The sequence below is a fragment of the Pseudomonas sp. H1_G08 genome, from assembly GCF_054681355.1.
In genome coordinates, this window is record NZ_CP162822.1 from 4,803,769 (window position 1) to 4,915,937 (window position 112,169).

General features: G+C 60.7%; 109 protein-coding genes (2 of these 109 only partly in view). 46 read left to right on the forward strand and 63 right to left on the reverse strand.

The genetic code is table 11. The annotated features are described in order from the left end of the window. Window positions 1-1,429, forward strand: the 3' portion of a protein-coding gene (locus AB4N85_RS21860; RefSeq protein WP_252868524.1) for a sensor histidine kinase. The gene continues 107 nt to the left of window position 1, outside the view; 1,429 of the gene's 1,536 nt are visible here — the last part of the coding sequence; the start codon falls outside the window, past its left edge; its stop codon occupies window positions 1,427-1,429. Between the two features lie 170 nt (window positions 1,430-1,599). Here AB4N85_RS21860 and AB4N85_RS21865 read toward each other — a convergent pair whose 3' ends face one another. The 4 genes from AB4N85_RS21865 to glyQ all read right to left on the reverse strand — a co-directional run bounded on the left by AB4N85_RS21865 (window position 1,600) and on the right by glyQ (window position 6,012). Then, window positions 1,600-2,379, reverse strand: coding sequence for a lysophospholipid acyltransferase family protein (locus AB4N85_RS21865; RefSeq protein ID WP_252868525.1), 780 nt, complete (start codon window positions 2,377-2,379; stop codon window positions 1,600-1,602). Window positions 2,380-2,463: 84 nt separating this feature from the next. Next, window positions 2,464-3,003, reverse strand: coding sequence for a D-glycero-beta-D-manno-heptose 1,7-bisphosphate 7-phosphatase (gene gmhB / locus AB4N85_RS21870; RefSeq protein ID WP_164488352.1), 540 nt, complete (start codon window positions 3,001-3,003; stop codon window positions 2,464-2,466). Between the two features lie 4 nt (window positions 3,004-3,007). Further along, window positions 3,008-5,062 carry a glycine--tRNA ligase subunit beta gene (gene glyS, locus AB4N85_RS21875; protein ID WP_095182327.1) on the reverse strand — a complete coding sequence of 685 codons (2,055 nt, stop codon included), beginning with the start codon at window positions 5,060-5,062 and terminating at the stop codon, window positions 3,008-3,010. Next, window positions 5,059-6,012, reverse strand: a complete 954-nt coding sequence (gene glyQ, locus AB4N85_RS21880; RefSeq protein WP_003187265.1) for a glycine--tRNA ligase subunit alpha — start codon at window positions 6,010-6,012, stop codon at window positions 5,059-5,061. Before glyQ ends, glyS begins: the two co-directional genes overlap by 4 nt. Window positions 6,013-6,093: 81 nt before the next feature. Between glyQ and AB4N85_RS21885 the strand changes: the two genes are divergently transcribed. Together AB4N85_RS21885 and AB4N85_RS21890 are read left to right on the forward strand one after the other, a co-directional pair. Next, window positions 6,094-6,651: a DNA-3-methyladenine glycosylase I gene (locus AB4N85_RS21885; protein WP_056791133.1), complete on the forward strand. Its 558-nt coding sequence runs from the start codon at window positions 6,094-6,096 to the stop codon at window positions 6,649-6,651. 41 nt (window positions 6,652-6,692) lie between these two features. Further along, window positions 6,693-7,580, forward strand: coding sequence for a lysophospholipid acyltransferase (locus AB4N85_RS21890; RefSeq protein WP_056791136.1), 888 nt, complete (start codon window positions 6,693-6,695; stop codon window positions 7,578-7,580). A 57-nt stretch (window positions 7,581-7,637) separates the two neighbouring features. Here AB4N85_RS21890 and AB4N85_RS21895 read toward each other — a convergent pair whose 3' ends face one another. The 5 genes from AB4N85_RS21895 to def form a co-directional block, all read right to left on the reverse strand. Beyond that, window positions 7,638-7,952, reverse strand: a complete 315-nt coding sequence (locus tag AB4N85_RS21895; RefSeq protein WP_252868526.1) for a tetratricopeptide repeat protein — start codon at window positions 7,950-7,952, stop codon at window positions 7,638-7,640. 149 nt (window positions 7,953-8,101) lie between these two features. Next, window positions 8,102-9,478: a Trk system potassium transporter TrkA gene (gene trkA, locus AB4N85_RS21900; RefSeq protein ID WP_041476512.1), complete on the reverse strand. Its 1,377-nt coding sequence runs from the start codon at window positions 9,476-9,478 to the stop codon at window positions 8,102-8,104. A gap of 21 nt (window positions 9,479-9,499) precedes the next feature. After that, window positions 9,500-10,810 (reverse strand): 16S rRNA (cytosine(967)-C(5))-methyltransferase RsmB, encoded by a 1,311-nt coding sequence (gene rsmB, locus AB4N85_RS21905; RefSeq protein ID WP_236167867.1) that lies wholly within the window; start codon window positions 10,808-10,810, stop codon window positions 9,500-9,502. Then, window positions 10,807-11,766 carry a methionyl-tRNA formyltransferase gene (gene fmt, locus AB4N85_RS21910; protein WP_252879164.1) on the reverse strand — a complete coding sequence of 320 codons (960 nt, stop codon included), beginning with the start codon at window positions 11,764-11,766 and terminating at the stop codon, window positions 10,807-10,809. Before fmt ends, rsmB begins: the two co-directional genes overlap by 4 nt. A 56-nt stretch (window positions 11,767-11,822) precedes the next feature. Beyond that, window positions 11,823-12,329, reverse strand: coding sequence for a peptide deformylase (gene def, locus AB4N85_RS21915; RefSeq protein ID WP_016772378.1), 507 nt, complete (start codon window positions 12,327-12,329; stop codon window positions 11,823-11,825). A 159-nt stretch (window positions 12,330-12,488) separates the two neighbouring features. On the opposite strand from def, the gene AB4N85_RS21920 reads away from it, so the two are divergent. The 4 genes from AB4N85_RS21920 (at window position 12,489) to AB4N85_RS21935 (ending at window position 16,239) form a co-directional block, all read left to right on the forward strand. Further along, the gene (locus AB4N85_RS21920) at window positions 12,489-13,514 is read left to right on the forward strand and encodes a LysM peptidoglycan-binding domain-containing protein (protein ID WP_460065835.1); all 1,026 of its coding nucleotides are present in this window, start codon (window positions 12,489-12,491) and stop codon (window positions 13,512-13,514) included. Window positions 13,515-13,598: 84 nt separating this feature from the next. Further along, complete coding sequence (gene dprA / locus AB4N85_RS21925) at window positions 13,599-14,696, forward strand: DNA-processing protein DprA (protein ID WP_056791151.1); 1,098 nt, start codon at window positions 13,599-13,601, stop codon at window positions 14,694-14,696. Between the two features lie 54 nt (window positions 14,697-14,750). After that, window positions 14,751-15,308, forward strand: coding sequence for an L-threonylcarbamoyladenylate synthase type 1 TsaC (locus tag AB4N85_RS21930; protein ID WP_039757175.1), 558 nt, complete (start codon window positions 14,751-14,753; stop codon window positions 15,306-15,308). A gap of 262 nt (window positions 15,309-15,570) precedes the next feature. Next, window positions 15,571-16,239: a hypothetical protein gene (locus AB4N85_RS21935; protein WP_056791154.1), complete on the forward strand. Its 669-nt coding sequence runs from the start codon at window positions 15,571-15,573 to the stop codon at window positions 16,237-16,239. A gap of 179 nt (window positions 16,240-16,418) precedes the next feature. On the opposite strand, the gene AB4N85_RS21940 is transcribed toward AB4N85_RS21935, so the two are convergent. Then, complete coding sequence (locus AB4N85_RS21940) at window positions 16,419-17,396, reverse strand: quinone oxidoreductase family protein (RefSeq protein WP_236167872.1); 978 nt, start codon at window positions 17,394-17,396, stop codon at window positions 16,419-16,421. A gap of 150 nt (window positions 17,397-17,546) precedes the next feature. On the opposite strand from AB4N85_RS21940, the gene hemF reads away from it, so the two are divergent. Continuing rightward, window positions 17,547-18,461: an oxygen-dependent coproporphyrinogen oxidase gene (gene hemF / locus AB4N85_RS21945; RefSeq protein WP_150743210.1), complete on the forward strand. Its 915-nt coding sequence runs from the start codon at window positions 17,547-17,549 to the stop codon at window positions 18,459-18,461. Window positions 18,462-18,470: 9 nt separating this feature from the next. After that, a complete protein-coding gene (aroE, locus tag AB4N85_RS21950; RefSeq protein WP_252868530.1) occupies window positions 18,471-19,292 on the forward strand; it encodes a shikimate dehydrogenase in 822 nt (273 codons plus the stop codon). A gap of 77 nt (window positions 19,293-19,369) precedes the next feature. Here the strand turns inward: aroE and AB4N85_RS21955 are convergent, their stop codons facing one another. The 3 genes from AB4N85_RS21955 to betC all read right to left on the reverse strand — a co-directional run bounded on the left by AB4N85_RS21955 (window position 19,370) and on the right by betC (window position 23,646). Next, entirely contained in the window at window positions 19,370-20,938 is a 1,569-nt protein-coding gene (locus tag AB4N85_RS21955; protein WP_252868531.1) for a SulP family inorganic anion transporter, read from the reverse strand. 256 nt (window positions 20,939-21,194) lie between these two features. Continuing rightward, entirely contained in the window at window positions 21,195-22,115 is a 921-nt protein-coding gene (gene choX, locus AB4N85_RS21960; protein WP_041476503.1) for a choline ABC transporter substrate-binding protein, read from the reverse strand. A gap of 10 nt (window positions 22,116-22,125) precedes the next feature. Continuing rightward, window positions 22,126-23,646 (reverse strand): choline-sulfatase, encoded by a 1,521-nt coding sequence (gene betC, locus AB4N85_RS21965; protein WP_252868532.1) that lies wholly within the window; start codon window positions 23,644-23,646, stop codon window positions 22,126-22,128. A gap of 114 nt (window positions 23,647-23,760) precedes the next feature. On the opposite strand from betC, the gene AB4N85_RS21970 reads away from it, so the two are divergent. Then, entirely contained in the window at window positions 23,761-24,711 is a 951-nt protein-coding gene (locus tag AB4N85_RS21970; protein ID WP_252868533.1) for a choline sulfate utilization transcriptional regulator, read from the forward strand. A gap of 23 nt (window positions 24,712-24,734) precedes the next feature. Here AB4N85_RS21970 and AB4N85_RS21975 read toward each other — a convergent pair whose 3' ends face one another. Further along, entirely contained in the window at window positions 24,735-25,400 is a 666-nt protein-coding gene (locus AB4N85_RS21975; protein WP_041476500.1) for an NAD(P)-dependent oxidoreductase, read from the reverse strand. Window positions 25,401-25,481: 81 nt separating this feature from the next. Between AB4N85_RS21975 and AB4N85_RS21980 the strand changes: the two genes are divergently transcribed. The 10 genes from AB4N85_RS21980 (at window position 25,482) to AB4N85_RS22025 (ending at window position 36,841) form a co-directional block, all read left to right on the forward strand. Next, the gene (locus AB4N85_RS21980; RefSeq protein ID WP_076564780.1) at window positions 25,482-25,808 is read left to right on the forward strand and encodes a DOPA 4,5-dioxygenase family protein; all 327 of its coding nucleotides are present in this window, start codon (window positions 25,482-25,484) and stop codon (window positions 25,806-25,808) included. A 404-nt stretch (window positions 25,809-26,212) separates the two neighbouring features. Then, entirely contained in the window at window positions 26,213-27,520 is a 1,308-nt protein-coding gene (locus AB4N85_RS21985; RefSeq protein ID WP_056791180.1) for a CitMHS family transporter, read from the forward strand. An 85-nt stretch (window positions 27,521-27,605) separates the two neighbouring features. Continuing rightward, window positions 27,606-28,373 (forward strand): TerC family protein, encoded by a 768-nt coding sequence (locus tag AB4N85_RS21990; protein WP_122698793.1) that lies wholly within the window; start codon window positions 27,606-27,608, stop codon window positions 28,371-28,373. Window positions 28,374-28,805: 432 nt separating this feature from the next. Next, window positions 28,806-30,464, forward strand: coding sequence for a Na/Pi cotransporter family protein (locus AB4N85_RS21995; protein WP_252868534.1), 1,659 nt, complete (start codon window positions 28,806-28,808; stop codon window positions 30,462-30,464). Between the two features lie 176 nt (window positions 30,465-30,640). Beyond that, window positions 30,641-32,035 carry a M16 family metallopeptidase gene (locus AB4N85_RS22000; RefSeq protein ID WP_076564800.1) on the forward strand — a complete coding sequence of 465 codons (1,395 nt, stop codon included), beginning with the start codon at window positions 30,641-30,643 and terminating at the stop codon, window positions 32,033-32,035. Between the two features lie 211 nt (window positions 32,036-32,246). Then, window positions 32,247-33,275: a DUF5924 family protein gene (locus AB4N85_RS22005; RefSeq protein WP_041476494.1), complete on the forward strand. Its 1,029-nt coding sequence runs from the start codon at window positions 32,247-32,249 to the stop codon at window positions 33,273-33,275. A 54-nt stretch (window positions 33,276-33,329) separates the two neighbouring features. Then, the gene (locus AB4N85_RS22010; RefSeq protein ID WP_252868535.1) at window positions 33,330-34,478 is read left to right on the forward strand and encodes an ABC transporter permease; all 1,149 of its coding nucleotides are present in this window, start codon (window positions 33,330-33,332) and stop codon (window positions 34,476-34,478) included. Beyond that, window positions 34,475-35,278, forward strand: a complete 804-nt coding sequence (locus AB4N85_RS22015; RefSeq protein WP_071173945.1) for an ABC transporter ATP-binding protein — start codon at window positions 34,475-34,477, stop codon at window positions 35,276-35,278. The genes AB4N85_RS22010 and AB4N85_RS22015 overlap by 4 nt, the downstream gene beginning before the upstream one ends. A gap of 1 nt (window position 35,279) precedes the next feature. After that, on the forward strand, window positions 35,280-36,218 hold the full coding sequence (locus tag AB4N85_RS22020; RefSeq protein WP_016772359.1) for an MlaD family protein: 939 nt from the start codon (window positions 35,280-35,282) through the stop codon (window positions 36,216-36,218). Continuing rightward, on the forward strand, window positions 36,215-36,841 hold the full coding sequence (locus AB4N85_RS22025; RefSeq protein ID WP_252868536.1) for an ABC-type transport auxiliary lipoprotein family protein: 627 nt from the start codon (window positions 36,215-36,217) through the stop codon (window positions 36,839-36,841). Before AB4N85_RS22020 ends, AB4N85_RS22025 begins: the two co-directional genes overlap by 4 nt. A 115-nt stretch (window positions 36,842-36,956) precedes the next feature. Here AB4N85_RS22025 and AB4N85_RS22030 read toward each other — a convergent pair whose 3' ends face one another. From AB4N85_RS22030 to AB4N85_RS22050, 5 genes are all read right to left on the reverse strand, one after another. Continuing rightward, window positions 36,957-38,186, reverse strand: a complete 1,230-nt coding sequence (locus AB4N85_RS22030) for a nucleoside recognition domain-containing protein (protein WP_071173947.1) — start codon at window positions 38,184-38,186, stop codon at window positions 36,957-36,959. Window positions 38,187-38,402: 216 nt separating this feature from the next. After that, window positions 38,403-39,734, reverse strand: coding sequence for a glutamate/aspartate:proton symporter GltP (gene gltP / locus AB4N85_RS22035; RefSeq protein ID WP_039757150.1), 1,332 nt, complete (start codon window positions 39,732-39,734; stop codon window positions 38,403-38,405). A gap of 716 nt (window positions 39,735-40,450) precedes the next feature. Beyond that, window positions 40,451-40,915, reverse strand: coding sequence for an inhibitor of vertebrate lysozyme family protein (locus AB4N85_RS22040; protein WP_252868537.1), 465 nt, complete (start codon window positions 40,913-40,915; stop codon window positions 40,451-40,453). Window positions 40,916-40,917: 2 nt separating this feature from the next. Further along, window positions 40,918-41,082, reverse strand: a complete 165-nt coding sequence (locus tag AB4N85_RS22045; protein WP_003177151.1) for a DUF1328 domain-containing protein — start codon at window positions 41,080-41,082, stop codon at window positions 40,918-40,920. A gap of 74 nt (window positions 41,083-41,156) precedes the next feature. After that, window positions 41,157-41,441 (reverse strand): hypothetical protein, encoded by a 285-nt coding sequence (locus tag AB4N85_RS22050; RefSeq protein ID WP_122880233.1) that lies wholly within the window; start codon window positions 41,439-41,441, stop codon window positions 41,157-41,159. A 428-nt stretch (window positions 41,442-41,869) separates the two neighbouring features. Between AB4N85_RS22050 and algB the strand changes: the two genes are divergently transcribed. Together algB and AB4N85_RS22060 are read left to right on the forward strand one after the other, a co-directional pair. Then, window positions 41,870-43,216: a sigma-54-dependent response regulator transcription factor AlgB gene (gene algB, locus AB4N85_RS22055; RefSeq protein WP_024014980.1), complete on the forward strand. Its 1,347-nt coding sequence runs from the start codon at window positions 41,870-41,872 to the stop codon at window positions 43,214-43,216. A 10-nt stretch (window positions 43,217-43,226) separates the two neighbouring features. Next, complete coding sequence (locus AB4N85_RS22060; RefSeq protein ID WP_252868538.1) at window positions 43,227-45,017, forward strand: ATP-binding protein; 1,791 nt, start codon at window positions 43,227-43,229, stop codon at window positions 45,015-45,017. On the opposite strand, the gene AB4N85_RS22065 is transcribed toward AB4N85_RS22060, so the two are convergent. The 7 genes from AB4N85_RS22065 to AB4N85_RS22095 form a co-directional block, all read right to left on the reverse strand. Beyond that, window positions 45,014-46,627 carry an EAL domain-containing protein gene (locus AB4N85_RS22065; protein ID WP_252868539.1) on the reverse strand — a complete coding sequence of 538 codons (1,614 nt, stop codon included), beginning with the start codon at window positions 46,625-46,627 and terminating at the stop codon, window positions 45,014-45,016. The genes AB4N85_RS22060 and AB4N85_RS22065 overlap by 4 nt on opposite strands. 75 nt (window positions 46,628-46,702) lie before the next feature. Beyond that, on the reverse strand, window positions 46,703-47,485 hold the full coding sequence (locus tag AB4N85_RS22070) for an N-acetylmuramoyl-L-alanine amidase (RefSeq protein ID WP_252868540.1): 783 nt from the start codon (window positions 47,483-47,485) through the stop codon (window positions 46,703-46,705). A gap of 101 nt (window positions 47,486-47,586) precedes the next feature. Continuing rightward, window positions 47,587-49,602 (reverse strand): GGDEF domain-containing protein, encoded by a 2,016-nt coding sequence (locus AB4N85_RS22075; protein WP_252868541.1) that lies wholly within the window; start codon window positions 49,600-49,602, stop codon window positions 47,587-47,589. After that, window positions 49,599-50,477: an endonuclease/exonuclease/phosphatase family protein gene (locus tag AB4N85_RS22080; RefSeq protein WP_024014985.1), complete on the reverse strand. Its 879-nt coding sequence runs from the start codon at window positions 50,475-50,477 to the stop codon at window positions 49,599-49,601. Before AB4N85_RS22080 ends, AB4N85_RS22075 begins: the two co-directional genes overlap by 4 nt. A 14-nt stretch (window positions 50,478-50,491) precedes the next feature. After that, on the reverse strand, window positions 50,492-51,133 hold the full coding sequence (locus AB4N85_RS22085; RefSeq protein ID WP_016772349.1) for a thiol:disulfide interchange protein DsbA/DsbL: 642 nt from the start codon (window positions 51,131-51,133) through the stop codon (window positions 50,492-50,494). Window positions 51,134-51,332: 199 nt separating this feature from the next. After that, window positions 51,333-51,944 (reverse strand): c-type cytochrome, encoded by a 612-nt coding sequence (locus tag AB4N85_RS22090; protein WP_041476483.1) that lies wholly within the window; start codon window positions 51,942-51,944, stop codon window positions 51,333-51,335. A 30-nt stretch (window positions 51,945-51,974) separates the two neighbouring features. After that, window positions 51,975-52,280 carry a c-type cytochrome gene (locus AB4N85_RS22095; RefSeq protein ID WP_016772347.1) on the reverse strand — a complete coding sequence of 102 codons (306 nt, stop codon included), beginning with the start codon at window positions 52,278-52,280 and terminating at the stop codon, window positions 51,975-51,977. Between the two features lie 191 nt (window positions 52,281-52,471). Here AB4N85_RS22095 and yihA point away from each other — a divergent pair, with 191 nt between their 5' ends. Beyond that, the gene (gene yihA / locus AB4N85_RS22100; RefSeq protein ID WP_056791221.1) at window positions 52,472-53,116 is read left to right on the forward strand and encodes a ribosome biogenesis GTP-binding protein YihA/YsxC; all 645 of its coding nucleotides are present in this window, start codon (window positions 52,472-52,474) and stop codon (window positions 53,114-53,116) included. A 401-nt stretch (window positions 53,117-53,517) separates the two neighbouring features. On the opposite strand, the gene polA is transcribed toward yihA, so the two are convergent. Beyond that, on the reverse strand, window positions 53,518-56,322 hold the full coding sequence (gene polA, locus AB4N85_RS22105; RefSeq protein ID WP_056791224.1) for a DNA polymerase I: 2,805 nt from the start codon (window positions 56,320-56,322) through the stop codon (window positions 53,518-53,520). Between the two features lie 74 nt (window positions 56,323-56,396). Between polA and AB4N85_RS22110 the strand changes: the two genes are divergently transcribed. Continuing rightward, the gene (locus AB4N85_RS22110; RefSeq protein WP_041476480.1) at window positions 56,397-56,687 is read left to right on the forward strand and encodes a DUF2782 domain-containing protein; all 291 of its coding nucleotides are present in this window, start codon (window positions 56,397-56,399) and stop codon (window positions 56,685-56,687) included. 55 nt (window positions 56,688-56,742) lie between these two features. Continuing rightward, window positions 56,743-57,696 carry a homoserine kinase gene (locus tag AB4N85_RS22115; RefSeq protein ID WP_252868542.1) on the forward strand — a complete coding sequence of 318 codons (954 nt, stop codon included), beginning with the start codon at window positions 56,743-56,745 and terminating at the stop codon, window positions 57,694-57,696. A 91-nt stretch (window positions 57,697-57,787) separates the two neighbouring features. Here the strand turns inward: AB4N85_RS22115 and AB4N85_RS22120 are convergent, their stop codons facing one another. Next, window positions 57,788-58,708 (reverse strand): zinc ABC transporter substrate-binding protein, encoded by a 921-nt coding sequence (locus AB4N85_RS22120; RefSeq protein WP_252868543.1) that lies wholly within the window; start codon window positions 58,706-58,708, stop codon window positions 57,788-57,790. 66 nt (window positions 58,709-58,774) lie between these two features. On the opposite strand from AB4N85_RS22120, the gene AB4N85_RS22125 reads away from it, so the two are divergent. From AB4N85_RS22125 to AB4N85_RS22140, 4 genes are read left to right on the forward strand one after another with little or no spacing between them, the layout of a single operon-like run. Next, the gene (locus AB4N85_RS22125; protein ID WP_150743227.1) at window positions 58,775-59,257 is read left to right on the forward strand and encodes a Fur family transcriptional regulator; all 483 of its coding nucleotides are present in this window, start codon (window positions 58,775-58,777) and stop codon (window positions 59,255-59,257) included. Continuing rightward, window positions 59,257-60,042, forward strand: coding sequence for a zinc ABC transporter ATP-binding protein ZnuC (znuC, locus tag AB4N85_RS22130; protein WP_024014991.1), 786 nt, complete (start codon window positions 59,257-59,259; stop codon window positions 60,040-60,042). Before AB4N85_RS22125 ends, znuC begins: the two co-directional genes overlap by 1 nt. Further along, a complete protein-coding gene (gene znuB, locus AB4N85_RS22135) occupies window positions 60,035-60,823 on the forward strand; it encodes a zinc ABC transporter permease subunit ZnuB (RefSeq protein WP_016772340.1) in 789 nt (262 codons plus the stop codon). Before znuC ends, znuB begins: the two co-directional genes overlap by 8 nt. A 37-nt stretch (window positions 60,824-60,860) precedes the next feature. After that, complete coding sequence (locus tag AB4N85_RS22140; protein ID WP_016772339.1) at window positions 60,861-61,574, forward strand: PA5502 family lipoprotein; 714 nt, start codon at window positions 60,861-60,863, stop codon at window positions 61,572-61,574. Window positions 61,575-61,668: 94 nt separating this feature from the next. Here the strand turns inward: AB4N85_RS22140 and katE are convergent, their stop codons facing one another. After that, complete coding sequence (katE, locus tag AB4N85_RS22145) at window positions 61,669-63,810, reverse strand: catalase HPII (RefSeq protein ID WP_460065860.1); 2,142 nt, start codon at window positions 63,808-63,810, stop codon at window positions 61,669-61,671. Window positions 63,811-64,073: 263 nt separating this feature from the next. Between katE and AB4N85_RS22150 the strand changes: the two genes are divergently transcribed. The 3 genes from AB4N85_RS22150 to AB4N85_RS22160 all read left to right on the forward strand — a co-directional run bounded on the left by AB4N85_RS22150 (window position 64,074) and on the right by AB4N85_RS22160 (window position 66,599). After that, on the forward strand, window positions 64,074-65,081 hold the full coding sequence (locus AB4N85_RS22150) for a methionine ABC transporter ATP-binding protein (protein ID WP_252868544.1): 1,008 nt from the start codon (window positions 64,074-64,076) through the stop codon (window positions 65,079-65,081). Then, on the forward strand, window positions 65,081-65,755 hold the full coding sequence (locus tag AB4N85_RS22155) for a methionine ABC transporter permease (RefSeq protein WP_016772337.1): 675 nt from the start codon (window positions 65,081-65,083) through the stop codon (window positions 65,753-65,755). Before AB4N85_RS22150 ends, AB4N85_RS22155 begins: the two co-directional genes overlap by 1 nt. 64 nt (window positions 65,756-65,819) lie before the next feature. Beyond that, window positions 65,820-66,599 carry a MetQ/NlpA family ABC transporter substrate-binding protein gene (locus tag AB4N85_RS22160; RefSeq protein ID WP_460065865.1) on the forward strand — a complete coding sequence of 260 codons (780 nt, stop codon included), beginning with the start codon at window positions 65,820-65,822 and terminating at the stop codon, window positions 66,597-66,599. Window positions 66,600-66,877: 278 nt separating this feature from the next. On the opposite strand, the gene AB4N85_RS22165 is transcribed toward AB4N85_RS22160, so the two are convergent. Genes AB4N85_RS22165 through AB4N85_RS22185 form a run of 5 tightly spaced genes read right to left on the reverse strand, consistent with a single transcriptional unit; the run spans window position 66,878 to window position 70,786 of the window. After that, on the reverse strand, window positions 66,878-67,513 hold the full coding sequence (locus AB4N85_RS22165; RefSeq protein ID WP_252868545.1) for an SCO family protein: 636 nt from the start codon (window positions 67,511-67,513) through the stop codon (window positions 66,878-66,880). Next, window positions 67,510-68,409 carry a heme o synthase gene (cyoE, locus tag AB4N85_RS22170; protein ID WP_252868546.1) on the reverse strand — a complete coding sequence of 300 codons (900 nt, stop codon included), beginning with the start codon at window positions 68,407-68,409 and terminating at the stop codon, window positions 67,510-67,512. Before cyoE ends, AB4N85_RS22165 begins: the two co-directional genes overlap by 4 nt. After that, window positions 68,397-69,476, reverse strand: a complete 1,080-nt coding sequence (locus AB4N85_RS22175) for a COX15/CtaA family protein (RefSeq protein ID WP_039757117.1) — start codon at window positions 69,474-69,476, stop codon at window positions 68,397-68,399. Before AB4N85_RS22175 ends, cyoE begins: the two co-directional genes overlap by 13 nt. Window positions 69,477-69,486: 10 nt before the next feature. Continuing rightward, window positions 69,487-70,080, reverse strand: coding sequence for a hypothetical protein (locus tag AB4N85_RS22180; RefSeq protein WP_150637313.1), 594 nt, complete (start codon window positions 70,078-70,080; stop codon window positions 69,487-69,489). Then, window positions 70,046-70,786, reverse strand: a complete 741-nt coding sequence (locus AB4N85_RS22185; protein WP_252868547.1) for an SURF1 family protein — start codon at window positions 70,784-70,786, stop codon at window positions 70,046-70,048. The genes AB4N85_RS22180 and AB4N85_RS22185 overlap by 35 nt, the downstream gene beginning before the upstream one ends. A 70-nt stretch (window positions 70,787-70,856) precedes the next feature. On the opposite strand from AB4N85_RS22185, the gene AB4N85_RS22190 reads away from it, so the two are divergent. Next, complete coding sequence (locus AB4N85_RS22190) at window positions 70,857-71,060, forward strand: twin transmembrane helix small protein (RefSeq protein WP_056791257.1); 204 nt, start codon at window positions 70,857-70,859, stop codon at window positions 71,058-71,060. A gap of 9 nt (window positions 71,061-71,069) precedes the next feature. Here the strand turns inward: AB4N85_RS22190 and AB4N85_RS22195 are convergent, their stop codons facing one another. From AB4N85_RS22195 to coxB, 4 genes are all read right to left on the reverse strand, one after another. Continuing rightward, on the reverse strand, window positions 71,070-71,957 hold the full coding sequence (locus tag AB4N85_RS22195; protein WP_252868548.1) for a cytochrome c oxidase subunit 3: 888 nt from the start codon (window positions 71,955-71,957) through the stop codon (window positions 71,070-71,072). A gap of 25 nt (window positions 71,958-71,982) precedes the next feature. Next, on the reverse strand, window positions 71,983-72,534 hold the full coding sequence (locus AB4N85_RS22200) for a cytochrome c oxidase assembly protein (RefSeq protein WP_016772328.1): 552 nt from the start codon (window positions 72,532-72,534) through the stop codon (window positions 71,983-71,985). Window positions 72,535-72,667: 133 nt separating this feature from the next. Further along, a complete protein-coding gene (gene ctaD, locus AB4N85_RS22205; protein ID WP_016772327.1) occupies window positions 72,668-74,254 on the reverse strand; it encodes a cytochrome c oxidase subunit I in 1,587 nt (528 codons plus the stop codon). Window positions 74,255-74,336: 82 nt separating this feature from the next. Further along, the gene (gene coxB / locus AB4N85_RS22210) at window positions 74,337-75,464 is read right to left on the reverse strand and encodes a cytochrome c oxidase subunit II (RefSeq protein ID WP_016772326.1); all 1,128 of its coding nucleotides are present in this window, start codon (window positions 75,462-75,464) and stop codon (window positions 74,337-74,339) included. Window positions 75,465-75,834: 370 nt separating this feature from the next. On the opposite strand from coxB, the gene AB4N85_RS22215 reads away from it, so the two are divergent. Then, entirely contained in the window at window positions 75,835-76,485 is a 651-nt protein-coding gene (locus tag AB4N85_RS22215; RefSeq protein ID WP_041476468.1) for a hypothetical protein, read from the forward strand. 136 nt (window positions 76,486-76,621) lie between these two features. Here the strand turns inward: AB4N85_RS22215 and AB4N85_RS22220 are convergent, their stop codons facing one another. From AB4N85_RS22220 to AB4N85_RS22230, 3 genes are all read right to left on the reverse strand, one after another. Then, a complete protein-coding gene (locus AB4N85_RS22220) occupies window positions 76,622-78,148 on the reverse strand; it encodes a SulP family inorganic anion transporter (protein ID WP_375122941.1) in 1,527 nt (508 codons plus the stop codon). 90 nt (window positions 78,149-78,238) lie between these two features. Then, on the reverse strand, window positions 78,239-78,967 hold the full coding sequence (locus tag AB4N85_RS22225; protein ID WP_016772323.1) for a carbonic anhydrase: 729 nt from the start codon (window positions 78,965-78,967) through the stop codon (window positions 78,239-78,241). 237 nt (window positions 78,968-79,204) lie between these two features. Beyond that, window positions 79,205-80,263, reverse strand: coding sequence for a PA0069 family radical SAM protein (locus AB4N85_RS22230; protein ID WP_136493272.1), 1,059 nt, complete (start codon window positions 80,261-80,263; stop codon window positions 79,205-79,207). A gap of 271 nt (window positions 80,264-80,534) precedes the next feature. Here AB4N85_RS22230 and AB4N85_RS22235 point away from each other — a divergent pair, with 271 nt between their 5' ends. Continuing rightward, the gene (locus tag AB4N85_RS22235) at window positions 80,535-80,810 is read left to right on the forward strand and encodes a hypothetical protein (RefSeq protein WP_252868552.1); all 276 of its coding nucleotides are present in this window, start codon (window positions 80,535-80,537) and stop codon (window positions 80,808-80,810) included. A gap of 59 nt (window positions 80,811-80,869) precedes the next feature. Here the strand turns inward: AB4N85_RS22235 and AB4N85_RS22240 are convergent, their stop codons facing one another. Genes AB4N85_RS22240 through AB4N85_RS22250 form a run of 3 tightly spaced genes read right to left on the reverse strand, consistent with a single transcriptional unit; the run spans window position 80,870 to window position 84,717 of the window. Next, window positions 80,870-82,171 (reverse strand): c-type cytochrome, encoded by a 1,302-nt coding sequence (locus tag AB4N85_RS22240; RefSeq protein WP_460065877.1) that lies wholly within the window; start codon window positions 82,169-82,171, stop codon window positions 80,870-80,872. Between the two features lie 12 nt (window positions 82,172-82,183). After that, window positions 82,184-83,968 carry a GMC family oxidoreductase gene (locus tag AB4N85_RS22245; RefSeq protein ID WP_041476464.1) on the reverse strand — a complete coding sequence of 595 codons (1,785 nt, stop codon included), beginning with the start codon at window positions 83,966-83,968 and terminating at the stop codon, window positions 82,184-82,186. Window positions 83,969-83,970: 2 nt separating this feature from the next. Then, window positions 83,971-84,717, reverse strand: coding sequence for a gluconate 2-dehydrogenase subunit 3 family protein (locus AB4N85_RS22250; RefSeq protein ID WP_460065880.1), 747 nt, complete (start codon window positions 84,715-84,717; stop codon window positions 83,971-83,973). 280 nt (window positions 84,718-84,997) lie between these two features. On the opposite strand from AB4N85_RS22250, the gene AB4N85_RS22255 reads away from it, so the two are divergent. Beyond that, window positions 84,998-85,645 (forward strand): phosphatase domain-containing protein, encoded by a 648-nt coding sequence (locus AB4N85_RS22255; protein WP_056791274.1) that lies wholly within the window; start codon window positions 84,998-85,000, stop codon window positions 85,643-85,645. Window positions 85,646-85,650: 5 nt separating this feature from the next. Here the strand turns inward: AB4N85_RS22255 and AB4N85_RS22260 are convergent, their stop codons facing one another. The 3 genes from AB4N85_RS22260 to prlC all read right to left on the reverse strand — a co-directional run bounded on the left by AB4N85_RS22260 (window position 85,651) and on the right by prlC (window position 90,130). Next, the gene (locus AB4N85_RS22260) at window positions 85,651-87,678 is read right to left on the reverse strand and encodes a M3 family metallopeptidase (protein WP_460065884.1); all 2,028 of its coding nucleotides are present in this window, start codon (window positions 87,676-87,678) and stop codon (window positions 85,651-85,653) included. A gap of 113 nt (window positions 87,679-87,791) precedes the next feature. Further along, window positions 87,792-88,082 (reverse strand): YheV family putative zinc ribbon protein, encoded by a 291-nt coding sequence (locus tag AB4N85_RS22265; protein WP_056791282.1) that lies wholly within the window; start codon window positions 88,080-88,082, stop codon window positions 87,792-87,794. Then, on the reverse strand, window positions 88,079-90,130 hold the full coding sequence (prlC, locus tag AB4N85_RS22270; RefSeq protein ID WP_095182345.1) for an oligopeptidase A: 2,052 nt from the start codon (window positions 90,128-90,130) through the stop codon (window positions 88,079-88,081). Before prlC ends, AB4N85_RS22265 begins: the two co-directional genes overlap by 4 nt. Window positions 90,131-90,219: 89 nt before the next feature. Here prlC and AB4N85_RS22275 point away from each other — a divergent pair, with 89 nt between their 5' ends. Both AB4N85_RS22275 and AB4N85_RS22280 read left to right on the forward strand, forming a co-directional pair. After that, entirely contained in the window at window positions 90,220-90,765 is a 546-nt protein-coding gene (locus AB4N85_RS22275; protein ID WP_460065887.1) for a gamma carbonic anhydrase family protein, read from the forward strand. A 28-nt stretch (window positions 90,766-90,793) separates the two neighbouring features. Beyond that, window positions 90,794-91,444 carry an HAD family hydrolase gene (locus AB4N85_RS22280; RefSeq protein WP_252868557.1) on the forward strand — a complete coding sequence of 217 codons (651 nt, stop codon included), beginning with the start codon at window positions 90,794-90,796 and terminating at the stop codon, window positions 91,442-91,444. A gap of 99 nt (window positions 91,445-91,543) precedes the next feature. Here the strand turns inward: AB4N85_RS22280 and AB4N85_RS22285 are convergent, their stop codons facing one another. Beyond that, window positions 91,544-92,635, reverse strand: a complete 1,092-nt coding sequence (locus AB4N85_RS22285) for an aminopeptidase (protein ID WP_252868558.1) — start codon at window positions 92,633-92,635, stop codon at window positions 91,544-91,546. Window positions 92,636-92,693: 58 nt separating this feature from the next. Between AB4N85_RS22285 and AB4N85_RS22290 the strand changes: the two genes are divergently transcribed. Together AB4N85_RS22290 and AB4N85_RS22295 are read left to right on the forward strand one after the other, a co-directional pair. After that, window positions 92,694-93,116 carry a PA0061/PA0062 family lipoprotein gene (locus AB4N85_RS22290; protein WP_056791288.1) on the forward strand — a complete coding sequence of 141 codons (423 nt, stop codon included), beginning with the start codon at window positions 92,694-92,696 and terminating at the stop codon, window positions 93,114-93,116. 39 nt (window positions 93,117-93,155) lie between these two features. Next, window positions 93,156-93,575 (forward strand): PA0061/PA0062 family lipoprotein, encoded by a 420-nt coding sequence (locus tag AB4N85_RS22295; protein ID WP_095182275.1) that lies wholly within the window; start codon window positions 93,156-93,158, stop codon window positions 93,573-93,575. Window positions 93,576-93,582: 7 nt separating this feature from the next. Here AB4N85_RS22295 and AB4N85_RS22300 read toward each other — a convergent pair whose 3' ends face one another. Further along, the gene (locus AB4N85_RS22300) at window positions 93,583-93,822 is read right to left on the reverse strand and encodes a DUF1161 domain-containing protein (RefSeq protein ID WP_095182274.1); all 240 of its coding nucleotides are present in this window, start codon (window positions 93,820-93,822) and stop codon (window positions 93,583-93,585) included. A gap of 240 nt (window positions 93,823-94,062) precedes the next feature. Then, complete coding sequence (locus AB4N85_RS22305; RefSeq protein ID WP_252868559.1) at window positions 94,063-94,494, reverse strand: OsmC family protein; 432 nt, start codon at window positions 94,492-94,494, stop codon at window positions 94,063-94,065. 240 nt (window positions 94,495-94,734) lie between these two features. On the opposite strand from AB4N85_RS22305, the gene AB4N85_RS22310 reads away from it, so the two are divergent. After that, window positions 94,735-95,736, forward strand: coding sequence for an LLM class flavin-dependent oxidoreductase (locus AB4N85_RS22310; RefSeq protein ID WP_150637340.1), 1,002 nt, complete (start codon window positions 94,735-94,737; stop codon window positions 95,734-95,736). A gap of 164 nt (window positions 95,737-95,900) precedes the next feature. Here the strand turns inward: AB4N85_RS22310 and AB4N85_RS22315 are convergent, their stop codons facing one another. Then, window positions 95,901-96,125, reverse strand: coding sequence for a DUF1161 domain-containing protein (locus AB4N85_RS22315; RefSeq protein ID WP_071173980.1), 225 nt, complete (start codon window positions 96,123-96,125; stop codon window positions 95,901-95,903). A gap of 129 nt (window positions 96,126-96,254) precedes the next feature. Next, window positions 96,255-96,470: a dodecin gene (locus AB4N85_RS22320; protein WP_016772305.1), complete on the reverse strand. Its 216-nt coding sequence runs from the start codon at window positions 96,468-96,470 to the stop codon at window positions 96,255-96,257. Window positions 96,471-96,636: 166 nt separating this feature from the next. Between AB4N85_RS22320 and AB4N85_RS22325 the strand changes: the two genes are divergently transcribed. After that, the gene (locus tag AB4N85_RS22325) at window positions 96,637-96,963 is read left to right on the forward strand and encodes an ElaB/YgaM/YqjD family protein (RefSeq protein WP_039757078.1); all 327 of its coding nucleotides are present in this window, start codon (window positions 96,637-96,639) and stop codon (window positions 96,961-96,963) included. On the opposite strand, the gene AB4N85_RS22330 is transcribed toward AB4N85_RS22325, so the two are convergent. Beyond that, window positions 96,936-97,853, reverse strand: coding sequence for a LysR family transcriptional regulator (locus AB4N85_RS22330; RefSeq protein ID WP_095182271.1), 918 nt, complete (start codon window positions 97,851-97,853; stop codon window positions 96,936-96,938). The two genes, AB4N85_RS22325 and AB4N85_RS22330, sit on opposite strands and share 28 nt — an antisense overlap. Window positions 97,854-97,966: 113 nt before the next feature. On the opposite strand from AB4N85_RS22330, the gene trpB reads away from it, so the two are divergent. Both trpB and trpA read left to right on the forward strand, forming a co-directional pair. Beyond that, entirely contained in the window at window positions 97,967-99,199 is a 1,233-nt protein-coding gene (trpB, locus tag AB4N85_RS22335) for a tryptophan synthase subunit beta (RefSeq protein ID WP_016772302.1), read from the forward strand. Further along, window positions 99,199-100,008 (forward strand): tryptophan synthase subunit alpha, encoded by an 810-nt coding sequence (trpA, locus tag AB4N85_RS22340; protein ID WP_252868560.1) that lies wholly within the window; start codon window positions 99,199-99,201, stop codon window positions 100,006-100,008. Before trpB ends, trpA begins: the two co-directional genes overlap by 1 nt. A 58-nt stretch (window positions 100,009-100,066) precedes the next feature. On the opposite strand, the gene AB4N85_RS22345 is transcribed toward trpA, so the two are convergent. The 10 genes from AB4N85_RS22345 to AB4N85_RS22390 form a co-directional block, all read right to left on the reverse strand. After that, window positions 100,067-102,028 (reverse strand): DUF7844 domain-containing protein, encoded by a 1,962-nt coding sequence (locus tag AB4N85_RS22345; protein WP_252868561.1) that lies wholly within the window; start codon window positions 102,026-102,028, stop codon window positions 100,067-100,069. Further along, window positions 102,025-102,345: a DUF2388 domain-containing protein gene (locus tag AB4N85_RS22350; RefSeq protein WP_041476450.1), complete on the reverse strand. Its 321-nt coding sequence runs from the start codon at window positions 102,343-102,345 to the stop codon at window positions 102,025-102,027. Before AB4N85_RS22350 ends, AB4N85_RS22345 begins: the two co-directional genes overlap by 4 nt. Window positions 102,346-102,372: 27 nt before the next feature. Further along, window positions 102,373-102,690 (reverse strand): DUF2388 domain-containing protein, encoded by a 318-nt coding sequence (locus AB4N85_RS22355; protein WP_095182269.1) that lies wholly within the window; start codon window positions 102,688-102,690, stop codon window positions 102,373-102,375. A gap of 108 nt (window positions 102,691-102,798) precedes the next feature. After that, the gene (locus AB4N85_RS22360) at window positions 102,799-103,116 is read right to left on the reverse strand and encodes a DUF2388 domain-containing protein (RefSeq protein WP_095182268.1); all 318 of its coding nucleotides are present in this window, start codon (window positions 103,114-103,116) and stop codon (window positions 102,799-102,801) included. A gap of 333 nt (window positions 103,117-103,449) precedes the next feature. Continuing rightward, a complete protein-coding gene (locus AB4N85_RS22365) occupies window positions 103,450-103,665 on the reverse strand; it encodes a DUF1127 domain-containing protein (protein WP_007911656.1) in 216 nt (71 codons plus the stop codon). Between the two features lie 321 nt (window positions 103,666-103,986). Next, window positions 103,987-105,480 (reverse strand): acetyl-CoA hydrolase/transferase family protein, encoded by a 1,494-nt coding sequence (locus AB4N85_RS22370; protein ID WP_071173986.1) that lies wholly within the window; start codon window positions 105,478-105,480, stop codon window positions 103,987-103,989. A gap of 214 nt (window positions 105,481-105,694) precedes the next feature. After that, window positions 105,695-107,128, reverse strand: a complete 1,434-nt coding sequence (locus AB4N85_RS22375) for an NAD(P)(+) transhydrogenase (Re/Si-specific) subunit beta (RefSeq protein WP_041476447.1) — start codon at window positions 107,126-107,128, stop codon at window positions 105,695-105,697. Beyond that, window positions 107,128-107,448, reverse strand: a complete 321-nt coding sequence (locus tag AB4N85_RS22380; protein ID WP_003220416.1) for an NAD(P) transhydrogenase subunit alpha part 2 — start codon at window positions 107,446-107,448, stop codon at window positions 107,128-107,130. The genes AB4N85_RS22375 and AB4N85_RS22380 overlap by 1 nt, the downstream gene beginning before the upstream one ends. 15 nt (window positions 107,449-107,463) lie before the next feature. Continuing rightward, complete coding sequence (locus AB4N85_RS22385) at window positions 107,464-108,585, reverse strand: Re/Si-specific NAD(P)(+) transhydrogenase subunit alpha (protein ID WP_460065898.1); 1,122 nt, start codon at window positions 108,583-108,585, stop codon at window positions 107,464-107,466. Window positions 108,586-109,018: 433 nt separating this feature from the next. Continuing rightward, a complete protein-coding gene (locus tag AB4N85_RS22390; RefSeq protein ID WP_095182267.1) occupies window positions 109,019-109,918 on the reverse strand; it encodes a LysR family transcriptional regulator in 900 nt (299 codons plus the stop codon). 157 nt (window positions 109,919-110,075) lie between these two features. On the opposite strand from AB4N85_RS22390, the gene AB4N85_RS22395 reads away from it, so the two are divergent. Both AB4N85_RS22395 and AB4N85_RS22400 read left to right on the forward strand, forming a co-directional pair. Beyond that, entirely contained in the window at window positions 110,076-111,257 is a 1,182-nt protein-coding gene (locus AB4N85_RS22395) for an acyl-CoA dehydrogenase (RefSeq protein ID WP_024015035.1), read from the forward strand. A 14-nt stretch (window positions 111,258-111,271) separates the two neighbouring features. Then, window positions 111,272-112,169, forward strand: the 5' portion of a protein-coding gene (locus tag AB4N85_RS22400) for a CaiB/BaiF CoA transferase family protein (protein ID WP_252868562.1). It continues 323 nt past the right edge of the window; 898 of the gene's 1,221 nt are visible here — the first part of the coding sequence; the start codon lies at window positions 111,272-111,274; its stop codon lies beyond the right edge, outside the window.

The window sequence follows — 112,169 nt, forward strand, 5'->3', positions numbered from 1 at the left end:
GCTGACTGCCTTGTTGTCTTATCGCGCCCAGATCAATCTGCACAATCCGTCGCCAGCGCCCGGCGCTCTGTTGTCCGTGGCGATGGTCGCGGGTGTGCTGGGATTGTTGCTGTGGCGGCCGCGTTGGGCGCTGTGGGTAACCTTGGTCGGTATGGCCTGTGCGCTGATCGCCAGCGCCCTGCTGGCCGAAGTCCGCTACTGGTGGTCGCCAACGCCAGCAGCCCTGGGGATGTTGTTCGGTTACCTGATCTGGAACTGGCGACGCTTGAGTGTTGTGTTGACGTATTTCGGCTGGGAGCTGGCACGTCTGGACAGCGAACCGAAAGTCTTCCCTGAACGTCGGCGGACCCGCTTCACCGGTGCCGACCGTTTGCAGGGCCAGATCATGGCGCTCGAACAAGCCATGAGCCGCACCCGCGACACCCGGCGGTTCATTGCCGATGGCCTGGAATACCTGCCGGTGGCGACGCTGATCAGTGATCCGCTGGGCAAGATCCTGCTGGGCAATCGCAAGGCGCGCGAGTTGTTCGAGGATCCGCTGGTGGGCGATGACGTGCTCGATCAACTGGCACGGCTCGGCTATCCGGAATTATCCACAGCGCCGCGACCGCCGCTGGCCACCCTGCCGCTGCTGGAATTTCGCGATCACAAGGAGCGCAGTCTGCGCCTGGAAAGAGCGGCGCTGCTGCCGGTCGACGGCGATACGCCGATCGGTTGGCTGCTCAGCCTGACGGACTTGAGTGCCGAGCGTGCGGCCGAGGAGCAGCGCGGCGTCCTGCTGCGTTTTCTTTCCCACGACCTGCGCGCCCCCCATTCGGCGATCCTCGCCCTGCTGGATGTGCATCGTCATCAGGCGGGTGCTGATGCGCCGCTGTTCGAGCAGATTGAGCGTCAGGTGCGCCGAGCGCTGGATCTGACTGATGGTTTTGTCTTGTTGGCGCGCGCTGAATCCGAAACCTACCAGTTCCGCCCGACATTGTTCGCCATGCTGGTACTGGACGTGCTCGATCAGGCGTTGCCGATCGCCCAGCAGAAACGCATCGAGCTGCTCAACGAGGTCGATGAGCAATGCCAGGAGCGGCTGATTCTGGCCGATCAGGGACTGCTGACGCGCGCCCTGTTCAACCTGCTGGAAAACGCGATCAAGTACAGCCCCGCAGACAGCACTGTGCAACTGAAGGTCAGCTGTGATGGACAGTGGCTGCGCTGCGAATTGACCGATCAGGGCAAGGGCATTGCCGCCGATGAATTGCCTGACCTGTTCAGCCAGTATCGGCGTTTCTCTTCGGCCCAGGGCATCGACGGCGTGGGCTTGGGTCTATCGATGGTCAAAGCCGTGATTGATCATCATGGAGGTACGATTGAGTGTCGTAGCGTGGTCGATGCGGGAACCACTTTCCTTATCGAGTTGCCGCTGGTTGCTGATTGAAAAAGGGGCACAAAAAAACCGGCTATAACGGCCGGTTTTTTTACATCCGAATAAAACTTATGCACGGATTTCATTCAAATTAAAGATTTGAAAATATATATAGAAATCAACAAGTTAAATTTGAATTGCTCTGCTTTGGAGGGAAAGCGTACACAGGTTATCCACAAGATTCAGACAGCCATTTGGTCACTCGCGGCCGGTGCCTGTGGCGCCGGTGGCAGCGAACCCATTTCACGCTGGGTCTTCTCGTTCCACGCCTGCACACGGTCATTCAGATCAGCGATGGCGCGCGGCCCGCTGCCTTCGGCATACATCGGTTCGCCAATGACCACGGTGATCACTCCGGCCTGTTTGCCCCAGCCGATTTTTGGCCAGAATTTGCCGGCATTGTGTGCAATCGGCAGCACCGGAAGCGCCGCATTCACTGCCAATGCGCTGCCACTGCGGGAGAATTTTCCGACAGTGCCGTAGGGGACTCGTGTGCCTTCGGGGAAGATCAGCACCCAGACGTTGTCCTTGAGCAGCTCGTCGCCTTTAGCCGCGACTTGTTTGAGCGCGGCCTTCGGGTTGTCGCGGTCAATGGCGATCGGGCGCAGCATTGCCATGGCCCAGCCGAAGAACGGCACGTAGAGCAATTCGCGCTTGAGCACTTGGCTCAATGGCGAGAAATAAGCGGAGAGAAAGAAGGTCTCCCAAGTGCTCTGATGGTTCGATTGAATCACGCAGGGCCGGTCAGGCACGTTTCCCGCACCTTTGATTTCGTAGCGGATGCCAAGGAAAACCTTGGTCAGCCACAGGGCGCAACGGCACCAGTACACGTTGATGAAACGATAGCGCGCCTTGAAGGACAGAAACGGCGCGATGAAAAAGCTCAGACTGCACCACAGCAACGCTGTTGTGCCCAGCAGCAGGTAAAAAACAAAGATTCTGAAGGCCCGCAGTATCGACATGGCGACGGTTACCGTTACGGGGCAATGCCCCGACTGTTCAAGCGCACTCCCGAGCAATCCCTGGCCAGGAAATTCAGAAGTACTCTAGTTGTGGATAAGTTCTGCGGCAATCGCCGCCAGATCGTCAAAAATCAGGGTGCCAACCGGCAGGGTTTTACCCTGAGTCTTTTCGCCTTTCCCGGTCTTCACCAAAACTGGCTGTGAATCGACGGCTTTGGCGGCCTCCAGGTCACCAAGGCTGTCGCCGACGAACCAGACGTTGGTCAACGGCACCGTGTAATGCTCGGCAATGGTTTTGAGCATTCCCGGTTTCGGTTTGCGGCAATCGCAACCTTCATCCGGGCCATGCGGGCAATACACGATCAAACCGACTTCACCGCCCTGCTCCGCGACCAGCTCGCGCAGGCGCGCGTGCATGGCCTCGAGGGTGGCGAGGTCGTAATAGCCGCGAGCAATGCCCGACTGGTTGGTGGCCACCGCCACCGTCCAGCCGGCCTTGCTCAACTGCGCGATCGCTTCGATCGAGCCGGGCAGCGGGATCCACTCCTCCACTGACTTGATGTAGGCATCGGAGTCGTAATTGATCACGCCGTCACGATCGAGAATCAGCAGTTTCAACAGCAATCCCTCAACCCAGCAGCGAAATGTCGGCAACACCGAGGAACAGGCCACGCAGACGCGCCAGCAGCGCGTAGCGGTTAGCTCGCACATTGGCGTCGTCGGCATTGACCATCACCGCGTCGAAGAACGCGTCGACCGGCTCGCGCAGTGCCGCCAGGCGTGCCAGCGATTCGTTGTACTGACGCGCCGCGGCCATTGGCTGCACCGCCTGATCCGCTTGCTGGATCGCCGAATAAAGCGAGAACTCGTTGGCATTGTCGAAATACTTCGCCTCGACCACGGTCGGTACCGAGCCTTCGACTTTGCTCAACAGGTTCGACACCCGCTTGTTCACCGCCGCCAGCGCTGCCGCTTCCGGCAGTTTGCGGAAAGCCTGCACCGCCTGCACACGCTGGTCGAAGTCCAGCGCCGAACCCGGCTTCAGTGCACGTACCGACAGGTAGGTGGCGACGTCGACGCCTTCGTCTTCATAACGCGCACGCAGACGGTCGAAGATGAATTCCAGCACGGCTTCGTTGAGACCGGCCGCCTTGACCTTGCCGCCGAATGCAGTCACGGCGAACGCCACGGCGTCGTTCAGGTCGAGATCGAGTTTCTTTTCGATCAGGATACGCAGCACGCCCAGTGCCGCACGGCGCAGGGCATAAGGGTCTTTGCTGCCGGTTGGCAGCATGCCGATACCGAAGATGCCGACCAGAGTGTCGAGCTTGTCGGCGATGGCGACGGCTGCACCGGTCAGGGTCGCCGGCAATTCGGCACCGGCACCGCGTGGCATGTATTGCTCGTTCAGCGCCAGCGCGACGTCCTGCGGCTCGCCGTCATTGAGGGCGTAGTAGTAACCGGCGACACCTTGCATCTCCGGGAACTCGCCAACCATTTCGGTGGCCAGGTCGCACTTCGACAGCAGGCCCGCACGGGCAGCCCACGAGGCGTTGCCGCCGATGCGCGCGGCGATGTACGCGGCCAGTTTGGAAACGCGCTCGGCCTTGTCGTAGACGCTGCCGAGTTTTTCCTGGAACACCACGTTTTGCAGGCGCAGGTTGAAGTCTTCGAGTTTCTGCTTCTTGTCCTGCTTGAAGAAGAACTCGGCGTCGGTCAGGCGTGGGCGAACCACTTTCTCGTTACCGGCGATGATCTGCTGCGGGTCTTTGCTTTCGATGTTGGCCACGGTAATGAAACGTGGCAGCAACTTGCCGTCGGCATCCAGCAGGCAGAAATACTTCTGGTTGTCCTGCATGGTGGTGATCAGCGCTTCCTGCGGCACGTCGAGGAAGCGTTCTTCGAACGAGCACACCAGCGGCACCGGCCATTCAACCAGCGCAGTCACTTCGTCGAGCAGTGCCGGCGGCACGATCGCCGTGCCTTCCTGACGGGTGGCCAGCTCTTCGGTGCGCTTGCTGATGATCTCGCGACGCTCGTTGGCATCGGCCAATACGTAAGCGGCACGCAAGTCGGCGAGGTAGCTCGATGGCGAACCGATGCGCACGCTCTCCGGATGATGGAAACGGTGACCACGGGATTCACGGCCAGCCTTCTGCGCGAGGATCGTGCAATCGATGACCTGGTCACCGAGCAGCATCACCAGCCACTGGGTCGGACGCACGAATTCTTCCTTGCGCGCACCCCAACGCATGCGTTTCGGGATCGGCAGGTCGTTCAGCGAATCTTCGACGATGGTCGGCAGCAGGCTCGCGGTCGGCTTGCCGGCGATGTTCTGGCTATAACGCAGTTTCGGACCGCTCTGGTCGATTTCGCTCAGCTCGACGCCGCACTTCTTGGCAAAGCCCAGGGCGGCCTGAGTCGGATTGCCGTCAGCGTCGAAGGCGGCCTGACGTGGCGGGCCATCGAGGTTGATGCTGCGATCCGGCTGCTGAGTGGCCAGCGCAGTGATCAGCACGGCCAGACGACGTGGCGCGGCATAAACGGTTTTGCTTTCGTAGCTCAGGCCAGCGGCTTGCAGGCCCTTGTCGATACCGGCGAGGAACGCATCAGCCAAAGTGTTCAGGGCTTTGGGTGGCAGTTCTTCGGTGCCCAGTTCAACCAGAAAATCTTGCGCACTCATTGTGCAGCCTCCAGCTTGGCCAGTACTTCGTCACGCAGGTCCGGGGTCGCCATCGGGAAGCCCAGCTTGGCGCGGGCCAGCAGGTAGGCTTGCGCAACGGAACGCGCCAGGGTGCGTACGCGCAGAATGTATTGCTGACGCGCAGTCACCGAGATCGCCCGGCGCGCATCCAGCAGGTTGAAGGTGTGCGACGCCTTCAGCACCATTTCGTAGCTCGGCAACGGCAGCGGCTGGTCGAGTTCGATCAGGCGCTTGGCTTCGCTTTCATAGAAGTCGAACAGCTCGAACAGTTTGTCGACGTTGGCGTGTTCGAAGTTGTAGGTGGATTGCTCCACTTCGTTCTGGTGGAACACATCGCCGTAGGTGACTTTGCCGAACGGGCCGTCAGCCCAGACCAGGTCGTAGACCGAATCGACGCCTTGCAGGTACATCGCCAGGCGCTCGAGACCGTAGGTGATCTCGCCGGTCACCGGGTAGCACTCGATGCCGCCCGCTTGCTGGAAGTAGGTGAACTGGGTGACTTCCATGCCATTGAGCCAGACTTCCCAGCCCAGACCCCAGGCGCCGAGGGTCGGCGATTCCCAGTTGTCTTCGACGAAGCGGATGTCGTGCACCAGCGGGTCGAGGCCGACATGCTTGAGCGAGCCCAGGTACAGTTCCTGGAAGTTGTCCGGGTTCGGCTTCAGGACTACCTGGAACTGGTAGTAGTGCTGCAGACGGTTCGGGTTTTCGCCGTAACGGCCGTCAGTCGGACGGCGGCTTGGCTGCACGTACGCGGCGTTCCAGGTTTCCGGGCCGATGGCGCGCAGGAAGGTCGCGGTGTGGAAAGTGCCGGCGCCTACTTCCATATCGTAGGGCTGAAGTACCACACAACCTTGCTCGGCCCAGTATTGCTGGAGCGCGAGGATCAAGTCTTGGAAGGTACGCACGGCTGGCGTAGGCTGGCTCACGAAATTCACCTGTTTCTTGGGCTGCGATTTAAAGAGCGGGAGTATACCCGATTCGTTGCTGCGCACGCCCCCTGGAGCCTTATGCCACGCTGCTTTTGGTGTACCGAAGATCCGCTGTACATGGCTTATCACGATCAGGAGTGGGGCACGCCGCTGCGCGATGCGCAGGGTTTGTTCGAGTTGCTTTTGCTCGAAGGGTTCCAGGCCGGGTTGTCGTGGATCACTGTGCTGCGCAAACGCGAGCGTTACCGTCAGGTGCTGTTCGGCTTCGATGTGCAGCGCGTGGCGCAGATGAGTGACGCCGAAATCGACGAACTGATGCTCGACCCGGGCATCATCCGCAATCGCCTGAAACTCAACGCCGCCCGGCGCAATGCCCAGGCGTGGCTGGCGCTGGAGGATCCGGTGGCATTGCTCTGGTCGTTCGTGGGCGACCAACCGATCATCAATCATTTCAAGGATCGCAGCGAGGTCCCGGCGATCACCCCCGAAGCGCTGGCGATGAGCAAAGCGCTGAAAAAAGCCGGCTTCACCTTCGTCGGTCCGACCATTTGCTACGCGCTGATGCAGGCCTCGGGCATGGTCATGGACCACACCCAGGATTGCGACCGCTACGCGCAGCTCGCCAACGCCGGTTAGAATGCCCGCCTCGCGCACAGCACAAAGATCAGGAGTGACCTGTGGAAAAGTTTAAAGGCGCCTTGCTGGTAGGCGCTCTGCGGCTGTTTGCCCTGCTGCCATGGCGGGCCGTGCAGGCCGTGGGTTCGGTGATCGGCTGGATCATGTGGAAAACCCCCAATCGTTCCCGCGACGTGGTGCGGATCAACCTGTCCAAGTGTTTTCCGCAGATGGATGCGGCCGAACGTGAGCGTCTGGTCGGACAGAGTTTGAAGGACATCGGCAAGTCGCTGACCGAAAGCGCCTGCGCGTGGATCTGGCCGGCGCAGCGCTCGATCGATCTGGTTCGCGAAGTCGAAGGCCTCGATGTGTTGAAAGACGCGCTCGCTTCGGGCAAAGGCGTGGTCGGCATCACCAGCCACCTCGGCAACTGGGAAGTGCTCAACCACTTCTATTGCAGCCAGTGCAAACCGATCATTTTCTATCGTCCGCCGAAGCTCAAGGCAGTGGATGAATTGCTGCGCAAACAGCGCGTGCAGCTGGGCAACAAGGTCGCGGCGTCGACCAAGGAAGGCATTCTCAGCGTCATCAAGGAAGTGCGCAAGGGTGGTGCCGTGGGCATTCCCGCCGACCCGGAACCGGCCGAATCCGCCGGGATTTTCGTGCCGTTCTTCGCAACTCAGGCGCTGACCAGCAAATTCGTGCCGAACATGTTGGCCGGCGGCAAAGCGGTCGGTGTGTTCCTGCACGCCCTGCGCCTGCCTGACGGCTCGGGCTACAAAGTCATTCTCGAAGCCGCGCCCGAAGCGATGTACAGCACCGATACCGCAGAGTCCTGCGCGGCGATGAGCAAGGTAGTGGAACGTTATGTTGCGGCGTATCCGAGCCAGTACATGTGGAGCATGAAACGCTTCAAGAAGCGTCCGCCGGGCGAGGCGCGCTGGTACTGAGCAACTTCGATGGGGTGACGGTTGATGCAGACGGGCTCGCCTTGCTCAATCGGTAGCTCAAGGCGCCTGCCGCTCAAGCTTTTTCAGGAATACCGTCATCTCCTTCTCGGCCTGTTTGTCACCCTGGGCGCGGGCCGCTTCCAGGCCTTGTTCCCAGGCCTGACGCGCAGCGGCGTGATCGCCTAGCGCCAGCTGCGCCTTGCCCAGCAGCTTCCACGCTGCCGAGTATTTCGGATCGAAAGCGACACAACGCTGAAAATGCTCGGCAGCCTTGGCGTTTTCACCCAAGTCCAGATAACCCTTGCCCAGACCGAAGCGCAACAGCGCGTTATCCACACCCTTGGCGAGCATTTTTTCCAGGGATTCGAGCATTGGCGGATTCCTTTCTATTGTTCGTCAGAGAACCTGCGAGTCTGTCAAACCGCTTTCGCGAGCAGGCTCGCTCCCACATTTGGAATGCATTCCACTGTGGGAGCGAGCCTGCTCGCGAAGGGGCCATCACGGGCAACGTTGTCTTCAGGTCAGAAAAAGCTCAACCCCACATGAAACAGCTTTTCCACATCGCGAATATGCTTTTTATCCACAAGGAACAGAATCACATGGTCACCCGCTTCGATCACCGTGTCGTCGTGGGCGATGATCACGTTCTCGTTGCGGATCACTGCGCCGATGGTGGTGCCCGGCGGCAGGCCGATCTTCTCGATCGGCTTGCCGATGACCTTGCTGGACTTCGCATCACCGTGGGCAATCGCCTCGATCGCTTCCGCCGCGCCGCGCCGTAGTGAGTGCACGCTGACGATATCGCCTCGGCGCACGTGGGCGAGCAAGGTGCCGATGGTCGCCAGTTGCGGGCTGATGGCGATATCAATGTCGCCGCCCTGGATCAGGTCGACGTAGGCCGGATTGTTGATGATCGTCATGACCTTCTTCGCCCCCAGCCGTTTGGCCAGCAGCGACGACATGATGTTGGCTTCATCGTCGTTGGTCAGGGCGAGGAAGATATCGGCGTCGGCGATGTTCTCTTCCAGCAGCAGATCGCGATCCGACGCACTGCCCTGCAAGACCACGGTGCTGTCGAGGGTATCGGAGAGGTAGCGGCAGCGCGCCGGGCTCATCTCGATGATCTTCACCTGATAACGGCTTTCGATCGCCTCGGCCAGGCGCTCGCCGATCTGCCCGCCCCCGGCGATAACGATGCGTTTGTAGGTTTCGTCGAGGCGACGCATTTCGCTCATCACTGCGCGAATGTCCTCACGGGCAGCGATGAAGAACACCTCGTCATCGGCCTCGATCACAGTGTCGCCCTGCGGCAAAATCGGCCGGTCACGGCGGAAGATCGCCGCTACGCGGGTTTCGACGTTCGGCATGTGCTCACGCAACTGGCGCAGTTGCTGGCCCACCAGCGGCCCGCCGTAATAGGCGCGCACCGCCACCAGTTGCGCCGCGCCTTCGGCGAAGTCGATCACCTGCAAGGCGCCGGGATGCTGGATCAGGCGCTTGATGTAGTTGGTCACGACCTGCTCGGGACTGATCAGCACGTCGACCGGAATCGCTTCGTTCTGGAACAGCTGTTCCTCGCGATTGAGGTACGACGCTTCGCGCACGCGAGCGATCTTGGTCGGCGTGTGGAACAGCGTGTGCGCGACCTGGCAGGCAACCATGTTGGTTTCGTCGCTGTTGGTCACCGCTACCAGCATGTCGGCGTCGTCGGCACCGGCCTGACGCAGCACCGACGGCAGCGAGCCCCGGCCCTGCACGGTGCGGATGTCGAGGCGGTCGCCGAGGTCGCGCAGGCGCTCGCCATCGGTGTCGACCACAGTGATGTCGTTGGCCTCGCTGGCCAGATGTTCGGCCAGCGAACCGCCGACCTGTCCCGCACCGAGGATGATGATTTTCATCCAGTCACTCCATGAATCCGTTTAGCCGCGCGCGGCGGCGATCTTGATCAGCTTGGCGTAGTAAAACCCGTCATGCCCGCCCTGCTGGGCCAGCAACTGGCGACCATGGGGCTGCTTGATGCCGGCCGCTGTGGCCAGATCCAGTTCACGGGCACCGGGGGTGCGCTCGAGGAACGCGGCGATGACTTCGGTGTTCTCGGTCGGCAGCGTCGAGCAGGTGGCGTAGAGCAGGATGCCGCCGACTTCGAGGGTTTTCCACATGGCGTCGAGCAGTTCGCCTTGCAGTTGCGCGAGCGCGACGATGTCGTCGGGCTGGCGGGTCAGCTTGATGTCCGGATGGCGGCGTATCACGCCGGTGGCCGAGCATGGCGCGTCGAGCAGGATGCGCTGGAACGGTTTGCCGTCCCACCATTTGTCGATATCGCGACCGTCGGCGGCGATCAGTTCAGCGTCGAGGCCGAGGCGCTCAAGGTTTTCCTTCACCCGCACCAGACGCTTGGCTTCCAGATCCACCGCGACCACGCCAGCGAGCGCCGGTTCGGCTTCAAGGATGTGGCAGGTCTTGCCGCCAGGGGCGCAGCAGGCGTCGAGCACCCGCTGACCCGGCGCCAGATCAAGCAGGTCGGCGGCCAGTTGCGCGGCTTCGTCCTGCACGCTGATCCAGCCTTCGGCGAAACCCGGCAGGCTGCGCACGTCGGCAGCAGCTTCGAGGACGATGCCGTCGCGGCTGTAAACGCACGGTGTCGCGGCGATCCCGGTTTCGCCCAGCAACGCAAGATAAGCATCGCGGCTGTGATGACGGCGGTTGACCCGCAGGATCATCGGCGGATGCGCGTTGTTCGCTGCGCAGATCGCTTCCCACTGCTCGGGCCAAAATGCCTTCAGGGATTTTTGCAGCCAGCGCGGGTGAGCTGTGCGCACCACCGGGTCGCGTTCCAGTTCGGCGAAGATCGTCTCGCTTTCGCGCTGGGCATTGCGCAGCACGGCGTTGAGCAGGCCTTTGGCCCAGGGCTTTTTCAGCTTGTCTGCGCAGCCGACGGTTTCGCCGATCGCGGCATGGGCCGGTACCCGGGTGTAGAGCAGTTGATACAGACCGACTAGCAGCAACGCCTCGACATCAGCGTCGGCGGCTTTGAACGGTTTCTGCAGAAGTTTTTCCGCCAATGCCGACAGGCGTGGCTGCCAGCGTGCGGTGCCGAAGGCCAGATCCTGAGTGAAACCGCGATCACGATCCTCGACCTTGTCCAGTTGCGTCGGCAGGGAGCTGTTCAGCGAAGCCTTGCCGCTGAGTACGGCGGCGAGCGCCTTGGCGGCGGCCAGACGCGGGTTCATTGCGCTTCCACCGCAGCGCCGAGCACGCTGCCGACGGCGAATTTCTCGCGGCGGCTGTTGAACAGGTCGCTGAAGTTCAGCGCCTTGCCGCCGGGCAATTGCAGGCGGGTCAGGCACAGCGCTTGTGCACCGCAGGCGACAATCAGGCCGTCCTTGCTGGCGCTGAGGATTTCACCCGGAGCGCCAGTGCCTTCGGCCACGGTCGCGGCCAGCACTTTCAACGCTTCGCCATTGAGCGTGCTGTGGGTGATCGGCCATGGATTGAAGGCGCGGACCAGACGTTCCAGCTCCACCGCCGGGCGGCTCCAGTCGATGCGTGCTTCGTCTTTGTTCAGTTTGTGCGCGTAAGTGGCGAGCTCATCGTTCTGCACCTCACCTTGCAGGGTGCCGGCAGCCAGACCGGCAATCGCCTGCACCACGGCGGGCGGACCCATCTCGGCGAGGCGATCATGCAGGGTGCCGCCAGTGTCTTGCGCGCTGATCGGCGTGACGACCTTGAGCAGCATCGGCCCGGTATCCAGCCCGGCCTCCATGCGCATCACCGTTACACCGCTTTCGGCATCGCCGTGTTCGACCGCGCGCTGGATCGGCGCCGCACCGCGCCAGCGCGGCAGCAACGACGCATGGCTGTTGATGCAACCCAGACGCGGAATATCCAGCACCGCTTGCGGCAGGATCAAACCGTAGGCGACCACCACCATCAAGTCCGGCTTCAGCGCGGCCAGCTCCGCCTGGGCCTCGGCATTGCGCAAGGTCGGCGGCTGCAACACCTGGATATTATTTTCCAGGGCGAGTTGTTTGACCGGGCTTGGCATCAGTTTTTGCCCACGGCCGGCCGGGCGATCCGGCTGGGTGTAGACCGCGACGATCTCGTACGGGCTGCTCAGCAGGGCCTTGAGGTGTTCGGCGGCGAATTCCGGGGTGCCGGCAAAAACAATGCGCAGTGGCTCAGTCATGAAAGGCGTCTCATAAAAGAAAAAGGCTTGCCGCAGCAAGCCTTTGAAGAGGGGCATCAAGCGTTCTGGCGGTGCAGCTTTTCCAGCTTCTTCTTGATCCGGTCGCGTTTGAGCGTGGACAGGTAATCGACGAACAATTTGCCGTTGAGGTGGTCGCATTCGTGCTGGATGCACACCGCGAGCAGACCTTCGGCGATCAGCTCATAGGGCTTGCCGTCGCGGTCCAGCGCCTTGATTTTGACCTTCTGCGGGCGGTCGACGTTTTCGTAGAAGCCCGGTACCGAGAGGCAACCTTCCTGATACTGGTCCATCTCGTCGGTCAGCGGTTCGAACTCGGGGTTGATGAACACCCGTGGCTCGGTACGGTCTTCGGACAGGTCCATCACGACGATACGTTTGTGCACGTTGACCTGGGTCGCGGCGAGGCCGATGCCCGGCGCTTCATACATTGTTTCAAACATGTCGTCGACCAACTGACGCACTTCGTCGTCCACTACAGCCACTGGTTTGGCGATAGTGCGCAGACGCGGGTCCGGAAATTCGAGGATGTTTAAAATGGCCATAGGCTTCGATTGCTGCACACGTTGAGTAAAGTCGGGTCGATGGCCTGGCGGGTCCGAAGATGCAGGCTACCGTTGTGAAGCGTAGCTTCTGAAAAACAGAAGCGAGCCACGGGGGCTCTGACGATTCACGCGAATGCACATGATAAAGGGATTCACTGCATGAGGAAAACACTACTCGCCCTGCTGCTTCTGGCTTCGGCCGGCGCCGCGCAAGGGCAAGTGCAACTCAGGGATGGTTTTCCACAGCAATACACGGTGGTTTCCGGGGACACGCTCTGGGACATTTCCGGCAAATACCTGCGCGAGCCGTGGCAGTGGCCACAACTGTGGCGGGCCAACCCGCAGATCGAAAACCCCAACCTGATCTATCCCGGCGACACGCTGACACTCAGCTACGTCAACGGCCAACCGCAGTTGACCGTCCAGCGTGGCGAGTCGCTCGGCACCATCAAGCTCTCGCCACGGATTCGCACCAGCCCGGTGGCCGAGGCGATTCCGAGCATTCCGCTGAAATCGATCAACAGTTTTCTGCTGAGCAATCGCATCGTCGACAAGGCCGAAGACTTCGACAAGGCGCCGTACATCGTCGCCGGCGATGCCGAACGGGTGCTCAGCGGTACCGGTGACCGCATCTTCGCCCGTGGCCATTTCGATCCGGAGCAACCGGTGTACGGCATCTTCCGCCAGGGCAAGGTCTACACTGACCCGCAGACCAAGGAATTCCTCGGCATCAACGCCGACGATATCGGCGGCGGCGAGGTTGTTGCCACCGAAGGCGACGTCGCCACTCTCGCCCTGCAACGCACCACCCAGGAAGTGCGCCTCGGTGACCGCTTGTTCGGCGGTGAAGAACGTTCGATCAATTCAACGTTCATGCCCAGCGCGCCGAAGCGTTCCATCGACGGCCTGATCATCGACGTGCCACGCGGCGTCACGCAGATCGGTGTGATGGACGTGGTTACCCTGAACAAAGGCAAACGTGACGGTCTGGCCGAAGGCAATGTCCTGGCGGTGATGAAAACCGGCGAAACGGTGCGCGACCGGATTACCGGCCAACCGCTGAAAATTCCCGATGAACGAGCCGGCCTGCTGATGGTGTTCCGCACCTACGACAAACTCAGTTACGGCCTGGTCCTCAATGCTTCACGCTCGCTGGCGGTGCTCGACAAGGTGCGAAATCCGTAAGCTTGCTTAACAAGTTACCAACAGAGTTATCCACAGCTTGTTCCGAATGGTTCGGAGCATCGAACGATCAAGGATGATCCATTCATGTTGTCTGTCAGTACAGCCATTTCCCCGGCGGAACTGGAGGCGCGTCTGCGCCTGCACCGCATGCCGGATATCGGCCCCAAGCGTTTTGCCAAACTGCTCGAAGCCTTCGGCTCGGCGTCCAAAGCCCTCAGCGCGCCGGCCAGTGCCTGGCGCTCGCTGGGATTGCCGGCGGCGTGCGCCGAGGCACGGCGTTGTCCGACGGTGCGCGACGGCGCCAGCCACGCAATGCGCTGGCTAGAGCGCCCCGGTCAACATTTGCTGATGTGGGACCAGGCGGACTATCCAGCGTTGCTGGCGCAGATTCCTGACCCGCCGCCACTGTTATTCGTCGCCGGCGATCCGTCGATTCTGGAAAAACCGCAACTGGCGATGGTCGGCAGCCGCCGCGCTTCGCGCCCGGGCATGGACACGGCGGCGGCGTTTTCTCGCAGTCTGGCCGGGGCCGGTTTTGTCATCACCAGTGGTCTGGCGCTGGGCATCGATGCGGCTGCCCATCAGGCCGCACTGGACGTTGGCGGCTTGACCGTGGGGGTGCTTGGCACGGGCCTGGAAAATTTTTATCCACAACGCAATAAACGCTTGGCTGAGGCGATGATTGCGTCGGGCAGCGCGGTGCTCTCCGAATTTCCGCTGGACGCCGGGCCAACCGCGAGCAACTTCCCCCGGCGTAACCGCATCATCAGCGGTTTGTCCCTCGGCGTGCTGGTGGTCGAGGCCAGTGTTGCCAGCGGTTCGTTGATTACCGCGCGGCTGGCGGCAGAGCAAGGGCGCGAGGTTTATGCCATTCCAGGCTCTATCCATCACCCCGGCGCGCGCGGTTGTCATCAGTTGATTCGCGACGGGGCGGTGTTGGTGGAGACTATTGAACATATCCTCGAAGCGCTGCGCGGCTGGCAGCAACCGTTGTTATCCACAGCGCCGCCGCAGGCCGATCACCCGTTGCTGGCGCTGCTTCACGCCGCGCCGCACACCAGCGAGGCGTTGGCCGCGAGCTGTGGCTGGGCGTTGCCGAAAGTGCTGGCAACGTTGACCGAGCTGGAAATCGAAGGCCGTGCGGTATGCGAAAACGGTCGCTGGCTGGCGCGGTCGAGCTAGGTTTTACGATGAAGATCGGTAAACTGCGCGAAACCTGTTTGTGGAGAGTTTTTCATGGTCAACAGTTGGCGTGTGCAACAAGCCGCGCGTGAAGTTCGCGCCGGCGCGGTGATTGCCTATCCAACCGAAGCCGTCTGGGGGCTGGGTTGCGACCCGTGGAACGAAGACGCAGTGGACCGCTTGCTGGCGATCAAGAATCGCTCGGTGAGCAAAGGGCTGATCCTGGTCGCCGACAATATCCGCCAGTTCGATTTCCTCTTCGAGGACTTCCCGCAGGACTGGATCGACCGCATGGCCAGCACCTGGCCGGGGCCGAACACCTGGCTGGTGCCGCACCAGAACCTGTTGCCGGAATGGGTCACAGGCGTGCATGACACCGTGGCGCTGCGAGTCAGCGATCACCCGCAGGTGCGCGACTTGTGCTCGCTGGTCGGGCCGCTGATCTCGACATCAGCCAATCCACAGGGGCGACCGCCCGCGCGCACGCGTTTGCGCATCGAGCAGTATTTCCGTGGGCAGGTCGATCTGGTGCTCGGCGGCAGCCTTGGCGGGCGCAAGAATCCCAGCGTGATCCGCGACCTGGCCACCGGTAACGTCGTTCGTCCTGACTGACGCCATTCTTTTTATTTTTTTGCGGACTCCTCGGCGCTATCGACGAGGAGTTTTGCGCATGCCCGCAGTTTGTTCCTGCACTCGTTTAAAACTTATCCGTTGCCATTGTTCTTGCATGCGTCAGACGGTTCTTCGACTCTGCAATATCTGTAAGTTTTCCCACGCGATTATCAGAACGCGTGCAGTGGCGAGATTTTCAAAAGCATCCATTCTTTCAATGTGCTTGATACAACTTCGAAATGTTAATGGCTGCGGAGAAGTAATGGATATTACGGATTTACACCTCAAGGATTATCTGCAGGGCTTTCAAGAGGCACTCAAGAATCAACAGGCCGATTATCGTGTGGCCATTCTTGAGGCGGGGTCGGACGCCGGAGAATTCGAGCGTTTCATTGGTCGGCAGTTTCGCCTGCGATTGCAGCATTACATGCTCACCTCCAGAGCCCGGGCGCTGGAAACCCGCTTGGCGATCACCTCGCGCAGTACGCACTTCCTGCTCTACCAGCGAGATCAACTCATTGCAGTGCTGCGGGCAACCCCGGCGCCGTTCGAATGGGCCTCACTGGCGCAGCATCATGTGTCTCCCACTGTGGCATTGGCGCGGCATGTCGAATTCAGTCGCTTGATTACCCATTCCCAGCAGCACCGGCCGGTGTCGATCAATGGCTTGCTCGCCACCGCCGCCGAATGGGCGATCGATCGCGGATATCAGGGGGTGACGGCCTTGTGCAGATCGCCACAGCGGCAACTGTTTCAGCGCTTCGGCCTGACACCGATCGCTTCGCACGCCATGCATATCGAGCAGCGTGCCCGGGGCGATTATTGGCTGTTGTCCGCCGAATGGCGGCAAATTCTGATGGCCCTGGATCAGCCAGTGAACATGAACGTGCATCAGCCGGAGTATCGTGATGTTCATAACCGTCAGTATTGATCCGCCAATAATCGAAGAGTGGGCAGAGAAATGGCTTGTATACGAGTCGAAGAAGTTGCGCAGGAAGTTTTCCGGTCGTAGGCCAGCGGCGAAGAAACTTCACCGGAAGATGTACTTGATATAGCTGAAAGATACTCGGCGAACTCATGGAAGAGTTCACCGAGTATCAACTTGAAGCGTTATGGCAACAGAATCGTGGAACCGGTAGTGCGCCGTGCCGACAGTTCGGTTTGTGCTTTTGCCGCATCGGCCAATGCATGGCGCTGGCTGATGTCGACCTTCAGCTTGCCGCTGATGATCATCTCGAACAGCTCGTCGGCCATGCGCTGCAGGTTCTCGGCGTTGTTGGCGTAGGTCGCCAGCGTAGGCCGGGTGACGTACAACGAGCCCTTCGCGGCAAGAATGCCCAGGTTGACGCCGTCGACTGCGCCCGAAGCATTGCCGAAACTCACCACCAGGCCACGTGGTGCCACGCTGTCCAGGGACGTGAGCCAGGTGTCCTTGCCGACGCCGTCATACACCACCGGGACTTTCTTGCCGTCAGTCAGCGCCAGCACGCGCTCGGCAACGTTTTCATGGCTGTAGTCGATGGTGGCCCAGGCGCCGTTGGCCTTGGCCAGTTCGGCTTTCTCCTTCGAGCTGACGGTGCCGATCAGCTTCACGCCCAGCGCTTTGGCCCATTGGCAGGCCAGAGAGCCGACTCCACCGGCTGCGGCGTGGAACAGAATGGTTTCGCCGCCCTGCAGTTGGTAGGTCTGGCGCAGCAGATATTGCACCGTCAGACCCTTGAGCATGACCCCGGCGGCAGTTTCGAAACTGATTTCATCGGGCAGGTGCACCAGATTGTCCTGCGGCAGCACATGCAACTGGCTGTAGGCGCCGAGCGGGCCGCTGCCGTATGCCACGCGATCGCCGACCTTGAACCGGGTGACGTCGCTGCCCACCGCTTCGACCGTGCCGGCGCCTTCAGAACCCAGGCCGGACGGCAACGCGGGTGGTGCATAGAGGCCGCTGCGGTAATAGGTGTCGATGAAATTCAGGCCGATCGCCTGATTGGCCACGCGCACCTGATTCGGCCCGGGCGCAGCGGGTTCGTAGTCAACATGTTCGAGCACTTCGGGACCGCCGTGGGCGCGGAACTGGATACGCTTTGCCATCTGCCTGCTCTCCTTGGGTCGTTGCTAAGCCCTCTATCCAACTCCCCTGCTTGATCTTCGTCAACTGCGGCGCGCCGGTCTGCGATGGTATGCTACGCGCCCATTTGCGCCGCCCGCCTGCCGGGGCGCCGCCCGATTCAAGGTGAAGCCATGACGACCCGCACCGACGCCGTAAAGGCCTATCTGCTCGATCTGCAAGACCGCATCTGCGCTGCACTGGAAACCGAAGACGGCGGCAAATGCTTCGTCGAAGACGCCTGGACCCGGCCGGCGGGCGGTGGCGGGCGTACCCGTGTGCTGGAAAACGGCACGCTGATCGAAAAGGGCGGCGTCAATTTCTCCCACGTGTTTGGCAGCGGCCTGCCGCCATCGGCCAGCGCCCATCGGCCGGAATTGGCCGGGCGTGGTTTCGAGGCGCTCGGTGTGTCGCTGGTGATCCACCCGCACAACCCGCATGTGCCGACCTCCCACGCCAACGTGCGTTTTTTCATTGCTGAAAAAGAAGGCGAAGAACCGGTCTGGTGGTTCGGCGGCGGTTTCGATCTGACGCCCTACTACGGCAACGAAGAAGACTGCATCCACTGGCACCGCGTCGCCGAGCAAGCCTGTGCGCCGTTCGGTGCGGACGTCTATCCGCGTTACAAGGCCTGGTGCGACACCTATTTCCATATCAAGCATCGTCATGAGCCACGGGGCATTGGCGGTCTGTTCTTCGACGATCTGAACGAGTGGGATTTCGACACCAGTTTCGCCTTCATGCGCGCCATCGGCGATGCCTATATCGAGGCCTACCTGCCGATCGTGCAGCGGCGCAAGAATGACGCCTTCACTGCCCAGCAGCGCGAATTCCAGGAATTCCGCCGAGGCCGCTACGTCGAATTCAACCTGGTTTACGACCGTGGCACGCTGTTCGGTCTGCAATCGGGTGGCCGCACTGAATCGATTCTGATGTCGCTGCCACCGCAAGTGCGCTGGGGCTATGACTGGAAGGCCGAGCCGGGCAGCGCAGAAGCGCGCCTGACCGATTACTTCCTGCAGGATCGCGACTGGCTGGCCGAGGCCTGAGGACGGGTGATGGATCGTTACGTCGTTTTCGGTAATCCGATCGGCCACAGCAAGTCGCCGATGATTCACCAGTTGTTCGCCGAACAGACCGGCCAGCGCCTCGACTACAGCACGCTGCTGGCGCCGCTGGATGATTTTGTCGGCTGCGCCAAGGCGTTCTTTCGCGAAGGGCGCGGCGCCAATGTGACGGTGCCGTTCAAGGAAGACGCCTACCGTCTGGCCAACAGCCTGACCGCCCGCGCGCAGCGCGCCGGTGCGGTGAACACCTTGAGCAAACTGGACGATGGCTCACTGCTCGGCGACAACACCGATGGCGCAGGCCTGGTCCGCGATCTGACGGTGAATGCCGGGTTCAGCCTGACCGGTAAGCGCATCCTTTTGCTCGGCGCTGGCGGCGCGGTGCGCGGTGCGCTGGAGCCATTGCTGGCGGAGAAGCCGGCCTCGGTGATCATCGCCAATCGCACCGTGGACAAGGCTGAACTGCTGGCCGAGTTGTTCTGCGACCTCGGGCCGGTGTCGGCCAGTGGTTTCGACTGGCTGCGCGAACCGGTGGACGTGATCATCAACGCCACCTCCGCCAGCCTGACCGGTGACGTGCCGCCGATTGCGCCAAGCCTGATCGAGCCAGGCCAGACGCTGTGCTACGACATGATGTACGGCAAGGAACCGACCGCGTTCTGCCGCTGGGCCACTGAGCACGGCGCGGCGCTGGCGATGGATGGTCTGGGCATGCTCGCCGAACAGGCAGCCGAGGCGTTCTGGCTGTGGCGTGGCGTACGCCCGGATACCGCGCCGGTACTCGCCGAACTGCGCCGCCAACTGGCCCTTTAAGCTTTGCTCCCACATTGAAATACGATCAATGTGGGAGCGAGCCTGCTCGCGAATCGCATCACCACCGCGATATCAGATCAATCCTCAAACCTGATTGGGCACTTCTCCGCCCCCTCCAGCTTCCTCAACTCCTCCACCACCGGCGACCGCGCCCGGCGCAGGGTCAGGCTGCGACCCTGGCCCAGCAGGCGTCGCGCTTCCTGATGCAGCATCTCCACCCCCGAATAATCGATGAAGTTGATCTGCTGCGCCTCGATCACCACCCGTGCGCCATGCAGGCGTTGCAGGCGCACTTGCAGGTAATGGCTGGCGCCGAAGAAGATCGAACCACCCACGCGCAACACATCGTCGTCACCGTCGCGCCAATGCTGTACCCGTGGTTGTGAGGTGCGCTTGAGGTAGAAAAACAGCGACGCCAGCACCCCGGCGTAAATCGCCGTCTGCAATTCCAGCAGCAAGGTCGCGAGACAGGTCAGGGCCATCACCACGAACTCGGCGCGGCTGACCCGCAGCAAGGCGCGAATGCCCCGGTGGTCGACCAGACCCCAGGCAATCAACAGGATGCTGCCGGCCATGGCCGGGATCGGGATGTGCGCGATCAGCCCTGCGCCGAACACCGCGAACAGCGCCACCCAGAGCGCCGAAAACACCCCGGCCAGCGGCGAGCAGGCACCCGCCTCGTAACTCAATCCCGAGCGGGTAAACGATCCGGCTGAGAGCGACCCGGAAAAGAACGCACCGACGATGTTCGACAAACCCTGCGCGCGGACTTCCTGATTGGCATCAAGCAACTGCTGCGACCGCGCCGAAATCGAGCGGGCAATCGACAGGCTGGTGACCAGCCCGAGCATGCCCACTGCCACCGCGCTTGGCAGCAGGCGCAGGATAGCCTCCAGATCCAGCGGCAGCGTACTGAACGGCGGCAGGCGTCCGACGAAAGCGCTGACCAGATGCACATGGCCGAACATCGCTGGCCAGATCCACACCAGCAGACTGGCCAGCACCAGCGTGAGCAACAGCGTCGGCCAGCGCGGCAGAAGTTTTTTCAGGGCCACGCCGACGATTACCGTGCCGACGCCGAGCATCAGCGAAGGCTTATCCACAGCCCCCAGATGCCGCAACAGGTCCATCAGGCTGGCGAGCGCTGTGGTGTTGGCCGGCAATTCCAGCCCGAGCAGATTGGGCAATTGCCCGATGGCGATCACCACGGCGGCACCGAGGGTGAAGCCGAGCACCACCGAATGCGAAACGAAATTCACCAGTGCGCCAAAGCGCAGCAAGCCGAGCAACCACTGGAAAATCCCCGCAAGGAACGTCAGCAGCAGGATCAGGGTGATGTAGTCCTCGGAAGCCGGCACCGCGAGCGGGCTGACGCTGGCGTACAGGACAATCGAAATCGCCGCCGTCGGGCCGCAGATCAGATGCCATGACGACCCCCACAGGCAGGCGATCAACACCGGGATGATCGCCGCATACAGGCCGTATTCCGGTGGCAGTCCGGCAATCAGCGCGTAGGCAATCGACTGGGGCAAGGCGAGAATCGCACCGCTGAGGCCGACGATCAGGTCCCGCCCGACGCTGGCGCGGGTTTGCCGTGGCAACCAGCTCAGGAAAGGAAAAAGTGAATGGCGGCTGGGGAAGGCCATGGGTCCTCGCGGTTGGGGTTTTGTTCAAGGTTATCAGGGTGTCAGGTGTAAAGGCCCCTCACCCTAGCCCTCTCCCTGAGGGAGAGGGGACTGACCGAGCTGTTTGTTGAAGATTCACCGACCTGCGATTTCGGCGTTGAACGCAAGTTTTGATTCAACAGCGATCGGCTCCCTTTCCCCCTCGCCCCCTTGGGGGAGAGGGCTGGGGTGAGGGGGAAAAAATCTCCAGCCGAACGCTATTCCAGCAACACTGAGATCAAAGCTTGGCCTTCACCGCCACCAACGCATCCTTGCCATCCACGGTCTTCACCCCGTCCAGCCACTTGTCCAGCACCGCCGGATTGGCCTTGATCCACGCCTTCGCCGCTTCGGCATTGCTGATCTTCTTGTTCACCACCTCGGCCATGATGCTGTTCTCCATGTCCTGGGTAAACGCAAGATTGGTCAGCAACTTGCCCACATTCGGGCAGGCCTCGGCGTAGCCCTTACGGGTCAGGGTGAATACGCTGCCGGTATCGCCGAAGTATTTTTCGCCGCCCTTCAGGTAACGCATTTTCAGCTGCACGTTCATCGGGTGTGGGGTCCAGCCGAGGAAGGTGACGAATTTCTGTTTCTTCACCGCCCGCGACACTTCGGCGAGCATCGCCTGTTCGCTGGACTCGATCAGCTTCCACTGGCCCATGTTGAAGTCGTTCTTCTTGATGATCTCCTGCAGCGAAATGTTCGCCGGCGCGCCTGAGCCGATGCCGTAGATCTTCTTGTCGAACTTGTCGGCGAATTTGTTCAGGTCGGCAAAATCATGCACGCCTGCCTCCCAGACATAGTCGGGGACGGCGAGAGTGAATTCGGTGCCTTCCAGGTTCTTGGCCAATTGCGTCACATCGCCGGTGGCGACGAACTTGTCATAGAAGCCCTGCTGCGCCGGCATCCAGTTGCCGAGGAACACGTCAACCTGGCCATCCTTCAAGCCGCCGAAGGTGATCGGCACCGCAAGGGTGTCGACTTTGGCCTTATAGCCCATGCCGTCCAGCAGAAACCCGGTGATGGCATTGGTTGCGGCGATGTCGCTCCAGCCCGGATCGGCCATCTTCACGGTCTCGCAGCTTTGCTCGGCGAACGCCGAGGCGCTGCTCAATGCGATCAGGCCGACAGTGACAGCTGTGGATAACTTGCGCATGGACTTCCCCTTAACATTTTTGGTTTGGGCAGGGTTGTGGATAACGGGCCTTGCGCTCCAGATCATCAAGGTCGATGTGGTTGCGCATGTACTGCTGACTGGCATCGACCAGCGGCTGGTGATCCCAGCTCTTCAACTTGCCGATGGTTAACGCATCGGCGACGAAACGGCGTCGGCGCTGGCTGGCCAGCACGTCCCGATGGATCGCCGGAATGTCCCACTTGGCCCGCGCTTCGGCGAGAAAGTCTTCGAACAGCTGACGATGTTGCGGCGATTGGCTCAGCTCTTCTTCTTCGCGCGGATCGTTATCCACATCGAAGAGTAGGCACGGGTCGCTTTCGCTGTAGATAAATTTGTAGGCGCCCCGGCGAATCATCATCAGCGGGCTCACAGTGCCTTCGGCCATGTATTCGCCGAACACCTCGTCATGCCCGCCCTGCCCTTGCAGGTGCGGCAGCAACGAACGACCGTCCAGTGGCAAGCCTGGTTCAAGCGTGCCACCGGCCAGATCCACGAACGTCGGCAGCAGGTCGGCGGTGGATACGGCGGCGCTGACCCGGCCCGCCTCGAATTGTCCCGGTGCGCTGATCAGCAGCGGCACCCGCGCGGCCATCTCGAACCAGTGCATTTTGTACCAGAGGCCCTTCTCGCCGAGCATGTCGCCATGGTCACCGGAGAAGACGATGACGGTGTCGTCGATCAACCCGGTTTCCTCGAGGGTTTGCAGCAGTTTGCCGACATTGGCGTCGATATAGCTGCAAGCACCGAAGTAGGCGCGACGGGCATCGCGGATTTTATCCACAGGCAGCGGCTTGTCCCACAGGTCGTAAACCTTGAGCAGACGTTGCGAGTGCGGATCGAGTTCGTCCTGGTTCAAGGCTGTAGGCAACGGGATATCGGCATCGTCATACAGATCCCAGAAAGCCTTGGGAATCGTGTACGGGTCGTGCGGGTGGGTCATCGACACGGTCAGGCAGAACGGTTGCTCGCCATCCTCGCGAATGTGATCGAAAAGATATTGCTGCGCCTTGAACACCACCTCTTCGTCGAAATCCAGCTGATTGGTGCGCACGCACGGCCCGGCCTGTAATACCGAAGACATGTTGTGATACCAGCTCGGCCGCACGTCCGGCTCGTCCCAGTTCACCGCCCAACCGTAATCGGCCGGGTAGATATCGCTGGTCAGGCGTTCTTCATAACCGTGCAGCTGGTCCGGCCCGCAGAAATGCATCTTGCCCGACAGCGCGGTGCGGTAGCCGAGACGCCGCAGGTAATGCGCGTAAGTCGGAATGTCGGCGGGGAAATCAGCGGCGTTGTCGTAGGCGCCGATCTTGCTCGGCAACTGGCCGCTGACCAGGGTGAAACGCGACGGCGCGCACAGCGGGCTGTTGCAATAAGCAGCATCGAACACCACGCCTTGGGCGGCGAGGCGGGACAGATTCGGCAGTTTGATTGGCGATGGGCCGTAGAACGGCAACATTGGCGCGGCCATTTGATCGGCCATGATGAAAAGAATGTTCTTGCGCTTCATGTGATCGCGTCATTCCATGTTGAATATTTATGCGAGAGTGCTGCGATCGAGCATGGATTCCATGCTTCTTCCGGTAAAGCCCGCGCCGGACAATGACTAGGATAAGTACAGCTTATGTATGACGCCCTCGGTGACCTCTCCCTCGATCTGCTGCGCGCTTTTGAAGCGGCGGCCCGCCATCGCAGTTTTACCGCTGCTGCGGTTGAGCTTGGCACCACGCAACCGGCTATCAGCCAGCAGATAAAACGTCTGGAGGAGCAGCTCGGCACACGCCTGTTCGATCGGATCTACCGGGGCATCGAATTGACTGAGGTGGGCGCCCTGCTTTTCGAGCAAGTTAGCCTCGGTTTGCAGAATATCGATGCAGGATTGAGCGCAATCAGCACTCAGCAGCAACATGAAGTGCTGCAAGTGGCCACGGATTTCGCTTTCGCCGCTTATTGGCTGATGCCGCGCCTGCATCGCTTCCATGAGGCCAATCCGCATATCGATGTCAGCTTGGTCACCAGCGAGCGCAACCACAACATGCTGCGCACCGACATCGACGTGGCGATCCTGTTTGGCGATGGTCGATTCAAGCAGGGTGAGAGCCACTGGCTGTTCAGCGAAGAAGTGTTCCCGGTGTGCAGCCCGCTGCTGCTCAAGGAGCGTTCATTGCCGTTGCCCGCGCAGGCCCTGCTGGAATTGCCGCTGCTGCATCTGCGTGGTGAAAACAGCAGCAACTGGTTCGACTGGAGCGGGCTGTTCCGTCAACTTGGCCTGACCACGCCGCCGGCGCCGGGGCAGCTGCGCTTCGACAATTACACGTTATTGATCCAGGCGGCGATCGGCGGGCAAGGCGTGGCAATCGGTTGGCGCCACCTTGTGGATAACTTGCTGGTGCAGGGTTTGCTGTGCCGACCGCTGGCGGAAACCACGCTGTCGCGGCTGGGGTATTACGTGGTGTTACCGCAACGCAAACGTCGAGGTTTGTTGATTCAAGAATTTGTTGATTGGTTGATGGCGGAACAGGCCAGCAGTGCCGAATCGCTTAACGGTCTGGCCCTGCCCTCGATTGCGGTGTGAAGAGCAAAAGATCGTCCGATCTTTTACGAATCAGAAGCCGCCACAAAATTCACATGCTGCCCCACATGCAGGTTCAACCGCAGTTCATCGGCAATCCCCACCGCGACACGGTTCAAGCGTTCCAGCGGTTCGGCCAATCCCGGTTCGAGATTGCCGCCGACCTGACTGAAGTGCTCGATGGTCAATCCGGCCACTCCATGGGGCGCATTGACCAAGGTCCAGCGCAGTGAGCTGCTTTGTACCGCCTCGAGGATTTCTTCGGCAGCGTGACGTTGCAGGCGCTCGTCATTGTCAGGCTCGTCGAGCACACCGAAGTTGCCGACCAGAAACAGGCGCGGCACGCTGGCCAGTTGCAAACCTTCGACCAAGGCGTCGACTGCCAGCACCTGCTCCACTGGGCCGAGCGTCACCGAGCGCTCAACGTGGTCGCTGCTGAACGGCAGCCCCGGCGCGTCCAGCAGGCAGATCACCGCCGAACTGCCGGCGACGCTCTGATTGACCCGCTCGGCATCGAATAGATCGCCGGTCTTGGTGCGCAACCCCGGACGCGGCGCGAGTGCGGTGAGATCGTCGAGAATGGCGATGACTTCGTGTTGGCGACGCAGCAATTCAGCCATCAATGCACCGCCCAGGCTGGCCATGGCACCATAAAGCACCACTTTGACCACTGGGGTCTCGGCATTTTTCATGGCTGTTTTCCTTATTGTTGTCCTATATGACCTGTGACGGTGTAAACAGCCAAGGGTTCGAACCGATTGAGAGGCGACACGATGCAAGGGATCAAGGGTTATCACGCCCATGTCTATTTCGACGCACAAAGCATCGACCAGGCGCGGGCCTTGTGCGAGCAGGCCGCGCAGTTGTTTGCGCTGAAAATGGGCCGCGTGCACGAACGCCCGGTGGGGCCGCACCCCGACTGGAGCTGCCAACTGGCTTTCGGTCCCGAGCTGATCGGCGAGGTGCTGCCGTGGCTGGCGCTTAACCGCAAGGGGTTGGTGGTGTTCCTGCATCCGGACACTGGCGATGACCTGCTCGACCACACCGAACACGCGATCTGGATGGGCGCGGTGCGGCCGCTGGATCTGTCGATTTTTTAACCAAGTGCTTGGACTGAACTGATAACGAATATGTCCAGGCTGCCAGCCAGCGTTGTTCTATCCGTTCCCTCGTATCGCTTCTCGTCCCGTATTCATTGGCTGTCGCTGCATCCGACCGCCGGTTGACCATTCATTCATCGCTTTCTGTCGCGAAAGGTAGCTGAAAGCTTCCCCGATTAGGATCGCCCCACTCCCGGCAACAGACCGGTTGGCCCAAGCCCTGTGTTTTTTCCACAGGCCCGGCCCAATTAACAACAACAATGGTGATTCTGATGTCTTCTGCAACCCGCCGTTTCTCCCGCTTCCTGCTGGTCACTCCGCCCGTACGCCTCGCGCCTCCCGTTCTGCGCTGATCCCGCCCGATCCGCTCATTCAACTAGCCGCGCTACGCCTGGAGTATTCCCATGCTGACTTTCCTTGGCTTCGCCATGGTCATCACGTTCATGTTCCTGATCATGACCAAGCGCCTGTCCGCGCTGATCGCCCTGATCATCATCCCGATCCTGTTCGCCCTGTTCGGTGGTTTCGCGCCGAAGATCGGCCCGATGATGCTTGAAGGCATCACCAAACTGGCGCCGACCGGCGTGATGTTGATGTTCGCCATTCTGTATTTCGCCCTGATGATCGACTCCGGTCTGTTCGACCCGGCCGTGCGCAAGATCCTCAAACTGGTCAAGGGCGACCCGTTGAAAGTTTCGGTCGGTACCGCCGTTCTGGCGCTCGTCGTTTCCCTCGATGGTGACGGCGCGACCACTTACATGATCTGCGTGGCCGCGATGCTGCCGCTGTACAGCCGCATCGGCATGAGCCCGCGAATCATGGCCGGTCTGATCATCCTCGCCGGTGGCGTGATGAACATGACCCCGTGGGGCGGCCCGACCGCCCGCGCGGCGAGTGCCCTGCATGTCGATCCGTCGGACATTTTCGTACCGATGATCCCGGCCATGGCCGCCGGTGTCTTGGCGATCCTGGTGATTGCCTACTTCTACGGCAAGCGTGAACGTGCCCGCCTCGGCGAGCTGCACCTGGTCGGCGACGAGATCGATCACAGTGAAATCAGCGTCTCGCAATTCCCCGACGCACGCCGTCCGAAGCTGATCTGGTTCAACGCCGCACTGACTTTCGGCCTGATGTGCACGCTGATCGGCGGTCTGTTGCCGCTGCCGGTGCTGTTCATGGTGGCGTTCAGTATTGCCATGATCGTCAACTACCCATGCCTGCAAATGCAGAAGGATCGCGTCGCCGCGCATTCCGGCAGCGTGCTGGCAGTGGTCGGGCTGATCTTTGCGGCCGGTATCTTCACCGGTATCCTGTCGGGCACCGGCATGGTCGATGCGATGTCGAAGAGCCTGTTGGCGGTGATTCCGGAATTCCTCGGCCCGTACCTGGCGGTGATTACGGCGCTGGTGAGCATGCCCTTCACCTTCTTCATGTCCAACGATGCGTTCTATTACGGTGTATTGCCGGTGCTGACCGAAGCGGCCAGCCACTATGGGATCACTGCGGTGGAAATGGCCCGTGCCTCGATCGTCGGCCAGCCCGTCCACTTGCTGAGCCCGTTGGTGCCGTCGACCTATCTGTTGGTGGCGCTGGCCGGCATCGATTTCGGTGATCACCAGCGTTTCACCCTGAAATGGGCGATCCTGGTGTGTATCTGCATTCTGATTGCTGCACTGCTGTTGGGGACTTTCCCGCTGTTCAGCACTCTATAAGCCCAAGACTCACCGTTACGGGTCCCGGCTTCGCGGTTTGAAGCCCGGACCTTTTTCGGTTTAACACTCGCTCAAAGGAATACACATGGATTGGCTGACCAACCCCGAAATCTGGGTTGCCTTTTTTACCCTGACCGCCCTGGAAATCGTCCTCGGTATCGATAACATCATCATGATTTCGATCCTGGTCAGCCGCATGCCGAAACACATGCAGCAGCGCACACGGATCTTCGGTCTTGGCCTGGCCATGGTCACGCGGATCCTGTTGCTGCTGTCGATTACCTGGGTCATGCGCCTCACCGCCGACCTGTTCGAAGTGTTCGGCCAGGGCATTTCCGGCCGCGACCTGATCCTGTTCTTCGGTGGCCTGTTCCTGCTGTGGAAAAGCTCGCAGGAGATGTACCACGCGCTGGAAGGCGAAGACGAAAGCGACGACGCGCCATCGGGCAAGGGCGGCAACTTCCTCTACACCATCATCCAGATCGCGATCATCGATATCGTCTTCTCGCTGGACTCGGTGATCACCGCCGTCGGCATGGTTTCCCACGTTCCGGTCATGGTCGCGGCGATCGTCGTGGCAGTGCTGGTGATGATGCTGGCCTCGGGCAAGATCAGCGAATTCATCGACAAGCACCCGTCGCTGAAAATGCTCGCCCTGTCCTTCCTGCTGGTGGTCGGTACCGTGCTGATCGCCGAATCGTTCGACGTGCACGTGCCAAAAGGCTACGTCTACTTCGCCATGGCGTTCTCGCTGGCGGTTGAGGCTATCAACATCAAACTGCGCGGCGCGATGGCCAAGAAGAGACAGCAGCAGGATCCGGTGAAACTGCGCAAGGATGTCCCGGGCCAGTAATCTGCTAGTCCGGCAATACGCAGTACCCCCTGTGGGAGCGAGCCTGCTCGCGAAGACGGAGTGTCAGTCGACTGAAATGTTGGCTGATCCACCCCTTTCGCGAGCAGGCTCGCTCCCACATTTGTTTGTGCAACATTCAGTCACTGCGGACCTTGTGGGAGCTGGCTTGCCAGCGATAGCGGAGTGTCAGGCGACATCAATGTTGGTTGTGCTGACGCCATCGCTGGCAAGCCAGCTCCCACAGGAGACGGCGTTGATTTAAAGGGAGTGTATGAAGCGCTTTTCATGACACTTTTGTTTCAATCCACGCTTTAGCTGTGCAATGCTGGCGCCGAGGCCGTTAGCCAACTACAGCTTAAGTATCAAGAACGTAGAAACCGCGCGGTGCCTTCCACTTGCCCCTCTGGGGCGCTGCTACTACAGGGGGTCTGCATGCTCACCCTGCTCAATCTGTTGTCCGCCGTCGCCCTGTTGATCTGGGGCACGCACATCGTCCGAACCGGCATCCTGCGGGTTTATGGCACCAATCTGCGACATGTCATCGGCCAGAACATGTCGAAGAGATGGCTGGCGTTCATCGCCGGTATTCTCGTCACCGCCATGGTGCAGAGCAGCAACGCCACGGCGATGCTGGTCACTTCGTTTGTCGGTCAGGGTTTGATGGCGCTGACCCCGGCGCTGGCGACCATGCTGGGCGCCGATGTCGGTACCGCGTTGATGGCGCGGGTGCTGACCCTCGATCTGTCGTGGCTATCGCCGCTGCTGATTTTCCTCGGGGTGATTTTCTTTCTGTCGCGCAAACAGACGCGGCTCGGGCAAATGGGCCGGGTGTCGATCGGGCTGGGGCTGATCATTCTCGCCCTGCAATTGATCGTCGAGGCCGCTGCGCCGATCACCCATGCGCAGGGGGTGAAGGTGATTTTCGCCTCGCTGACCGGCGACATCCTCCTCGATGCCCTGGTCGGCGCACTGTTTGCGATGATTTCCTACTCCAGCCTCGCCGCCGTGCTGCTCACCGCCACGCTGGCCGGGGCTGCGGTGATCAGCTTGCCGGTGGCGATCGGTCTGGTGATCGGCGCCAACATCGGCAGCGGCATTCTTGCCTTCATGAGCACCAGCATGCAGAACGCCGCCGGCCGCCAGGTTGCGCTGGGCAGTCTGTTGTACAAACTGATCGGCCTGCTGCTGATCATCCCGGTGCTCGACCCGCTGGTGCACTGGATCGACAGCCTCGATTTCAGCCCGCAGGAAATGGTCATCGGCTTTCACCTGCTCTACAACACCGCGCGCTGCCTGATCCTGCTGCCCAGTGTCGGGCCGATGGCGCGGCTTTGTGCGTGGCTGCTGCCCGAGCGGCCGGAGGTCAACGGCGCCGCCAAACCACGCCATCTCGACCCGACCGCGCTGGTCACGCCGAGCCTGGCGCTGGCCAATGCCGCGCGGGAAACCCTGCGCATGGGTGATCTGCTCGACAACATGCTCGACGCCTCCCTCGATGTGTTGCGCGGCAAGCAGACCGCCGTCACCCAGGAGATGCGCCGACTGACCGACGACATCGAAGCGCTGTACAGCGCGATCAAGCTGTATCTGGCGCAGATGCCCCGCGAGGATCTCGGCGAGCACGACAGTCGGCGCTGGGCCGAGATCATCGAACTGGCGATCAACCTGAAACTCGCCGCAGACCTGATCGAGCGCATGCTGCGCAAGATCCAGCAGCAGAAGACTTCGCAGCGTCGTTCGTTTTCCGAAGAAGGCCTGGAAGATCTTGCCGGGCTGCAACAGCAACTGATCGCCAACCTGCGCCTGGGCCTGTCGGTGTTTCTCAGCGGCGACCGCGAAAGCGCGCGGCAGTTGTTACGGGAGAAACGCCGCTTTCGTGCGCAGGAACGGCGTCTGGCCCATGCGCATGTCAGCCGTTTGCAACGCAAGATCGTTCAGAGCCTGGAGACCAGCTCGCTGCATCTGGAGTTGATCGCCGACATGAAACGGCTCAATTCGCTGTTCTGCAGCAGCGCCTATGTGGTGCTGGAAACGGCGGACACCGGCGCGCTGGCCGTGGATGACATGGCCGACATTACGCATTCGCCTTGAACGTCTGAGGCTGGGGTCAGTCAGTTACAGTGGTTCAGCCTTGAGACCGTCATCGCTGGCAAGCCAGCTCCCACAGGGTTTTGTAAGTGCCGCAGATCCTTGTGGGAGCTGGCTTGCCAGCGATGGGGACCTGACTGACGACACGGATCTCCAAATCAGCCGTATGGAAGCCTGTTATGCGTTGCCTGTTGTTTGCCTGTCTGTTGCTCGGTTCCCTGCCCGCTTTTGCCCTGGATCGGTTTCAGGTCGAAGGCTATGCGCTGCCCAATGGTTTACAGCTGATGCTCAAACCCGGCACCGAGCGTGGGCATGTGGCGATCCGGCTGGTGGTCGGCGTCGGCCTCGATGACTTCGACTGCGACGAAAAAGAGCTGCCGCATTTGCTCGAACACTTGCTGTTCAGCGGTATCGACGCCACTGGCGAAGGCGGCCTGGAAGAACGCATGCAGGCGCTGGGCGGGGACTGGAATGCGTTCACCAGCAATGCCGACACCACGTTCGTCATCGAAGCCCCGGCGAAAAACCAGCGCAAGGTGCTCGACCTGCTGCTCGCGCTGCTGACCCAGACACGCATCGACGACAACGCAATCAACGCGGCGAAACGGGTGGTCGAGCGTGAGGACGGCGGGCACTACACCAGGCTGCAACGTTTCCTCGACCGTCAGGACCTCGGTCATACCGCGAGCAATCAACTGGCTGTCGAGCTGGGACTGAAATGCCCGCAGCGCGCCGAAGTCGGCCATCTGACCCAAGAGCAACTGGAGAAGGTGCGCAAGGCCTGGTATGCGCCGAACAACATGACCCTGATCGTCGTCGGCGAACTCGACAAACTGCTGCCGGCCTATCTGGAGCGTACCTGGGGTGAGCTGGAGCCGGTCGAGCCGAGCGAGCACCGCGCGCTGCCGGACATCCGCACCAGCGCCGCCCATGAACGCACCCTCACCCGTGGCTTTATCGGCGACAGCGCCAAGCTGCACTGGCTGGTGCCGGAACCGGTGCTCGACGATCAGTACGATCAGACGTTCGACATTCTGAAGGATTACCTCGACTGGGCGCTGTACCGGCAGATTCGTCTCAACCATGGCTTGTCGTACGGGCCGTGGGCCGAGCGCGAAGTGTTCGGCGGTGTCGGCTTCATGAGCCTCAACGCTGACCTGGATCGCGATGACGTCGACGAAGCCATTCAAGTGCTCGATGACCTCAAGGCCGACCTGCTGAAAAACGGCCTCGACCCGAGCACCTTCGCCCGCATCAAACAAGCCGCCATCGCTCACCAGGCCTGGGCCGTGCAGGGCAACAGCGCACTGGCTGACTATTACTGGAGCGCGTTGGCCGACTATCAGGATGGCCGCTTTGCCAATCCCGCGCGCGAGCTGCAAGGGGTGACGCTGGAAGCGGCGAACAAGGCCATGCGCGAGCTGTTGCTGCAGCCGGGGTATATCCGGATCGAGAAGCCGTTGATCAGTGATGATCAGGTGTTGTGGCTGGCTGCAGGCGGGGTCGGTCTGGTGCTGCTGATGTTGATCGGCTGGCGTGTGTATCGCCGCCACAAAATTGCTGGAAGCCATTAATCCTGTGGTGAGTGAGCACTTGTGGCGAGGGGATTTATCCCCGATGGGCTGCGCAGCAGCCCCAATAAGGGCAGCTCGGTATATCCAGACAAAATTCGCTCGCAGGATCTACGACGGCTGCGCCGCCGATCGGGGATAAATCCCCTCGCCACAGGGGTCATGCGGCGTTAACCTTTCCGGGATTTTCCCCATATCGTCGTGAACCGCCAAAATGCCAAAACTGACCCTCCTTATCCAGCGCCTTCTCGAGCTGATGAAGCGCTACCCCGGGTTGATCGCGGCGGGTGGTTTCATTTCCGGGGTCGGCAGTTTCATCCTCGTCGATCGCCAACAGGGCCTGGCCAGCTGGATCACGGTGATCATGCTGCTCAGCTGGATCTGGCTGATGCTGGAAAACACCCTGACCGGCCTGTTCACACGGATCTTCAAGCGCGAGATTCCCCAGCCGCTGCTGCGCTACGCGACGCAGATGATCCATCAGGAAAGCCTGTTTTTCGTTCTGCCGTTCTTTTTCATCACCACCACGTGGAACAGCGGCCAGTTTGTCTTCACGGGGCTGCTCAGCGTTGCCGCACTGATCTCCATCGTCGATCCGCTGTACTACAAATGGCTGGCGCCACGGCGCTGGGCGTTTCTCGCGCTGCACACCCTGACCCTGTTCGCCGCCCTGCTCACTGCGTTGCCGGTGATCATGCACCTGACCACCGCGCAGAGTTTCAAATGGGCGCTGGGGATTGCCGTGCTGCTGTCGTTCCCGAGCCTGGCGTCGATCTTCCCGATCCGCACGGTGCGTAATGCCCTGGCGATTCTGTTCATTACTTTCGGCATCGGCGGCGTCGGTTGGGCGCTGCGTTCGTGGGTGCCGCCGGCAACGCTGTGGATGACCGACGTAGCGATCAGCACGCAGTTGCAGGATCGCACCCCCGGCGCCAGCCTCGACACCGTCAGTGCCGAGCAGATCCGCAGCGGCGGACTCTACGCCTACACTGCGATCAACGCGCCGCGCGGTCTCGACGAGCGGATTTATCACGTGTGGACCTTCAACGGCAAAGAGGTCGACCGCATCGCCCTCGACATCCATGGCGGGCGCAAGGAAGGCTACCGGGCGTGGACGCACAAACAGAATTTCCCCGGCAACCCGGCGGGCAAGTGGCAGGTGCGGGTGCTGACCGAGGATGGCCAGTTGATCGGCGTGCTGCGTTTCGCAATTACCGACAGCACACCGGCCAAAGAAAAGTAATCCGGTTCGTGCTATTACGTAGGATCTCGTAACGGCCGTACAAGCACGGAGCTTATGACCAGCAGCCCAACCCCCGGCAGTGCCCACCTGGACACCGCGCTCAGCCCTGCCCGTCTGCGGGTCAGCGGCGACTGGACGCTCGCCCACTACACCGCGCTCAAGCATCTGAGCGAAAAGCTCCGCGGCCAGTACGACGCCAACACTTCCATCGATCTGAACGGCCTCGGAGCCCTGGACACCGCCGGCGCCTCGTTGCTGGTCGAGCTGCTCGGTTCCGAGCGCTTGGGCAAAACCGCCGAACACCCCGATTGCACCCTTTCAACTGCCGACCGCGCCTTGCTGCAAACCGTGTACTGCTCGCTGAGTGATTTCTGCGTGCCGATCAAGGAGCCGGAAGTCAGCGTCAGCGTGCAACTGCTGACGCGCATCGGCCGCGCGGTGGACAAGGTCTGGACCGACACGCTGCAACTGCTCGGCTTCGTCGGCCTGATTCTCGAAGTCATCGCCCGTGGTCTGTTGCGGCCCAAGCGCTGGCGGATCACGCCGATGATCGCGCACATCGAGCAGACCGGCCTCGACGCTGCGCCGATCGTGGCCTTGCTGACGTTTCTGGTCGGTGCGGTGGTGGCGTTTCTTGGCGCCACGGTACTGGCCAGTTTCGGCGCGACGATTTTCACCGTGGACCTGGTCGGCTTCTCGTTCCTGCGCGAATTCGGCGTGTTGCTCACGGCGATCCTGATGGCCGGGCGCACCGCCAGTGCATTCACCGCGCAGATCGGCTCGATGAAGGCCAACGAAGAAATCGACGCGATCCGCACCCTTGGCCTCGACCCGATCGAATTGCTGGTGGTGCCGCGTGTGCTAGCGCTGCTGGTGGCGCTGCCGATGCTGACGTTTCTGGCGATGCTCTCGGGGATCGTCGGCGGCGGTGTGGTCTGTGCGGTGTCGCTGGACATTTCGCCGGCATTGTTCCTTTCGCTACTGCAATCGGACATCGGCATTCAGCATTTTCTGGTCGGGCTGGTGAAGGCGCCGATCTTCGCCTTCCTGATCGCGGCAATTGGTTGCCTGGAAGGTTTCAAGGTCAGCGGCAGCGCCGAATCGGTCGGCGCGCACACCACCTCCAGCGTGGTCCAGTCGATTTTCGTGGTGATCGTGCTTGATGCGGTGGCCGCGCTGTTTTTCATGGAGATGGGCTGGTGAGTCGTCTACCCCGCGCGCCCTCGGAGGCGGTGATCGAAGTCCGTGGCCTGTGCAATCGCTTCGGCCCGCAGAGCGTGCACGAGAACCTTGATCTGGACGTGTACAAGGGCGAGATCCTCGCCGTGGTTGGCGGCTCCGGTACCGGCAAATCGGTGCTGCTGCGCAGCATCGTCGGGCTGAATCGGCCCAGCGAGGGCATGGTCAAGGTCTTCGGCCAGAACCTGCCGAATCTGCCCGAGCATGAGCGCTCGCTGATCGAAAGGCGCTTCGGTGTGCTGTTCCAGAAAGGCGCGCTGTTCTCGTCGCTGACCGTGACCGAGAACGTCGCCCTGCCCCTGATCGAACACGCCGGCCTCAGCCGTCACGACGCCGAGCATCTGGCGGCGGTGAAACTGGCGCTGGCCGGGCTGCCGTTGTCGGCGGCGGATAAATACCCGGCGTCGCTGTCTGGCGGCATGATCAAGCGCGCGGCGCTGGCGCGGGCTTTGGCGCTGGATCCGGACATTCTGTTTCTCGATGAGCCCACCGCCGGACTCGATCCGATTGGCGCGGCGCAGTTCGATCAATTGATCCTGACCCTGCGCGATGCGTTGGGGCTGAGCGTGTTTCTGGTGACCCACGACCTCGACACGCTGTACACCATCACCGATCGCGTGGCGGTGCTGGCGCAGAAGAAAGTGCTGGTTGCCGGCCCTATCGACGTTGTCTCGGAAACCGCCGACGCGTGGATTCACGAATACTTCCACGGCCCGCGCGGCCGCTCGGCGCTGGACGCCGCCAAACTGCTCAACGAGGTCTGATATGGAAACCCGAGCCCATCATGTGTTGATCGGCCTGTTCACGGTGATCGTCGTGGCCGGCGCCCTGCTCTTCGGCCTGTTTCTGGCAAAGTCCAGCGTCGACACCGAGTTCAAGGATTACGAAGTGGTGTTCAACGAGGCGGTCAGCGGTCTGTCCAAGGGCAGCTCGGTGCAGTACAGCGGCATCAAGGTCGGTGACGTGGTCAGCCTGCGCCTTGATCCGCAGGACCCGCGCCGGGTGCTGGCGCGGATTCGTCTGGCGGGCGACACGCCGGTCAAGGAAGACACCCAGGCCAAGCTGGCACTGACCGGCATTACTGGCACGTCGATCATCCAGCTCAGCGGCGGCACACCCGAGAGCCCGAAATTGCGCGGGCATGACGGCAAGTTGCCAACGCTGGTCGCCTCGCCCTCGCCTATTTCGCGTCTGCTCAACGACAGCAGCGACTTGATGACCGGCATCAGCGCCCTGCTGCAAAACGCCAACCACATGTTCTCCGCGGAAAACGTCGAGCGCGTGAGCAAGACCCTCGCCCATCTGGAACAGACCACCGGCACCATCAATGACCAGCGCGGCGACATCAAGCAAGCCATGCAGCAACTGGCAACGGTCGGCAAACAGGCCGGCAGCATGCTCGAGCAGACCTCACTGCTGATGCGCAACGCCAACGGCCTGCTCAACGATCAGGGCAAACAGGCCCTTGGCAGCGCCGAGCAGGCGATGAAGTCGCTGGAGCAAAGCAGCGTGACCATCAACGGCTTGCTCAGCAAAAACCAGAACTCGCTGGATAACGGCATGCAGGGCCTCAACGGCCTGGCCCCGGCGATTCGCGAACTGCGCGAGACGCTGACCTCGCTGCGCGCGATTTCCCAGCGCCTTGAGGCCAATCCCAGCGGCTACCTGCTGGGCAGCGACAAGAACAAGGAATTCACCCCATGAAACTGACTCGAATCGCCCTGCTCGGCGCTGGCCTGACCCTGATCGGCGCGTGCTCGATCTTGCCCCAGTCGGAACCTTCGGATGTCTACCGCCTGCCCGCCGCGCAAGCGCCCGCCTCGGCCAGCCCGGCGGCGGCGCAGTCGTGGTCGCTGCGCTTGAATAAATTGCAGGCCAGCGAAGCACTGAACCGGCCGAGCATTGCCGTTATCCCGCAGGGCGATGTGATCAGCAGCTACAAAGGCTCGCGCTGGAGTGATCCGGCGCCGGTGCTGCTGCGCAATCGCCTGCTCGATGGATTCCAGCGTGACGGCAGAGTGACGTTGCTGAGCACCGACGACAGCAACTTCCAGGCGGATCTGGAACTGGGCGGTAGTTTGCAGGCGTTTCAGACGGAATATCAGGGCACCCAGGCCGGCGTTGTGGTGCGGGTTGATGCGTTGCTGGTGCGTGGTTACGACCAGCGCATCCTCGCCAGCCGCCGTTTTGAAGAGCGCCAGTCGTTGAATGATGTGCAGGTGCCAGCGGTGGTCGCCGGGTTTGGCCAGGCCAGTGATCGCCTGACGGCCAAGGTTGTGGCTTGGGCCGTGGAGCAAGGCCAGAAACTCGCCCCGCAACCGCGCTGACACACCACAACTCCTGTGGGAGCGAGCCTGCTCGCGAAAGCGGTGTATCAGTCACTTAAGCGTTGACTGACACTCCGTCTTCGCGAGCAGGCTCGCTCCCACATGGGAATTTTGCTCAACCAAAGAACCAGTAGCAGACCCCGATAGCGCCCACCACACCAGCAAACTCCGCCAGCAACGCACACCCCACCGCATGCCGTGCGCGCTGAATCCCCACCGCGCCGAAGTACACCGCCAGCACATAGAACGTGGTTTCGGTACTGCCCTGCACCGTCGCCGCGACCAGCGCCGGGAAGCTGTCGACGCCGGAGGTCTGCATGGTCTCGATGAGCATCGCCCGCGCGGCGCTGCCGGAAAACGGTTTGACCATCGCCGTCGGCAGCGCATCGACGAAGCGCGTGTCCCAGCCGGCCCACTCGACCAGATGACGAATACCGTCCAGGCCGAAATCCAGCGCACCAGAGGCGCGCAACACGCCAACCGCACAGAGCATCGCCACCAGATACGGCAAAAGATTCTTCGCCACATCGAAGCCCTCTTTCGCGCCTTCGACGAACGCTTCGTACACCTTGACCTTGCGCAGCGCGCCGATCAGCAAAAAAAGCATGATCAAGCCGAACAACGTGAGATTGCCGAGGATCGACGACAATCCCGCCAGCGCCGTAGCAGATAGTGTGCCGAGCAGGGCCATGAAGCCGCCGAGAATCAGCGCGCCGGGCAGCAGATAGGCGAGCACCACCGGGTCCCAGATGCGCAGGCGTTGCATGAAGGCAACGGAGAGGAAGCCGACGATGGTCGAGCAACTGGTCGCCAGCAGAATCGGCAGGAACACCAGCGTCGGATCCGGCGCGCCTTGCTGGGCGCGGTACATGAAGATGGTCACGGGCAGCAGGGTCAGCGACGAGGCATTGAGCACCAGAAACAGGATCTGCGCGTTGCTGGCGATGGTGGCGCTGGGGTTCAGCTCCTGCAGCGCTTTCATGGCCTTGAGGCCGATCGGCGTGGCGGCGTTGTCCAGGCCCAGACCGTTGGCGGCGAAGTTCAGCGTGATCAGGCCAAGGGCAGGGTGGCCGGCCGGGACTTCCGGCATCAGCCGCAGAAACAGCGGGCCGAGGACCTTGGCCAGCCACTCGACGATCCCGGCCTTTTCGGCGATGCGCAGAAAGCCCAGCCACAGGGTGAGGGTGCCGAACAGCAGCACCATGACTTCGACCGACAGCTTGGCCATGGCGAAAATGCTTTCCACCATCGCCGCAAAGATCCCGGCGTTGCCGCCGATCAGCCACTGCGCCAGCGCCGACACGGCTGCCACGATGAAGAAGCCAAGCCACAGGCCATTAAGCATCAGTCAAATCCCCCGAAGAATGCGGCGAATGATAGCGGGGTCACCAGAAACGACAAACCCCGGATTTCTCCAGGGTTCGTATGGATCTGCCGCCCCCCGATTTACTGGGTGGCCTCAATCTACTGTAGGAGCTGCCGAAGGCTGCGATCTTTTGATTTTGTTTTTTAAAAGCAAGATCAAAAGATCGCAGCCTGCGCCAGCTCCTACAGGGGGGTGTCAGTTCTTGGAAATCTCGCCAGCCGGCAGTTTTTCCTTGCTGCGCCAGTGCGGCAGGGAATTCCAGTAACGCTCGCCCTTGGCGTCGTCGTACATGCCTTCCCAGCGCGCGATAACCAGCACTGCCAAGGCATTACCGATCACGTTCAGTGCGGTACGCGCCATGTCCATGATGCGGTCGACACCAGCGATGAACGCCAGGCCTTCAAGCGGGATGCCGACGCTGCCCAGAGTCGCCAGCAGCACCACGAAGGACACGCCCGGTACGCCGGCGATGCCTTTGGAGGTGACCATCAGCGTCAACACCAGCAGCAGTTGCTGGCTGATCGACAGGTCAATGCCGTACAGCTGGGCAATGAAGATCGCCGCGATCGACTGGTACAGGGTCGAGCCGTCGAGGTTGAACGAGTAACCGGTCGGTACCACAAAGCTGCAGATGGCTTTCGGCGCGCCGTAGGCTTCCATCTTCTCGATGACACGTGGCAGCACGGTTTCCGAGGAAGCGGTGGAGTAGGCCAGCACCAGCTCATCCTTGAAGATGCGCATCAGCTTGAGCACCGAGAAGCCGAACAGCTTGGCGATCAGGCCCAGCACGACGAAGGCGAAGAAGGCGATGGCGACGTAAACCAGAATCACCAGTTTTGCCAGCGGCAACAGCGAAGCGAAGCCGAAGTTGGCGACGGTCACCGCGATCAGTGCGAATACGCCAATCGGAGCGTAGTTCATGATCATGTGGGTGACTTTGAACATGCTTTCCGAAACGCCCTGGAACATCTTTACCAGCGGCTCGCGCAGGTCCGACTGCAGGCTCGACAGGCCGAGACCGAACAGTACGGAGAAGAAGATGATCGGCAGCATTTCGCCGCGAGCCATGGCCGCGAAGATGTTCGACGGGATCAGGTTGAGGATGGTCTCGATGAACGCATGTTCATGCTGCACTTCGGCGGCGGTCGCCTGGTACTTGGAGATGTCCACCGTGCCCAGGGTGCTCATGTCGATGCCGGTGCCCGGATGGAACACGTTGGCCAGCACCAGGCCGACAACGATGGCGATGGTGGTGACGATTTCGAAATAGATGATCGTCTTCAGGCCGATACGCCCGAGCTTCTTGGCGTCGCCCACGCCGGCGATACCGACGATCAGCGAGGAGATGACGATCGGGATCACGATCATCTTGATCAGACGGATAAAGATATCGCCTGCCGGTTGCAGGACGTTGCTGATCCACCAGGCCTTCTCGGCGCTGAAGTGGTTGAGCAACGCACCCAGTGCAATCCCCAGAACCAGACCGATGAGGATCTGCCAGGCGAGGCTGATTTTTGCCTTCTTCATTATCTTTACCCTTACTTGCGTTTGACTCAGGCACATGCAGGAACTGGAACGCTCATCAGCGGAAAAGTCTGTGCATCTGCCTCCGTATAAGGTGCCCCGAAGCGCGTGTTTACGGCTCTTCGGCAGGCGAAAAAAGGCGCAACTATTCCGATGCAAGGTGGCGCCGTCTAATGCCGTAAACGCCTACCCTATGCCGAATCGGCATGAGCTTTTTCAATTGAAACTGGCGTCCCAAGCGGTTCGATTGTGACATTTCAGCCGGCATAAGTGCCGTGAACCGGCCATTACAGCTTAGGGCGGTCAAATTTTGTACAGCGGGAATTGGCGGAAATTTCCGGAAAAACTCCAAATCGAAAGACTAGGAGTCACACGAATCGAGCGCGATCTTTGTCGATATACGGTCGTCAGGAAACACCGCGAAATGTTTTTCCGCCCAGTGTCGACGATTCAAAGAAGGGGATTGGCGCGCTGGATCAATGGTTTAGCTGATTCAAAGCCCAGCGCAGATTCGTCAGACCATTGGGTCGACGAACCTGCGGCGCAGCTTTTACCCTGACCCGGCCCTCGCGCAGGTACTCCCTGTACCCGTAGGTCACTCCGACTCTGCATCAGTCAGAACGTCCCGGCCCCCTGGTCATGCACCGACCCTCATCGGGCGGCGCAGTGGAAAGCAGCGGGGCGCTGCTTTCGTGTTCGAAACCTTTGCGCGTCCTGCGTCAGTACCACTTCGGATCTTTCTTCAGGGTTTCCATCAGCAGATCCTGCATGCCCTGATCAGGTTTGCCGAAGAAGCGATAAGTCGCGTGGCGCGTCGGCGACTTGTCCTGCGGCAGACCTTCAGGCACATCGACCAGCATGGCGTAGGCGTCATCCTTGTCGAAGCTGAAGGCCACGATCAACCGGTGATTCAGGCACTTGTCCTGACTCTCGCAGAGCGGGCCGACCAGATACTGATCACCATCTTCCGTAACGGCGTGCATCTGTTGCTCGGAAGTGCCGGACAGGTTGATCACCCAATCCGGTACGCGCTCTTCCTTTTTGATCACGCCTTCCCAGGTTTCACGGTACTGCGCGTCGGAAGCGAGCAGTTCGTTGACCCGGGTCTGGCCGTCATTGGCCGCCATGGCCATGGCACTGCCGCCCAGAAGCAGGGCGGCGGCCAATGTCTTGAGACCGATCATCGTTAACCTCGGCCGCGACGGCCAAAGAAGAAGGAAGCGATGAACATCACCAGGAACACGACAAAGAGAATCTTGGCGATACCCGTGGCGGTGCCCGCGATACCACCGAAGCCCAGAACGGCGGCGATGATGGCAATGATCAAGAATGTAATTGCCCAGCTCAACATGGTGATTCTCCTTACTTCTCTATTTAGGGGTGTTTCCGGTTTCCGGCGCTACGCGCCCGAATGTATTCACTGACTTAGAAAACCCAGCGCTCTTCCCGTGGCAATTGATCCAGCGGTTGCGCCTGGTCGACATCGATCATGTGCATCGAAGCGTTTTCAGCCTGGCTGCTGCTCACGGCACTGAAGTGCGTCTGAGTGCTGTGCTGCATCGAAATCAATGGCTCGGGCTTACGGCTGTTTTCCCAGCTCATGTACTGCTGGCAGACGATCAGGGTGATCAGCAACGCCAGTACACCGAACAGACCTTGCTGGATCTGCAGTGGCGAAATACGTACTTGGGTGGCGATTGGGCGAGTCATCCTGTGTTCCTCACGCTTGTTCTGTTAGGGCAGTGCTGTTCTGCCCGGGCTGAGTGAGGTATTGCAGCCTGCATGCCAGTTTTTTGATGCTGTAAATTTTCAATGAAAACAACAAGTTACGTACTCTTCGGAAATTTCCTGCGACGCATCCTGCACGATGGCTCTTCTGCGGTCGTGCGCAATGCACGATTATTTCGTGGGAAATTTCGATGATATGGAATTGCTACCGGTACGCAGATGTCAGAAGAGGACGCAGGATCTGCCCTGCAAAACGCAGAATATTTTAAAACTCAACGAAATCAATGAATTGGCCGTTATGGCAGTAGAGAGCTACCCTCCTATGGCTGGTATCGTTCAGAATCAACCATGCAACTTGCCCGATTTTTCCGGGACTAACCCAAGACTAATCACTATGGAGCGTAGGAAAAATGGAATCTGCCACTGAGCAACAAGGCCGCATTCTGCTGGTGGACGATGAATCCGCCATCCTGCGTACGTTTCGTTATTGCCTCGAAGACGAAGGCTATACGGTAGCCACCGCCAATAGCGCGGCCCAGGCCGATGCTTTGCTGCAACGTCAGGTCTTCGATCTGTGCTTCCTTGATTTGCGCCTGGGCGAGGACAACGGTCTCGACGTCCTCGCGCAGATGCGCATTCAGGCGCCGTGGATGCGCGTAGTGATCGTCACCGCCCATTCGGCGGTCGACACTGCGGTTGATGCCATCCAGGCTGGCGCCGCCGATTATCTGGTTAAGCCATGCAGCCCTGATCAACTGCGCCTGGCCACCGCCAAGCAGCTGGAAGTACGCCAGCTCTCCGCGCGCCTTGAAGCGTTGGAAGGCGAGATCCGCAAACCGAAAGACGGTCTTGATTCCCACAGCCCGGCGATGAAAGTCGTGCTGGAAACGGCCCGTCAGGTCGCAAGCACCGACGCTAACATTCTTATCCTTGGCGAGTCCGGCACGGGTAAAGGTGAACTGGCCCGTGCGATCCACGGCTGGAGCAAGCGCGAGAAGAAATCCTGCGTCACTATCAACTGCCCGTCGCTGACTGCCGAGCTGATGGAAAGCGAACTGTTCGGCCATAGTCGTGGCGCGTTTACCGGTGCCAGTGAAAGCACCTTGGGGCGTGTTAATCAGGCTGATGGCGGCACGCTGTTTCTCGACGAGATCGGCGACTTTCCTCTGACGTTGCAACCAAAATTGCTGCGCTTCATCCAGGACAAGGAATACGAGCGGGTCGGCGATCCGGTCACTCGCCGCGCCGATGTGCGCATCCTCGCCGCCACCAACCTCAACCTCGAAGACATGGTCCGCGACGGACGTTTCCGCGAAGACCTGCTCTATCGTCTCAACGTCATCACCCTGCATCTGCCGCCATTGCGCGAGCGCGCCGAAGACATCCTGACCCTTGCCGATCGCTTCCTCGCACGTTTCGTCAAAGAGTACGCGCGTCCGGCGCGCGGCTTTAGCGATGAGGCGCGCGAAGCGCTGCTCGGTTATCGCTGGCCGGGCAACATTCGCGAACTGCGCAACGTGGTCGAGCGGGCCAGCATCATCTGCCCGCAGGAACGCGTGGAAATCAGCCACCTGGGCATGGCCGAACAACCGGCCAACAACGCGCCACGGGTCGGCGCGGCACTGAGCCTGGACGAGCTGGAGAAAGCGCACATCGGCGCGGTTCTGGCCACCGCCGGCACTCTGGATCAAGCGGCGAAAACCCTCGGCATCGACGCCTCGACCCTGTATCGCAAACGCAAGCAGTACAACCTGTGAGCACTGCGCGATGAAACTGGCGATCAAGCTGCGCACGCGCCTGTTCCTGAGCATTTCTGCGTTGATCACCGTGGCCTTGCTCGGGCTCTTGCTCGGGCTGGTCAGCGTGATGCAGATGGCCGGGTCGCAGGAAGCGTTGGTGCGCAGCAACTTTGTCACTCTGGATCTGGGCCTCAAGCTGCGCCAGACCCTCGGTGATCAATTGATCATCATGCTCGCCGAGAAGCCCGACCCCGTCGCGTTCGAAGCGTCCAAGCAGCACTACTTCGAGTTGCTCGACCAAGGCATCGCCCAGCAGCAGGAGGGCGATGGCCAGCCTTACGGTTTCCGCCAGGCCAAGGCCGACTACCTGAACTTCCTCGCCTCATTCGACGTGACTGCCGAAGCGGCAAAGAACGCCAGCACCAGCACGGATTTCCGCGAGCGCTTCAATATTCTGCGTAATGGGTTGATTGCTGAGCACAAGCACGCGCTGGACAGTATCAATGAGGTGCAGCACGCCGCTCGCGAACGTGCCCTGCTGATAGCCGGGCTGCTTGGCCTGGTCGGGCTGGCGGTGCTGATCATCGGTTTTGTCACGGCGCAGGGCATCGCTCGGCGCTTCGGCGCACCGATCGAAGCGCTGGCCAAGGCTGCCGACAACATCGGCCAGGGCAACTATGACGTGACTCTGCCGATTTCCACGGCCATGGAAGTCAACCTGCTGTCGCGGCGCTTCGGCCTGATGGCCGAGGCGTTGCGCGAACACCAGGCGATGAATGTCGACGAACTGTTGGCCGGCCAGCAGCGCTTGCAAGCGGTGCTCGACAGTATCGACGACGGTTTGTTGATGATTGATCGCCAGGGCCAGCTCGAGCACCTCAACCCTGTTGCTCAGCGCCAGTTGGGCTGGGAAGACGATCGACTGGGCCAAGGCTTGGGCACCGCGCTCGGCCGCCCGGAACTGGATGCGCAACTGCAATTGGTCCTGCGCGGCGGCACGCTGGAGCGCGCGCCGGAAGATCTGAGCATCGAAGTCGATGGCGAATCGCGCCTGCTGACCTACAGCCTAACGCCGGTCAGTCATACCCAGGGGCATATACTCGGCGCGGTGATGGTGCTGCACGACGTCACCGAGCAACGCGCGTTCGAGCGCGTACGCAGTGAGTTCGTCTTGCGCGCTTCCCATGAACTGCGCACGCCGGTCACCGGCATGCACATGGCTTTCGGGCTGTTTCGCGAGCGGGCCAAGTTCCCGGCGGAATCGCGCGAAGCTGACCTGCTGGATACGGTCAACGAAGAAATGCAGCGGCTGATGCAATTGATCAACGACTTGCTGAATTTCTCGCGCTACCAGAACGGTCTACAGAAACTCACCCTGGCGCCATGTTCCATTGAGGACCTGCTGGAGCAGGCGCAACTGCGCTTTGCCGACGTGGCTGCGGCCAAAGGTGTTGCGCTGAACGTCGAGATTCAAGGCCCGCTGCCGAGGTTGCAGGCTGATCAGGCGCAACTCGATCGCGTCCTCGACAACCTGATCGACAACGCCTTGCGCCATACCGCCCGCGACGGCCAGATCCGTCTGCAGGCGCGCCGCCATGGCGAGCGGGTGATCATCAGCGTCGAAGACAATGGCGAAGGCATTGCCTACGGCCAGCAGGGGCGGATTTTCGAGCCGTTCGTGCAGGTCGGGCGCAAGAAGGGCGGCGCCGGGCTCGGCCTGGCGCTGTGCAAGGAAATCGTCCAGTTGCACGGCGGGCGCATGGGCGTCTACTCGCGGCCTGGGCAGGGCACCCAGTTCTACATGGCGCTGGCGGTTTAAGCCTCGTCGTCCATACGCCGCCCGGCCAGGCGTCGACCTCGGGTGATCAGTTCGATGAATTGCACGGCGCTCAAGGCGTGGGCGAACAGCCAGCCCTGACCGAACTTGACCCCCTCACTGCTGAGCAGCGCTGCCTGGGATTCCAGCTCGATGCCTTCGGCAATCACTTTCAGATCCAGCGCCTGCGCCATGTGAATGATGTGCGGAGCGACGCCGCTGCTCGCCGCGTCATGGCCCAGCGCATCGATGAACGCCTTGTCGATCTTCAGGCAGTCCACCGGCAAGGTCTGCAGATAGGCAAGGCTGCAATAGCCGGTGCCGAAATCATCGATCAGCACCTGATGGCCGACGTCGCGCAAGGCTTGCAGGTTTTCCCGCGCCACCACCACATCGATCAGGCCGCGCTCGGTGACTTCGAAGGCTATCTGCCGCGCGGCGACCCGGTGCAGGGCAAGCAGCCGCGCCATGACCTGGCCGATGCGCGGCACCATGACGTCGCAGGCCGCGAGGTTCACCGAGATATACAGCTGCGGATTGGCGCGCAGTAACTGGCCCAGTTGTTCGAGCAGACGCTGCAACACGAAGTCGGTCATCTGCCGGATCTGCCCGGTGTTCTCCGCCATGGGAATGAACAGGTCGGGGCTGGTCAGGGTGCCGTCCGGGCGCCGCCAGCGCAGCAGCGCTTCGGCGCCGACGCAGTGGCGGCTGTCGAGGTCGAAGATCGGCTGATATAGCACCTGCAACTCACCCCGGCGGATCGCACCGTGCAGCTCGGCATCCAGTGACTGGCGCTGACGCACCAGCAGCAAGGTCAGAAAGCCGACAACGGCGCCGGCGATCAGGCACACCGGCAACAGCCACCACCACACAGCCGGGACGTGCATGCCCGTGCGCGGCGTGATCAGCACCAATTGATATTCCGGGTTGTCGGTGGGCATGCGATAGATCAGCCGCGTTTGCGTGACTTGCAGCGCATCACGGCTCTTCGGTGGCCAGGGTTCGGTCGGTGGCCAGGTCTGTGCGGTGCCGAGCACCGGAATCGCGCGAGTGCCGTGATCGAGTACCACCAGCAGGCTGCTGCCGGGCGACAGATCGACCATGTCGGTCAAATGGCCGCGCGAGGTAGCGACACGAAAGTTACCGCGCCCGAGCATCAGTGCCGCGCGGTTTTCATCGGGTTCGGTGGTGGTGTTCAGCCAATAGCTGTAGGTCGGGCCCTGAATGTCCGGCGCGCGCACCAATGACAGACCTTCCTGGCGCGGACGGTTGGAGCAGAATCGCGAAGCGTCCATATATGCCGCTTCATAGACGAAGCGGTAGTTGAAGGTGACTTGCTGCAGAGTCGCGATCATTTCTTCGTCGCAGCCACGCAAGGGCTGGGCTTCAAGATCGTCGAGACTTTCGCGCAACTGGCCGAACAATTGTTCGAGGCGAGCGAGGAAACGCTCGCCCTGGGCGTTCATTTCCTGGCTCTCGCGCACTTCCATCTGGCGTATCGCCGCGAACATACCGCCGGCGATCAACAGGCTGGCGCTGAGGACAGCCGCGATCATCGCCAAAAAAACAGGGCGATAAAACCAGCTACGCAGCGTCTCTCGGGTCGCAGCCATCAAGGATTTTCCGAAGAATTACCATGAGTTATAGCTGCTGATTGCGATTTCGCCCTGACCGTCGGGCGGGCGTCATTATTTTGTCTGATTGAGGACCAGAAGAAGTGCTGCGGTTTGCGCATCCGGCGTCCCGTCGAAGCGAGCAGGGCGGTAATGCATTTGGAACGCTGCGAGGACATGGCGCGTGGCGACGTCCAGCTCGCCGGTCTGCGGTGTGTCGTAACCCAGACGCGCGAGTTGCGCCTGGAACCAGCCGATCTCCGGCAGCGGATTGGTGTTGAACACCGCCTGCTGACGCGCCACCGCTTGCTCGTTCGGCCACAGGCCAAGGCCTTCGGCGGCGAGACGTTTCCACGGAAACAGTGGCCCCGGATCAAGCTTGCGCAGCGGCGCGATGTCGCTGTGACCGATGATGTGCCGCGGGCTGATGCCGTTGCGCTTGCTGATGTCCTTGAGCAGGGTGATCAACGATTCGATCTGCGCTTCGCTGTACGGATACCACAGGCGCCCGGTCGGGGTGTCCTTGTAGCCGGGATTGACGATTTCGATGCCGATGGAGCTGGAGTTCAACCAGGTGCGGCCCTGCCATTGACTCTCGCCGGCGTGCCAGGCCCGTTGGTCTTCGTCCATCAGCTTGTAGATTGTGGCGTTGTTGTCATCGCCGATCAGGTAATGGCTGCTGACGTCGCCATGGGTCAGCAATTGCAGCGAACGCTCCAGCGACGCCGAGGTGTAATGCACCACGACAAACTGGATGCGGCTGTCGTAATTGGCCGAAGGGTGGCTTGTGTCGTAACGCGGGCCGCTGGCGCAACCAGCGAGGACGAACAGCGAGGCAACAAGGGCAAAGAATTTCATGGCAGAGGACAATACGCAGAAGACAGTAATGCAACAGTGTAACGTACCGGTTTGGCCAGCGTTCGCCAGTGGGCGGAATTAAACAAAATGGAACAATTGCCTTAGCCGAGCTCCACTCGGTTGCGTCCGGCGTTTTTTGCCCGATACAGCGCCTGATCGGCTCTTTTCAACACTAGATCGCTGTGTTCTCCGACCCTGAACGATGCCAGTCCCATGGAAATCGTAATGGTCACTCGCTCGCCCTTGAAATGAAACGGGCAGGCTTCGATCGCCGCGCGCAGGGTTTCCAGCAGTTTTGCGCCAACCGCTGGCGGCGTCGCCGGCAGCAACAGCACAAACTCTTCACCGCCGAAACGGGCGATGAAATCCGAGCCGCGCAGGCGCTTGCGCAGCACTGTGGCGATGATCTTCAGGACTTTGTCGCCGGCCAGGTGGCCGTAGCTGTCGTTGATCCGCTTGAAGTGATCGAGGTCGAGCATGGCCAGGCTGAGGGTGTTGCCGTGCTGCTGCCATTGCTGGATTTCATGCTCCAGGCGTTCACTCCACGCCGCGCGGTTAGGCAGGCCGGTCAACGGATCGATCAGGGCTTTCTGCCGCTGCTCTTCAAGGTGTTCACGGAAGCCCATGGCTTCCTGCTCCATATGCGCCACGCGCTCCGACAGGCTCTTCAACCTGGCGGCGACTTCCTGCTCGCGGGCGTCGCGCTGCTTCTGGTGCTGATCCATCGTTCCCAGCAGGCCTTCCAGATGATTCTCCAGCACATGCTTGAGGTCATCGAGGTCGGCTGCTTGCTGGACGCTGCTCTGCAAGCCGTCGACCTGCTCGCGAATCTGCGTGTCCATGGCCCGCGCCGCCGAGCTGTTGTCGGCATGCCCTTCGCTGGCCGCTTGCAGGTTGCTCTGGAACGCTTCAAGGCGTTCGTTGAGCTGTTGCAGATAGGCTTCGAATTCGTGCTGACCGCTATCGGTAATCGCCAGCATCAAAGTTGCAAGATCGTCGAGGATCGGCAGCAGTTCGTACCAGTTCAACCCGTGTTTGAGCCGTTCGCGCATGGCTTCGGCTTGCGGCCGGTGACGCTCGGGCAGGGTCAGGTCATCGAGCAGGCCGATCAGCGTGTCTTCGATGTGTCTGGCCACGGAGCTGTAGGACGGCTCCGGGGAATCCGGCAGAGCGAAGAGGATGTCGTGTTCCGACTGCTCCGGGTCGATAGCGGCCAAGGCTTGAGCGATTGGCTCGGGCAAGGGCAGGCTGTCGAGGAGCAGCGGCGAGGGATCGCCGGGGTGGATCAATTCATCGGGGTTGAACGCCTCGGTTGCTGGCGCAGCGACGGTCATCTCGGCGTCCGCGGCGGGTTCAACTTGCGCTAGCTCGGCTTCAACGACGACCACAGGCGCAGCGAACGCAACGACTTGCGGCACATCAGGCGGGGTCTGGGCGGGCGTTTCGATGATGGTCGCGGGCGCTGCGATCGCTGGCTCCGCGTTGGCCACCGGTGCCGATTGCGCAGGCTCCGGTTCAGGCTGCTGAGCTTCGACCAGCTGCGGCACTGGTGTTGCTGGTATGTCGGCCGCCGGTGCAACGGTTTCTTCACTGTCGCGACTACCAAACAAACGCTGCAACAACCCCGGCCGACCCGGCTCGGCAGGCGTCTCCAACTGACTCAAGGCCTTGCCCTGCAAGCCACTGAGCTCGCTCAGCAGCAGTGGCATTTCCCGCGCCTGACCGACGCGGCTGTCCAGTTGTTTGGCGAATTTCTTCAGCGGTTGCGCGACTTCGCGCGGCAATGGCAAAGCCTGCAACTGGGTGACCAGCGCGGTCAGCGCGGTGCTGACCTGATCAATGCGGGTCTCACGGCGCTGCTCGGAGTCGAGCACGGCTTTTTCCAGACGCGGCAGCAGGGCGGCGAGGCCGGCGTCCATGTCATCGGTGCGCACCACTTCGCGCATTTCTTTCATGCACTGATCGACGGCCTTGTCGGTGCCCTCGGCCGCCAGCGTGCTGCGCACCAGACCGCGCCGCAGCAGGTCGAGTCGCGCGGCCCAGCGGCGTTCGAGCTTGTCCTGCTGTTCGATGCTCTTGAGGTACTTCTCTTTCCAGCGCTGGGCGTCGTCGCTCATTCACAGGTTCCGCGAGGGGCAGGGCTCAACGCGGGCAATGCGTCGGCCGTGAGCGAACCCGGCAGACGAATTTCCACCGCGACCGGCAGGTGATCGGAAATGGGCTGGGCCAGTACCTCGACCTTTTCCAGGGTCAGGGTCGGGCTGAGCAGAATATGATCAAGGCAACGCTGTGGGCGCCAGCTGGGGAAGGTCGCTTCCACCTGCGGGGCCAGCAGGCCGAGATCGCGTAATGGCGAGTGTTCGAGCAGGTCGCTGGCATGGGTATTCATGTCGCCCATCAGCACCTGATGCTTGTAACCGCTGATCAAATCACGAATGTAGGCCAGTTGCAGGCTGCGCGTCCGCGCGCCGAGGGCCAGGTGCATCATTACCACCACCAGCGCTTCCGGACCTTCGCCGAAACGCAGCAGGATCGCGCCGCGACCTTTCGGGCCGGGCAGCGGGTGATCCTCGATCGCCCACGGCTTCAGGCGACTGAGCACGCCATTGCTGTGCTGGGCCAGTCGACCGAGGTTGCGATTGAGTTGTTGATACCAGTAGGGAAAGGCGCCGAGATGGGCCAGATGTTCGACCTGATTGACGTAGCCCGAACGCAGGCTGCCGCCATCGGCTTCCTGCAGCGCGACCAGATCGAAGTCGCCGAGCAGGTCACCGATCTTCTGCAGATTGCCGGAACGCCCGGTGTGCGGCAGCAGATGCTGCCAGCTGCGGGTCAGGTAATGCCGATAGCGCTCGGTGCTGATGCCGACCTGAATGTTGAAACTGAGCAAGCGCAGACGCTGGTCTGCGGGCAGGCCCGTAGACGCCAGGTGATGCTCGTTGACCTGCGGATCATGCAGGCCAACGATGCGTTCGGACTTCCAGCGGCGCATGGCGAATGCCGCGCTTAGTTGGCAGCAGCCTTGTTCGCCGCTCGCTCTTTGGCGACCAGATCGTCAGCCAGCTTCAATGCTTGCTCGGCACCACCGGCAGAGCCGATGTCGAAGCGGTATTTACCATTGACGATCATGGTTGGCACGCCAGTAATTTCGTACTTCTTCGCCAGCTCACGGGCCTTGACGATCTGGCCTTTGATAGCGAACGAGTCGAAAGTGGCGAGGAACTTGTCCTTGTCCACGCCTTGAGTGGCGAGGAAGTCAGCCATGTCGTTCTTGTCGGTGAGCTTCTTGTGTTCTTTCTGGATCGCGTTGAACACGGCGTTGTGTACCTGGTGCTCGACACCCATGGCTTCGAGGGTCAGGAACATCTGGCCGTGAGCGTCCCATGGGCCGCCGAACATGGCGGGAATGCGCACGAAGTTGACGTCGGACGGCAGTTTTTCAACCCATGGATTGATCACTGGCTCAAAAGCGTAGCAATGCGGGCAGCCGTACCAGAACAGCTCGACCACTTCGATCTTGCCAGGCTTTGCAACCGGCACCGGATTGGCCAGTTCGACATAAGGGGCGGCAGGGGCTTCAGCGGCCTGGGCGGTGACGCCGAACAGGCTGGCAGCGACGAGGGCGGCGCTGATGATCAGATTACGCATGCTTTACTCCTGAACAATTTGGGTCGCCTCGCTCGACCTGTTTCGACACAGATCCTGGCGGGCATGAGTGCTGTAGTGTAACGGCAGCGGCCACAAAAAAGAGCGGCCAAAGCCACCCTTTTTATACTTGCTGCGAAGGATTAATCGAGCGTTAACGTGGCAGGCGTTACGCGCCTCGTGCAACCCTCGAATCAGGGTCTCAGTGCAAGCCCTGGATGTAGCTGGAAACCGCAGCGATGTCTTCGTCGCTCAGCTTGCGTGCGATGGTGCGCATGGTCATTGCGTCGCCGTCGTTGGCGCGACCGCCTTCTTCCTTGCGGAAATCGGTCAGTTGCTTGGCGATGTATTGCGCATGCTGGCCACCCAGGTGCGGGAAGCCTGCTGCAGCATTGCCGGCGCCGTTCGGCGAATGGCAGCCGGTGCAGGCTGGCAGGCCTTTTTCCAGGTTGCCGCCACGGAACAGCGCTTCACCGCGAGCGACGATCTTCGGATCGGCGGCGCCGACACTGCCTTTCTGACTGGCGAAGTACGCAGCGATGTCGGCCAGATCCTGATCATTCAGGTTGGTCAGCAGCCCGGTCATTTCCAGCACCACGCGCTTGCCCGACTTGATGTCGTGCAATTGCTTGTCGAGGTAGCGTTCACCCTGACCTGCCAGTTTCGGAAAGTTTGGCGCCATGCTGTTGCCGTCCGGGCCATGGCAGGCCCCGCAAACGGCAGCTTTGGCCTGGCCTGCTGCGGCATCGCCGGCAGCATGGGCGATACCTGAAATTCCCACGGTCAACAGCAGACTCACGATCAATTTGTTCATCAGCTAATCCAACTACGGCTAAGGGTTAAGTTATGGACCGGGCTTACTCTCGCTCATCCACAGGATGATGGCCTGGTAATCCTCGGCACTGCAGTCCATGCACAAACCACGCGGCGGCATCGCCTTGAAACCCTGGGTCACGTGTTGCACCAGCGTCCCCATACCTTTCGCCAACCTCGGCGTCCAAGCTTCCTGATCGCCTCTTGCGGGCGCCATGGGTAGTTGGCCGGAATGACAGGCACCACAAACACGGTTGTACACGGCTTCCGGATCCTGTGTAGCCTGTGCGCTGTAAAGCGGCATCAAGACTCCGGCAGCCAGCAGCCATTTCGTCATAAAACGACCTTTTCAGGGTTGAGAGCGTTCTGCGTTCTAATGCGCAATCAAAGTCTGTCGCTCTCGTGAACTTCATCCTTCGCTGGGACAAAGCACACACAAAATCTGCGGCATTATATACTGGCGTCACTGAAACGGAAGCGACACCGCGTTCCGCGCCCAATCCCGGCGCCGCCCACATCGGAAATCCCATGCAACTCAAGAATCCCATCCTCGGCCTGTGCCAACAGTCCACGTTCATGCTCAGTGCCGCCAAAGTCGATCAATGCCCAGACGACGAAGGCTTCGAAGTGGCGTTTGCCGGTCGTTCCAACGCTGGCAAATCCAGCGCGCTGAACACCCTGACCCACGCCAGCCTGGCGCGCACCTCGAAAACTCCGGGTCGCACACAGCTGTTGAACTTCTTCAAGCTAGACGATGATCGCCGTCTGGTCGACCTGCCGGGCTACGGTTATGCAAAAGTACCGATCCCGCTCAAGCAACACTGGCAGCGCCACCTTGAGGCTTACCTCGGCGGTCGGGAGAGTCTGAAAGGTCTGATTCTGATGATGGACATCCGCCATCCGATGACCGACTTCGACCTGCTGATGCTCGACTGGGCCGTCGCCGCTGGCATGCCGATGCACATCCTGCTGACCAAAGCCGACAAACTCACCTACGGCGCAGCCAAGAACACCCTGCTGAAAGTACAGTCGGAAATCCGCAAAGGCTGGGGCGACTCGATCACCATCCAACTGTTCTCCGCACCAAAACGCATGGGCCTGGAAGAGGCCTACACCGTATTGGCCGACTGGATGGAACTGGCAGACAAAAACACCGAGGCGGCAGCCGAGTAAGACAATTTCAAAACTGACTGTGGTGCTGTCAGGCAAGGCGAAAGCACCGCTAAAAAGCGGAGTTTAGGGTACCTAAATGAGCATTTTTAGCGGTGCTTTTAACGCAGCATGACGGCATCACAGCCAGTTTTGGGGCAAAAAAAGCCCCGGACTTCATTGGGGAGGGAGAAGTTCCGGGGTTTAAGTTCCGAACCGCTAGGGCGGGGTTCAGATATCTGCCAACACTTAACACAACATAGGAGCATCGAAGGGCTTCACCAGCCATTCAGTACCTCTGAGTGTTCGGTCGACAGATTAGTTCAGATTTTTTTCAAAAAGCTTTGGAATAGCCTCAAGCATTTATCGTTCTAAGCCGGTTTACGGGACTTGCCGCGACGTCGCGTCGCGGCACCTTTACAAACTCAGTGCGCCTCATCCCAGTTGTTGCCCACGCCAACTTCCACCAGCAGCGGCACATCCAGTTTCGCCGCTTCGCTCATGTGCGTACGAATTTCGGCACTGACCTGCTCGACCAGATCCTCGCGAACCTCCAGCACCAGTTCGTCGTGCACTTGCAGGATGACCCGGGCATCCAGCCCCGACGTGGCCAGCCAGTTATCCACAGCCACCATCGCTTTCTTGATGATGTCCGCTGCCGTGCCCTGCATCGGCGCGTTGATCGCTGTGCGTTCTGCAGCGGCGCGTTCCTGCGGCTTGTTCGAGTTGATCTCCGGCAAGTACAGGCGACGACCGAAGAAAGTTTCGACGTAACCCTGATCCGCCGCTTGCGCGCGGGTACGCTCCATGTATTCGCGCACGCCTGGATAACGGGCGAAGTAGGTGTCGATGTAAGCCTTGGCGGTCTTGGTGTCGACGCCGATGTCCTTGCCGAGCTTCTGCGCGCCCATGCCGTAGATCAGACCGAAGTTGATCGCCTTGGCGCTGCGGCGCTGGTCCGAGGTCACTTGATCAAGCTCGACCTTGAATACTTCGGCAGCGGTTGCAGTGTGCACGTCGAGATTGTTGCGAAAGGCGTTCATCAGGCCTTCGTCGCGGGACAGGTGGGCCATGATCCGCAGTTCGATCTGCGAATAGTCCGCCGCCAGCAGTTTGTAACCCTTCGGTGCGACGAACGCCTGACGAATGCGTCGGCCTTCGGCGGTGCGCACCGGAATGTTCTGCAGGTTCGGATCACTGGAAGACAGGCGCCCGGTCGAAGCCACGGCCTGATGATACGAGGTGTGGATGCGCCCGGTGCGCGGGTTGATCTGCTCGGGCAGGCGATCGGTGTAGGTGCTTTTCAGCTTGCTCATCGAGCGGTGCTCCATCAGCACCTTCGGCAAGCGGTGATCGTCTTCGGCGAGTTTCGCCAGCACTTCCTCAGCGGTGGACGGCTGGCCTTTGGCGGTTTTCTTCAGCACCGGCAGACCAAGCTTTTCATAGAGAATCACGCCCAGCTGCTTCGGCGAGCCGAGGTTGAATTCCTCCCCGGCAATTTCAAAGGCTTCACGCTCCAGCGCGACCATTTTGTTGCCCAGCTCAATGCTCTGAATGCCGAGCAGTTCGGCATCGACGAACGCACCCTGGCGTTCGATGCGCGCCAGTACCGGTACCAGTGGGATTTCGATGTCGGTCAAGACGCTGGCCAGGCTCGGAATCGCGCTGAGCTTGTCGAACAGGATCTGGTGCAGGCGCAGAGTGATGTCGGCGTCTTCGGCGGCGTACGGCCCGGCCTGTTCCAGGGCGATCTGGTCGAAGGTCAGTTGCTTGGCACCTTTGCCGGCGATGTCCTGGAAGCTCACCGTGGTGTGGTCGAGATACTTCTGCGCGAGGCTGTCCATGTCGTGACGGGTCGCGGTGGAATTGAGTACGTAGGACTCGAGCATGGTGTCGAAGGCGATGCCGCGCACGCTGATGCCTTCACTCTGATCGCCGCCAATGGCGCAGTTGGCCAGAATGTTCATGTCGAACTTGGCGTGCTGGCCAACCTTGAGTTTGCTCGGGTCTTCCAGAATCGGCTTGAGTGCGCGCAGCACGGTGTCGCGATCCAGCTGCTCCGGCACGCCGATGTAGGAGTGGGTCAGCGGGATGTACGCAGCTTCGTTGGCCTGTACGGCGAACGACAGACCGACCAGTTGCGCTCGCTGCGCGTCGATGCCGGTGGTCTCGGTGTCGAAGGCGATCAGCTTGGCGTTGCGCAGTTTTTCCAGCCAGACGTCGAAGCGAGCCTGATCGAGGATGGTTTCGTAGGCGGCTTCGGCAGGGGCAGCAGGTGCCTCGGCTTGCGGGGCGCTGAAAAGATCATGGGCGAGCGCAGGTTCGGCCGCCGCGCTCAGTTCCAGACGCTTGGCATCGCGATCCAGATCATTGAGCCAGCTCTTGAATTCCAGCAGGGTGTACAGCTCGTAGAGTTTGGCCGGGTCTTCCTGGCCCATCTGCAGATCATCGAGGCCGATATCCAGCGGCACGTCGACCTTGATGGTCGCCAGTTGATAGGACAGGAACGCCATTTCCTTGTGCTCTTCGAGCTTGGCCGGCAGGGTTTTTGCGCCACGGATCGGCAGGGTCGGCACGATGTCGAGGTTGGCGTACAGCTCGGTCAGACCGCCGTTTACGCCGACCAACAGGCCGGACGCCGTCTTCGGGCCGATGCCCGGCACGCCCGGAATGTTGTCGGAGGAATCGCCCATCAGCGCCAGATAATCGATGATCTGCTCCGGTGCGACGCCAAATTTCTCCTTCACGCCTTCCACATCCATCGAGCTACCGGACATGGTGTTGACCAAGGTAATGTGGCCGTCGACCAGTTGCGCCATGTCCTTGTCACCGGTGGAAATGATCACCGGGCGATCCGCCGCCGCGCTGCTGCGGGCGAGGGTGCCGATCACATCGTCGGCCTCGACGCCGTCGACGCACAGCAGCGGGAAGCCGAGGGCGATCACGCTCTGGTGCAGCGGCTCGATCTGCACGCGCATGTCATCGGGCATGCTCGGCCGGTTGGCCTTGTATTCGGCGTACATCTCGTCACGAAATGTTCCGCCCTTGGCGTCGAACACCACGGCGAAGGGGCTGTCCGGGTACTGCTTGCGCAGACTCTTGAGCATGTTCAGCACGCCTTTGACCGCACCGGTCGGCAGGCCTTTGGACGTGGTCAGTGGTGGCAGTGCATGAAAGGCGCGGTACAGGTAAGACGAACCGTCCACCAGGACGAGGGGGGCTTGGCTCATGAGCAGGATCAACCTTTTCGGCGGGTCCGGCGCTAGAATAGCGGGACCGTTGACGACAAAGGGACAAGGTTATCATGCGTACGTTAAATCGCTTGCTGCTGGTCGGGTTGATCGCTGTCTCACCACTGGCCGCGATTGCGGCGGATGATGCGCCGGGCGGCGACCCCGAGGTCACCATCCGCACGGAGGGCGACAAGACTATTCAGGAGTACCGTCAGAACGGTTTCCTGTATGCGATCAAGGTCACGCCGAAGGGCGCGCCGCCGTACTTTCTGGTGCGCGCCGACGGAACGGATGCCAACTTCATCCGCTCGGACCAGCCGGATATGCTGATCCCGTCATGGAAGATCTTCGAATGGAAGTAGGTTTTTAATTCACTTGTGGCGCCGCCGTTGCGGCGCCCGTACTGGCAGTCAAGACATGTCTGTGTTCACTCCCCTGGCTCGGCCCGAGCTGGAAACCTTTCTCGCCCCTTACGGGCTCGGCCGCCTGCTTGATTTCCAGGGGATCGCCGCCGGCAGCGAAAACACCAATTTCTTCATCAGTCTGGAGCAGGGCGAGTTTGTCCTGACCCTGGTCGAACGCGGCCCGGTGCAGGAGATGCCGTTCTTCATCGACCTGCTCGACGTGCTGCACGAAGCCGAACTGCCGGTGCCTTACGCCCTGCGCACCACTGACGGCGTGGCACTGCGTGAACTCAAAGGCAAGCCGGCGTTGCTGCAACCGCGTCTGTCGGGCAAGCACATCAAGGTCGCCAACGCCCAGCATTGCGCCCAGGTCGGTGAGTTGCAGGCACATCTGCATCTGGCGACTCAGGGCGAGCGCATGATCAAGCGCAAAACCGATCGCGGCCTGGACTGGATGCTGGAGGAGGGCACTGAATTTCTCTCGCACCTGAGCGATGAGCCGCGTGCCTTGCTGCAAAAGGCGCTGGATGAGATCACCGAGCGCAAAGAGAAGATTCTTGCGCTACCTCGCGCCAATATTCACGCCGATCTGTTCCGCGACAACGCCATGTTCGAAGGCACCCATCTGACCGGGTTGATCGACTTCTACAACGCCTGCTCGGGGCCGATGCTGTACGACGTGGCGATCGCGTTGAATGACTGGTGTTCGGACGAGGAGGGCGTGATCGATGGCCCGCGCGCCCGGGCATTCCTCGGTGCCTACGCGGCGCTGCGCCCGTTCACGGCGGCGGAGGCTGAGCTCTGGCCAACGATGTTGCGTGTGGCTTGTGTGCGGTTCTGGCTGTCACGCCTGATCGCCGCCGAGCAGTTCGCCGGGCAGGATGTGTTGATTCACGATCCGCAGGAATTCGAGCAGCGCCTGGCGCAGCGGCAGCAGGTGCACACACCGTTGCCTTTCGCCCTTTAAGATCAAAAGATCGCAGCCTTCGGCAGCTCCTACAAGGGATTGATGTACACCCTGTAGGAGCTGCCGAAGGCTGCGATCTTTTTCTATGGGGTTACAGAGATTCCAGGCATTCCGCCAAATCATTGCCCAACTTTTCCAGCACCTGCTCATAGCCCTGAGCCGTCGCCGGTGTGTACCCGCCCAACGCATCCAGCTCGGCGAGTTTCACCGGCAAACCGGCCACCAGGGTTTCCGCCAGGCGCGGACGCAACGGCGGTTCGCTGAACACACAGGTCTTGCCTACTTCCTGCAAACGCTTGCGCATCGCCGCGACATGCTGGGCGCCGGGCTGTACTTCGGCGGCCACCGCGAACACGCCCGCGTGCTTCAGGCCGTAAGCGTCTTCGAAATAATCAAAGGCCTCGTGAAAGACGAAGTACGGCTTGCCTTCGACATTGGCCATACGCGTCTTCAAGCGCTGATCCAGCGCATCCAGACGTTCATCGAAGGCTTTGGCATTGCTCTGATAGCGCTGGGCATTGGCCGGGTCGGCGGCGCTGAGGTCGGCGGCCATTTTGTCGGCGATCACCCGCGCATTGACCGGTGACAGCCACAAATGTGCATCCAGCGAGCCGGGGCGATGATCGTGATCATGCTCATCGGCCTCTTCGGCGTGGGAATGGTTGTCCGCGCCGAAATGCCGCAGCTTGAGCCCCGGCAGATCCTGCACGGCGACGCTCGGCAGGCTGCGACCGCCGAGTACGCGCGGCAGGAAACCTTCCATGTCCGGGCCGATCCAGTAGAGCAGATCGACTGACTGCACCTTCCGTACGTCGGACGGGCGCAGGGCGTAATTGTGTGGGGAGGCACCCGGCGGCAGCAGCACCTCGGGAATCGCCACGCCGTCCTGCACGGCAGCGGCAATCAGCTGCAACGGTTTGATACTGGTGAGCACTTTGACCTCGGCCTGGGCCGTACCGATCAGCAGAAAACTGGCAACACAAGCCACAAAAACAGAAAAAAGTCGGGACACGATGACCACTCAAGGAAGCGAGAACGGGTAACATAATAACGTCTCCAGCAAATCTCGTCGCCGCTCATGCCTATTACACCGATTGCCAGCCGTCCCCACGACCACTCCCATTGCGTGCACAGCGCTCTGTCCGAGGCCGATACCTTGTGCGCGCAGAAAGGTTTGCGTCTGACTGCCCTGCGCCGCCGCGTGCTGGAACTGGTCTGGCAGAGTCACAAACCGCTGGGTGCCTATGACATCCTCGCGGTGCTCAGCGAGCAGGACGGCCGCCGCGCAGCGCCGCCTACCGTGTACCGCGCACTGGATTTCCTGCTCGAAAACGGCCTGGTCCATCGCATCTCGTCGCTCAACGCCTTCGTTGGCTGCGTGCATCCTGAACACGCGCATCAGGGCCAGTTCCTGATCTGCCGCGAGTGCCACGCCGCCATCGAACTTGAGCAAAAAGTGATCAGCGACGCGATCGTTAGCAGCGCCAAGGACGTGGGTTTCATCGTCGAAGCGCAGACGGTCGAAGTGGTTGGTCTGTGCGCCGGTTGCCAGGGGGCCTGATGAGCAACGCGCTGATCCGTCTGGAGCAGGTCGCCGTCACGTTTGCCGGGCAGACCGTGCTGGACAACATCGAGCTGAGCGTCGAGCCGGGGCAGATCGTCACCCTGATCGGCCCCAATGGCGCCGGCAAGACCACGCTGGTACGCGCCGTGCTCGGGCTGTTGAAGCCGAACAGTGGCAGCGTCTGGCGCAAGCCGAAATTGCGCGTCGGTTACATGCCGCAGAAACTGCATGTTGACCCGACGCTGCCGCTGTCAGTGCTGCGCTTCCTGCGCCTGGTGCCTGGCGTCGATCGTTCGCGTGCCTTGGCCGCGTTGAAGGAAGTTGGCGCCGAACACGTGATCGACAGCCCGGTGCAGAGCGTTTCCGGCGGCGAAATGCAGCGCGTGCTGCTGGCTCGGGCACTGCTGCGCGAGCCGGAACTGTTGGTGCTGGATGAACCGGTGCAGGGCGTCGACGTGGCCGGGCAGGCCGAGCTGTACAGCCTGATCACCCGTCTGCGCGACCGCCACGGTTGCGGCGTGCTGATGGTGTCCCACGATTTGCATCTGGTGATGAGCACCACCGATCAGGTGGTCTGCCTCAATCGTCACGTCTGCTGCTCCGGGCATCCCGAGCAGGTCAGCGGCGATCCGGCATTTGTCGAGTTGTTCGGCAAGAATGCGCCGAGTCTGGCGATCTATCACCACCATCACGACCACGCCCACGACCTGCACGGTTCGGTGGTCAAAGGTCCGCTCGGCGGGCAACCTCATGTTCATGGAGACGGCTGCAAGCATGGCTGATTTTCTTTTGTATGCCCTGCTTGCAGGTCTGGCCCTGGCGCTGGTGGCCGGACCGCTCGGCTCGTTTGTGGTGTGGCGGCGCATGGCCTATTTCGGCGATACCCTGTCCCACGCCGCGTTGCTTGGCGTGGCGCTGGGCTTTCTGCTGGACGTCAGCCCGACGGTGGCGGTGACGGTCGGTTGCCTGCTGCTGGCGGTGCTCTTGGTGACGCTGCAACAGCGTCAGCCACTGGCATCCGACACCCTGTTGGGAATTCTTGCACCGAGCACCCTCTCTCTCGGCCTGGTGGTACTAAGCTTCATGCATGAAGTGCGGATCGACCTGATGGCCTATCTGTTCGGCGACTTGCTGGCAATCAGTCCGAGCGATCTTGCGTGGATTCTCGGTGGCACCGCGGCGGTGCTGGTGTTGCTGGTGACGCTGTGGCGACCGCTGCTGGCGGTCACCGTGCACGAAGAACTGGCGCGGGTCGAAGGCTTGCCGGTTGCGGGTTTGCGCTTGGCGCTGATGCTGTTGATCGCGGTGGTGATCGCCGTGGCGATGAAAATCGTCGGGGTGTTGCTGATTACATCGCTACTGATCATCCCGGCGGCTGCGGCACAGCGTCACGCCCGTTCGCCGGAGCAGATGGCCTTGGGCGCGAGCCTGCTGGGCATGCTCGCGGTGTGCGGCGGGCTGGCGTTGTCGTGGTTCAAGGACACTCCGGCGGGGCCGTCTATCGTTGTGACGGCAGCCGCGCTGTTTCTGTTGAGTTTTGTTCTGCCCCGTCGTGGGGTGTAGACTTGGCCGCTTTTTGCGCAATTAGAGAGTCGCAGGAATGAAGCCGTTCGCCTCCCGTTATCTGCTCCTTGTCGCATTTTCAGTGCTGCTGGGCGCCTGCCAAAGCACGCCGCCGGTGGCTGAAGTCCCCGATGCGCGGGCTACGGCCATCGCACAGCTGGAGCAAAGCCTGGCCAGCAGCGAACTGGCCACCGCCGAAGACCAGTTGGCCGCGTTGCAGGCCGCGACCCCCAACGATCAGTCCCTTGAGCAGTACCAGCGGCAGCTGGCCGAGGCGTACCTGCGCCGCAGCCAGATCGTTCTGCAAAAGGGCGATGTCAACGCTGCCGCCACCGCGCTCAGCCGCGCCCGTGCTCTGATGCCCAAGGCGCCAGCGCTGACCGGCGGCGTCAACGGCGCGATCACCGAAGCGCGCAAGGCCGAGCTGGAAAAGGCCGAGGCCGCGTTGCTGGCTGCCGAAGCCAGGCCGAAAGCCAAGGTCATCGACCCGACCGCCGAGAGCACCACTGTTGCGTTGAACATCGGCGATATTCACAAGCTGCAACGACAACTCGATGCTATCGCCGCCGATGTGGTGAATTACGAATGCGCCGTCAGCATCCAGGCGCCGCGCACCGCGGATTATCCGTGGCTGGCGACGTTGCTGAGCAAGCGAGTAAAGAAGCTCGATCCTGATTTTGATTTGCAGATCGAGAAGCAGATCTTGCGCACGGTTCCGGCGCAGATGGTTTTAAGTCCGCGCAAGCCATAAAAAGCTTCGCGAGCAGGCTCGCTCCCACAGGTGCAACAGCGTACCTGTGGGAGCGAGCCTGCTCGCGAAAGCGTCCTCTCAACCAATAAAGATCTTAAGCCGGAATAGCCTTGGCCTTAGGCTCCCGCGCCCAGACCCGATGCTCGCCGATCGCGGCGAAGAACGGTTTGGTCAACGCCCCTACATCCGCGCCCTGCAGCAGCCCAGCATCCGCATCCAGCTTCAGCAAGTCCTGCAATTGCTTGGCCTCGCCGTGCAGCGCGACCGCCTTCAGGTGCTTGTAGGCTTCGAGCAGGTAGTGCAACGCCACGCCGTCACCGCTCAACGCGGTAATCGACGCCGCGCCACCCGGTACGAACACCGCATCGAACGCAATTGAAGGCATGCCTTCCATCGACGCATCCACCGGCAATGCCTTGCCGTCAGCGGTCTTCACTGGCGCCGAGGTCGGGCCGAGCAGTTTCGCGTGGGCGCCTTCGGCTTCAAGTGCTTTCTTCATCGCATCGATGGCTGCAGCATCAACGCCGTTGGCCGCGAGAATCGCCACTTTGCGCGTCTTGATGTTGCCTGGCAGCAGGTTGGCCTGGCTCAGCGCTGGCGATTGCTCCAGCGAGGTCTTGCGCACTTCGACCGTGCCTTTGGCGGGTGCCGGCAAACCAAGGTTTTCAGCCACACGTTTGGCCAGGGTCAGGTCGATATTGGCGAGGATCTCGTTCACTTCACGGGCACGGATGAACTCACGCTCGACCTTGCCCAGCTCGAAGCTGTAGGCAGCGATGATGTGCTCTTTTTCGTGGTCGCTCATGCTGTTGAAGAACAAGCGGGCCTGGGAGAAGTGATCGCTGAACGACTCGCTGCGCTGACGGATCTTCGCCGCATCGATGCGCTCCGGGTAGCTCTCGAAACCACCGTCCTGTGCCGCTGGCGGGGTTTCTTTTGGCCAACCGCCGTCGATCGAGTTCGGCTCGTACGAGGCACGCCCCTTGTCGATGGTGGTGCGGTGTTGCGCATCGCGCTGGCCGTTGTGGAACGGCGCCACCGGACGATTGATCGGCAGCTCATGGAAGTTCGGCCCGCCGAGTCGGCTGATCTGCGTGTCGGTATAGGAAAACAGCCGACCTTGCAGCAACGGGTCATTGGAGAAGTCGATACCCGGCACAATGTGGCCAGGGCAGAAGGCGACCTGCTCGGTTTCGGCGAAGAAGTTGTCCGGGTTGCGGTTCAGGGTCATTTTGCCCAGCGGCGTAATCGGGACGATTTCTTCTGGAATGATCTTGGTCGGGTCGAGGATGTCGAAGTCGAAATCGTGTTCGTTCTCTTCTTCGACGATCTGCACGCCCAGTTCCCATTCCGGGTAATCGCCCATCTCGATCGCTTCCCACAGGTCGCGGCGGTGGTAGTCGGTGTCCTTACCGGCGAGCTTCTGCGCCTCGTCCCACACCAGCGAGCAAGTGCCGGCGGTAGGGCGCCAGTGGAATTTGACGAAGCGTGATTTGCCCTCGGCGTTGATCAGGCGGAAGGTGTGTACGCCAAAGCCCTGCATGCTGCGCAGGCTTTTCGGGATCGCCCGGTCGGACATCGCCCAGATGACCATGTGCGCCGATTCCGGCACCAGCGAGACGAAGTCCCAGAACGTGTCGTGAGCCGAGCCGCCGGTCGGGATTTCGTTGTGCGGCTCGGGTTTCACCGCGTGGACGAAGTCCGGGAACTTGATCGCGTCCTGAATGAAGAACACCGGCATGTTGTTGCCGACCAGGTCGAAGTTACCCTCGTCGGTAAAGAATTTCACCGCAAAGCCGCGCACGTCACGCACGGTATCGCCGGAACCCCGTGGCCCCTGCACCGTAGAAAAACGCACGAACACCGGGGTTTTCTTACCCGGATCCTGCAGGAAACCGGCCTTGGTCAGCGCTGCATGGTTCTCGTAGGTCTGAAAGAAACCGTGGGCGCCGGTACCGCGCGCATGGACGATACGCTCCGGAATGCGCTCATGGTCAAAGTGCGTGATCTTTTCACGCATGATGAAATCTTCCAGCAGCGACGGCCCGCGCGGCCCGGCTTTGAGGGTGTTCTGGTTGTCGGCGATCTTCACGCCCTGATTGGTGCGTAGCGCCTGACCGGTGGCGTCGGAACGGAATTCTTCCAGGCTGTCGAGCTTGGCGTTGGTGTTGGCGCGATCCGGGGTATCGGTCCCGGCCATTTCGCTTTTATCAGGTGCAGGCTTTTTGATGCTCATCAGACGTAAACTCCTCGTTTGGCCCCGGATGCCTTCCGAAGACCCTTGAGTGATTCCCGGGCACGGCACCCAGGGGTTTCAAGTCGCTTAAGTAGTGACTGATGAGCGTTTCAGCCGTTCCGTTTATCTGACCTTTGATCGCGTTATTGCCAAATTGAAGGTTAATTGCGAAATAAATGCTAAGAACCTCTATACGGACAGGCTAAAATGCGCGCCCGGCTAACCGCTGATCCTTTTCCAACGCGCCCCACAAGGTTCGCTACGTGATCGAGTTTCAAAACGTCCACAAGACTTACCGCGTTGCCGGTAAGGATATTCCCGCGCTGCACCCGACCAGTCTCGCCATCGAGAACGGCCAGGTGTTCGGCCTGATTGGCCATTCCGGTGCGGGCAAAAGTACCCTGCTGCGTCTGATCAATCGCCTGGAAGATTCCAGTGGCGGCAAGATCATCGTCGACGGCGAAGAAGTCACCGCACTGGACGCCAACGGACTGCGCCGTTTCCGCCAGCAGGTCGGGATGATCTTCCAGCACTTCAATCTGCTCGCCTCCAAGACCGTCGCCGACAACGTGGCCCTGCCGCTGACCCTGGCCGGTGAGCTGTCGATCAGTGAAATCAATCAACGAGTGGCCGAGCTGCTGGCGCGGGTCGGTTTGTCCGACCACGCGAAAAAGTACCCGGCGCAACTGTCCGGCGGTCAGAAGCAGCGCGTCGGCATCGCCCGTGCGCTGGCGACCAAGCCGAAGATTCTGCTGTGCGACGAGGCCACCAGCGCCCTCGACCCGCAGACCACCGCATCGGTCCTGCAACTGCTGGCGGAAATCAATCGCGAACTGAAACTGACCATTGTCCTGATCACCCACGAAATGGACGTGATCCGGCGCGTCTGCGATCAGGTCGCGGTGATGGACGCCGGCGTGATCGTCGAGCAGGGTCCGGTGGCCGATGTGTTCCTGCATCCGCAGCACCCGACCACCAAACGTTTCGTCCAGGAAAGCGAGCAGATTGACGAGAGCGAGCAGCGTGACGATTTCGCCCACGTGCCCGGGCGCATCGTGCGTCTGACCTTCCAGGGTGAAGCGACCTACGCGCCGTTGCTCGGCACCGTCGCCCGGGAAACCGGCGTCGACTACAGCATCCTTGCCGGTCGCATCGACCGCATCAAAGACATTCCGTACGGGCAACTGACCCTCGCTGTCACCGGTGGCGACATGGAGGCGGCGTTTGCCCGCTTCACCGCCGCTGACGTTCACATGGAGGTGTTGCGCTAATGGCTGACCTGATGAGTTTCTTCGCCAATATCGACTGGTACGAAATCTGGCTGGCGACTGGCGACACCATGCTGATGCTCGGCGGTTCGCTGCTGTTCACCGTGCTGCTCGGCCTGCCGCTGGGGGTGCTGCTGTTTCTCTGCAGCCCGCGCCAGTTGCTGGAAAACCGTGGCCTCTACGCCGTGCTGTCGCTGGTGGTGAACATCTTGCGTTCGCTGCCATTCATCATTCTGCTGATCGTGATGATTCCGTTCACCGTGCTGATCACCGGCACCTCGCTGGGCGTGGCCGGGGCGATTCCGCCGCTGGTGGTGGGTGCTACGCCGTTCTTCGCGCGTCTGGTGGAAACCGCGCTGCGCGAAGTCGATCGCGGCATCATCGAAGCGACCCAGTCGATGGGCGCGACCACGCGGCAGATCATCATGAACGCCCTGCTGCCGGAAGCCCGTCCGGGCATCTTCGCAGCGATTACGGTGACAGCGATTACACTGGTGTCCTACACGGCGATGGCCGGTGTGGTCGGCGCCGGTGGTCTGGGCGACCTGGCGATCCGTTTCGGCTACCAGCGTTTCCAGACCGACGTGATGATCGTCACCGTGGTGCTGCTGTTGATTCTGGTGCAAGTGCTGCAAATGGTTGGCGACCGCCTGGTCGTGCATTTCTCGCGCAAATAAGCGGTTTTTTAATCAAGAGGCGCCGGCCATTCGCTGGCGGGCGCCCTCACAAGGAGTTAGCTGAATGAAAAAACTGATCGCTGCTTTCGCTGCTTTCGCCGCTGTTGCGGCGTTTTCGGCCCACGCCGAGACCCTGACCGTTGCCGCCACCCCGGTGCCGCACGCGGAAATCCTCGAGTTCGTCAAACCGGCCCTGGCCAAGGAAGGCGTGGATCTGAAGGTCAAGGTCTTCACCGACTACATTCAGCCGAACGTACAGGTCGCGGAAAAGCGTCTGGACGCGAACTTCTTCCAGCACCAGCCGTATCTTGATGAATTCAACAAGGCCAAGGGCACTGATCTGGTCGCTGTGACAGGCGTGCATCTGGAGCCACTGGGCGCTTATTCGAGCAAGATCAAGGATCTGAAAGACCTGCCCGGCGGTGCCAACGTGGTGATCCCGAACGACGCCACCAACGGCGGCCGTGCGCTGTTGCTGCTGGACAAGGCTGGCGTGATCAAGCTCAAGGATTCGAAGAACATTCTGTCGACCGTCAAAGACATCGCCGAGAATCCGAAAGACCTGAAGATCCGTGAACTGGAAGCCGCGACCATTCCGCGCGTGCTGACCCAGGTCGATCTGGCGCTGATCAACACCAACTACGCGCTGGAAGCCAAGCTTGATCCGTCCAAGGATGCGCTGGTGATCGAAGGCAACGACTCGCCGTACGTGAACATCCTCGTGTCCCGCGCTGACAACAAGGACAGCGACGCGATGAAGAAACTGGCGGCTGCGCTGCACAGCCCGCAAGTGAAGCAGTTCATTACCGAGAAGTACAAAGGCGCGGTATTGCCGGCGTTCTGATTTGGATGGCTGCAATGAAAAAGGGGACGCCAATGGCGTCCCCTTTTTTGTGTCTGGTGTCTGGCTTTGGACCTGCTTTGAAGCTGCCCCTCACCCCAGCCCTCTCCCAGAGGTAGAGGGGGCCGACCGAGGTGTCTGGCGCTATGCATCGACCTGAAAGATCCAGTCGATTATGGATTCAGCACAGCGCTTACACGGCGTATTGCTTCAGCATCCCCCAATCAGTCCCCTCTCCCTCTGGGAGTGGGTTAGGGTGAGGGGCTTTTCGCTTTCTGCGTTTATTTGCGGTTGAGCATCACCGGCAATTGCGCCACCAGTTTGGTGTTATTCAACGGCGCCCGAATAAACCCACGCTGCGTACCATCCGGCCCGATCACCGCCAGATTGCCGCTATGGTCCACCGTGTAATTCGGCTTGCTGGTATCAGCCGGAATGAACGGAATGCTCACCGCATTCGCCACCTTCTGCAGCTGTTCGATCGATGTCGGCGTCAGGCCAATGAACTGCGGATCGAAGTAGCCCAGATACTGTTTCAACTGCTTCGGCGTATCGCGGTTGGGGTCAACGCTGACCAGCACGATCTGCAATTTATCCACAGCCTCTTTCGGCAATTCACTCTTGATCTGTCGCAGTTGCGCCAGGGTGGTCGGGCAGATGTCCGGGCAGAAGGTGTAGCCGAAGAACAACAGACTCCACTTGCCTTTCAACTCGTCGATGGCAACCGGTTTGCCGTCCTGATCGGTCATGGTCACGTCCGGCAGGTTGCGACTCTGCGGCAGCAGGATAATGCCGGCGTCGATCAGCGCAGTCGGGTCGCCCTGGCCTTTGCCGTTCAGCACTTTATTCACGGTAAGCCCGAGGATCAGCGCGATCACGGCGACGAGGATGAAGACGGTTTTCTGGGTTCGGGTCATAGGTTCAACAGTAAGTAGTGGTCTACGAGCAGGGCGATGAACAACAGGAACAAGTACCAGATAGAGTACTTGAAGGTGTTGATCGCCGCGTGCGGCCGACTGCCACGGTACAGCACCACGGCCCATTGCAGAAACCTCGCGCCCAACGCCAGCGCGCAGACCAGATACAGCACGCCGCTCATGTGAATCACGTACGGCAGCAGACTCACCGCCAGCAACGCAAATGTGTAGAGCAGAATGTGCACTTTGGTGTAGTGCTCGCCATGGGTCACCGGCAGCATCGGAATGTCGGCCTTGGCGTATTCCTCCTTGCGATGAATCGCCAGCGCCCAGAAATGCGGCGGGGTCCAGGCGAAGATGATCAGCACCAGCAACAGCGGTTCGGCGCTGACATGGCCGGTGGCGGCGGTCCAGCCGAGCAGCGGTGGCGCCGCGCCAGCGAGGCCGCCGATGACGATGTTCTGCGGCGTCGCGCGTTTGAGGAAACCGGTGTAGACCACCGCGTAACCGAGTAGTGAAGCGAGGGTCAGCCAAGCGGTCAGCTGATTGGTGAAGGTCAGCAGCAGCGCCTGACCGAGCAGCGCCAGCACCAAGGCGAAGGTCAGCGCCGCCGCAGGTGAAACCCGGCCTTCGGCCAAGGGACGTTTGTGCGTGCGCGCCATTACCGCATCGATGCGCCGATCGACCACATGATTGACCGCCGCCGCACCGCCGGCACACAACGCAATGCCCAGATTGCCAAACACCAGCACTGTCCACGGTACGCCCGCGCGGGTGGCGAGGAACATGCCGACCAGCGAGGTGATCAGCATCAGCACCACGACTTTCGGTTTGGTCAGCTCCAGATAATCGCGCCACAGCGCTTGCGCCGCACGCTCGCCGATCAGACTCGCCATGGCGTTTCTCCTTTCAATGCGATGGGCGCAACGGCAGGTTTGTGCGCACTCAAGCGCCAGCGCGCCAGCACCGGTTGGCTCACCCGCAGCAGGCTGGTGCGGGCGTGGTAATTGACCAGTACCAGCGTCAGCAACAGCGCCGCACCGCCAGCGTTATGGGCGACGGCCACCGGCAGCGGCAGATGAAACAGCACGTTGCTGATGCCGAGGGTGATCTGCGCCGCAAGGGCGATCAGCAGCAATCCGGCCAATCGGGTCATGCCTACCGCTTTCAACTGCCAGGCCAGACCGAGCAGTACGACCGTCACTAGCAAAGCGCCGATGCGGTGAGTCAGGTGAATCGCCGTGCGTGCATCGCTATCGAGTTGCCCGCCGAGATAATTCGGGCCGATGTGCTGGGTCAGGTGGAAACCATTGGCGAAGTCCGCCGGCGGCAGCCATTGACCATGGCAGGTGGGGAAGTCGATGCAGGCCACCGCTGCATAGTTGGAACTGACCCAGCCGCCCAAAGCGATCTGGCCGATCACCAGCAGCAGGCCCGCCGTCGCCCAGTATTGCAGGCGCTTGGGTACCGTCAGCGCCGGCAGCACGCCGGACAACCTCAGCGTCAGCAGGAACAGCAGACTCAACGTGGCAAAGCCGCCGAGCAAGTGCCCGGTGACCACTTGCGGCCAGAGCTTGAGCGTCACCGTCCACATACCGAACGCCGCTTGGGCGATGACCACCGCCAGCAGAAACAGCGGCAGTTTCACCGGCTGGCCCGGATGGCGCCGGTTGACCCAGGCGCGCCCGGCCAGCACTGAAATCAGCAAACCGAGGGTGCCGGCGAAGTAGCGGTGAATCATCTCGTTCCAGCCCTTGTGCGCCTCCACTGGCGCGTCAGGGAAGTGCAGTTCGGCATGGGCCAGTTGCGCCTCGCTTTTCGGCACGCTGATAAAGCCGTAGCAGCCTGGCCAGTCCGGGCAGCCGAGGCCGGCATGGGTCAGGCGCGTATAGGCGCCGAGCAACACCACAATCAGTGCCAGCAGGGTGGCAAACAGCGCGAGGCGAAATCCAGGTTTGGCCATGACGATGCCCTCATCCGATGTTCGACAGTTTCAGCAGATGCCGCAGGTCGTTAAGCAGATCCTTGCCCTTCACATTCGGCTCGTAACGCAGCACCAGATTGCCGTGCGGGTCGACGATCCACAGCTGCGGCACGGCTTTGTCGCCGGTGGTCCTGGCGAACACGCCGGCATCCAGCGGATAGCGCTGCAACTGTGGATATTCGCGATCGAGTTTGGCGGCGTAATCGGCGCTCAGTGGTTGCGCGGCGGCGAGGGCGTGGCTGGCGCGGCCGGCTTCGCGGCCGAGGCTGATCTGGATCTGCCGCGCCAGATAAACCAGTTGCTGGCAATCGACGGCGCAATCCTTCGGCGCCGTGACCAGAATCTGCCAGCGCTGCTCGTCGGCCTGCACGCCGAGGTCGGCGCGGGTCTGGCCGTTGCCGATCAGCTCGCCGTGATAGCTGCGTCCTTCCGGCACCCAGAACTGCAATTTGTACATGCCGGTGGCGAGCAGCATCGGCCCGACCACGCCAAGCACGATCAGCAACAACTGAATGCGCCCGCGCCGGCGGCTGGGGGCAGGTTTGGCCTCAGACATGCTGGGTGGATTCATGGCGCTTCCCATGGCGTTTCTCCTTTGCGTGGTGCCAGCCGAAATAGAGGTAGAGCCCAAGCAGGGCCGTGGCCATGGCGAACCATTGCACGGCGTAGCCGAGGTGTTTTTCCGGCCCCATCGCGACTACCGGCCAATCGGTCTGATAGCTGACCGGGCCGGGTTCGGCGCGTAATTCGTAGGCGAAGCCGTCGCGCTCCAGGGTTCGCCACAATTTGCCCGGCTCGACGGCGGTAATGGTTTGCGGCCAGACATTGCTGGCCGGATCGGCGTGCAACTGGAACGTCGCGCCGGGAGCGACGTAGACCCAGGCGTCGAGCGTCAGCGTCTCGGCGGGTGTTGTAAATTGCGGCGGCACACGCCGGTCGGGCCAAGGCAGCCAGCCGCGATTGACCAGCAGCCACAGACCGCTGCGTTGATCCTGAAACGGTTGCAGCAATTCAACGCCGACCTTGCCGCCACGCTGGCGGTTGTCGAGCAACAGGGTATGGGCGGGGTCGAACTGGCCGTGCAGGCGCACGCGGCGGTAAGCCGGGTCGGCGTTGCCGAGCAGTTCACTGCTGGCCAGCGGTTCGGCCACGCGACGTTCGGCATAACTGGCCAGCAGCGCGGTTTTCTCCGCGCCCCGGCCCAGTTGCCAGAAGCCCAGCGCAACCATCAGCGGCAGCAACAGCGCCACCACGACAGTGGGAATCACGCCCGGGCTAAAGCGCTTCATGGGCGCGCCATAAAGTCAGTCATCGCGATCGCTATACTCAATTGCATCGCCTGTCCCCCGGAGTCTTGCCATGTTCAAAGCAGCGATCGTCCTGATGCTGATTGCCACGGTCGTCAGCCTGTTCAGCGGCCTGTTTTTCCTGGTCAAGGACGACAGCAGCTCCAATCGCCTGGTCATCGCCTTGAGTGTTCGGGTGGCACTGGCCGTGGGCACCGTCGGCCTGATGGCCTGGGGTTTCTACAGCGGCCAGTTGGTGTCCCATGCGCCCTGGTAGCGCCAGCAGTCAGAGGACGTAAACGAAGAAGAACAAACCGATCCACACCACATCGACGAAGTGCCAGTACCAGCTCGCCGCCTCGAAACCGAACTGGTGCTCGTTGTCGAAGTGGCCCTTCATGATCCGCATCAGCATCACGAACAGGATGATGGTGCCGATGGTCACGTGGGCGCCGTGGAATCCGGTGAGCATGAAGAACGTCGCGCCGTAGATGCCCGAGCCGAGGGTCAGCCCCAGCTCTTTATAGGCGTGGATGTATTCCTCGGCCTGGAAACCGAGGAACGCGATGCCCAGCAGTACGGTGATCGCCAGCCACAGTTTCAGTGCGCCGCGATGGCCTTTCTTCAGCGCATGGTGGGCGATGGTGATGGTCACGCTGGAGCTGACCAGCAGGATCGTGTTGAGCAGCGGCAGGCCCCACGGGCTGATGACTTCTTTTGGCGGCGGGAACAGTTTCGGATCAGGTGTGTGCAGCAGCGGCCAGACAAATTCGAAGTTCGGCCAGAGCATGTGCGCGATGCCTTTCGGCCCCTCACCGCCCAGCGCCGGCCCGGACACATGGCGCACATAGAACAGCGCGCCGAAGAAGGCGACGAAAAACATCACCTCGGAAAAGATAAACCAGCTCATGCCCCAGCGGAACGAACGGTCCAGTTGTGGGCTGTACAACCCCGCACGACTTTCCTTGATCACCGCACCGAACCAGCCGAACAACATGTACGCCAGCAGCAGGCCGCCGACGAAAAAGATCAGCGGGCCGTGGGAATCCGGGCGTGCGGCCTTGAGATCGTTGAACCAGGTGGCCAGGCCGTACACGGTGACGAACATCCCGAGCGTGGCGATGATCGGCCATTTGCTCTGGGCCGGGACGTAATAATGCTCATGAGTTGCCATTTATTGTTCTCCTTATCGGCCACGCTCAACCGCCAGTGTTAACAGCCACCGGCGGATGTCGGGCGGTGATATCGAACAGCGTGTAGGACAGCGTCAGGTGCTTCACTTCCTTGGGCATGTCGCGGTCAACGATGAAACGCACCGGCATTTCGATCTGTTCACCGGGCTGCAGCACCTGCTGGGTAAAACAAAAGCATTCGGTCTTGTGAAAAAACGCCGCGGCGTTGCTCGGCGCAATACTCGGCACCGCTTGCGCACTCATCGGTTTGTCGGTGGGATTGCGTGCGATGAACACCATTTCGTTGACCGCCCCAGGGTTGGCGGTCAGCTCGTCGTGTTTCGGGTAAAAGTCCCACGGCATGTCGGCGGTGTTGGTCGAGAGAAACTGCACGCGCACCTGGCGCGACGTGTCGACCACTTGCTCGCCTGCATACTGGCCGCCGGTCTTGCCGTTGATGCCGAAGGCTTTGCACATCACGTCGTAGATCGGCACCAGGGCGAAACCGAAGACGAACATCGCCACCACCACCAGCAGCAGACGGGTGACGAGTTTCTTCAGCGAGATCGAGTCAGCCATGGTTCATGCCTCCCTCGTGTTCCCTGGTGGCCGGTGATGCTGTGGTGAGGGGATCTGTGTACATCCACAGAAGATCTGTGAGCATCCACTGGGGATCTGTGCCTCTGCACACATTGCAAAAAACAGGAGGTGTTCATTTCACTTCCGGCGGCGTGGTGAAGGTGTGATACGGCGCCGGCGACGGCACGCTCCACTCCAGCCCTTCGGCGCCGTCCCACGGTTTGGCCGGGGCCGGTGCGCCGCCACGGATGGTCTTGATGACGATGAACAGGAAGAAGATCTGCGTGGCGCCAAACATGAACGCGCCGATCGACGAGACCATGTTGAAATCGGCGAACTGCAAGTTGTAATCCGGAATCCGTCGCGGCATCCCCGCAAGGCCGACGAAGTGCATCGGGAAAAAGGTCAGGTTCATGCCCACGAACGACAGCCAGAAATGCAGCTTGCCGAGGGTTTCGTCGTACATGTGCCCGGTCCACTTCGGCAGCCAGTAATAGGCCGAGGCGAAGATGCCGAAGATCGCCCCGGGCACCAGCACGTAGTGGAAGTGCGCGACAACGAAGTAGGTGTCCTGGTACTGGAAGTCCGCCGGGGCGATTGCCAGCATCAGCCCGGAAAAACCACCGATCGAGAACAGGATGACGAACGCCACGGCAAACAGCATCGGCGTCTCGAAGGTCATCGAGCCCTGCCACATGGTGCTGGCCCAGTTGAACACTTTCACACCCGTAGGCACGGCGATCAGCATGGTCGCGTACATGAAGAACAACTCGCCCACCAGCGGGATGCCGACCACGAACATGTGGTGCGCCCAGACGATGAACGACAGGAACGCGATGCTCGCCGTGGCGTAGACCATCGAGGTGTAGCCGAACAGCGGTTTGCGCGCGAAGGTCGGGATGATCTGGCTGACCGCGCCGAACGCCGGCAGGATCATGATGTACACCTCGGGGTGGCCGAAGAACCAGAACACATGCTGGAACAGCACCGGGTCACCGCCGCCGGCAGCACTGAAGAAACTGGTGCCGAAGTGGATGTCCATGAGCATCATCGTCACGCAGCCAGCGAGCACCGGCATCACTGCGATCAGCAGAAACGCGGTGATCAGCCAGGTCCACACGAACAGCGGCATTTTCATCAGGGTCATGCCGGGTGCGCGCAGGTTGAGGATGGTCGCGACTACGTTGATCGCGCCCATGATCGAACTGATGCCCATCAAGTGGATGGCGAAGATGAAGAACGTCACGCTTTCCGGTGCATAAGTCGTCGACAGCGGCGCGTAGAACGTCCAGCCGAAATTCGGCCCGCCACCGGGGGTGAACAGCGTCGAGACCAGCAGCAGAAACGCTGCCGGCAACAGCCAGAAACTGAAGTTGTTCATCCGTGGCAGGGCCATGTCGGGCGCGCCGACCATCAGCGGAATCATCCAGTTGGCGAGACCGACGAATGCCGGCATCACCGCACCGAACACCATGACCAGACCGTGCATGGTGGTCATCTGGTTGAAGAATTCCGGCTGCACGATCTGCAGGCCGGGCTGGAACAGCTCGGCGCGAATGACCATGGCGAACGAGCCGCCGAGCAGGAACATGCAGAAGGCAAACCACAGGTACAGCGTGCCGATGTCCTTGTGGTTGGTGGTCAGCACCCAGCGCATCAGGCCTTTGGCGGGGCCGTGGGCGTGGTCGGCGTGACCGTGGTCATCGATGACAGCGCTCATGGCCGGTCTCCTTCACGAAAGTGGACGGGGCAGGCCAGGGCGCGCTGCCCCGACCGGTTCACTGAATACGCAATTGACCGGCTCATTTGCTTTCCGCCTGTTTCAGCTCCAGCACTTCTTTTGGCGTGACCATGTCGCCCTTGTTGTTGCCCCAGGCGTTACGTTCGTAAGTCACGACCGCTGCGATATCGACTTCCGACAGCTGTTTGCCGAACGCCGCCATGGCGGTGCCCGGTTTGCCGTGGTAGACGATGCTCAGGTGATCCTTGATCGGCCCGGTGGCGATTTTCGAGCCCTTGAGTGCCGGGAACATCGGCGGCAGGCCCTGGCCTTCGGCTTGGTGACAGGCCACGCAAGTGGTGTGATAGACCTTGTCACCGCGCTCCTTGAGCTCGTCGAGGGTCCATTCCTTGCTGGTCAGTTCTTTGAGCTGCGCGGCCTCGGCCTTGCGCTCGGCGAGCCATTTTTCGTAGTCGGCCTGTTCCTTGACCTCGACCACGATCGGCATGAAGCCGTGGTCCTTGCCGCACAATTCGGCGCACTGGCCACGGTAGAGGCCAGGCTTGTCGATGCGCGTCCAGGCCTCATTGACGAACCCGGGAATCGCATCGCGCTTGACCGCAAACGCCGGCACCCACCATGAGTGAATGACGTCAGCCGAGGTCACCAGAAAGCGCACCTTGGCGCCGATCGGCAGCACCAGCGGCTTGTCGACTTCGAGCAAGTAATGCTCGCCCTTGGCTTCCTTGTTGTGGATCTGCTCGGCGGGGGTGGCCAGGTTGCTGAAGAACTCGACGTCCTGGCCCAGGTATTTGTAGTGCCACTTCCACTGATAACCGGTGATCTGGATATCGATGTCCGGCTCGCTGGTGTCGTACATCTTGATCAGCGTCGCGGTGGCAGGGACGGCCATGGCCACCAGGATCAGCAGCGGCACGATGGTCCACATGATCTCGACGCCGGTGCTTTCGTGGAATTTGGCCGCGACCTGGCCGGTAGAGCGGCGGTGCACCATCATCGACCAGAACATGGCGCCGAAGACGATGATCCCGATCACCACACAGATCCAGAAAATGGTCATGTGCAGGTCGAATACTGCGTGACTGATTTCAGTCGCTCCAGGCGCCATATTCACAGTCCATGCCGCGTTGGCCGGGCTGAAAATCGACCACAACAGGAGGCCCATCCAGACATGTGGATGTCGCATCATTGCGGGTTCCCCTTATCGTTCTTGTTATCCCGCCGGCGTATCGCCTGCGGCAAGGGAGCGGCTGCATCAGACTACGAACTTGAATCGCCGGGCCTTGCTGCGGGTGCAGTCGGGCGTCATCAGCTAACTCCATTCATTGGCGAGTATAGACAGCGCCCGGGATTTGCAACCCGGGCACGTAAATGAGCTGAAACACCCGGCGCTTGCGTTCAAGTGCCCGAATGGAGAAGGATGCAGACAAGTGGTGGCGAATGGATATAACGCAGCTGCATCAAGGATGAAATAATTATGACAAATGCGTCTTAGCGTTTTTCGTAAGCCAGCTAAGTTATGTCTTCCCTATTTCATTGCCTTGTTTCCTGGAGTTTTCATGAACACCGCCGCATTGCGCGAGCAGATCCAACAAGCCCAACAGCACGAAAAAGACACCGGCCTGCTGACCCGTCAGCTGGAAAGCAAGCTGCCTCACCTGCACCCGGCGATCCAGTTGCCGGAAGCCGACGCCCAGGGCGTTCTGACACGTTTTGTCGCCGCCTACATCGATGAAGTACCAGACCTGCTGGATGCAGCCAATGAAGTCGCCAGGGAAGCGGGAATCGAATCGCAGATCAAACCGGTGCTGAAGATCGCCGAGCAGTATTTCCTCCAGCCGCCGGCGATCATGGCTGGGCACGTCGGCCTGGACAGCCTGCTCGACGAGGCCTATCTGGCACACCGTTTTGTCGAAGAGGTCAACGACCTGTACATCAAGCATTTCGGCCAGCCATTGATCCCCTTGGACATGACGGTCGCCAACCTGATTGCTCACCAATTGATCGGTGAGGAATTCGCCAACCAACTGGACGAAGCGGTGCATCACGCGATCGACGAGATGCTCAACGAAGAGAGTTTTGCTTTGGAGTCGGTAGAAGCCTACCGCGAAAAACTCAGCAGCCCGGACACTGGCGCGGCGTGGAAACGCTGGCCGTGCATGAGCCGCCGGTTGGGTGTGGGGCTTGAGCTGGATCAGCCTGCTGCGTAACCCTCATACACCATAGATGCAATGTGGGAGCGAGCCTGCTCGCGAATGCGGTCGATCATTCAACATCTCTGTTGGCTGATACACCGCTTTCGCGAGCAGGCTCGCTCCCACAGGGTTTGTGCTCAGGCAGGAAGATCTAGCCAGCCGCACCAATCCCGGTATTGGTCCGCACCCGCCCCTCAAGCCGTCGCTTCAACCCACGCGATTCGATCAACAGCTTCGACCCCTTCGCCGCATTCGCCCGGCCCCATTCCTCAAGCAACTCCAGACACGAGTGGTCGATGTAGCTGAGGTTGTTCAGCGGCACATGTACCGTCGTACCGTGGGGAATGCTGCCCAGCACTTGAGTCAGCGCCGGCACTTTGAGGAACGTCGCTGCACCAACCAGACGCAGTTCCATCTCGCCGTCCTGCGGCAAGTCGATCAGGCTGATCTTCAGGCGCGAAGCCTTGAATGCCAGCTTCAACATGGTCAGACCGAAGCCGATCAGCACACCGGTGAGCAGGTCAGTGAAGATGATCGCCAACGCTGTAGCGGCGTAGGTGAACATCGGCATCCGCCCGTATCGACCCAGACCACGGAAGGCTTTCAGGTCGACCAGCTTGAAGCCGGTATACACCAGCACACCCGCCAGACTCGCCACCGGAATGCTTTGCAGCACGCTCGACAGCAACAGCACGAATGCCAGCAGCCATAGGCCATGGAAAATCGTCGAGTAGCGTGTGGTCGCACCGGCCTGGACGTTGGCCGAACTGCGCACGATCACTCCGGTCATCGGCAGCGCGCCGACCAGACCGCAGAGCATGTTGCCGACACCTTGCGCCGACAGTTCACGATCGAAGTCCGAACGCACGCCGCTGTGCATGCGATCCACCGCCGCAGCGGACAGCAGGGTTTCGGCACTGGCGATAAACGCCACGGCGAACGCGGCAACCAGCAGTGTCGGGTCGGCCAGATTCATCAGGTCGGCCGGCTTGAGCCAATCGATCGCTTCGGCCAGGTTCGCCGGTACCTCAACGCGCTTGACCTGCAACGCCAGCATCAGGCTCGCCACCGTCGCCAGACCCACACCGAGCAATGCGCCGGGAATGAAGCGCAGCGAATGCGGACGGAATTTTTCCCACAGCCACATCACCGCAATCGTCGACAAGCCGAGCAGACCCGCCTGCCAGCCCAACGATGGCAAGGCCTGCGCCACGGCCGCCGGGAACGCCGTGAGGTTGTCCAGCCCGGAAGGCTGCGGCTTGGCATCGAGCATCACATGGATTTGCGAGAGCACAATCAACACGCCAATGCCCGCGAGCATGCCGTAGACCACCGCTGGCGCCGTGACCCGAAACCAGCAGCCAAGCTTCAGTCGCCCGGCGACCAGTTGCAGAAAACCGGCGAGCAGCAGGATCGGTCCGAGCATCTCGACGCCATGCTGGCGCACCAGCTCGAAAACCAGCACTGCCAGACCCGCCGCCGGACCGCTGACCTGCAACGGCGACCCCGCCAGCCAACCGACCACCAGACCGCCGATAATGCCGGTGATCAGACCTTTTGCCGGCGGCAGCCCTGACGCAATCGCGATGCCCATGCACAGCGGCAGGGCGACCAGAAACACAACCACGGAAGCGAGCAGCTCCCGTGGCAACACAGCTTTCAATTGAGCCGCACGCATGGCGATTCTCCCGAAGTTTTCTTCAGGCGTGGCGAGGCCGGACCGCTGAATCAGCGGCCGGCGTCATACCACACAGATTGTTGGGAAGATTTAGAAGCGCGCTTTGGGCGTCGCCACAGGAATCGGATGGCTGCCGTCGAGAGGCAGGAAACGACCCTGGTCCGCGTCGTAAGCTTTGATTTCGCTGGTTTCGATGTTGTAGACCCAGCCATGGATGAACAGATGACCGTTCGCCATGCGCGAGGCTACCGAAGGATGGGTACGCAAGTGCTGCAGTTGGGCGATGACGTTTTCCTCGGTGAGGATCGGCATGCTGTCTTTTTCGTCGGTGCAGTTGCAGTTGTCGTGCACCATGGTTTTTGCGACTTCAGCGTGGCGCAGCCAGGCTTTGACCGTCGGCATTTTTTCCAGGCTGTCGGGGTTGAGTACCGCGCGCATGGCGCCGCAATCGGAGTGGCCGCAAATGATGATGTGCTGCACGCCCAGCGCCAGTACCGCGTATTCGATCGCGGTGGAGACGCCGCCGTTCATCTGACCGTAGGGCGGCACCACGTTGCCGACGTTACGGGTAACGAACAGATCGCCCGGCGAGCTCTGGGTGATCAGCTCGGGAACGATGCGCGAGTCGGCGCAAGTGATGAACATCGCCTTGGGCGCCTGAGCGGTGGCGAGCTTCTTGAACAATTCTTCCTGCTGCGGAAAAACGTCATGGTGAAAGCGTAAAAAGCCATCAACGATCTGTCGCAGTGCTGCATCGGCGGATTGTGCTTCAGGGCTTTGCGCCGAGGCAGCCAACGACTGTTTATCCTTGTCACTCATGATTCATCCTCTTGTGCGGATTCAGGGAGTCTTCCCCGGTATTCCGGTATGAAGCCAGTGGCTGTTTAAACCATCCGGGTCATCCCGACCCGTCAGTCACTCGATGAACAAGGTAGCCGCCGAAACTTAACTGAAACTGAATCAAACGCTCTAGAACGTGTGTTCCAGGTCACAAAAAACGTGACTGGCGTGTTTCGGCGGAAGGATTCCAACCCGTCAACCCAAAGCCAATTGTCGCTAAATCAACGACATCTGGCGACCCGGCGGACAGAAGGCCGAGCAGTCGAGGTTATAGCCCTCGCGTTTGTTCAGGCCAAGCTTTTTGATGGCCTTGGCAAATCTTTGTGCGAGCAGGTCTGCAAACGGTCCTTCACCGCGCATGCGCGCACCGAAACGGCTGTCGTAGAGTTCGCCGCCGCGACTCTGGCGGATCAGGCTCAGCACATGGGCGGCACGTTGCGGATAGTGCGCCTGCAACCACTCCTCGAACAGCGGCGCGACTTCCAGCGGCAGGCGCAGCATCATGTAGGCAGCGCTTTGCGCACCGGCGGCGTGGGCCTCGGTGAGCAGGCTTTCGATCTCACTGTCATTGATCATCGGAATCATCGGCGAACACAGCACGCCTACTGGAATGCCTGCTTCGCGCATGACCCGGATCGCGCGCAGGCGTGCCTTGGGCGCTGCGGCGCGCGGTTCGAGGATGCGTTTGAGTTCATCATCCAGCGTGGTCAAGCTGATCATCACCGACACCAGCCGTTGCTGCGCCAACTCGGTCAGCAAATCGAGATCGCGCAGAATCAGCGAACCTTTGGTGACAATGGTTACCGGATGCCGGTAACGCAGCAGCACTTCCAGGGTCTGACGGGTGATTTTGTATTCGCGCTCGATGGGCTGATACGGGTCGGTATTGGAGCCGAGATTGATCGGCGCACATTGATAGCCGGGTTTGCTCAGCTGTTCCTCGAGGACCTGGGCGGCATTGGTCTTGGCAATCAGCCGGGTTTCGAAATCCAGGCCCGGCGACATGTCCCAATAGGCGTGGCTGGGCCGTGCGTAGCAATAGATGCAGCCGTGTTCGCAGCCGCGATAGGGATTGAGCGAACGGTCGAAGGGCAGATCCGGCGAGGTGTTGCGGCTGATGATCGATTTGGCCTTCTCGATGATCACTTCGGTGTTTTGCGTCTCTGGCACTTCCTGATACCAGCCATCGTCCTCGGCCACCGAACGACTGGGCGCAAAGCGGTTGTGCGGGTTGGTTGCGGTGCCGCGACCGCGAGGTGGCAATGGAGTAGACATGAAAACGCCCCGATACTGTATATGCGCACAGTATCGGGGCGATCCTCATCTGGCTAGTGCCGTCGGGCGAGTGGTCAGTTGTGGTTGTTCATGTCCGCTATGTTCGCGGAGAGGAACAGCATTCAGGGCTTTCTCTGATCGTAACCGACGTTCCCACAACTGTGTGCACATACACCCTGTCAGATATGACAGTAGACGTGGTTGCAAGCGCCGTCTTAGGTTAAAGCCTCATGACTAATAACGTCTTGCCAACCGGAATGGATTGAATGTGATGCCAATCAGAATTTTGCTTGAAATTACAGACATGGAACGCGACGGAAGTCCCGAGGTTGTTTTTTATCATTATGGCGATAACGCCACCGAAATGATGGACTACGACTACGCGCTATTTGCCTCTTCATCGCAGGCAAACGATCGCTATGACCTGCTTTCCGAAGAGGTTATCGATAGCGACGGGGATGGCGATATCGATAACCATGACAAGAGACTGTACTTGCAGTTGGCGGATGCGTTTGTGCAGTTCAGAGGTCTGAAATCGACACGATGAACACCGCTGACTCAACATGCGAAGTCATGTCGTGCCAGCGGTCTGTCGACACATTTCGCTCAGTTATGCGAGGTGAGCTGCCCAAGATCGTCACCGGAGGTCTGCTTCATATCCTCCGTACGCAACTCGGCAACATCGGCAGCTTTCACTGGCGCACCCTTGTTGCCCCAGCTGCCACGAATGAAACTCACCACATCCGCCACTTCCTGATCCGACAGGCGCCAGGCGAAACCGGGCATGGTGAAGGTCGATGGCGCGGTGTGCGTTGCCGGCAAAGTCCCGCCCTTGAGCACGATGTGGATCAGCGATGTCGGGTCATCCGTCTGCAGCACCGGATTGCCCGCCAGCGCCGGGAACACCCGGGTGTAGCCCTGGCCATCGGTACGGTGGCAGGCTGCGCAGTTGTCGATGTACACCGACGCGCCGCGTTGGCTGTCGTCGCCGTTCCACAGCGCTTTGGCCACTTTCTCGTCGTACTGATGCGGCTGATCCGCCGGGTCATTGGCCGGCAGTGATTTGAGATAACGGGCAATCGCGGTGAGGTCGGCGTCGCTCATGTACTGCATGCTGTGGGTGACCACATCACTCATACCGCCGAACACTGCGCTGCGATCGCTGCGCCCGGTCTTGAGGAACTGCACCAGTTGTTCTTCGCTCCAGCTGCCGAGGCCATCCTTGTGATCGCCGCGCAGGCTCTTGGCGATCCAGCCTTCCAGCGGTGCACTGCCGGCGAGGAATTCGCTGCCGTCCGCCGCGCTCAGGGATTTTTCCTGCATGGTCAGCGCACGAGGGGTGTGACAGGCGCCGCAGTGGCCGAGGCCTTCGACCAGGTATGCGCCACGATCGATCACCGGATCGGCCGATGTGGCCTTGTAATCCTCGACCTTCGGCGCAAACAGCCAGCGCCAGCCCATCAGCGGCCAGCGCATGCTCAACGGCCAGGGAATGTCGCTGGCCTTGTTCTCCTGCGCCACCGGTTCGACGCCGTGCATGAAATACGCATACAGCGCTTGCATGTCGGCCTGGTTGACCCGCGCGTAGGACGGATAAGGCATCGCCGGGTACAACGTGCTGCCGTTTTTGGCCACACCGTGGCGCACGGCCTGATCGAAGTCTTCGAAGCTGTAGTCGCCCAGACCGGTCTTGTCCGGGGTGATGTTGGTCGAGTAGATCGTGCCGATCGGCGTCTCCATCGGCAGACCGCCGGCGAACGGCTTGCCGCCCTTGGCCGTGTGGCAGGCCACGCAGTCGCCGGCGCGGGCAAGGTATTCGCCTTGCTTGATCAGATTTTGATCAACATCGGCCGCATAAATTGCAGTGCTGCCGAGCAGGGCGACGGTGGCGATAACGAGGGTTTTCATGGTCATCGCTCCTTAAGCCTGCACCAGCGGGCCGGGGTTTTTCAGGTATTGCTCGCGGATCGCTTTTGCCGACCAGTAGGTCAGCGCCGCCACCAGCCCGGTCGGGTTGTAGCCCAGGCCCTGCGGGAACGCCGAGGCGCCCGGGACGAATACGTTGTGCACGTCCCAGCTCTGCAAATAGCGGTTCAGGGCGCTGGTCTTCGGATCGGTGCCCATGATCGCGCCACCGTTGAGGTGGGTGGTCTGGTACGAGGCGGTGTTGAAGTGATCGCCGACCTGCTTGCCGATCACTGCAATGGCTTTCGGGCCCATGGCTTGGGCGATCTTGCCCATTTTCTCGACCATGAAGCGGTTCATCTTGATGTCGTTTTCCTGCCAGTCGAATGTCATGCGCAGCAGCGGCAGGCCGTAGGCATCGCGGTACACCGGATCGAGATCGAGGTAGTTGCCACGGTAGGATTGATGCGCGCCGTGGGCGTCCATCGACACCTGGTGGGTGTAGTAATCGGCGGTGGCGCGTTTCCATGCGCTGCCCCAGGCCGGTGTGCCCGGCGGGTTCGAGGTGCCGGCAATCGGTCGACTGCCAGCCTGGTTGACCCACATCGGCGAACCGCCGACGAAGCCGTGCGGGCCGTGGTCGAAGTTGTCGGCGTTGAAATCGTCCACCGCCACGCCGTTGCCGCCAGCGCCGATGAAGTTGTTGGTGTGGGTGTCCTTGTCGAAGAACGCCTTGATGGTGGCCATGTTCTGGTAGGCGAAGTTACGCCCGACCACGCCTTCGCCGCTGATCGGGTCGTACGGTTTGCCGATCCCGGACAGCAGCATCAGACGCACGTTGTGCAACTGGAATGCGCCGAGGATCACCAAATCCGCCGGCTGCTCGATCTCGCGGCCCTGGCCATCGATGTAGGTGACGCCGGTGGCTTTGCTTTTCGTGCTGTCGAGATTGACCCGCAGCACATGGGAGTTGGGCCGCAGCTCGAAATTCGGCAGGGGCTTGAGCGCCGGCAGAATGTTCACGTTCGGCGAGGCTTTGGAATACATGTAGCAGACGTAGCCGCTGCAGAACCCGCAGAAATTGCACGGCCCCATCTGTGCGCCGTAGGGATTGGTGTACGGCCCGGAAGTATTGGCGGAAGGCAGGTTGTAGGGTTTGTAACCGACTTCTGTAGCCGCCTTGCCGAACAGCTGTGCGGATACGGTGTTCTTCTGCGCTTCAAGCGGGAACGGGTTGGAACGATCCGCCGCGTATGGGTTGCCGCCCTTGCCCTGACCGACCAGTTGGCCCTTCACCGTCCAGGCCTGGCCGGAGGTGCCGAAGACTTTTTCCGCGAAGTCGAAAAACGGTTCCAGCTCTTCATAGCTGACGCCGAAATCCTGAATGGTCATGTCTTTGGGGATGAAGCTTTTGCCGTAGCGTTCTTCATAGTGGCTGCGCATGCGCAACTCGATCGGGTCGACACGAAAGTGCACGCCCGACCAGTGCAGACCGGCGCCGCCGACGCCGTTACCCGGCAAAAACGCGCCCAACTGGCGGTTGGGCAGGGCGATGTCGTTGACGCTGTGGCGAATGGTCACCGTCTCTTTGGAGATGTCCTGAAAGAGTTTCTTGCGCACGCTGTAGGTGAGTTCGTCGATCACCTGTGGATAGTTGCCGTCGGGGTAGGTGTCCTGCATCGGCCCGCGCTCCAGCGCCAGCACGTTGAGGCCCGCCTCGGTGAGCTCCTTGGCCATGATCGCGCCCGTCCAGCCGAAACCGACGATGACTGCATCAACCTTCTTCATTACCGTTGCCATGCTTACGCCCTCTCGCCGCGAATCGACACTGCCGGGAAGGGGTATTGCTCGTTGCGTTCCACCCAATCCATGAAATCGGCGCGGGCGCCGGGGAAACCGATCATGGTCCAGCCGACCATGCCTTTATTGCCACCGTGGATCGGGTCGCAGAAGAAACCTTCCTTGGTGTTTTGCAGCAGCAGATTGAAGAAAATCTTCGCCGGCACCGCGTCGAACTGCGGTTTGCCGGCTTCCAGTTGCTTGAGCAAATCGTCTCGGGTAGCGCTGTCTTGCTCGGCAAATGTTTTACCGCTCAGACCTTTTACCCACTGATCCGTGGCGGCGATGCCGAGGCGATAGATGTCTTTGGGCACCAGTTTGCTCTGCCAGCCCATCTCCGGTGCCGCGTCGGCATTGAACGGGCCTTGCATGTACCACAGGGCACCGGCGGCGTACGGGGTGTTCATCTGCCGGTCGATGTATTCCGGCACGCCCGCTTCGAGGGCACCGGGGCCTTGTGCGTCGTTGGGGATCAACTGGTCGACGGCGGCATTGATGAATGCCCATTCTTCAGCGGTGAAAAAGCTCGGCTGATAATCACCCGCGCCAACAGCGGCAGGTTTTGCTGCGGCCGGCGCCGGTGTACTTTCAGGTGCGGCTTGCAGCACGCTGCTGCCCAGGCCGGTACCGGCAAGCGTGACCACCGGAATCAGGGTCAGGGATTTGCGCAAGAATTCACGCCGCGGGTTGTCTCGATCTTGATCAGACATGGGGGGCACCTCATCAGGCATAGAAGTCAGCCGCTTCTGCGAGCAGCTCGAGGAATTTTGCGTTGCGACGATCAGGGTTCGGTCGGGTAAAAGCCGATCCCTCTGCAACATCATGTGACAAATGGTAGCAGGCTAAGCATCAAGAAAAACCGTTTGCACGGAAAAAAGCCCGGCGCGGCGCCGATTCACGTTTCTTTGACGGCCGGCTCACGGCGCGTTGACCGCTCAAAAGCGAAGCTGCAATTCCTCCCATGAAGATTGCCGAAACGGTCAGCCCAGCATGTCTCGAGTGCGCTTTTTCCCCGCGTTATGTTTTTCGCTTGTTGCACTGTTGCATGGCATTGCCGCCCGGGCGGCCGACGCCACGCCATCTCGCCCGGCCGAGTGGGCACAGCCGGTTGAGGCGCAGTTCAACCTGTTCCGCATGTCACCGACGCTGTATCGCAGCGCCTTGCCCAGCCGCAGTGCGGTGCCGCTGTTGAACGATCTGCATGTCGTCACCGTAATCAACTTCCTGCCTGACGCTGATAGCGACTGGCTCTCCGCGCCGGGCATCAAGCAGGTGCAACTGCCGTATCGCACCAACCACGTCGACGACAGCGATGTGCTCAAGGCTCTGCGCGCGATTCAGTCCGCCGAAGCCGACGGCCCGGTGCTCATGCACTGCAAGCACGGTTCTGACCGCACCGGTCTGATGGCGGCGATGTACCGGGTGGTGGTGCAGGGCTGGAGCAAAGAGCAGGCGCTCAAGGAAATGACCGAGGGCGGTTTTGGTGACAGTCAGCATTTCCACGACAGCGTGCGCTACGTGATGCAGGCCGATGTTGATCGGTTGCACGAAGCCCTGATCAATGGCGAATGCAGCACCAGTGCATTCGCCATGTGTTCGATGAAGAACTGGTTCGACTCGGCGCACGTCCAGCGTTGATCAGTTCAATCGGCTGGCGCAGGAAACAGTGCGCTGTCGATGGGTTTTCCGAGAAAGGCTTGCAGTGCGGCGGGCAGTGCCTGCCTGTCCCCCGAGAGCAGGTGTTCGCGCATGTCGCGGCCCGTCTGTTCGTTGAACAGACCTTCACGTTCGAAGCGCTTGAACGCCTCGCTCGCCAGCACACCCGACCATTTGTAGGCGTACAGCGAAGCCTCATAACCGGTAACCAGATAATCGCAGCTGTTGGCGAAGCGGCAGTAGGCCGGGATGGACAGGTGCGCGAACTCATTTTGCACATCCTCGACTACTTGCTGAACAGTGCGACCGTCACCGTGACAGCGGTGCAGTTCGAAGTCGACCAGCGCGTTCAGCAACAGCATTGCCGTCTCCCGGCTGCGCTGGATGCCTGTGGCGGAAAACGCGGTATTGGCCTGCGCTTCGGACAGACGCTCACCGCTCTGGTGATGCGTACCCAGCCAGCGCAGGAATTGCCCGGATAACGCCCATTTTTCGAACAGTTGCCCGACAAACTCGGCAGCGTCGCGGCTCAGATGCGAAATGCCGGACAGGTTGTAATGCGGCGAACGCGTCAGCACATGATGCAGGCAATGGCCGAATTCGTGCAGCAGAACACGCAGATCCTGCGGATCCAGCAGGTAGGGTTGCCCGTTTGCGGCCGCCGTGTAATTGCATTGAAGCGAGGCAATCGGCAGTAATGGTCGGCCTTCGGCGGTGATCCGTCGATTGCGCAGTACACCGGTCCAGGCATAGTCGTTGCCCGCGTCGCGGTGGAACGGGTCGATGTAGATGTAACCAACCGGTTGCTGACGCTCGCTGATTTCGAACAGGCGAACATTTTCGGCGAAACGCTCGTGGACGGTATTTTCGCTGATGCTGATACCGAACATATGCTCGCTGAAGCGGCAGAGGCTGTGCAGTGTGGCTTGCAGCGCGAAGAACTCGCGCAGGTCCTGCTCCGTGCCGCCGGACTGCTTCAGGCGTAATTGCCCGGCGAGGAAATCGTGATCCCACGCTTCTAGCTGTTCAACCCCGTGCTCGCGGGCCAAGGCCTGCAAATCATCGGTCTCGCCCGCCAGTGACACGGCGTTGCGGGCGATCTGCTGGCGCAGAAAACGACCAACCTGATCGGTACCGGTGGCCATCCGGTTGTGCAGCCGCAGGTGGGCAAAGTTGTCAAAACCCAAGAGCCGGGCTTTGGCATGACGTGCGGCCAGCAGCGTCTGCAAAACCGGCCCGTTATCGAAGCGACCGGCGTGTGGCCCCTGATCCGAAGCGCGGGTGCACCAGGCTTTGAAGTACTCCTCGCGCAGTGCGCGGTGTTGTGCCCGCCTCATGACCTGTTGGTAAGTGTTCTGATCCAGGGTCAGCCGCCACCCGGGCAGGCCGGCCTTGTCGGCATTGGTGGCCAGATGCGCCCGCGTTTCGGCCGGCAGTCCCGCCAATAGCGCGGCATCGTCGATGTCTTTGCTCCATGCAGCGTTGACCGATTTGAGGTTACTCATGAAGCGCTTTTCCAGCAGATCGATTTCGCCGTTCAATCGCGCCAGATCCTTGCGCTGCGCACTCGACAATTGGCTTCCCGCCAAGTGAAACCGGCGCAGGATTTTCGCCAGCGAGGCTTTGCGTGCATCACTGAAGCTGGCGGCTATGGAGCTCTGTGCCAATCGTTGATAAACCTGGAGCAACTGTCGATTGCCGGCCTTCGCAGTCTTGTAGCGCTGCGCGGCGTGCGTACTCAGGGCTTCCTGCATCAACCACTGGGGCTCATCGGCATGACTGATCGAGAGGAATTCGATGATCGCCATGGTTTCATCCAGGCGCGCATCGGCTTCATCGATGGCAATTACCACGTCGTCCCAGTTGGGATGATCGACCTGAGTGGCGATGACGTTTTCGATGATCAGCAGGTTGTCGGCAACGATGCGCTCGACTGCTGGCAGCAGATGTTCGGCGCGTATCGCCGCCCAGGGCGGCAACTGCCAATGTTGCAGGAGTGGGTTGGTGTCAGGCATGGCGTCTTCCGTGAGAGAGGGCTGGATTGGCCAGCCTAATCAGGAAGCGCAGAGGCAAGGTGGTGAATAGATACCGCCACCTGCCGACGATGATCGGCAGGCAGCGGTCGTTGTCATTGTTGCTCGTCGGACTTTTTCTTCAACTTGGGGTTGGGGAAGAACTGCACCGCCTGAACCTTTTTGTCGGCGGCAGGTTTCAGCGCGCTGGTATTGACCCGCGTGCCCAGCTCTTTGGGCACCGACAGGCCTTGCTCGTTGAGCGTGTCGGAGTAACCGCAGGCCACGCATTCGCGGTGCGGCACGCCGTCTTCGTTCCACATCATCAACTTGTCCGGCTCGCTGCACGCCGGGCAGACCGCCCCGGCGATAAAGCGCTTCTTGGTGATCACAGGGCCGTCGCTCATGCTGCCGCGTCCTCACTCAGGCCGCTGTGGCGAAGCAGCGCGTCGATCGACGGCTCACGGCCCCGGAAGTCGACGAACAGCACCATCGGTGCCTGGGAACCGCCGCGCGCCAGAATCGCTTCGCGGAACGCACGACCGGTTTCAGCGTTGAGCACGCCGTCCTCCTCGAATTTCGAGAAGGCGTCGGCGGACAACACTTCGGCCCACTTGTAGCTGTAGTAACCGGCTGCGTAACCGCCGGCGAAAATGTGCGCAAAGCTGTTAGGGAAGCGGTTGTACGCCGGTGGACGCATCACCGACACCTCGTCACGCACGCCCTCCAGCACTTGGGCCACGCTGCGGCCATCGCCGTGGGTGGCGTGCAGTTCGAAGTCGAACAGCGAAAACTCCAGCTGACGCACCATCATCAGCCCGGACTGGAAGTTCTTCGCCGCGAGCATTTTTTCCAGCAGGTCCTGCGGCAGTGGCTCGCCGGTCTCGTAGTGGCCGGAGATCAGCGCGAGGCCTTCCGGCTCCCAGCACCAGTTTTCCATGAACTGGCTCGGCAGCTCGACCGCGTCCCAGGCCACGCCGTTGATGCCGGATACGCCAGCGTGTTCGACGCGGGTCAGCAGGTGATGCAGGCCGTGGCCGAACTCGTGGAACAGGGTGGTCACTTCATCGTGGGTCAGCAGCGCAGGCTTGCCGCTGTCGGCCGGGGTGAAGTTGCACACCAGATTGGCCACCGGGCTTTGCAGCACGCCGTCGACGGTGCGACGACGGTCGCGGGCGCCGTCCATCCATGCGCCGCCACGCTTGTTGGCGCGGGCATACAGGTCGAAGAAGAAGCGGCCGACGTGCTGGCCGTTTTCCTTGATCTCGAACAGGCGGACGTCCGGATGCCAGGTGTCGAAGCCTTTCTGCTCGGCGATCTCGATGCCGTACAAACGCTGGACGATGGCGAACAGACCGCTCAGGACCTTATCGATCGGGAAGTAGGCACGCAGGGTTTCCTGGGCGACGCTGTAACGCTGCTCGCGAAGTTTTTCACCGTAGAAACCACTGTCCCAGCTTTGCAGATCGGCGCAGCCCTGTTCGGCAGCGTAAGCGCGCAGCTGTTGCAGATCCTGCGCGGCGAACGGCTTGCTGCGCTGGGCCAGATCCCGCAGGAAGCTCAGCACCTGATCGCTGGATTCGGCCATTTTCGTCGCCAGGCTCAGCTCGGCGAAACTGGCGAAGCCCAGCAGTCGGGCCAGTTCCTGGCGCAGGTCGAGGATCTCTTCCATCACCGGGCCGTTGTCGTTCTGCCCGGCATTCGGGCCTTGATCCGAGGCACGGGTGCAATAGGCGGCGTAGACTTCTTCGCGCAGCGCGCGGTCTTGCGCGTAGGTCATCACCGCGTAATAGCTGGGGAATTCCAGAGTGATCAACCAGCCATCCAGACCTTTGGCCTGGGCGGCGGCAGCCATTTGCGCCTTGGCTGAATCGGTCAGGCCGGCGAGGGCGGCTTCATCGGTAATGTGTTTGGTCCACGCCTGAGTGGCGTCGAGCAATTGGTTGGAGAAGCGGCTGCCGAGCTCGGACAGCTTGCTCTGCACTTCGGCGTAACGTTTCTGCTCGGCTTCCGGCAGATCGATACCCGACAGACGGAAATCGCGCAGGGCGTGTTCCAGAATGGTTTTTTGCGCGACGTCGAAACTGGCAGCTTCCGGACTGTTGGCCAGCGCTTCATACGCCTGGAACAGTTCGCGGTTCTGGCCCATTTCGGTGGAGTAGGCGCTCAGGGCCGGCAGGCACGACTCGTAGGCTTCACGCAATTCGGCGCTGTTGCACACGGCGTTAAGATGGCTGACCGGGCTCCATGCCGCACCGAGGCGATCGTTGAGTTCGTCCATCGCCAGCACCAGACCGGCCCAGGTCGGGTTCTTGCCCTGGGTCTTGAGGATCTCGGCGATGGCGGCGCGGTTGTCCGCGAGGATGGTTTCGATGGCGGGCAGGACGTGTTCGGCACGGATCGTGGAGAACGGCGGCAGGTCGTAGGACTGCAAAAGAGGGTTGTTCACGCTCACGGTTGGCACCTTGGCTGGAAGAAACATGCGCCCATCTTAATTACAATCGACACTCACCGCAGCTATCGGCGACAGAGAGAGAACTAATCGTGTCCCTTCGCAAATATCAGAATCACATCCCCCGCTTGAGCAACGGCGCATTCGTCGACAGTTCGGCGGTGGTGATCGGCGACGTCGAAATTGGCGCAGACAGCTCGGTCTGGCCGCTGACGGTGATCCGTGGCGACATGCACCGCATCCGCATCGGTGCGCGCACCAGCGTGCAGGACGGCTGTGTGCTGCACATCACCCACGCCGGCCCGTTCAACCCGGACGGTTTTCCCTTGCTGATCGGCGATGATGTGACCATCGCCCACAAGGTCATGCTGCACGGCTGCACCGTTGGCAGCCGCGTATTGATCGGCATGGGCAGTATCGTCATGGACGGTGCCGTGGTGGAAGACGATGTGATCATCGGCGCCGGCAGCCTGGTGCCGCCGGGCAAGCGCCTGCAGAGCGGCTTCCTGTATGTCGGCAGCCCGGTCAAGCAAGTGCGCCCGCTGACCGATAAGGAAAATGCCTTCTTTACGTACAGCGCGGCGAACTACGTCAAGCTCAAGGACCTGCATCTGGCCGAAGGCTACGACCAGCTCTGAATTGCCCTACACCAGCTCAGGAACTCTCATGCATTACCAGACCGTACTGTTCGACCTCGATGGCACCCTGACCGACCCGCGTGAGGGCATCACCCGCTCAATTCAATTTGCCTTGGCCAATCTCGGCATCGACGAACCGGACCTGAGCAAACTGGAACACTTCATCGGCCCGCCGCTGCTGCAAGCGTTCATGCAGTTCTACGACTTCGACGAGGCCAGGGCCTGGGAAGCGGTGAATTTCTATCGCGAGCGCTTCAAGGTCACCGGGCTCTACGAGAATCGGGTGTTCGACGGGGTCACGCCGTTGCTGGAAACCTTGAGCGGGCAGGGGCGGCAGTTGTACATCGCCACCTCCAAACCGTGGGTGTTCGCCCGCGAGATCGCCCGGCACTTCGACTTCGCCCGCCACTTCAAGGTGATCTACGGCAGCGAGCTGGACGGCACGCGGACCAACAAGGTTGAGTTGATTGCGCACTTGCTTGAGGAAGAACGCCTGGACCCGGTGCAGACCCTGATGATCGGCGATCGCAAGCACGACCTGATCGGCGCCCGCAGCAACGGCCTGGATGCGGCGGCGGTGGGCTATGGGTTTGGCAGCTTCGAGGAATTGAACGCCGAATCGCCGGCTTATCACTTTGAAACTTTGAATGCGTTGCATCAGGCTTTTTTGCAGCGCTGAGCAGATGGCTATCGCTGGCAAGCCAGCTCCCACAGGTTAGCGATTCTTCAGGCTCACCGCTGTCCCTGTGGGAGCTGGCTTGCCAGCGGTGAGGTCCGTTCAGCCGCTGGTGGACTCAGGAACTGCCAAGGCCCTCAAAGCCGCCTTACGCTCATCAACCGGCAATCGCCCCAACCGCTCAACCTCGGCATAGAACCTCAGCCAATCCCCACCCACTTGGTTGAACAGCGCCGCAAACGCCGGCACCCACTGGTCATACAACCCGAACGGCAACAATCGCGCGTTGTTCAGTGGCGCATTGACCCAAGCGTCATAACGTTTGTCCCCGGCCCACTGACTGTCGCGCATGACCCGATACTCCCGGCGCAAGTGCTCGAATTCAGCTGCTTTGCGCTCACGCATCTGCTCAACCGACAGCGGCTGCGCATACAGCTTCTCCAGTCTTGAACGCGTGTCGAGTACCAGTTCGATGAACTGGTCACGCTGCTTGAGCCTGGAATCCGACTCTGCCGGTAGCCCGCGAAACGTGCGCCATTGCCGCGTGCCTTCCTGCTCGACGAAGGTGGCGAAAGACTCGTTGAATTCAGTGTCGTCCTTCACATAGAACTTCTGGTGCGCCAGTTCATGAAAGATCAACGTGGCCAGCCGTTCGTCGCCCCAGCCCATCATCGAATTGAGGATCGGGTCATCGAACCAGCCAAGCGTCGAGTACGCCTCGACCCCGCCGATCGACACGTCCATGCCCTGCAAACGTTGAATCGCCGCCTCGCCACGGGCCGCGCTCTGGCTGTAGTAGCCGCGATAGGCCACGCAGCCGGCAATCGGAAAGCAGTGATTCTGCGGCGTCAGGGAAAACTCTGCGGTGGCGAACACGTTCCACACCACGTACGGGCGACCGATGTCGGCGTACAGACGATAGCTCTGGTTATCCGGCAAATGCAGATGCTCGCTGGCAAAGGTACGGGCCTTTTGTGATTGAGCCAGATGCGCGCGCAATTTGGCATCGCGGCTGGGGTCGGCAATGACCTTCTCCACCGGCTCCCGGGCGCGCAGCAATTGCAATTGGCCGCTGGCGAGCTGGCTGTAATAGCTGACGCTGGCGCAACCGTTGAGCAACAAAAACAACACACCCGGAAACAAAATCGGAAAAACGCGATCAAGTAACCCAAGGCTGGAAAACGGCCTGATCAAAATAAGAAATTCCCCGGAAAGTCTGCCCCAAGACTATCCCGCCTCAAGGAGCACCGCTATGCGCATGTTCATGCTGACAGGAGGCCTGCTGACGCTGGCCGGTTGTGCCGGATTCGGAATGCCCGACCCCGACCCCTCGCAAGCCTGGATCGATCTTGACGCTCGCCAACACGACACGGCGCTGCAAGCCGTTCAAGTCGATGCCACCCAGGCCATCGACAAACGCTATTTCGAAGTGCAGCCCGGCAGCCATGAGCTGAAGGTGCGCTATCAATTCCCGGTGGAGGCCACCAATATCGGCCCGACTGCCGAACCGCTGTGGCGCGATTGCCAGTTGAGCGTGAAATTCAAGGACTTCAACGCCGGCCAGCGCTATCAGTTGCAGGCGGGCAGCATCGGCTTCCGGCCTTGGGCCAAGCTTTATGACGAACAGCGCAAGGTTGTCGGTCAGGGCACACCGGCGGGCTGTCAGAGCAGTTGATCGGCGCTATGCTGGAAATCCCGTCTAAGGATATCGATCATGCGCAAGTTGACGACATTGCTGGCCGCCAGTGTGCTCGCCGGTTGTCAGAGCCCGTTGCCGGCGGCCGATCCAGACAAAGCCTGGGTCGACTTCGCCATGCCTACCCCCGGCGGCAAGGTGCTGATGGCCGAGCGCCTGGATAAACAGCGCTCGCGCGACGGACGGTTTTTTCAGGTGACGCCCGGTAGTCATGAGCTCACCGTGCGCTTTGACTTCGAAGTATTCGGGGGTGGTCAGGGCATGGATACCGATCCGCAAGAGCGGCTGTGTTACATGACCGTGCCCTATGAACACTTCGAGGCCGGGCAGCGTTACCGCCTTGAGGCCCGATCGCTGGCCTTCACGCCAAGTGCACGCTTGATCAATCGTCAGGGGCAGATCGTTGCCAACGAGCGGCAGATCAATTGCGTGCCGTGATAGGCAATCAGCTATCGTTTTTCTGATAGATGATTCGCTTGGTGCCGTTCTCGCAAGTACCGACGATCATGGCCGAGTCATGCTGCTTCGCCTCCTCCGCCGTGATGATTTCCAGGGTGTACGTTGGGACCGCTTTCGCCTGAATTTTGACCTCGATTTCCTTTCTGAGCTTTTCGCAGTCCTTGGGGGCTGCGAAAGCGGACGTGGCCAGTGCACTGCAAAGGATCGCCAAGCCAATACGTTTCATCGATGAAGCTCCTTGAGGCAGCGCGCACGGGTGTGCGCTGAAGCTGCTTTCGATTATTCGACCACATTTCTGCGGAGCGGGTTCTGACTTTGCTCACACCTTGTATTAATTGCCGGCCGCTGAGCTGGTTTCGAGACTGCGTTCGCGAGCAGGCTCGCTCCCACACTGGATCTGCGCCGTGCACAAATCCCCTGTGGGAGCGAGCCTGCCCGCGATAGCGTCAGCCCTGCAAACGCCCAATCAGCTGACCAGCGAAGCCTCAAGCGTGATCTTCGCATTCAACACCTTGGAAACCGGGCAACCTTCCTTGGCCTTGTTGCTCAGTTCTTCAAACTGCTGCTGAGTTGCGCCTGGAATCTTCGCCTTGAGAATCAGCTTTACCGCAGTAATTGCGAAGCTGCCGTCAACCTGATCGAGGGTGACTTCAGCGTTGGTATCGATGCTGTCTGCCTTCAGGCCGGCATCGCCGAGAATCATCGAAAACGCCATGGAGAAGCAGCCGGCGTGAGCCGCGCCGATCAGTTCTTCCGGGTTGGTGCCCTTGCCGCCCTCAAAGCGCGCCTTGAAGCCGTACGGTGCTTCCCGCAGTACGCCGGTTTCGGTGGAGATCGAGCCGAGACCGGTTTTCAGATCGCCTTTCCAATGCGCCGATGCCTTTTTCACGATAGCCATGTCTGCCTCCTCAAATGTGGCGCGGAACGCCGCGCCGTCGCGGTTTTTACTAGCAAGGCTTCTGAGGATAGACGGCGGAACAAAGTTCAGCCTGGCTGAATCGTTGACTTTTTTAGTAGGAAATTTCGTCGCTGCTATTGAATCTCGGGTATATGCCCTCATTCCATAAAACACGCTTATGGATTTGGCAGGTTTTCGCTCGCAAGAAAAACCTGCCTCCCCACCCGGAGATGCAGGTTCATGAAAAAACTGTCCGACGTAAAATTTTCCACCCTCGACCTGGTGCCGGTACGCGAAAACGGCAGCGCGGCGCAATCGCTGCGCAACTCGCTGGACCTGGCGCAGCATGCCGAGAAATTCGGCTACACGCGCTTCTGGGTCGCCGAACATCACAACATGGACGGCATCGCCAGTTCGGCAACTTCGGTGTTGCTCGGCTATCTGGCCGGAGGCACGTCGACGATCCGCGTCGGTTCCGGCGGGGTAATGCTGCCCAACCATGCGCCGCTGGTGATCGCCGAGCAGTTCGGCACCCTCGAGAGCCTGTACCCGGGACGGATCGACCTGGGTCTGGGTCGCGCGCCCGGCTCTGACCAGATGACCGCCCGCGCCTTGCGCCGTGAGCGCTCGGGCAGCGCTGACGACTTCCCTGAAGACGTTTCCGAACTGATGCGCTACCTCGGTCCGCGCACTCCGGAACAACGGGTGATCGCCATGCCCGGCACCGGCACCAACGTGCCGGTCTGGCTGCTCGGCTCAAGCCTGTTCAGTGCGCAATTGGCGGGAGAGCGCGGCTTGCCTTACGCCTTCGCCTCGCACTTCGCGCCGCGCTTCATGCACGAGGCGATCCGCATCTACCGCAATCACTTCAAACCGTCGGCGGTGCTCGACAAGCCGTACGTGATGCTCGGCGTGCCGCTGGTGGCAGCGGATACCGATGAGCAAGCCGATTACCTGGCGACGTCTGTGTACCAGCGCATTCTTGCGCTGATGCGTGGCCAGAGCCTGGTGCAGCGTCCACCGGTGAAAACCATGGACGGCCTGTGGCTGCCCCATGAACGTGAAGCGGTGGGCGATTTCCTCGGCCTCGCCATGGTCGGCGGCCCGCAGAAGATCCGAGCCAAACTGGAAGTGTTGATCGAGCAGACCCAGGCGGATGAGCTGATTTTCACCAGTGATCTTTACGAACACGCCGATCGCATCCATTCCTACGAATTGCTGGCCCAAGTCATGAAGGGATAACGCGAACCCTTGTAGGAGCTGTCGAGTGCAACGAGGCTGCGATCTTTTGATTATGATTTGAAATCAAGATCAAAAGATCGCAGCGTCCCGCAGCTCCTACCCGGAAAATCATCGTCCACAAAAAAGCCGACGCATCCGCGTCGGCTTTTGTATTTCAGGCGCAATCAGCCTCGCTTGTAGACGATGTCCTTGCTGCCGCCTTCGCAACTGCCGACGACGTCGCCATCAGCGGCCGCACCCTTGTCGACAACTTCCAGCGAATAACCGGATACGCCTTTGGCGTCGAGCTTCGCGGCGATTTCGCTTTTCAGCTCTTCACATGGCTTGCCGGCTGCAAACGCACCACCCGCAAGGCTCAACAAACCTACTGCCAACATGAACTTCTTCATCGGTCGCACTCCCTGGTCGGATTGAATGAGGCGGGCATCGGGTCATCCACCCGATGCGCTCACCTTGTAGCGCTTTGCCATTCCCTATGGCACTCGGCCAGCGCGCAAGTTCAGAAGACTAGCTCAAACTCAGCTGGCGGCAATCTTGAAGCCGACTTTCAGCGTTACCTGAAAGTGCGCCACCTGGCCGTTTTCGATGTGGCCACGGGTTTCGGTCACTTCAAACCATTCCAGATTGCGCAGGGTTTTGTTGGCTTCGGCCAGTGCGTTGTTGATGGCGTCTTCGATGCTGGTGGTGGACGAACCGACCAGCTCGACTTTCTTGTACGTGTGATGGTCACTCATGGCGTTCTCCTTGGGTTGGAATGGCGTATGAAATTGAGCCTAGCAGGCAATTGCACTGTTGATTTCGGCGCCTCTGCGCTGCCGAAGTTCAGAATTTCTGCACTTTCTCGAAGTGGTGAAGTCCCAACCAACACACGCCACTCATCACCAATGCAGGAGAGCCACCATGGCCAACACCTCTTTACGTAAAGCCTCGTTGCAAAGCATGGAAGCCGAGATCGAGAGTCTGCTCAAATCGTTGGAAAGCTTGAAAGACGATGCTTCGGACGAGTCGCGCAAGACCCTCAAGGCGCTGAAAAGCAATGCCGAAAGTGCACTGAAACATTCCCGTCATCTGCTCAGCGACGCGTACGAAGAAGTCAAAGTGAAAACCCGCGAGACCGGCATTGCCACTCGTGATTACGCGCAGGAACATCCTTGGACCACAGCCGGTGTGGCTGTCGGTGCAATCGGTCTGCTCGCTGCCTACTTTTTGTTCAAGCGCGGTGAGTGATCAGGCTGGCGCAGCTCGTTTTTGAGCCACTGCGCCAGTTGCCGGGCGCGCCCGTCCGCGGCGCGCTTGGGTAGCCACAACGCCAGTTGCGCCGGGGTTTCGCAGAAGCCCCACGGCGCAACCAGGCGACCCGCCTTCAGGTCTTCAGTTACTAACGGCTCCGGTGCGATTGCCACGCCGAGACCTGCAACAGCCGCCTCCAGCAAATAATACAAATGCTCAAAACCTTGCCCGAGCTTCAACGCCTTGGGATCGAGGTGGTTTTGCTGCGCCCAGCTGGGCCAGGCTTGCGGGCGAGAGGTGGTGTGCAGCAAGGGCTGCTTGAGCAATTCTGCGGCAGGAGCGTCGTGCAGGTTCTGATAACCGCTGAATAACGGGCTCATCACCGGGCCGATGCGTTCCGCCGCCAGTTCATAGACCTGCATATCGGCCGGCCACGGTGGCTCGGCGAACAGCAATAGCGCATCGAGTCCCGGGCGCCGAGGGTCGAGATCGCCTTCACCGGCCGACAGGTGCAGTCGCAGATCCGGCAAATCGGCATTCAACCGCCCCAGGCGCGGAATGAACCAGCGCGCCAGCAGACTCCCCGAACAACCAAGCACGAATGGCGCATCGGCAGTGCTTTGGGTCAATTCCGCACAAACACTGCGCAAGCGATCGAACGCCTCTGCGCTGGCATCGCGCAGACGCACGCCGGCATCTGTGAGTTTCAAGCCGCGCCCATCCTTCACGAACAGACTCACGCCGAGATGTTCTTCAAGCGCTTTCAGCTGGCGGCTGACCGCGCCGTGAGTGACATGCAGCTGCTCGGCAGCCTGACTGACGCTGTTCAGACGGGCGGTGGCCTCGAAGGCGCGCAAGGCATTGAGCGGGGGAAGGTCGTGGCTCATGGTATCTGTGAGTTTTCCTGACAGGTTGCGGCGATCTTATCGGTTTTCAGCCTGGAAAGTCAGGGGTAGAGTGGTCGTCATTGTCTTCTGACCGAATTCACCTGGAGCGACCCATGACCCAGACTTCGAACACCTCTGATCTGCGTAACGGCCCTGACGCCAACGGCCTGTTCGGTGCGTTCGGTGGCCGTTATGTAGCGGAAACCCTGATGCCGTTGATCCTCGACCTGGCCCGCGAATACGAAGCGGCCAAGGAAGATCCGGCATTCAAAGAAGAATTGGCCTACTTCCAGCGTGATTACGTCGGACGTCCGAGCCCGCTGTATTTCGCCGAACGCCTGACCGAGTTCTGCGGCGGCGCCAAGATCTACCTCAAGCGTGAAGAGCTGAATCACACCGGCGCGCACAAGATCAACAACTGCATCGGCCAGATCCTGCTGGCGCGGCGCATGGGCAAGAAGCGCATCATCGCCGAGACCGGCGCCGGCATGCACGGCGTGGCCACGGCCACCGTCGCTGCGCGTTTCGGTCTGGACTGCGTGATCTACATGGGCACCACCGACATCGAACGTCAGCAGGCCAACGTCTTCCGCATGAAGCTGCTTGGCGCTGAAGTCATTCCGGTGGTGGCTGGCACCGGCACCCTGAAGGATGCGATGAACGAAGCCCTGCGTGACTGGGTGACCAACGTCGACAACACTTTCTATCTGATCGGCACTGTGGCCGGCCCACACCCTTATCCAGCAATGGTCCGCGACTTCCAGGCCGTCATCGGCAAGGAAACCCGCGATCAGCTGCAGGCTCAGGAAGGTCGTCTGCCGGACAGTCTGGTGGCATGCATCGGTGGCGGTTCCAACGCCATGGGCCTGTTCCACCCGTTCCTCGATGACAAGAGCGTGGAGATCATCGGCGTCGAAGCCGCCGGTTATGGCATCGAAACCGGCAAGCACGCGGCCAGTCTGAACGGCGGTGTGCCGGGCGTGCTGCACGGTAACCGCACTTTCCTGCTGCAGGACGACGATGGGCAGATCATCGACGCCCACTCGATTTCCGCTGGCCTCGACTATCCGGGCATCGGCCCTGAACACGCCTGGTTGCATGACATCGGCCGCGTCCAGTACACCTCGGTGACCGACGACGAAGCGCTTGAAGCGTTCCACAAATGCTGCCGTCTGGAAGGGATCATCCCTGCCCTGGAAAGCGCTCACGCCCTGGCCGAAGTGTTCAAACGTGCACCGAAGCTGCCGAAGGATCACCTGATGGTGGTCAACCTCTCGGGCCGTGGCGACAAGGACATGCAAACCGTAATGCACCATATGCAACAGTCGCAGCAGGAGAAACACTGATGAGCCGCCTGCAAACCCGCTTTGCCGACCTCAAGCAACAGAACCGCGCCGCGCTGGTGACCTTTGTCACCGCTGGCGATCCTGACTACGACACTTCGCTGGCAATCCTCAAAGGCCTGCCTGCCGCAGGTGCCGACGTGATCGAACTGGGCATGCCGTTCACCGATCCGATGGCCGATGGCCCGGCGATCCAGTTGGCCAATATCCGCGCACTGGGCGCCAAACAGAATCTGGCGAAAACCCTGCAAATGGTTCGCGAATTCCGTGAAGGCAACAGCGACACGCCGCTGGTGTTGATGGGTTACTTCAACCCGATCCACAAATTCGGCGTCGAGCGTTTCATCACAGAAGCCAAGGATGCCGGCGTCGATGGCCTGATCGTGGTCGACATGCCACCAGAGCACAACGAAGAGCTGTGCGACCCGGCGCAGGCTGCTGGCCTGGACTTCATCCGCCTGACCACGCCGACCACCGACGACGCGCGCCTGCCGCGTGTGCTCAACGGTAGTTCCGGTTTTGTCTACTACGTGTCGGTCGCGGGTGTCACCGGCGCCGGTGCAGCGACTCTGGAACACGTGGAAGAGGCGGTTGCGCGTCTGCGTCGGCATACCGACCTGCCGATCAGCATTGGCTTCGGTATCCGTACACCGGAGCAGGCTGCGGCCATCGCGCGTCTGGCTGACGGTGTGGTGGTGGGCTCGGCGTTGATCGATCACATCGCCAGTGCCGATACGCCTGAGCAGGCCATCGATGGCGTGTTGAGTCTGTGTTCGGCGCTGTCCCAAGGCGTGCGCAAGGCTCGCGTCTAAAGCCGCAGGGGAAATCAAAAAGGCTTCAGAACAGGCGTTCTGAAGCCTTTTTTTGTGCTCAGGGCAATTGCAGTCCGCCCGAAGCCTTGTGCAGTTTGCGCAGATGCTCGCCAATCTGTTTCACGTTGGCCTCGCTGGCGGCAATCTCGGCGGCGCGCTTGGGTTCGAGCAGCTTGCGCACTTCGGTATCGAGATCGCCTGACAGGGCGAGCAGCTTCTTCTGCCGCTGGCTGCTTTCCGCTTCCAGTCGGCCAAACTCGCTCGGCTGGGGCAGTCCGTAACCTTTAGAGTCGAGCAGTTCCGCCGGGCGGCTGAGGAAACCGCTGTTGGCGAGAATCTCCTGCAAGGTCGCGTTGGCCTTGTCCATGCCGCCATTTTCCAGCTCGCGGGCGCCGAGGTAGCGTTGCTTGACCTCGTCCTGGGCCAGCAACAACTGCCGGCGGAAACTCGCCTGCTCGAGCAGCAACAGCGCGGCACTGGTGCGCAGGTCGGCGCGATCGAACCATTCGCGGCGTTGTTCAGCGCTGAGTGACAGCCAGTCTTCGACAGTGTTCTGCTTGATCGGCAGCTGCTTCTTCAATACATCGAACATCGCTTGATAGCGATCGCGGAACGAGTCGAAGCGGTAACCCAGACGCAGCGCTTCTTTCGGATCGTCGAGCACACTGGTGTCGGCCAGACCACGGCCCTTGAGCACCTCGAGCAAACCGTTGGGCATGATGCTGTCGAGGCCGACCAGTTGGCTGTTGTTGCTGCCGCTGCGCAACAGTTTTAAACCTTCTACCGCGCAGTTGTTGGACAGGAAGAAATAGTTGCCGTCGTAGCTCCAGTGCATCTCGGCGGCATGTTCGACCACGCCTTCGATTTCCTCGCGAGACAGGTTCAGCGGCACTGAAGCGAGGCTGCGCAGCTCGGTCTTGGTGTATTCGTCGATCACCTGTGCCAGCGGCAACACGAACAGCCGCGACGGGTATTTGCCGACCAGTCCGTCCCAGCTCGACAGCTGCACATCGCCAACGAAGGCGCGATAGGACAGCACCAGGTGCTGGTCGAGGTCGAGGCGGCAATCCGGGCCACGCGGGCGACCGGGGGCGCAGATCACCAGGCGCAACATGCTGTGGCCCCAGCGGCTGACCCAGTTCTGATTGGCTTCGGCCAGCAGGTAATCGACAGCGTAGACCCGTTCCGGATCGACTTGCCCCAGAGGCTGCTTGGCGAAGTCATTGCCTGCATTGAGAAAGGCAAAGCTCTTGCTGCAGGTGTCCTGCGCTGGCGGCGCCCAGCCGAAATGTTCCTTGTAGTAGCGATACAGCGCCGGGCGGCGGCAGGCGTAGCTCGGGTCGAGGAGGAAGTACTCCATGTTGACCGCGACAAATTCCTTGGGACTGGAAATTTCGTACAGGTCCGGGCTGCGAGCGATCTGCCGGTTATGTTGTTCACGCTCGCCACGGCGGCCGACGTACTGTTGCCACCCGGCCAGATCGAGCAGGCGCGGATCGTCGCTGATGGTGAAGCGGCGACCGTTCTGCCCGCGACACTCATCGGGAATACCGATCAGCCCGGCGCTGTTGAAGCGTCGGGTGCAGCGCTGGATCAACGTGCGCTCGGCGCTTGGCCATAAACGCGCGCGGTCGTAGATATGCGTGATTTCGTGCAGCACTGTGGCCAGCAGTTCCTGGCGCACAGTGCCGTGGGGGCGATTGGTTTTCTCTTTCGCCGCGCTGCCATCGGTGAGAGCGACGAGAAGCTTGCGATTCAAATCAAGTTCGGCAACCAGCGTCGCCTGCCCGTAAGCATTGGCCGGCATGTCGTCGGTCCAGCCGACGTCGATGCGCCGATCCAGCCGCTCGATGAAGCTCGGCGGCAGTTTCGCCATGGCCTCATCAATCAGCGCCTGACTGGCCTGTTGTTGAGCCGGGCTCAGACCCTCGGTCTTGAGCCGCAATTGAAGGCCGGCGTGGGCGCTGTTGCCAAGCAGCAACAACACCCCGGCCAGCAGCCAGGCGCCAACGGACCTCACAGTGCGAGGATGGCTTCGGCGAGTACCTGATCACTGGCGTCGCGCGCTTCCGGCACCCGTGTACGCAAGGTGTTGAGAGCGGCTTCGAGGTGCGCGCCACGGATGTCGCCGTTGCTGGCGACGAAACTGGCGGCGTCGTCGTGGGCTTCGCGGATGATTTTCGAATCGCGAATCGACGTGGTGGTATCGGAGGTGAAATCGATGCTGCGCTGGGAGGCACGAACGATGATGTTACTGGTGGCTACCAGGGTGTGCGCCTGGGCCACATCGGCCAACACAAACAGGCCAAGGGCGGCAGCAATCAGCGGGCTACGCATGGAACGACTCCGGAAGGACAAGGATAACTATTGGACGAGAATTGCTTCTGCCAGTTCAAGGTCGCTGGCATGAAGTTTCGGCCGGGTTTTGCGCAGGTAATGCAGCGCGGATTCCAGCCGTGCGCCTCGCCATTCACCGTCACTGGCGACGAAGGCGGCCGCGTCATCATGGGCGGCGAGCAGCAGTTTACGGTCGAACGGCGCAGAAGACACCATGCTGGTGGCGTAACCGCTGACAACCGTGCCTTGGGTCGATGCATTGAAAGCATCGAAGGCGTTGGCAGACATCGCCCAGCAGGCGGTGAATAGAGTAGAAGAGATGAGCAAAGTTGGAAGAAAGCGCATGGGACTCGACAACTGTTAGCGAGCCTGAAGGCTAGCGCAAATGCCCGGGCCAGAGCCAGCGTTGAAACATCGGGACACGGCTGGCGTGTCCCGCAATACCGCAAGCGATCAGAGCGTCAGAATGGCCTGAGCCAATTGGGCATCGGTGGCATTGAGTTGTGGCACCTGATGGCGGATGTGATCGAGCGCGCTTTCCAGCTTCACCCCACGGATATCGCCTTCGCTGGCCACGAAGCTGGCGGCATCGTCGCGGGCGGCGAGGACGATCTTGTCGTCACGGAACGAGGAGGTCACATCGGAAGTGGCGTCGGAAGTGGCTTTCAGCGCGCCGACGATCGAGTCGGTGGTGACGATGAAACTGGTAGCACTGGCGTTGGCAGCCACGGCCAGCAGGGCGGCGGCACTGAGCAGGCGAAGACGGGTCATGATGTAACTCCTTTGGATAAACCGTAGTGAGAGGTGGCTCGGTATCTGAGGAGTCAGACGCCTGTTGCGCAACGTTCGCCACGTTCTGCATGGATATTAGGCTGCCAAATCCGGTTCGCCCAGTGGTGGCCAGTGATACTCCAAAGGTTCTGCATAACTGTACTGGTGTCATCTGGGGCTTTCGTGAATTGTACCTGTACTCATTCAGTTATGCGTTTTAGAGCATTCAAGGCCCTGAAACGACAAAACCCGTCGTGGTTGCCCACGACGGGTTTTGCTTGTGCAATTCGGGTTGCTGGCGGTGGGTCTGACGACCAGAGCCAGCGACGCTGCTTAGCGCCAGAACGGCTTGCTCAGCTCTTCGTAGCGTTGTGCTTCGCTGATACCGGCATCGGCCAGCAGACGCGAATCCAGACGGGCCAGTTGGTGGCGGCTGGAGATGCGGCGCTGCCACAACATCAGGTTGGCAATAACGCGCAGAGGCAGGGAAGCCTGGGTGTTTACAGCTTTGTCTTCGAAGAACAGTTCGGAACTGAGTGTACGTTCCATGGTTGACATCCTTCCGCTTGTGGCGGGATCAGGTAGTGGTTTGACTGGTGCCCATGATCCTCTCGTTTGCCTAGTCTCTGTAGATACAGTTCATTTGTATTGTGAGTGAGCAGTTAACTGTTTATGGATGGTGTACGGGTCGAAATTGGGCAAACTGTACCTGTCTGCACTTGATTGGTGCATTTCGGCTCGTATCAGGGGGTTGAGTAGGAGTTTGCGGTAGGAAAAGACCGGTACAGCAGTACAGTTTTTTGCGATCCTGCTTCTCGCGGGCATCCACCGAGGCAAAACTGTGTTTGCCTCGGTGGGTATCTGTGTGAATCACACTGCCAGCATGCGCCCGGTTTCTTCCAGGTTCATATGCCAGCTCAGGGCTTCGCGCAGAATATGCGGGGTGTGACCGCCGATTGCACAGGCAGCGCTGAAGTAATCATTCAGTGCCTGGCGGAAGTCCGGATGCACGCAGTTGTCGATGATCACTCGTGCACGTTCCCGTGGCGCCAGGCCACGCAGGTCGGCGAGGCCGACCTCGGTTACCAGAATGTCGACGTCATGCTCGGTATGGTCGACGTGGCTGACCATGGGCACCACGCTGGAGATGGCGCCACCCTTGGCGATCGATTTGGTCACGAATACCGCCAGATGCGCATTGCGCGCGAAGTCGCCGGAGCCGCCGATGCCGTTCATCATCCGCGTACCGCAGACATGGGTAGAGTTGACGTTGCCGTAGATATCAAACTCCAGCGCAGTGTTGATGCCAATGATGCCCAGACGCCGCACCACTTCCGGGTGATTGGAGATCTCCTGCGGCCGCAGAATCAGTTTGTCCTTGTACTTCTCCAGGTTGCCGAACACGTCGCTGTTGCGGCGCTCGGACAGGGTGATCGAACTGCCCGAGGCGAAGCTCAGCTTGCCGGCATCGATCAGGTCGAAGGTCGAGTCCTGCAGCACTTCCGAGTACATGGTGAGGTCTTCGAACGGCGAGTCGATCAAGCCGCACATCACCGCGTTGGCGATGTTGCCAATCCCGGCTTGCAGCGGGCCTAGCTTGTTGGTCATGCGCCCGGCCGCGACTTCCTGCTTGAAGAAGGTGATCAGGTGTTCGGCAATGGCATTGGTATCAACGTCCGGTACCGACACTGTGGACGGCGAGTCCGACTGCTGAGTGATGACAATCGCAACGATCTTCTCCGGTGGAATCGGGATCGCCGTGCTGCCGATGCGATCGTCGACTTTCACCAGCGGGATTGGCGTCCGCGTCGGGCGGTACGTCGGGATATAGATGTCGTGCAGGCCTTCGAGGTTGGCGTTGTGGGCCAGGTTGATCTCGACGATCACTTGTTTGGCGAAGATCGCGAAGCTGGCCGAGTTGCCCACCGAAGTGGTCGGCACGATATGGCCTTGTTCGGTGATGGCGACTGCCTCAATGACGGCAATGTCCGGCAGCTTCAATTGCTGGTTGCGCAACTGCTCGACCGTTTCCGAGAGATGCTGGTCAATGAACATCACTTCACCGGCGTTGATTGCCTTGCGCAACGTGCTGTCGACCTGAAACGGCATGCGCCGCGACAGCACGCCGGCCTCGGTCAGTTGCTTGTCGAGGTCGTTGCCCAGGCTGGCGCCAGTCATCAGGCTGATCTTCAGCGGCGTGACCTTGGCGCGCTCGGCCAGTGCGTGGGGAACGGCCTTGGCTTCGCCGGCGCGGGTGAAACCGCTCATGCCGACGGTCATGCCGTCCTCAATCAGAGCAGCGGCGTCGGCGGCGCTCATCACTTTATCCAACAACGAAGGCAGGCGAATACGGTCACGGTACATGGATTATTATCTCGGGCAACGAGTAGCAGGATGCGCAGTCTAGTGAATTTGGCCGGCGCCTGTCCCGCTACCAAGGTCGCAAACGAGGCCTCTATTTCGCGGGTTTGCAGTAAAACACCGTTACCGGATCTGCAACAACGCGGCAAATTGTCCAGCGTCTGGCGCAAACAAAAACGCCCCGACAAGTCGGGGCGTTCGTTATTGCAACGGGTGATTACTCGACCGCTTTGACCATGTCTTCGATGACTTTCTTCGCATCGCCGAAAACCATCATGGTTTTGTCCAGATAGAACAGTTCGTTGTCCAGACCGGCATAGCCGCTGGCCATCGAGCGCTTGTTGACGATGATGGTTTTGGCCTTGAACGCTTCGAGAATCGGCATGCCGGCAATCGGTGACTTCGGATCGTTCTTCGCGGCCGGGTTGACCACGTCGTTCGCGCCGAGCACCAGCACCACGTCGGCCTGACCGAACTCGGAGTTGATGTCTTCCATCTCGAACACCTGGTCGTAAGGCACTTCGGCCTCGGCGAGCAAAACGTTCATGTGCCCAGGCATCCGACCGGCCACCGGGTGAATCGCGTACTTCACAGTCACGCCACGATGGGTCAGCTTCTCGGTCAGCTCCTTCAGCGCATGTTGTGCACGCGCTACTGCTAAGCCATAACCCGGCACGATGATCACGGTGTCGGCGTTGGTCAGCAGGAAAGTCGCGTCATCCGCCGAGCCGGATTTCACCGGGCGGGCTTCCTGCGCACCGGCAGGACCTGCATCTGCCGTATTGCCGAAACCGCCGAGCAGTACATTAAAGAAGGAGCGGTTCATCGCCTTGCACATGATGTACGAGAGAATCGCACCGCTCGAACCCACCAGCGAGCCGGCAATGATCAGCATCGAGTTGTTCAGCGAGAAGCCGATCCCCGCCGCCGCCCAGCCGGAATAGCTGTTGAGCATCGACACCACCACCGGCATGTCGGCGCCGCCGATCGGGATGATGATCAGCACGCCCATCACGAACGCCAGGGCCAGCATCAGTGCGAACGCCGTAAGGTTGCCGGTGAACATGAAAGTCAGACCGAGAACCAGCGTTGCCAGACCCAGAATCGCATTGAGCTTGTGCTGGCCACTGAACTGTACCGGTGCGCCCTGGAACAGGCGGAACTTGTACTTGCCCGAGAGCTTGCCAAAGGCAATCACCGAACCGGAGAAAGTGATCGCACCGATTGCCGCACCGAGGAACAGCTCCAGACGGTTGCCCGCCGGGATCGCATCGCCCAGCTGTTTAACGATACCCAACGACTGCGGCTCAACCACTGCCGCAATGGCAATGAACACCGCCGCGAGGCCGATCATGCTGTGCATGAACGCTACCAGTTCCGGCATCTTGGTCATTTCAACGCGTTTGGCCATGATCGAACCGGCGGTGCCGCCGACCAGCAGGCCAACGATGACGTAACCGATACCGGCTGTAGCGAGCTCAGCCCCGAGCTTATAGATCAGGCCGACCGTTGTGATGATGGCCAGCGCCATGCCAAGCATGCCGAACAGGTTGCCGCGCCGCGAGGTGGTCGGGTGGGACAGGCCTTTGAGGGCCTGGATAAAGCAGATCGACGCGATCAGGTAGAGCGTCGTCACGAGATTCATGCTCATTACTTCGGCGCCTCTTCTTTTGCTTTCGGGGCTTTCTTCTTGAACATTTCAAGCATGCGGCGGGTGACCAGGAAGCCACCAAACACATTGACTGCCGCCAGTGCCACGGCCAGCGTGCCCATGGTTTTGCCCAGCGGCGTGACGGTCAGCGCAGCAGCGAGCATGGCGCCGACGATCACGATCGCCGAGATCGCGTTGGTGACTGCCATCAACGGCGTGTGCAGCGCAGGCGTAACGTTCCAGACCACGTGGTAACCGACATAAATCGCCAGCACGAAGATGATCAGGTTGTAGATACCGGGGGAGATAAGCTCTTCCATCGTCTGAATCCCTGCTTAGGCGTTTTTGCGGATGACTTGGCCGTCGCGGCACATCAGGCACGCGGCGACGATGTCGTCTTCGAGGTTGACGTCGAACTGGCCTTCCTTGGTGAACACCAGCTTGAGGAAGTCCAGCAGGTTGCGTGCGTACAGCGCCGAAGCATCGGCAGCGACTTCACCGGCGAGGTTGGTCGGACCGACGATCGTCACTCCGTTTTCCACAACGACCTGATCGGCGACGGTCAGCGGACAGTTGCCACCCTGAGCGGCCGCGAGGTCGATGACCACCGAGCCCGGCTTCATCTGCGCCACGGTCTCGGCGCTGAGCAGCGTCGGCGCTTTGCGGCCCGGAATCAGCGCGGTGGTGATGACGATATCGGCCTGCTTGGCGCGCTCGTGCACAGCCTGGGCCTGACGCTGCATCCAGCTCGCCGGCATCGGCCGCGCGTAACCGCCGACACCGACGGCGCATTCGCGCTCTTCATCGGTCTCGTAAGGCACGTCGACGAACTTGGCGCCGAGGGATTCGATCTGTTCCTTCACCGCTGGACGCACGTCGGACGCTTCGATCACCGCACCCAGGCGTTTCGCTGTGGCAATCGCCTGCAAACCGGCCACGCCCGCGCCAAGAATCAGCACCCGCGCCGCTTTCACGGTACCCGCAGCAGTCATCAGCATCGGCATGAAGCGTGGGTAATAGTGAGCCGCGAGCAACACCGCTTTGTAGCCGGCGATATTCGCCTGCGACGACAACACATCAAGACTCTGCGCCCGCGAGGTGCGCGGCGCCGCTTCGAGGGCGAATGCGGTAATGCCGCATTCGGCCATCTTCGCGATGGTCTCGTTGTTGAACGGGTTGAGCATGCCCACGAGCACCGTGCCGCGCTTGATCAGCGGCAGTTCGGCATCGCTTGGCGCGACCACTTTGAGAATCAGCTCGGCGCCAAACGTGTCATTGGCGCTGCCAATGCTTGCGCCGGCCGCTTCATAGGCACTGTCGACGACACTGGCTTTGACGCCAGCGCCGCTTTGCACAGTGACCTTATGGCCTTGGCTGATCAGCTTCTTGATGGTTTCCGGGGTTGCAGCAACCCGTGTTTCACCGGTCTGGGTTTCGAGAGGAACACCAATGTGCACGTCAAATCTCCTGCGTGATCTTATTGAGTAAACCCATGCACTACGGATGGTGCGACTGGGGCGGCCGATCAGCACGATCCCGCCGAATCAGGGCGGGGCGCGGCATTTTGCAGGCGAACTTTATGCCCTTCAAGGGATTATGACGGGTGACGGAAAATTAACTACAAGTCATGCCGTGACCGAATGTCGCAGATGGCCAGTTGAACCCCTTGCAGGCCGTGCCCTGCAAGGATTCTGGCTGAATTTGAAAAAATTCGCATCGGTGGCGTGAATAGGCAGCAATGAGTCGCCGTTAGAGGCTCAAAGCCACGTGTTTGGCAGCTTGTGGGACGTCTGTACGACTTTCGGATACAGTCTGCTCAGAAGCGACAAATAGTTATATCTGTAGTGCTTTGGTTTTTCTGACTACGAGGTTAGGTATTGCGCAAAGCCTTTATTCTTCTAGGCTGTAGCTCTGCGCCTGATTTACCAGCCAGTCACGAAATGCCTTCAGCGATGCCGATTCGACCTTTCGCTCCGGAATCATCAGGTAATAGGCCTTGATGCTGGAAAGCGCTTGAGAGTTGGCAACCACCAGACGTTTCTCTGTCAGCTCGCGCTGAATCAGAAACGGCGGAATCAGCGCAACGCCCATGTCGTGCATGGCTGCCTGGGCAAGCATGGAGAATAGCTCGTAGCGTGGACCTGTCATGTCGCGAGGGATATTCAATTGCTGCGAGTTGAACCATTGGCGCCAGGCGTAAGGTCGGGTGGTCTGCTGCAGCAGCGGTAGCTCGGCGATGGCTTGCGCTGTCAGCTGCGTGTGATCGCCGAGTAGGGCGGGGCTGCACACCGGCATCGGATTCTCGCCCATCAATCTGTGGGATTCGGTACCCGACCAATCGGCATCGCCGAAGTAGATCGCGGCATCGAATTCGGTGTCGGCAAACAGGAACGGTCGGGTGCGGTTGGTCAGGTTGACGGTCACTTCCGGGTGCTTGAGCTGAAAATCCTTGAGGCGTGGCAGCAGCCATTGCGTGCCGAAGGTCGGGACGACTGCGAGCTCGATGACGTTGGTGCCCTGCTGGCCCATCACCGAGAGGGTGTCGCGCTCCACTGCATCGAGCTGAGTCGCCACCCGACGGCTATATGAAAGACCCGCCTCGGTCAGTTTCACTCCACGTCGCGAGCGTCGGAACAGTTCCACGCTGAGGAAATCTTCCAGGCTGGCGATCTGTCGGCAAATGGCGCCTTGGGTGAGCGACAGTTCTTCAGCAGCACGGGTAAAGCTCTCATGGCGGGCGGCAGCTTCGAAACTGATCAGGGCGGCGGTGCTGGGGATCTTCCTGCGCATGTACGTCAACCTCACTAATGCGCCGCATAAAAGGCTATTCGCGACGGTACGGAGTGAGAAATTAGCACAACAGAATGCGAAATCCTCGTTTGCTCCGACGGCGAACCGCGCCTAGGATCAATGCCACGTTAATTCACCCGATTGCGAGGGCACACTCATGGGCGGTAAAGCTAGCTTCAACTGGATCGATCCCCTGCTGCTGGATCAACAGCTCACCGAAGAAGAGCGGATGATCCGCGACACCGCCGCCCAGTTCGCTCAACAGAGTCTGGCGCCGCGTGTGCTCGAAGCTTTCCGTCATGAGAAGACCGACCCGGCAATCTTCCGCGAGATGGGCGAAGTCGGCCTGCTCGGCGCGACCATTCCCGAACAATACGGTGGCAGCGGTCTGAACTATGTCAGCTACGGCCTGATTGCCCGTGAGGTCGAGCGCGTCGACTCCGGCTACCGCTCGATGATGAGCGTGCAATCCTCACTGGTGATGGTGCCGATCAACGAATTCGGTACCGAAGCACAGAAGCAGAAGTACCTGCCGAAACTGGCTTCCGGCGAATGGATCGGTTGCTTCGGTCTGACCGAGCCGAACCACGGTTCCGATCCGGGCGCGATGATCAGCCGGGCGCGCAAGGTCGATGGCGGCTACAGCCTGACCGGCGCGAAGATGTGGATCACCAACAGCCCGATTGCTGACGTATTTGTGGTCTGGGCCAAGGATGACGCCGGCGATATCCGTGGATTCGTTCTGGAGAAAGGCTGGAAAGGTCTGAGCGCTCCGGCGATTCACGGTAAGGTCGGCCTGCGCGCTTCCATCACCGGCGAGATCGTCATGGACAATGTGTTCGTGCCGGAAGAAAACATCTTCCCGGACGTCCGTGGTCTGAAAGGTCCGTTCACCTGCCTCAATTCCGCACGCTACGGCATTTCCTGGGGCGCACTGGGCGCGGCCGAGTTCTGCTGGCACACCGCGCGTCAATACACTCTGGATCGTCAGCAATTCGGTCGACCGTTGGCCGCGACTCAACTGGTGCAGAAGAAACTCGCCGACATGCAGACCGAGATCACTCTGGCACTGCAAGGTTGCCTGCGCTTGGGCCGGATGAAGGACGAAGGTACCGCCGCCGTTGAAATCACTTCGATCATGAAGCGCAACTCCTGCGGCAAATCGCTGGATATCGCACGGATGGCGCGCGACATGCTCGGTGGTAACGGCATCTCCGATGAGTTCGGCGTGGCCCGTCACCTGGTCAACCTTGAAGTGGTGAATACCTATGAAGGTACCCATGACGTTCACGCGCTGATCCTCGGGCGTGCGCAAACCGGTCTGCAGGCGTTCTATTAATAGGAGGGCGGACCATGGGCGCGCTGTCGCATCTACGGGTACTGGATTTATCACGAGTGCTGGCCGGGCCTTGGGCCGGACAGATCCTCGCCGACCTGGGTGCCGAGGTGATCAAGGTCGAGCGCCCGGGCAATGGTGATGACACCCGCGCCTGGGGCCCGCCCTTTCTTAAAGACGCTTACGGCGAGAACACATCGGAAGCGGCTTATTACCTCTCGGCCAACCGCAACAAGCAATCGGTGACCATCGACTTCACCCGTTCTGAAGGTCAGAAGCTGGTGCGCGACCTGGCGGCGAAGTCGGACATTATGATTGAGAATTTCAAAGTAGGTGGTCTGGCGGCCTATGGTCTGGACTATGAGTCGCTGAGGGTTCTCAACCCGAATCTGATCTACTGCTCAATCACCGGCTTCGGCCAGACCGGCCCGTACGCGAAGCGCGCAGGGTATGACTTCATGATCCAGGGGCTTGGCGGCTTGATGAGCCTGACCGGCCGGCCTGACGGAGATGAGGGCGCCGGTCCGGTGAAAGTCGGTGTCGCGCTCACGGATATTCTTACTGGGCTGTATTCAACGGTGGCGATCCTCGCGGCGTTGGCTCATCGCGATCACGACGGTGGTGGCCAGCACATCGATATGGCGTTGCTGGATGTACAGGTCGCGTGTCTGGCTAACCAGGCGATGAACTACCTGACCACGGGCAATGCGCCAAAGCGTCTGGGAAATGCGCATCCCAACATCGTGCCTTATCAGGACTTTCCTACGGCGGATGGTGACTTCATTCTTACCGTGGGTAATGACGGGCAGTTCCGCAAGTTCGCAGAGGTGGCTGGCCAACCGCAGTGGGCGGATGATCCGCGCTTCGCGACCAACAAGCTGCGGGTAGCGAACCGCGCGGTGCTGATCCCGTTGA

Excerpts from the sequence above, each read along its gene's own strand:
- trpA (WP_252868560.1), top strand. The coding sequence starts at position 99,199 with ATGAGCCGCCTGCAAACCCGCTTTGCCGACCTCAAGCAACAGAACCGC.
- AB4N85_RS21995 (WP_252868534.1), top strand. The coding sequence starts at position 28,806 with ATGCTCACCCTGCTCAATCTGTTGTCCGCCGTCGCCCTGTTGATCTGG.
- AB4N85_RS21865 (WP_252868525.1), bottom strand. The coding sequence starts at position 2,379 with ATGTCGATACTGCGGGCCTTCAGAATCTTTGTTTTTTACCTGCTGCTG.
- yihA (WP_056791221.1), top strand. The coding sequence starts at position 52,472 with ATGCAACTCAAGAATCCCATCCTCGGCCTGTGCCAACAGTCCACGTTC.
- AB4N85_RS22330 (WP_095182271.1), bottom strand. The coding sequence starts at position 97,853 with ATGAGCCACGACCTTCCCCCGCTCAATGCCTTGCGCGCCTTCGAGGCC.
- AB4N85_RS22370 (WP_071173986.1), bottom strand. The coding sequence starts at position 105,480 with ATGTACCGTGACCGTATTCGCCTGCCTTCGTTGTTGGATAAAGTGATG.
- AB4N85_RS22375 (WP_041476447.1), bottom strand. The coding sequence starts at position 107,128 with ATGAGCATGAATCTCGTGACGACGCTCTACCTGATCGCGTCGATCTGC.
- AB4N85_RS22265 (WP_056791282.1), bottom strand. The coding sequence starts at position 88,082 with ATGAGCGACGGCCCTGTGATCACCAAGAAGCGCTTTATCGCCGGGGCG.
- AB4N85_RS22045 (WP_003177151.1), bottom strand. The coding sequence starts at position 41,082 with ATGTTGAGCTGGGCAATTACATTCTTGATCATTGCCATCATCGCCGCC.
- AB4N85_RS22060 (WP_252868538.1), top strand. The coding sequence starts at position 43,227 with ATGAAACTGGCGATCAAGCTGCGCACGCGCCTGTTCCTGAGCATTTCT.
- fmt (WP_252879164.1), bottom strand. The coding sequence starts at position 11,766 with ATGACTGAGCCACTGCGCATTGTTTTTGCCGGCACCCCGGAATTCGCC.
- AB4N85_RS22230 (WP_136493272.1), bottom strand. The coding sequence starts at position 80,263 with ATGTCTACTCCATTGCCACCTCGCGGTCGCGGCACCGCAACCAACCCG.
- AB4N85_RS21895 (WP_252868526.1), bottom strand. The coding sequence starts at position 7,952 with ATGCTCGAATCCCTGGAAAAAATGCTCGCCAAGGGTGTGGATAACGCG.
- AB4N85_RS22085 (WP_016772349.1), bottom strand. The coding sequence starts at position 51,133 with ATGCGTAATCTGATCATCAGCGCCGCCCTCGTCGCTGCCAGCCTGTTC.
- AB4N85_RS22195 (WP_252868548.1), bottom strand. The coding sequence starts at position 71,957 with ATGGCAACTCATGAGCATTATTACGTCCCGGCCCAGAGCAAATGGCCG.
- AB4N85_RS22080 (WP_024014985.1), bottom strand. The coding sequence starts at position 50,477 with ATGCGCCGCTGGAAGTCCGAACGCATCGTTGGCCTGCATGATCCGCAG.
- AB4N85_RS22235 (WP_252868552.1), top strand. The coding sequence starts at position 80,535 with ATGCCAATCAGAATTTTGCTTGAAATTACAGACATGGAACGCGACGGA.
- hemF (WP_150743210.1), top strand. The coding sequence starts at position 17,547 with ATGACGACCCGCACCGACGCCGTAAAGGCCTATCTGCTCGATCTGCAA.
- AB4N85_RS21885 (WP_056791133.1), top strand. The coding sequence starts at position 6,094 with ATGCCACGCTGCTTTTGGTGTACCGAAGATCCGCTGTACATGGCTTAT.
- AB4N85_RS22260 (WP_460065884.1), bottom strand. The coding sequence starts at position 87,678 with ATGCCTGACACCAACCCACTCCTGCAACATTGGCAGTTGCCGCCCTGG.
- AB4N85_RS22090 (WP_041476483.1), bottom strand. The coding sequence starts at position 51,944 with ATGAACAAATTGATCGTGAGTCTGCTGTTGACCGTGGGAATTTCAGGT.
- gltP (WP_039757150.1), bottom strand. The coding sequence starts at position 39,734 with ATGAAGAAGGCAAAAATCAGCCTCGCCTGGCAGATCCTCATCGGTCTG.
- AB4N85_RS22030 (WP_071173947.1), bottom strand. The coding sequence starts at position 38,186 with ATGCTTAATGGCCTGTGGCTTGGCTTCTTCATCGTGGCAGCCGTGTCG.
- AB4N85_RS21990 (WP_122698793.1), top strand. The coding sequence starts at position 27,606 with ATGGATTGGCTGACCAACCCCGAAATCTGGGTTGCCTTTTTTACCCTG.
- AB4N85_RS22095 (WP_016772347.1), bottom strand. The coding sequence starts at position 52,280 with ATGACGAAATGGCTGCTGGCTGCCGGAGTCTTGATGCCGCTTTACAGC.
- AB4N85_RS22215 (WP_041476468.1), top strand. The coding sequence starts at position 75,835 with ATGAACACCGCCGCATTGCGCGAGCAGATCCAACAAGCCCAACAGCAC.
- trpB (WP_016772302.1), top strand. The coding sequence starts at position 97,967 with ATGACCCAGACTTCGAACACCTCTGATCTGCGTAACGGCCCTGACGCC.
- AB4N85_RS22165 (WP_252868545.1), bottom strand. The coding sequence starts at position 67,513 with ATGACCCGAACCCAGAAAACCGTCTTCATCCTCGTCGCCGTGATCGCG.
- AB4N85_RS22140 (WP_016772339.1), top strand. The coding sequence starts at position 60,861 with ATGAAGCCGTTCGCCTCCCGTTATCTGCTCCTTGTCGCATTTTCAGTG.
- AB4N85_RS22315 (WP_071173980.1), bottom strand. The coding sequence starts at position 96,125 with ATGAAGAAGTTCATGTTGGCAGTAGGTTTGTTGAGCCTTGCGGGTGGT.
- AB4N85_RS22290 (WP_056791288.1), top strand. The coding sequence starts at position 92,694 with ATGCGCATGTTCATGCTGACAGGAGGCCTGCTGACGCTGGCCGGTTGT.
- AB4N85_RS22005 (WP_041476494.1), top strand. The coding sequence starts at position 32,247 with ATGCCAAAACTGACCCTCCTTATCCAGCGCCTTCTCGAGCTGATGAAG.
- AB4N85_RS22390 (WP_095182267.1), bottom strand. The coding sequence starts at position 109,918 with ATGCGCAGGAAGATCCCCAGCACCGCCGCCCTGATCAGTTTCGAAGCT.
- AB4N85_RS22320 (WP_016772305.1), bottom strand. The coding sequence starts at position 96,470 with ATGAGTGACCATCACACGTACAAGAAAGTCGAGCTGGTCGGTTCGTCC.
- AB4N85_RS22305 (WP_252868559.1), bottom strand. The coding sequence starts at position 94,494 with ATGGCTATCGTGAAAAAGGCATCGGCGCATTGGAAAGGCGATCTGAAA.
- ctaD (WP_016772327.1), bottom strand. The coding sequence starts at position 74,254 with ATGAGCGCTGTCATCGATGACCACGGTCACGCCGACCACGCCCACGGC.
- AB4N85_RS22240 (WP_460065877.1), bottom strand. The coding sequence starts at position 82,171 with ATGAAAACCCTCGTTATCGCCACCGTCGCCCTGCTCGGCAGCACTGCA.
- AB4N85_RS21940 (WP_236167872.1), bottom strand. The coding sequence starts at position 17,396 with ATGGCAAAGCGTATCCAGTTCCGCGCCCACGGCGGTCCCGAAGTGCTC.
- aroE (WP_252868530.1), top strand. The coding sequence starts at position 18,471 with ATGGATCGTTACGTCGTTTTCGGTAATCCGATCGGCCACAGCAAGTCG.
- coxB (WP_016772326.1), bottom strand. The coding sequence starts at position 75,464 with ATGATGCGACATCCACATGTCTGGATGGGCCTCCTGTTGTGGTCGATT.
- AB4N85_RS21985 (WP_056791180.1), top strand. The coding sequence starts at position 26,213 with ATGCTGACTTTCCTTGGCTTCGCCATGGTCATCACGTTCATGTTCCTG.
- polA (WP_056791224.1), bottom strand. The coding sequence starts at position 56,322 with ATGAGCCAAGCCCCCCTCGTCCTGGTGGACGGTTCGTCTTACCTGTAC.
- AB4N85_RS21975 (WP_041476500.1), bottom strand. The coding sequence starts at position 25,400 with ATGAAAAATGCCGAGACCCCAGTGGTCAAAGTGGTGCTTTATGGTGCC.
- AB4N85_RS21955 (WP_252868531.1), bottom strand. The coding sequence starts at position 20,938 with ATGGCCTTCCCCAGCCGCCATTCACTTTTTCCTTTCCTGAGCTGGTTG.
- AB4N85_RS22395 (WP_024015035.1), top strand. The coding sequence starts at position 110,076 with ATGGGCGGTAAAGCTAGCTTCAACTGGATCGATCCCCTGCTGCTGGAT.
- choX (WP_041476503.1), bottom strand. The coding sequence starts at position 22,115 with ATGCGCAAGTTATCCACAGCTGTCACTGTCGGCCTGATCGCATTGAGC.
- AB4N85_RS22075 (WP_252868541.1), bottom strand. The coding sequence starts at position 49,602 with ATGAGCGACGACGCCCAGCGCTGGAAAGAGAAGTACCTCAAGAGCATC.
- AB4N85_RS22110 (WP_041476480.1), top strand. The coding sequence starts at position 56,397 with ATGCGTACGTTAAATCGCTTGCTGCTGGTCGGGTTGATCGCTGTCTCA.
- znuB (WP_016772340.1), top strand. The coding sequence starts at position 60,035 with ATGGCTGATTTTCTTTTGTATGCCCTGCTTGCAGGTCTGGCCCTGGCG.
- AB4N85_RS22300 (WP_095182274.1), bottom strand. The coding sequence starts at position 93,822 with ATGAAACGTATTGGCTTGGCGATCCTTTGCAGTGCACTGGCCACGTCC.
- AB4N85_RS21935 (WP_056791154.1), top strand. The coding sequence starts at position 15,571 with ATGGATATTACGGATTTACACCTCAAGGATTATCTGCAGGGCTTTCAA.
- AB4N85_RS22360 (WP_095182268.1), bottom strand. The coding sequence starts at position 103,116 with ATGACCCGTCTTCGCCTGCTCAGTGCCGCCGCCCTGCTGGCCGTGGCT.
- rsmB (WP_236167867.1), bottom strand. The coding sequence starts at position 10,810 with ATGAACCCGCGTCTGGCCGCCGCCAAGGCGCTCGCCGCCGTACTCAGC.
- AB4N85_RS21920 (WP_460065835.1), top strand. The coding sequence starts at position 12,489 with ATGAGGAAAACACTACTCGCCCTGCTGCTTCTGGCTTCGGCCGGCGCC.
- AB4N85_RS22325 (WP_039757078.1), top strand. The coding sequence starts at position 96,637 with ATGGCCAACACCTCTTTACGTAAAGCCTCGTTGCAAAGCATGGAAGCC.
- AB4N85_RS22070 (WP_252868540.1), bottom strand. The coding sequence starts at position 47,485 with ATGAAATTCTTTGCCCTTGTTGCCTCGCTGTTCGTCCTCGCTGGTTGC.
- AB4N85_RS21980 (WP_076564780.1), top strand. The coding sequence starts at position 25,482 with ATGCAAGGGATCAAGGGTTATCACGCCCATGTCTATTTCGACGCACAA.
- AB4N85_RS22245 (WP_041476464.1), bottom strand. The coding sequence starts at position 83,968 with ATGGCAACGGTAATGAAGAAGGTTGATGCAGTCATCGTCGGTTTCGGC.
- AB4N85_RS22040 (WP_252868537.1), bottom strand. The coding sequence starts at position 40,915 with ATGATCGGTCTCAAGACATTGGCCGCCGCCCTGCTTCTGGGCGGCAGT.
- AB4N85_RS22255 (WP_056791274.1), top strand. The coding sequence starts at position 84,998 with ATGTCTCGAGTGCGCTTTTTCCCCGCGTTATGTTTTTCGCTTGTTGCA.
- AB4N85_RS22020 (WP_016772359.1), top strand. The coding sequence starts at position 35,280 with ATGGAAACCCGAGCCCATCATGTGTTGATCGGCCTGTTCACGGTGATC.
- AB4N85_RS22280 (WP_252868557.1), top strand. The coding sequence starts at position 90,794 with ATGCATTACCAGACCGTACTGTTCGACCTCGATGGCACCCTGACCGAC.
- glyS (WP_095182327.1), bottom strand. The coding sequence starts at position 5,062 with ATGAGTGCGCAAGATTTTCTGGTTGAACTGGGCACCGAAGAACTGCCA.
- AB4N85_RS22190 (WP_056791257.1), top strand. The coding sequence starts at position 70,857 with ATGTTCAAAGCAGCGATCGTCCTGATGCTGATTGCCACGGTCGTCAGC.
- AB4N85_RS22155 (WP_016772337.1), top strand. The coding sequence starts at position 65,081 with ATGGCTGACCTGATGAGTTTCTTCGCCAATATCGACTGGTACGAAATC.
- AB4N85_RS22380 (WP_003220416.1), bottom strand. The coding sequence starts at position 107,448 with ATGGAAGAGCTTATCTCCCCCGGTATCTACAACCTGATCATCTTCGTG.
- AB4N85_RS22350 (WP_041476450.1), bottom strand. The coding sequence starts at position 102,345 with ATGCGTAGCCCGCTGATTGCTGCCGCCCTTGGCCTGTTTGTGTTGGCC.
- katE (WP_460065860.1), bottom strand. The coding sequence starts at position 63,810 with ATGAGCATCAAAAAGCCTGCACCTGATAAAAGCGAAATGGCCGGGACC.
- AB4N85_RS22365 (WP_007911656.1), bottom strand. The coding sequence starts at position 103,665 with ATGGAACGTACACTCAGTTCCGAACTGTTCTTCGAAGACAAAGCTGTA.
- AB4N85_RS22125 (WP_150743227.1), top strand. The coding sequence starts at position 58,775 with ATGCCTATTACACCGATTGCCAGCCGTCCCCACGACCACTCCCATTGC.
- AB4N85_RS22295 (WP_095182275.1), top strand. The coding sequence starts at position 93,156 with ATGCGCAAGTTGACGACATTGCTGGCCGCCAGTGTGCTCGCCGGTTGT.
- AB4N85_RS22065 (WP_252868539.1), bottom strand. The coding sequence starts at position 46,627 with ATGGCTGCGACCCGAGAGACGCTGCGTAGCTGGTTTTATCGCCCTGTT.
- betC (WP_252868532.1), bottom strand. The coding sequence starts at position 23,646 with ATGAAGCGCAAGAACATTCTTTTCATCATGGCCGATCAAATGGCCGCG.
- AB4N85_RS22115 (WP_252868542.1), top strand. The coding sequence starts at position 56,743 with ATGTCTGTGTTCACTCCCCTGGCTCGGCCCGAGCTGGAAACCTTTCTC.
- AB4N85_RS22225 (WP_016772323.1), bottom strand. The coding sequence starts at position 78,967 with ATGAGTGACAAGGATAAACAGTCGTTGGCTGCCTCGGCGCAAAGCCCT.
- trkA (WP_041476512.1), bottom strand. The coding sequence starts at position 9,478 with ATGAAAATCATCATCCTCGGTGCGGGACAGGTCGGCGGTTCGCTGGCC.
- AB4N85_RS21970 (WP_252868533.1), top strand. The coding sequence starts at position 23,761 with ATGTATGACGCCCTCGGTGACCTCTCCCTCGATCTGCTGCGCGCTTTT.
- AB4N85_RS22050 (WP_122880233.1), bottom strand. The coding sequence starts at position 41,441 with ATGACTCGCCCAATCGCCACCCAAGTACGTATTTCGCCACTGCAGATC.
- def (WP_016772378.1), bottom strand. The coding sequence starts at position 12,329 with ATGGCCATTTTAAACATCCTCGAATTTCCGGACCCGCGTCTGCGCACT.
- AB4N85_RS22250 (WP_460065880.1), bottom strand. The coding sequence starts at position 84,717 with ATGTCTGATCAAGATCGAGACAACCCGCGGCGTGAATTCTTGCGCAAA.
- AB4N85_RS22310 (WP_150637340.1), top strand. The coding sequence starts at position 94,735 with ATGAAAAAACTGTCCGACGTAAAATTTTCCACCCTCGACCTGGTGCCG.
- AB4N85_RS22175 (WP_039757117.1), bottom strand. The coding sequence starts at position 69,476 with ATGGCCAAACCTGGATTTCGCCTCGCGCTGTTTGCCACCCTGCTGGCA.
- AB4N85_RS22000 (WP_076564800.1), top strand. The coding sequence starts at position 30,641 with ATGCGTTGCCTGTTGTTTGCCTGTCTGTTGCTCGGTTCCCTGCCCGCT.
- AB4N85_RS22160 (WP_460065865.1), top strand. The coding sequence starts at position 65,820 with ATGAAAAAACTGATCGCTGCTTTCGCTGCTTTCGCCGCTGTTGCGGCG.
- AB4N85_RS22025 (WP_252868536.1), top strand. The coding sequence starts at position 36,215 with ATGAAACTGACTCGAATCGCCCTGCTCGGCGCTGGCCTGACCCTGATC.
- AB4N85_RS22010 (WP_252868535.1), top strand. The coding sequence starts at position 33,330 with ATGACCAGCAGCCCAACCCCCGGCAGTGCCCACCTGGACACCGCGCTC.
- cyoE (WP_252868546.1), bottom strand. The coding sequence starts at position 68,409 with ATGGCGAGTCTGATCGGCGAGCGTGCGGCGCAAGCGCTGTGGCGCGAT.
- dprA (WP_056791151.1), top strand. The coding sequence starts at position 13,599 with ATGTTGTCTGTCAGTACAGCCATTTCCCCGGCGGAACTGGAGGCGCGT.
- AB4N85_RS21930 (WP_039757175.1), top strand. The coding sequence starts at position 14,751 with ATGGTCAACAGTTGGCGTGTGCAACAAGCCGCGCGTGAAGTTCGCGCC.
- AB4N85_RS22220 (WP_375122941.1), bottom strand. The coding sequence starts at position 78,148 with ATGCGTGCGGCTCAATTGAAAGCTGTGTTGCCACGGGAGCTGCTCGCT.
- znuC (WP_024014991.1), top strand. The coding sequence starts at position 59,257 with ATGAGCAACGCGCTGATCCGTCTGGAGCAGGTCGCCGTCACGTTTGCC.
- AB4N85_RS22180 (WP_150637313.1), bottom strand. The coding sequence starts at position 70,080 with ATGGGAAGCGCCATGAATCCACCCAGCATGTCTGAGGCCAAACCTGCC.
- AB4N85_RS22200 (WP_016772328.1), bottom strand. The coding sequence starts at position 72,534 with ATGGCTGACTCGATCTCGCTGAAGAAACTCGTCACCCGTCTGCTGCTG.
- algB (WP_024014980.1), top strand. The coding sequence starts at position 41,870 with ATGGAATCTGCCACTGAGCAACAAGGCCGCATTCTGCTGGTGGACGAT.
- AB4N85_RS22355 (WP_095182269.1), bottom strand. The coding sequence starts at position 102,690 with ATGCGCTTTCTTCCAACTTTGCTCATCTCTTCTACTCTATTCACCGCC.
- AB4N85_RS22185 (WP_252868547.1), bottom strand. The coding sequence starts at position 70,786 with ATGAAGCGCTTTAGCCCGGGCGTGATTCCCACTGTCGTGGTGGCGCTG.